This window comes from Oligosphaera ethanolica (assembly GCF_030814695.1).
Classification (GTDB): Bacteria; Verrucomicrobiota; Lentisphaeria; order Oligosphaerales; family Oligosphaeraceae; genus Oligosphaera; species Oligosphaera ethanolica.
In genome coordinates, this window is sequence record NZ_JAUSVL010000001.1 from 4,610,236 (window position 1) to 4,725,578 (window position 115,343).

At 59.8% G+C, this 115,343-nt stretch carries 56 protein-coding genes (2 of these 56 only partly in view); 24 read left to right on the forward strand and 32 right to left on the reverse strand.

What is annotated here, in order from left to right:
* The 4 genes from nifS to J3R75_RS16225 all read right to left on the reverse strand — a co-directional run.
* A protein-coding gene (gene nifS, locus J3R75_RS16210) for a cysteine desulfurase NifS (RefSeq protein ID WP_307263727.1) crosses the window boundary here: on the reverse strand, positions 1–60 show its beginning. Its footprint begins 1,110 nt before the window's first position; only the first 60 of its 1,170 coding nucleotides appear in the window; the start codon lies at positions 58–60; its stop codon lies beyond the left edge, outside the window.
* A gap of 29 nt (positions 61–89) precedes the next feature.
* Positions 90–965 (reverse strand): Fe-S cluster assembly protein NifU, encoded by an 876-nt coding sequence (nifU, locus tag J3R75_RS16215; RefSeq protein ID WP_307263730.1) that lies wholly within the window; start codon positions 963–965, stop codon positions 90–92.
* 175 nt (positions 966–1,140) lie between these two features.
* Positions 1,141–1,296, reverse strand: coding sequence for a small basic protein (locus tag J3R75_RS16220; protein WP_307263732.1), 156 nt, complete (start codon positions 1,294–1,296; stop codon positions 1,141–1,143).
* A gap of 481 nt (positions 1,297–1,777) precedes the next feature.
* Positions 1,778–3,247, reverse strand: coding sequence for an ASKHA domain-containing protein (locus J3R75_RS16225; RefSeq protein WP_307263734.1), 1,470 nt, complete (start codon positions 3,245–3,247; stop codon positions 1,778–1,780).
* A 518-nt stretch (positions 3,248–3,765) separates the two neighbouring features.
* Here J3R75_RS16225 and J3R75_RS16230 point away from each other — a divergent pair.
* From J3R75_RS16230 to J3R75_RS16240, 3 genes are all read left to right on the forward strand, one after another.
* Complete coding sequence (locus tag J3R75_RS16230) at positions 3,766–5,877, forward strand: alpha-amylase family protein (RefSeq protein WP_307263736.1); 2,112 nt, start codon at positions 3,766–3,768, stop codon at positions 5,875–5,877.
* Between the two features lie 81 nt (positions 5,878–5,958).
* Complete coding sequence (locus J3R75_RS16235) at positions 5,959–8,169, forward strand: sialate O-acetylesterase (protein WP_307263738.1); 2,211 nt, start codon at positions 5,959–5,961, stop codon at positions 8,167–8,169.
* A gap of 471 nt (positions 8,170–8,640) precedes the next feature.
* Positions 8,641–9,486 (forward strand): sigma-70 family RNA polymerase sigma factor, encoded by an 846-nt coding sequence (locus tag J3R75_RS16240; protein ID WP_307265542.1) that lies wholly within the window; start codon positions 8,641–8,643, stop codon positions 9,484–9,486.
* A gap of 205 nt (positions 9,487–9,691) precedes the next feature.
* Here J3R75_RS16240 and J3R75_RS16245 read toward each other — a convergent pair whose 3' ends face one another.
* The 6 genes from J3R75_RS16245 to J3R75_RS16270 form a co-directional block, all read right to left on the reverse strand.
* On the reverse strand, positions 9,692–10,915 hold the full coding sequence (locus J3R75_RS16245; protein ID WP_307263740.1) for a TolB family protein: 1,224 nt from the start codon (positions 10,913–10,915) through the stop codon (positions 9,692–9,694).
* A 520-nt stretch (positions 10,916–11,435) separates the two neighbouring features.
* Positions 11,436–12,554, reverse strand: a complete 1,119-nt coding sequence (locus tag J3R75_RS16250) for a hypothetical protein (protein ID WP_307263742.1) — start codon at positions 12,552–12,554, stop codon at positions 11,436–11,438.
* An 18-nt stretch (positions 12,555–12,572) separates the two neighbouring features.
* Entirely contained in the window at positions 12,573–14,666 is a 2,094-nt protein-coding gene (locus J3R75_RS16255; protein WP_307263745.1) for an ABC transporter ATP-binding protein, read from the reverse strand.
* Between the two features lie 15 nt (positions 14,667–14,681).
* Positions 14,682–15,794 (reverse strand): DegT/DnrJ/EryC1/StrS family aminotransferase, encoded by a 1,113-nt coding sequence (locus J3R75_RS16260; protein ID WP_307263747.1) that lies wholly within the window; start codon positions 15,792–15,794, stop codon positions 14,682–14,684.
* Between the two features lie 228 nt (positions 15,795–16,022).
* On the reverse strand, positions 16,023–16,901 hold the full coding sequence (locus J3R75_RS16265) for a TraB/GumN family protein (protein ID WP_307263750.1): 879 nt from the start codon (positions 16,899–16,901) through the stop codon (positions 16,023–16,025).
* 75 nt (positions 16,902–16,976) lie between these two features.
* The gene (locus J3R75_RS16270; protein WP_307263753.1) at positions 16,977–17,786 is read right to left on the reverse strand and encodes a sugar phosphate isomerase/epimerase family protein; all 810 of its coding nucleotides are present in this window, start codon (positions 17,784–17,786) and stop codon (positions 16,977–16,979) included.
* A 230-nt stretch (positions 17,787–18,016) separates the two neighbouring features.
* On the opposite strand from J3R75_RS16270, the gene J3R75_RS16275 reads away from it, so the two are divergent.
* The 4 genes from J3R75_RS16275 (at position 18,017) to J3R75_RS16290 (ending at position 22,205) form a co-directional block, all read left to right on the forward strand.
* Positions 18,017–19,315 (forward strand): glutamate-5-semialdehyde dehydrogenase, encoded by a 1,299-nt coding sequence (locus tag J3R75_RS16275; RefSeq protein WP_307263756.1) that lies wholly within the window; start codon positions 18,017–18,019, stop codon positions 19,313–19,315.
* A gap of 51 nt (positions 19,316–19,366) precedes the next feature.
* The gene (locus J3R75_RS16280; RefSeq protein ID WP_307263759.1) at positions 19,367–20,185 is read left to right on the forward strand and encodes an RDD family protein; all 819 of its coding nucleotides are present in this window, start codon (positions 19,367–19,369) and stop codon (positions 20,183–20,185) included.
* A gap of 80 nt (positions 20,186–20,265) precedes the next feature.
* Positions 20,266–21,021 carry an SDR family NAD(P)-dependent oxidoreductase gene (locus J3R75_RS16285; protein ID WP_307263762.1) on the forward strand — a complete coding sequence of 252 codons (756 nt, stop codon included), beginning with the start codon at positions 20,266–20,268 and terminating at the stop codon, positions 21,019–21,021.
* 53 nt (positions 21,022–21,074) lie between these two features.
* Positions 21,075–22,205, forward strand: a complete 1,131-nt coding sequence (locus J3R75_RS16290) for a VIT1/CCC1 transporter family protein (RefSeq protein ID WP_307263764.1) — start codon at positions 21,075–21,077, stop codon at positions 22,203–22,205.
* Positions 22,206–22,272: 67 nt separating this feature from the next.
* Here J3R75_RS16290 and J3R75_RS16295 read toward each other — a convergent pair whose 3' ends face one another.
* The 3 genes from J3R75_RS16295 to J3R75_RS16305 form a co-directional block, all read right to left on the reverse strand.
* A complete protein-coding gene (locus tag J3R75_RS16295; RefSeq protein WP_307263767.1) occupies positions 22,273–22,482 on the reverse strand; it encodes a BrnA antitoxin family protein in 210 nt (69 codons plus the stop codon).
* Entirely contained in the window at positions 22,479–22,766 is a 288-nt protein-coding gene (locus tag J3R75_RS16300) for a BrnT family toxin (protein ID WP_307263770.1), read from the reverse strand. Before J3R75_RS16300 ends, J3R75_RS16295 begins: the two co-directional genes overlap by 4 nt.
* 171 nt (positions 22,767–22,937) lie before the next feature.
* Entirely contained in the window at positions 22,938–23,774 is an 837-nt protein-coding gene (locus J3R75_RS16305) for an AraC family transcriptional regulator (protein WP_307263774.1), read from the reverse strand.
* 238 nt (positions 23,775–24,012) lie between these two features.
* Here J3R75_RS16305 and J3R75_RS16310 point away from each other — a divergent pair, with 238 nt between their 5' ends.
* On the forward strand, positions 24,013–24,993 hold the full coding sequence (locus tag J3R75_RS16310; protein ID WP_307263776.1) for a hypothetical protein: 981 nt from the start codon (positions 24,013–24,015) through the stop codon (positions 24,991–24,993).
* Positions 24,993–25,970 carry a hypothetical protein gene (locus tag J3R75_RS16315; protein WP_307263779.1) on the forward strand — a complete coding sequence of 326 codons (978 nt, stop codon included), beginning with the start codon at positions 24,993–24,995 and terminating at the stop codon, positions 25,968–25,970. The genes J3R75_RS16310 and J3R75_RS16315 overlap by 1 nt, the downstream gene beginning before the upstream one ends.
* A gap of 30 nt (positions 25,971–26,000) precedes the next feature.
* On the opposite strand, the gene J3R75_RS16320 is transcribed toward J3R75_RS16315, so the two are convergent.
* The 5 genes from J3R75_RS16320 to J3R75_RS16340 form a co-directional block, all read right to left on the reverse strand.
* A complete protein-coding gene (locus J3R75_RS16320) occupies positions 26,001–27,287 on the reverse strand; it encodes a hypothetical protein (protein WP_307263781.1) in 1,287 nt (428 codons plus the stop codon).
* Positions 27,284–28,558: a glycosyltransferase family 4 protein gene (locus J3R75_RS16325; protein ID WP_307263785.1), complete on the reverse strand. Its 1,275-nt coding sequence runs from the start codon at positions 28,556–28,558 to the stop codon at positions 27,284–27,286. The genes J3R75_RS16320 and J3R75_RS16325 overlap by 4 nt, the downstream gene beginning before the upstream one ends.
* Before the next feature lie 6 nt (positions 28,559–28,564).
* Positions 28,565–31,162 carry a prolyl oligopeptidase family serine peptidase gene (locus J3R75_RS16330; protein ID WP_307263787.1) on the reverse strand — a complete coding sequence of 866 codons (2,598 nt, stop codon included), beginning with the start codon at positions 31,160–31,162 and terminating at the stop codon, positions 28,565–28,567.
* Between the two features lie 140 nt (positions 31,163–31,302).
* Positions 31,303–32,184 (reverse strand): sugar phosphate isomerase/epimerase family protein, encoded by an 882-nt coding sequence (locus tag J3R75_RS16335; RefSeq protein ID WP_307263789.1) that lies wholly within the window; start codon positions 32,182–32,184, stop codon positions 31,303–31,305.
* 310 nt (positions 32,185–32,494) lie between these two features.
* Positions 32,495–33,442: a lipoate--protein ligase family protein gene (locus J3R75_RS16340; protein WP_307263791.1), complete on the reverse strand. Its 948-nt coding sequence runs from the start codon at positions 33,440–33,442 to the stop codon at positions 32,495–32,497.
* 229 nt (positions 33,443–33,671) lie between these two features.
* On the opposite strand from J3R75_RS16340, the gene J3R75_RS16345 reads away from it, so the two are divergent.
* From J3R75_RS16345 to J3R75_RS16355, 3 genes are all read left to right on the forward strand, one after another.
* A complete protein-coding gene (locus J3R75_RS16345) occupies positions 33,672–33,959 on the forward strand; it encodes a hypothetical protein (protein ID WP_307263794.1) in 288 nt (95 codons plus the stop codon).
* A gap of 334 nt (positions 33,960–34,293) precedes the next feature.
* Positions 34,294–35,481, forward strand: a complete 1,188-nt coding sequence (gene lpxK / locus J3R75_RS16350; RefSeq protein ID WP_307263797.1) for a tetraacyldisaccharide 4'-kinase — start codon at positions 34,294–34,296, stop codon at positions 35,479–35,481.
* Positions 35,482–35,624: 143 nt separating this feature from the next.
* On the forward strand, positions 35,625–37,442 hold the full coding sequence (locus J3R75_RS16355) for a hypothetical protein (protein ID WP_307263800.1): 1,818 nt from the start codon (positions 35,625–35,627) through the stop codon (positions 37,440–37,442).
* 213 nt (positions 37,443–37,655) lie between these two features.
* Here the strand turns inward: J3R75_RS16355 and J3R75_RS16360 are convergent, their stop codons facing one another.
* From J3R75_RS16360 to J3R75_RS16370, 3 genes are read right to left on the reverse strand one after another with little or no spacing between them, the layout of a single operon-like run.
* Positions 37,656–38,792: a 1-deoxy-D-xylulose-5-phosphate reductoisomerase gene (locus J3R75_RS16360; RefSeq protein WP_307263802.1), complete on the reverse strand. Its 1,137-nt coding sequence runs from the start codon at positions 38,790–38,792 to the stop codon at positions 37,656–37,658.
* A gap of 41 nt (positions 38,793–38,833) precedes the next feature.
* Positions 38,834–40,054 (reverse strand): HD domain-containing protein, encoded by a 1,221-nt coding sequence (locus J3R75_RS16365; protein WP_307263805.1) that lies wholly within the window; start codon positions 40,052–40,054, stop codon positions 38,834–38,836.
* Positions 40,047–40,376, reverse strand: a complete 330-nt coding sequence (locus J3R75_RS16370; RefSeq protein WP_307263807.1) for a hypothetical protein — start codon at positions 40,374–40,376, stop codon at positions 40,047–40,049. Before J3R75_RS16370 ends, J3R75_RS16365 begins: the two co-directional genes overlap by 8 nt.
* Before the next feature lie 11 nt (positions 40,377–40,387).
* Here J3R75_RS16370 and J3R75_RS16375 point away from each other — a divergent pair, with 11 nt between their 5' ends.
* From J3R75_RS16375 to J3R75_RS16415, 9 genes are all read left to right on the forward strand, one after another.
* Positions 40,388–42,025, forward strand: coding sequence for a SpoIIE family protein phosphatase (locus J3R75_RS16375; RefSeq protein WP_307263810.1), 1,638 nt, complete (start codon positions 40,388–40,390; stop codon positions 42,023–42,025).
* 48 nt (positions 42,026–42,073) lie between these two features.
* Positions 42,074–42,400: an Hpt domain-containing protein gene (locus J3R75_RS16380; protein WP_307263813.1), complete on the forward strand. Its 327-nt coding sequence runs from the start codon at positions 42,074–42,076 to the stop codon at positions 42,398–42,400.
* 42 nt (positions 42,401–42,442) lie between these two features.
* Positions 42,443–43,198, forward strand: a complete 756-nt coding sequence (locus J3R75_RS16385; RefSeq protein WP_307263817.1) for a sugar transferase — start codon at positions 42,443–42,445, stop codon at positions 43,196–43,198.
* An 80-nt stretch (positions 43,199–43,278) separates the two neighbouring features.
* Complete coding sequence (locus J3R75_RS16390) at positions 43,279–44,625, forward strand: glycosyltransferase (protein ID WP_307263819.1); 1,347 nt, start codon at positions 43,279–43,281, stop codon at positions 44,623–44,625.
* Positions 44,626–44,655: 30 nt separating this feature from the next.
* Positions 44,656–45,789 carry a hypothetical protein gene (locus J3R75_RS16395; RefSeq protein WP_307263821.1) on the forward strand — a complete coding sequence of 378 codons (1,134 nt, stop codon included), beginning with the start codon at positions 44,656–44,658 and terminating at the stop codon, positions 45,787–45,789.
* Positions 45,790–45,920: 131 nt separating this feature from the next.
* Positions 45,921–47,954, forward strand: coding sequence for a GumC domain-containing protein (locus tag J3R75_RS16400; protein WP_307263824.1), 2,034 nt, complete (start codon positions 45,921–45,923; stop codon positions 47,952–47,954).
* Between the two features lie 366 nt (positions 47,955–48,320).
* A complete protein-coding gene (locus J3R75_RS16405; RefSeq protein ID WP_307263826.1) occupies positions 48,321–49,274 on the forward strand; it encodes a polysaccharide biosynthesis/export family protein in 954 nt (317 codons plus the stop codon).
* 175 nt (positions 49,275–49,449) lie between these two features.
* A complete protein-coding gene (locus J3R75_RS16410) occupies positions 49,450–50,889 on the forward strand; it encodes an O-antigen ligase family protein (RefSeq protein ID WP_307263828.1) in 1,440 nt (479 codons plus the stop codon).
* An 81-nt stretch (positions 50,890–50,970) separates the two neighbouring features.
* The gene (locus tag J3R75_RS16415; RefSeq protein ID WP_307263830.1) at positions 50,971–52,167 is read left to right on the forward strand and encodes a polysaccharide pyruvyl transferase family protein; all 1,197 of its coding nucleotides are present in this window, start codon (positions 50,971–50,973) and stop codon (positions 52,165–52,167) included.
* Positions 52,168–52,185: 18 nt separating this feature from the next.
* Here J3R75_RS16415 and tsaE read toward each other — a convergent pair whose 3' ends face one another.
* The 3 genes from tsaE to J3R75_RS16430 are packed head-to-tail and all read right to left on the reverse strand — an operon-like array spanning position 52,186 to position 54,960.
* On the reverse strand, positions 52,186–52,671 hold the full coding sequence (gene tsaE, locus J3R75_RS16420; RefSeq protein ID WP_307263832.1) for a tRNA (adenosine(37)-N6)-threonylcarbamoyltransferase complex ATPase subunit type 1 TsaE: 486 nt from the start codon (positions 52,669–52,671) through the stop codon (positions 52,186–52,188).
* A 5-nt stretch (positions 52,672–52,676) separates the two neighbouring features.
* A complete protein-coding gene (gene thiL, locus J3R75_RS16425; protein WP_307263834.1) occupies positions 52,677–53,594 on the reverse strand; it encodes a thiamine-phosphate kinase in 918 nt (305 codons plus the stop codon).
* Positions 53,587–54,960 carry a methylenetetrahydrofolate reductase C-terminal domain-containing protein gene (locus tag J3R75_RS16430; RefSeq protein WP_307263837.1) on the reverse strand — a complete coding sequence of 458 codons (1,374 nt, stop codon included), beginning with the start codon at positions 54,958–54,960 and terminating at the stop codon, positions 53,587–53,589. The genes thiL and J3R75_RS16430 overlap by 8 nt, the downstream gene beginning before the upstream one ends.
* Before the next feature lie 164 nt (positions 54,961–55,124).
* Between J3R75_RS16430 and J3R75_RS16435 the strand changes: the two genes are divergently transcribed.
* Positions 55,125–55,247, forward strand: coding sequence for a hypothetical protein (locus J3R75_RS16435; RefSeq protein ID WP_307263839.1), 123 nt, complete (start codon positions 55,125–55,127; stop codon positions 55,245–55,247).
* A gap of 515 nt (positions 55,248–55,762) precedes the next feature.
* Here the strand turns inward: J3R75_RS16435 and J3R75_RS16440 are convergent.
* From J3R75_RS16440 to J3R75_RS16460, 5 genes are all read right to left on the reverse strand, one after another.
* On the reverse strand, positions 55,763–56,605 hold the full coding sequence (locus tag J3R75_RS16440) for a helix-turn-helix transcriptional regulator (RefSeq protein ID WP_307263841.1): 843 nt from the start codon (positions 56,603–56,605) through the stop codon (positions 55,763–55,765).
* Between the two features lie 27 nt (positions 56,606–56,632).
* Entirely contained in the window at positions 56,633–57,856 is a 1,224-nt protein-coding gene (locus J3R75_RS16445) for a sialidase family protein (protein ID WP_307263843.1), read from the reverse strand.
* A gap of 148 nt (positions 57,857–58,004) precedes the next feature.
* Positions 58,005–59,306, reverse strand: a complete 1,302-nt coding sequence (locus J3R75_RS16450) for an OmpP1/FadL family transporter (protein WP_307263845.1) — start codon at positions 59,304–59,306, stop codon at positions 58,005–58,007.
* Positions 59,307–59,513: 207 nt separating this feature from the next.
* Positions 59,514–61,655, reverse strand: a complete 2,142-nt coding sequence (gene feoB, locus J3R75_RS16455) for a ferrous iron transport protein B (protein WP_307263848.1) — start codon at positions 61,653–61,655, stop codon at positions 59,514–59,516.
* Between the two features lie 67 nt (positions 61,656–61,722).
* The gene (locus J3R75_RS16460; RefSeq protein WP_307263851.1) at positions 61,723–62,424 is read right to left on the reverse strand and encodes a metal-dependent transcriptional regulator; all 702 of its coding nucleotides are present in this window, start codon (positions 62,422–62,424) and stop codon (positions 61,723–61,725) included.
* 228 nt (positions 62,425–62,652) lie between these two features.
* Here J3R75_RS16460 and guaA point away from each other — a divergent pair, with 228 nt between their 5' ends.
* Entirely contained in the window at positions 62,653–63,903 is a 1,251-nt protein-coding gene (guaA, locus tag J3R75_RS16465) for a glutamine-hydrolyzing GMP synthase (RefSeq protein WP_307263854.1), read from the forward strand.
* 174 nt (positions 63,904–64,077) lie between these two features.
* Here guaA and J3R75_RS16470 read toward each other — a convergent pair whose 3' ends face one another.
* Both J3R75_RS16470 and J3R75_RS16475 read right to left on the reverse strand, forming a co-directional pair.
* Complete coding sequence (locus tag J3R75_RS16470; RefSeq protein ID WP_307263856.1) at positions 64,078–65,046, reverse strand: SurA N-terminal domain-containing protein; 969 nt, start codon at positions 65,044–65,046, stop codon at positions 64,078–64,080.
* Between the two features lie 537 nt (positions 65,047–65,583).
* The gene (locus J3R75_RS16475) at positions 65,584–93,681 is read right to left on the reverse strand and encodes a leucine-rich repeat protein (RefSeq protein WP_307263859.1); all 28,098 of its coding nucleotides are present in this window, start codon (positions 93,679–93,681) and stop codon (positions 65,584–65,586) included.
* 846 nt (positions 93,682–94,527) lie between these two features.
* Here J3R75_RS16475 and J3R75_RS16480 point away from each other — a divergent pair.
* Positions 94,528–96,183 carry an IS1634 family transposase gene (locus tag J3R75_RS16480; protein ID WP_307259061.1) on the forward strand — a complete coding sequence of 552 codons (1,656 nt, stop codon included), beginning with the start codon at positions 94,528–94,530 and terminating at the stop codon, positions 96,181–96,183.
* 329 nt (positions 96,184–96,512) lie between these two features.
* Here J3R75_RS16480 and J3R75_RS16485 read toward each other — a convergent pair whose 3' ends face one another.
* Positions 96,513–115,343, reverse strand: the 3' portion of a protein-coding gene (locus J3R75_RS16485; protein WP_307263863.1) for a leucine-rich repeat protein. 10,074 nt of this gene lie beyond the right edge of the window; the window shows 18,831 of its 28,905 coding nt (coding positions 10,075–28,905); its start codon lies off the right edge, out of view; its stop codon occupies positions 96,513–96,515.

Consider the following 115,343-nt stretch of genomic DNA (forward strand, 5'->3'; position numbering starts at 1 on the left):
TTCCGGGGCGATGGCGGTGGTGGCATTGTTATCGACGTAGATGATATCCTGCTCATTCATGGCGGGCGCCTTTGACTGCTGGCTGGGCCTTATTTCACTTCAACGACGTTCAGGGCTCCGGAGACTTTTTCACGGAGCTTGGCTTCGACCCAGTGTTTAAGGGTTTGGATGGCCGACGGGCAGCTGGCGCAACGGCCGGCTAGCTTCACCATTACGTTGTTGCCGTCAATGTCGATGAGTTGGGCGTCGCCGCCATCGGCTTTCAGGCCGGGCCGGATGATGTCATCGAAGGTGGATTGGATGAGGGCGATCTTCTGCAGGTTGGTGAGCTGGGACGGGGGGCGGGCGGCCGCGCTGTCGTCGCTGCTCTTTTTCTTGTTGCCGTTGATATCGTCAAGGATTTCCTGGATATCGGGTTTGCAGCCGCCGCAGCCCCCGCCGGCCTTGGTGTAGTGGGTGACTTGTTCGACGGTGGTGAGGTGGTTGGTCTTGATGGCCTCGCGGATGCGCGCCTCGGTGACGCTGAAACACTGGCAGACAATGCGGTTTTCGCCTTCTTCTTCGATGACGACTGGCACGTTCCAGTCCGGGTGTTTCTTGTGCATGTCGATCAGCGCGGCCTGGAAGGCCTCCATGCCCATGACGGAGCAGTGCATTTTTTCTTCGGGGAGTTCGCCGAGGAAGTCGGCGATGTCCTGGTTGGTGAGCTTGGCGGCATCGGCGAGCGTCTTGCCCTTGAGCATTTCGGTGAGTGCGGACGAGCTGGCAATGGCCGATGCGCAGCCGAAGGTCTGGAATTTGACGTCGGCGATGGTCTTTTTATCGTCGGCGAGTTTGACGTAGAGTTTCATAGCGTCGCCGCAGACGATGTTGCCGACTTCGCCAATGCCCTCGGCATCGGCAATTTCGCCTATATTGCGGGGGTGCAGAAAATAATCCATGACTTTTTCAGTATAGTCCCACATGATTGCCTCCTTGGCTGGGGTCCTGCGGCAGGAACGTTGTTGATATGCGAATGACTAGATGGCAGATCCTTAGTCGTCACTGCGCGCGGCTATGTTCCCGGGGCGAGGTTTTGCGCGAAAAAAAAGACCGCAACCCCAAGGTACAAGGTTGCGGCCGGAAGAACGTTGGCTGTTCTTACAGTTCGGGCTTGGTCTTGGGCAGGCCCCAAGCGCGGTCGCCATCTTTGTAGCGGCCTTCTTTTTTCAGCAGGTCGATGCGCTCATAGCGTTTGAGGACGTTGCGGCGTTCGCTGACCGCACCCTTGGTTTTCAGACTGGGATGAATGGACATGGTCTTTCCTCCGTTCACTCTATGCCCGCGGGGAGCCACGGGGTTTTAACTGACAACAAGCAGACAAAAATCGAAGCAATACTGTAAAGCCTTTCGCCATTATTGCAAAGGAATTCTGCTGGTGAAAATGAAAAAAGCGGTAATCGGTCACCCATTGAGAACGGACGCCCAGGCATGTCGCGACGTCAACCCCGGGTAAGTAAGTGAGTTCCATTGCCTCTTTGGCCCCAGTCAGCTGCGCCGACTGGGGCCAAAGAGGCCGAGGAACACGGACGTAGTCGCCGTTGTACCCAGGGCGGCGCGCGCTTTCAGCGCTGCTTGCCCTGGGCTGGTATGTTTCGCGCTTTCAGCGCTTCTGCCGCTTCGCGGCCAGGGAAACGGGCGCGTTTGACTCAGCCAGAAGCTCTGTGGCTTAATTATCAATGGGTGACCGATTACAAAAAGCGTCCATCGCGTCCATCGCGTCCATTGAGGGGATTGGTCAGGGGAGGAAGAGGGCGTCGATGTAGTTGTTTTCGAAGCCATCGATCATGTTGAGGGGCACGTCTTTGGGCTCGGCGATGATGGCTAGCAATTCGTCCATGATGTTGGGATTGACGGCGAGGCGGGCGGCACCAGCAAGGCTGGTATTGCCGGCGATGTGCGTTTTGGCGCGGGGCAGCATGGCGATGGCGATGGCGTGATCGAGATCAAGATAGCGGGCGAAACCGCCGGCGAGGATGATGCGTTGCAGCTGCTCGACGGGGCAGTGGCAGTACTCCAGGAGGGACAGGATGCCGGCGTAGACGGCGGCTTTGGCTTTGAGGAGCTGTTCGATGTCGGCTTCGGAGAGCGCCACGCCGGGGGCGATAGCGACTAGTTGCAGGTTGCCGTCGCGACGGTAGCGTTTACCGAGGACATCGGCCTGCAGTCGTCCGCAGGCATTAAGCCAGCCGGCATGGCGGCCCGCGTAGAGAACATCGACCATGGCGGAGCCGCAGAGGCCGTTGGGGGCGCCGCCGCCAATGACGCTGTAAGACCAGTCGGGCTGGACGTGGTCGATGGCGCCGGCGACGGCCCGGGAGCCGCTGGGGATGGCGGCGCCTTCGAAGGCTGGGCCGGCGGCGGCGGCGGTGCAGAAGAGCCCGTCGTTGGTGCGGAGGACGATTTCGCAGTTGGTGCCAATGTCGATGAGCATTTCGAAGGGCGCCAGCTGGCATTCGTGGATGCCGGCGGTGAGATCGCCGCCGACGTAGCCGGCGATGGCGGGCAGGGCCAGGACGGGCGTGGCGCCGGGGAGGGCGATGCCGAGCTCGTCGGCGCGGCGCTGAGGGAAGACGCGGAGTGGCGGTGTGAATGGCATGACGCCGATGGGCGCGGGGTCGATGCCCCAGAGGAGGGTGGTCATGACGGTGTTGCCGGCGATGGCGAGGCGCTGGGCGTCGTCAGCGACCAGTTCGGCGAGCAGGTCGTTGATGGAGGTAACTGCGGCCTGTTGCATGGCGGCGAGAGTGGCGGGAGTCGCGGCCTGGCTAATGCGGCTGATCACATTGTCGCCAAAACGGCTTTGCTGGTTGTAGCAGGAGGCCGACGCAAGGACCTCGCCATTGCGGATTTTAACGGCGGCGACAGTGGTGGTGCCGAGATCGACGGCGACGACGCATTCGTCGCGCTTGAGCAGTGGCGGGCCGTCCCAGAGGGCGTGTATCTGGCCATTGGGGACGCACATGGCGCGAGGGGGAACGTCGATGAGGCCCTCGGTGCTGAGCAGGGTGGTCTGGCAGGCCAGGGCGCTGGTGGGCGCGGTGACGCAGAGTTCTTTGCCGGCAACGAGGTAGCGCCCGGCGAGGAGGGTGATGCGGCAGCGGCCACAGGTGCCGCGGCCGGCGCAGCGTAGGTCCCAGCTGTATGGTTTGGGCAGAGTGACGGCTTGGGTCAAAGACTGGCCGCAACGGCTGATGGCGATTTTCATAGGTGGGGAAATACCTGGGGCTGGGGTGAGTGTCGGAGAGCGGGCGACGCCTAGAGCCTGTCCGAAAAGCCTAGTTGGGTTTTGCGAGGGGGAGGAAAATACCCTTTGCTTCGCTCGGGCCGCCGCTTCGCGGCTATTCGACTATCCCTGCACCTGCGGTGCAGGTCTGCGGCCCATTGGCCCTTTCCTCCCCCTCGCGCTCCCCCACCTATCCCTTTTTGGCTCAGTGCGTTGCGGCAAACGCTTTGCGTTTGCCGCAACGCACTGAGCGTCAGCAGCTGAGAGTTCGGACCGGGCTTTTCACCGCTGTTTTCGCAGAAGTCATGGCTATTTTTGGCTAGAGAAAGACGGAAAGCACGCTTCCGGCAGGCAAATATAGTTTTCGGATGACTTCTACCTAAAATCAATCCCAAGGGGGCTGTTGTCAAATACGTCTTTGGCGGTACGGTAAGGCGAGGTGGTCGGGAGGCTGCGCGCAGCGCGGAATAGTTGAGCACAAAAAAAGCCAGGTGGGCAGTATGAGTTTTGAAAATGGCAGATGGCACGGCAACCGGTATTACTTTGGGCTGCATTATGATCTGCATGCCAGTGACAACGACACGGAATTGGGCACGCGCTGCGGCCTGAACGAGCTGGTGCCGGCGCTGAAATTGCTGCGGCCGGATTTTGTCCAGACGGACTGCAAGGGCCATCCCGGCATGACCAGCTGGCCGACGACGGTGCCTGACGGCACGACGTCGCCGGGCGTGGTCAAGGACGCGCTTAGGCAGTGGCGCGAGGCGACGCGGCAGCTGAAGATGCCGCTGCATTGCCATTACTCGGGCATCTGGGATCGCGCGGCGTCGCAGAAGCACCCCGAATGGGCCGTGGTGCCGGCGCCCGGCTCGGATCCGGCGAAACCTTCTGAGAAGATGTGCCCGCGCGGGCCCTATCTGGATAAGCTGTTGATTCCGCAGATGAAAGAGCTGATTGACCGCTATGAGGTTGACGGTTTTTGGGTGGACGGCGAGTTGTGGGCGGCCGAGCCTTGCTATTGTCCGCTCTGCCTGGCGGCTTTCCGGGAGCGCAGCGGCCTGGCGGAAGCGCCAACGAGCATGGACGATCCGCACTGGCCCGAGTGGCAGCAGTTTACGCTGGACAGCTTCAAGGAATACGTTTCCCGCTATGTGACGGCGGTACACGAGCATCGTCCGGAAGTGCTGGTATGTTCGAATTGGCTGCAGACCTTTAGGAATCCGGGCTGTCCGGACGACGTTGCCACGGATTGGATCAGTGGCGACAACAGCTGGGTGTGGGGACTCGACGGCAGCCGTTGCGAGGCGCGCTGGCTGTGCAATCGCGGCAAGCCCTGGGACATCATGCTGTGGGCGTTCAGTTGCTCGCACGGCATGGGGCAGCCGAATTCGCCCTGGACGATGAAGCCGGTGGACATGTTGGCGCAGGAGGCCGCGATGCTCATGGCCACGGGTGGCAATGTGCAGATCTACGAGAGTCCGGGCGTACGCACGGGCCAGCTGGTGCCGTGGCGGCTGAAGCGCATGCGCGAAGTGGGAAAATTTATATCCAAGCGCCGGCGTCTGTGCCAGGGCACGCTGGGCTTGCCGCAGGTCGCGGTACTGCATTCGGAGGCGCATTATTACTCGCGGCCGACGGGCAAGAATCTCATGCATGGCTACGACGCCAATCCGGTTCGTGGCGCGGTATTCGCGCTGTCGGAGTGCCATTATGGCGTGGACATTATGGACGAGTGGGCGCTGCTGCAGACGCTGGATGCCTTCCCGGTGGTAGTGGTTCCGGAGCAGTTGCGGCTGTCAGACGAGATGGTCGAGGCGCTGAAACGCTATGTTCGTGGCGGCGGGCTGTTGTTCCTGACGGGTGCGGGCATGGCCGAGCGTTTTGGGATGTCTTTCCTGGGCTTGGACGGCCTGAGCATGGAAGACAAAGCGACCTATCATCTGCCAGTGAACAAGGGCGAGGCCAGCGTGCCGTTGCACAGCGAACCGTGGGGGTTGTTGCAGGTGGGCAAGAAAGGCCGCGGCATTGGCCGGCTGGGCACGACGCCATTGTGCGACGAACGGCTGCTGGCAACGCCGGCGGCGGTGACGACGCGAGTGGGGTATGGCCGGGTGATGTTTGTGGCGGCGGATATTTTCCGCGACTTTGAGCACAATCGCTATCCGCTGACGCGGCAGTTCGTGCAGGAACTGATGCGGCGGTTGTATCCGGATCCGGTAGTGTCCATTGAGGCGCCACTGGCGGTGGATGTCGCCTTGCGTTTCAAGAACGACGCGCTGCAGTTCCATTTCATCAACCGTTCGTCGGGCATCCCGAATCAGCCCAATAATGGCATGGTGGACGAAATACCGGCCGTTGGACCGCTGAAGCTGACCGTACGCATGGGGTGGCGCCCCGAGAGCGTCGCGTGGCATTTTGAAGACGACAGCGAGATGCTGTGGGAGTGGACTTCCGAGCCGAAGAAGGACCATGGTCACCAGCACAGCTGTGATTGCGGCTGCGAGGAGGAGCATGACGACGATTGCGACTGCGGCTGCCACGAGGAGGGCGAAGACGGCACCGTGACGGTGGAGATCGACAGCGTACGCATTCACGGTGTGGTGGTGATCAAATAAGACCGGGTACGCCTGGCTAATTCTAATCGTAACGCTGCTTGGTTGTAATGAAATGAGTACGGACGAGGAAGGAGTGACAGCATGGTACAGTGGTGGTTGACGCGCATGATGGTCATGGCGGTGGTGGTGGGCGTGAGCGGGGCCTTGTGGGCTGACCCGATCCTACCGAAAATTTTTTCCAGCAACATGGTGATGCAGCGTGGCCGGCCTCTGCCGGTGTGGGGTACTGCCGCGCCGGGCGAGAAGATCACCGTGGAGTTAGGTGGTCAGAGTGCGAGTGCGACGGCGGATGCGCAAGGCCGCTGGCAGCTGCGCTTGCCTGCCCAGGAGGCTGGCGGGCCAGCGGAGATGGTCGTTAGCGGTGCCACGGCGACCGTTCGTTGCGAGAACATCCTCTTTGGCGACGTGTGGGTGTGCTCGGGGCAGTCTAATATGGAATGGCGCACCAAGAACAGCCACAATGCCGCCGAGGCGCTGCCGGCGGCACTGCAGCCCCAGATACGGCTTTTTGACGTAACGAACAACAAAGCGGTGGCGCCCCTGCCGCTGACGGAGTTCGAGAAGTCGCCGCGTTGGCTGGAATGCACGCCGGAGAGCGTCGCTGAATTCAGCGCAGTGGGTTATTTCTTCGGTGCGGAGCTGCAGCGCGAGCTCGGCGTGCCGATTGGCCTGATCAGCAGTTCATGGGGCGGTACCCGTATTGAGCCTTGGACACCGGAATGCGGTTTTGCGGACATCGCGGAGTTGACGGATATTCGTCAGAAAGTGGCCTTAGCCAATCCGGCCAGCGCGCCGTATCAGGCGCGGTTGCGGCAGTACCTGGCCGACACCGAGCTGTGGCTGACGGAGGCCCGGCAGGCGCTGGCGGCGGAAAAGCCCATTTTGACGAAGCCGGACTATCCCCAAGAGCTCGTGCCACTGACCGGCAATCGTGAGCCGACGACGCTTTTCAATGCCATGATTGCGCCGATGGTTCCCTACGCGATTTGTGGTGCGATCTGGTATCAAGGCGAATCGAACCGGCATGATGGGCCGCTGTATTTTTACAAGAAGCAGGCGTTGATTGGCGGCTGGCGGCAGCTGTGGGGGCAGGGCGACTTCCCCTTCTACTGGGTGCAGCTGGCGCCCTACAATTACGGCGCGAGTCAGCCGTATGTTCTCCCACGCATGCAGGTGACGCAGACCAGTTGCGAGGCCATTGCCAACACGGGGCAGGTGGTGATCAATGACGTGGGCAATATCAAGGATATCCATCCACGCGACAAGGTGACGGTGGGCAAGCGCCTGGCGACTCTGGCGCTGAAGAAGCACTACGACCGGGATGTCGCAGTGTGGAGTGGTCCGGTATGCGTCGACATGACGGTGGCCGCCGGCAAGGCTCGCCTGCGTTTCGAGCATGTGGGCAGTGGGTTGGTTGCGCGGGACGACAAACCTCTGAGTCATTTCGAACTCTGTGGTGCGAAGGGCATTTTCGTACCGGCGGAGGCCGCAATCGTGGGCGCGGCCGAGCTGGAGGTATCGGCGGCGGGTGTGGACGTGGTTCACGCGGTGCGTTTTGCCTGGGAGCAGTTGGCCGAGCCGAATCTGATGAATCGCGAAGGCTGGCCGGCGGGCCCCTTCGTGGTGGGCGAGGTTCCAGTGACTAATGATTTACAGGAACGCATACCGGAAGCGGCGGGCTATCATCCGTTGTACGTCTTGGACATAGCGGAAAAGCCCAATTATCACAACGAGCCGGTGCCGTATGTGGTGGATCGGAGCAAGGATTTCGGCGGGATGGCGGTTGAGCGCATTGCCTACTGCCTGGAGTTACAGAAGGAAGGCCAGCCCTTGCAGTACGTCTTTGTGTCCATGGATGCCTTTACGCAGAATCTGGCGCAGATGGGTGTGCCGACGGCGCAGAGTGAGGCCTTCTTCCAGCAGAATGTCACGGGTATGACCATTGCCGCCAATGTGCCGGGGGTCCCGACGGGGATGAACCTGAACGGCGGCAATATTGAGTTTTGGCCCAGCAATTACGGCCCACAGAATCAAGCCAATGTGCCCAACGCGAGCGCGTCGGCGTTTGATTTTGGCGATGGTGGCGGCAAGGCTAAGGAGAAGGGCTACGGCTGCCTGCAGATTCACAACTACGAGAAGAAATGTACGTTGATTGCCTTCAATCGCTGGGGCGGCGGCACCTGCGAACTCGGTCTAGGCAACAGCCCGCAGGGCAACCTTGATTGGACGTTTACCAGCAACGCCGGCCAGTACAGCTTGCGGCGCCTGACAGTGCTGGTGCAGTTGCGCTGAGCACGGACGATTAGCGGCGCCGGCGATTGGAAGCGTCCAGCCGGCACTGCGGCTGGCGGCATACCCGTCCGTGCAGGTGGGGCGTTGTGAGCCTTGGCACGGTGAAGCGGTTTGTGGAGCGCTGGCGCCTGGGCAAGTTGTGGGCCTTGTCAAACAGTGCCAATAACGGGTGCAGGCTTTGCGTTGTAGCTACGGCTGATGATATTGCCTCGGACATATGGTGGCATCTGGTTAGCGTCTGCAGTGGCGATAGCTCGTCGTGGTTTGAATGAAGTACATGCGGCTATATAGTAACCAATTGCACCAAAAAGCCAAACACACGGCAAAATCGCAGCGAAGCTCGGCTTAGTTGTCTATGATATGAATTGGGTGGCAGGTACTAGGCCGACGGGTATTGGCGGTTGGGTGGATTGCGTAGTTTTTTATGATCTAATGGAGGCGTTTGCAGTTATGCTTTCAGACAATGATACCATGAAGTTGTACATGCAGAATATCGGGCAGTATCCGCTGGTGAGCCCGAAGGAAGAAGTCGAGTTAGCGGCCAAGATTGCCGCTGGGGACGCCGAGGCGCGTGCCAAGTTAATTCGCAGCAATCTGCGTTTGGTAGTGAAGATTGCCCACGATTTCAAGGGATTGGGCCTGCCCCTGCTGGATTTGATCTCCGAGGGCAACATCGGCCTGATGCGGGCGGTGGAAAAGTTTGACCCGTCCAAGGGGGCGAAATTGAGTAGCTATGCCGCATGGTGGATCAAGCAGTCCATGCGGCGGGCTTTGGCGAATCAGGCGCGGACGATTCGTATTCCGGTGCAGTCGGCAACCAAGATCAGCAAGATACAGGCGGCGCGGACCAAGTTGACTGAAGACCTCGGCCGGGAGCCATCGGACAAAGAGATCGCCGTTGAGGTCAATTTGACCGAGCGTACCGTGACCGGGCTGCGTTTGGGCCGGACCACGACGATTTCGTTGCATGATCCGATTCAGCACGGCGAGGACGGTGAATTTCGTGATATTATTGCCGACGACAAGACGACCGCTCCCGACGAGCTAGTTCAGGACGAAGAGACGCTGACGCACATGTTGCGGTTGACGGACCGCCTGGAGGACCGCGAGCGGACGATTCTCAATCTGCGTTTTGGCCTCAATGGTGAGCGCGCCAAGACGCTGGAAGAAGTCAGTCAAAAAATTGGCCGCACCCGTGAGCGCGTGCGGCAAATTCAGAACCAGGCGTTGGACAAGCTGCGGGCCATGCTGGAAGAAGACGGTTTGATTGACGGCTTCGCCGACTACACGGAAAGCCCGGTGGTAGACAAGCAGTAAGTACCGGTCGAATTTGTTCTGAACAAAATTGAACCGCCGGACGGCGAACGTCGTCCGGCGGTTTTGTTATTTATCGAGTTGACCTTGATGCGGTGGGCTGCGGTAAGTATGTTTCCGGAGTTGCTTCTTGCCGGCCCTGGTTGGATCTTAGCTCGTCAAGTCATAGAGCTTTGTGAGGATAGACAACGGGCCGTATGCGTGTTGATCAGTGACTGGGTTGATTGATGAGGTTGTCGCTATTGTCGAGTTCGATGATATACGCCACTGATTCCATATTGGCGTTTCTGACTTCATAATGCAGCACGATGGCGATTTTGTCTTCGCTTGGGTGCCAGGCGCTCATGCCAACGTAGCACTTGCGTTTGGCGTATTCGGGTGCCCGGCGGTTGTTGAAGCCGGTGAGACGGCGTTTTTCCTTGCCGTCGCTGTTCATGATCCACAGGTCGGATTGCATGAACTGTTGCCAGCGGGCGCCGCCGATGCCGAGGTACGGGACGGTATTGCCCTCGCTTGAGCTCCAGATGATTTTCTTGCCGTTTGGTGAGAAGGACGCATAGCGATCCCAGACGTATGGGGTGTTGGTGAGCATGACAGGCGTCATTTTAGCTTGGCTGGGATAGACGCTGGCCAGCTCCATCATGCAGATGTCCATGCCGAACCACTGTTGGTCCGGGGTCATATTGCCGGCGAAGAGCAGCGATTTGCCATCGGGTGAAAAGCCGTAGCTTTCATAGAAGTCATGCTGGGTGCCGGGCTGGAAGTTTTGTTGATTGGTCAGTTGTGGGCGGTCGCCAGCGAAGCTGAAGTCGGCCAGGAAGAGTGCGCGTTCGCCCCAGATGGACCCTCTGGTGGTGGCGCCGAGGCAGCCGGTCCAGAAAAGCAGCTTGCCATCGGGAGAGAATTTCGGCATGCTGACGCCTTTGGGGCTGTTGAAGGATGTCAGCATATGGGTTAGCTGCCAGAAGCGCGACCCTGTGCTGGTGGTGAGCCAGAGATTGCATTGCAGTCCGTAGCTCGGTACCGAGCGGGTGAATTCTGAGCTGTCTGTGTTTTGTCCGCAGAAGATAATGTGCTGGTTGTCGGGATGCCAGGACGCGTTGCCATTATGGCTGCGGCTGCTGCTGCTGCGATTGGCGGTGACGGCCGGGTTGCGTTCGCCGTCTGCGGCGAGAGGCACCACGAAGACTTGGTAGAATTGATTAATGCCTTGGCGGTCGACGATGAGGGACTTGCCATCGCTGCTCCAGGCGATGCTTTCGATATTTTGGAAGTCTTTGCCTAGGGGGGTGATTTTGGCGACGGCGATTTTGCCGTTGGTGATATCTTCAACGCTGATTTTGGGCTTTTCCTGGCAACGGGCCAGATTTCCGGCGCAGAGAGCCAGGCACATAGCGGCGCGCAGCCACGGCTTTCTAGTGAGTATGAGCATAGGCGATACCTTCACGCGTGTTATCTCGGGTAGAACGGTAAAACAGAATGAAAACTATAGTTGACCAAGGCGTATTTGGCAATGCATTGGGGTAGGCACGGAATTGGTCGCTGCCTGCTGGTGGCGTTACTGTCGAGTGACAGCGCCAAATTGGAAAAGATCCCATGACGGCAGTTCTCGGTGCCACATTTGCTTATTCCAGTTTGGCGAGTGCCTGTAGAAGGCGGAAGTTGGCATTGGCGATCATCTGGCCAAGTGCGTGGGGCGTACGCTGATGTAGCCGCCGAGGGGTAAAGCCTGGTCGGTAAGAACGTCGCCGGCATCATCATTGCCGAGTTCGGCGATGATGGTGTCAGGAAAAGGCGGCCATAATTGATTTTCTGGCCCCGTTCGACGAGGACCATATGCTCTTTCTGCGTCGAAAAGCGATTTTCGTTGCGGCAAAGGCCGTCATGAAAAAGCCGCCGGGCGCCATGTCTAGTGAGGCGTTGCCGGCGGCCTGATGTCGGCAGGGCGCGACTTAGTGGTGTGAGAAGACCCGTTCCGGCGCGTGGTAGAGGGCCACGCCGAGTTCGTTGGCGCGCAGGATGACGTCGGCGTCTTTGAGGGAGCCCGACGGGGCGATGATGGCGGTGATGCCGGCTTTGGCAGCGACTTCGACGCCGTCGGGGAAGGGGAAGAAGCCATCGCTGGCCATGACGGCGTCGTGGATGACTTCTTTGCCCGCGTATTTCTGCTTGAACTTTTCAATGGCCTGTTCGACGGCGCCGACGCGGTCTTGTTCGCCGGTGCCGACGGCGAGCGTGCCGCCGTTTTTGACGATGACGACGCCGTTGGAGCGCACGCTGATATTGATGTACCAGGCGCAGAGCAGGTCCTGCAGCTGGGCGGGACTGGCCGTGACGGTACTCGTGACGATGCCGGTGTTGCGGTTTTCGGCGCTCGCGGGTTTGAGGTCTGCGATGCTGCGGACGTGGGTCATCAGGGGATCGGCGATGACCAATGAGCCGTCGGCGAGCACCTTGAAGGTCTGGTAGCCGACGATGTCGTCGCCAATGAATTTGGGCAGCTGACTGAGGTCACCGCACTCAAGGATACGGACGTGCTTGTTCAGCTTGTTGTCGGGATTGCAGAAGATGGCGAGGGCTTCGGGGCTGTAGGCGGGGGCGACGACGCATTCAACGAAGCTTTCCATGATAGCGGCGGCGGTGTCAGCATCCACGCAGGTGTTGAAGGCGATGACGCTGCCGAAGGCGGCTCGCGGGTCGCAGTCGCGGGCTTTGAGGTAGATGTCCTTGAGGCTGTCCTGGGGGCTGCCGGTAGCGGCGCCGCAGGGGTTGACGTGTTTCATGCAGGCACAGGCCGGACAGTTGAAGAATTTGACGATATTGAGCGAGAAGCTGATGTCTTCGAGGTTGGTTTGCGACAGGCCGCTTTTGCCGGTTTTGAGGACTTTCATGTCGCCGATGACGTTATTTTTGCCGGCGATTTTGTAGAAAGCGGCGGTTTGATGTGGGTTGGTGCCATAGCGGAGGTCGTCGACCTTGCTGAGGGTCTTGCCGAGGATGTTGATTTCCTGTGGGTAGTTGCCGGCGTTTTTGGACAGGTAGGTATTGCGGGTCAGTTTGTCATCAGCCATGTCTCACTCTCCTTGGGGTTAGGCTTTGAATTCGGTGTTGTTATCTTTGCTCAGCTGCAGGTCATAGAGTGTGTGGTAGGCGCCGTTTCGGGCGTAGAGCTCGGTGTGGGTGCCTTGTTCGATGATTTGGCCGTGGTCCAGGACGATGATGGTATCGGCCTTGAGGATGGTGCTGAGACGGTGGGCGATGGCGATGACCGTACGGTTGGCCATCAGTTTGGCGATGGCTTCCTGCACGAGCTTTTCGGTGGCCGAGTCAAGGGCGCTGGTAGCCTCGTCGAGGATGAGAATTGGCGGGTTTTTGAGCAGTGCGCGGGCAATGGCGAGGCGTTGTTTCTGGCCGCCGCTGAGGAGCGCACCGCGTTCGCCGACGGGGCGGTCGTAGCCGAGGGGGTCGGCGATGATGAACTCGTGGGCGTTGGCCTGCTTGGCGGCGGCGATGACGTCGTCCATGCTGGCGTTGGGCGAGCCGTAGCGGATATTTTCGGTGATGGTGGTATTGAAGAGGAAAGTGTCCTGGGCGACGATACCGACCATGCGGCGGAAGGAGGGCAGATCAAGATCGCGGAGGTCGTGGCCGTCTATGCGGATGGCGCCTTGGCTGGGGTCATAGAAGCGGGCGATGAGGTTGGCGATGGTGGATTTGCCGGAGCCGGTCTGGCCGACCAGGGCGACCAGGTGTCCCTTGGGAATGGTGGCGGTAAAATCCTTGAGGACGACGGGGCCGGCCACATCGTAGGCGAAAGTCAGGTGATCAATCTGGATGTGCTGGTTGAAGTCAGCGAGGAAGACTGGGTTCGGGTTCAGTGGCAGGCTGGTGTCGGTGTCGAGAAGTTCGAAGACTCGTTCGGTGGCGGCGGCGCTGCGTTGGAGGTTACTGTTGAGTTTGGCCAGTTCCTTGATGGGCTTGTAGGCCTGCTGGGCGGCGTAGCCGATGACGGCTAGGCTGCCGAGGGACACGCGGTAGTGATAGCAGATGATGAGAAAGAGACTGCCCAGGCCGATGGCGGTCATCTGCATGGTGGGCTGCATGAAGACATCGGCCAGGAGGGCCTTGACTACCGACTTGAAGTAGCTGCGGTTCTGTTCCTTAAAGCGTCGCGATTCGTCTTTTTCGGTATTGAAGGCCTTGACGACGCGGATGCCGCTGAAATTTTCCTGCATGCGGGCGACCAGGTCGGAGACTCTAGCGAGGACCCGGCGTTGGTACTTGCGGACGAAGCGTGAGATCATGAAGACGGGAATGACGCAGAGTGGCATGGCGAGCAGGAGGAATATCGTTGGCTGGAGCAGATTGATGGCGATGGCTTTTTGCAGCATGAACTGGAAGGCGACGAGGATGAGGATTGGGGCCGTGCACATTTCGGCGATGGAGTTGGCAAAGGCCGATTCGATGGCGGCGGTGTCGTAGGTGCAGCGGCTGATGAGCTGGCCGACGTCATTTTTGGAAAAGAAGGTCAAGGATTGTTTTTGCAGGGTGTCAAAGAGTGCCTGGCGGATATCGGTGACGACTCTGGCGCCGACCCAGCGCAGGAAGTAGCGGTTGATGAATTCGCCGAAGGACTTGAGGAGGAAGTAGAAGAACATGACGGCGATGAGGGTGCAGACCAGCGGGAAGGTAAGTTGTTCGTCTTCGCTGACATCGAAGCCCAGGCGGGTGGTAACGGCGTTGATTTGGGCGAAGATGCCGTCGGGCTTCTTCTTGGTTGCCTGGGGGCTTGGTGCTGTTGTCTGGCTGGCCGCTGGTTCCCCCATCAGTGAAGGTGGGGTTGTGGCTGGTATAGGTTTTTGGCTTGTCTCGTTGGCTGCGCTGGTGATGGATGTGTCGGTGACCTCCATCAGCCAGCGGATGGTGCTGCTCTGCAGGAGCTTGTCCTTGATGGACTGGGTGCCGGTCTTGTCCTGGTGCATTTTTTGGGCGTAACCGCTTTCGAGGGCGTTGATGCCAAGGTCCATAAAGCGGAGGTAAGCGGACATGGCGCTGCCCATGAGAATGCCGGCCGAGACGCCAATAAGCAGTCGAAACCAGTAGGGTCTGGCGAAGCTACGCAGGAGTCGCCAATAGATGATGAGTGCGTTAGAGCTAGGTTTGCCAGCCGGTTGCGGTTTCAAGTATCTGCTCCCTAGCTATTTACACAACGACGCGAGCGTGTCGGCGACATAGCGTTTCTGAATATGGCTGAGTTCTGGGTAGATGGGCAGGGCGAGGGTTTCGGCGGCGGCCCGCTCACTCTCCGGAAAATCGCCTTTGCTGTAACCCAGCGACGCGTAGCATTGTTGCAGGTGCAGGGGCACGGGATAGTAGACATCGCAGCCGATGCCAGCGGCCTTGAGGCCGTCCCAAACGGCCTGGCGGCGGCCGCCAAGGATGCGGATCACGTACTGATTGAAGACGTGCCGGTTGTTTTTGGTGGCAGTGACAGGCAGGGTCAGATTGGGGACTTTAGCCAGGAGAGTCTGGTAGTCATCAGCGTTCTTTTGCCGGCTGCTGGTCCAGGAGTCGAGGAATTTGAGTTTGACCAGGAGGACGACGGCCTGCATGGCGTCCATGCGGAAGTTGCCGCCGATGTACTGATGGTAGTATTTGGGGCTGCTGCCGTGACTGCGGTAGATTTTGAGTTTTTCTGCGCGTTCGGGGTCATTGCAGAGAATCATGCCGGCGTCACCGAAGGCACCGAGGTTCTTGCTGGGGAAGAAGGACAGGCAGCCGTAGTGGCCCATGCTGCAAGCCTGGCGGTGCATGTATTCGGCGCCGATGGCCTGAGCGGCGTCTTCAATGACGACGAGCTGATAGCGTTCAGCGAGCGCCATGACGCTGTCCATGTCGACCATCTGGCCGTAGAGATGGACGGGTATGATGGCCTTGGTGCGTGGGGTGATGGCCGCTTCGATAAGGTCGGTGTTGAGATTGCAGGTGTCGGGCTGGATATCGACAAAGACGGGCCGGGCGCCGACCCGTGAGATAGCGCCGGCGGTGGCGAAGAAGGTGTAGGGGCTGGTGATGACCTCGTCGCCGGGGCCGATGTTTTCGGTCATGAGGGCCATGAGCAGCGCGTCGGAGCCAGAGGAAACCGCGCAGGCGAAGCGGCATTGGCAGTAGGCGGCAATCTTCTTTTCGAGGTCTTCGACGTGTTGTCCGAGGATGAACTGTTGGCTGGCGCAGAGCTCGGCGATGGCTGTTTGTATTTCACCGCGAATCTGTTCGTATTGGGGCTTGAGGTCAAGCAGAGGAACCTGCATGGTTCGTCCTTGTGGTTGAGTGATACTGCTACAAAAAGTGAGGCGGAGCCGCGCAAAAAAGTTAGGACAGTAAAAATAACCTTCTTGGGGCCGCATGCAACTGCGGAAGCCGGAAAGGGCGGGATGCATGTCCCCTTTTCGTGGCGTTGTCGCGGCGCAATGGCAGGTGGGCGGGTGCGGGGCCTGGCAGCGATGTTGGTGCGGCCGTATCAGGCAGGTGTGGCAGGTTTATAGCTGAGCGACGTCGTAGCCGTGATGGCGGAAGAACTCCAGCAGGGAGTTGTCGCCGACGAGATGTCCGGCGCCGACGACGCTGAGGACGGCCTTGCCTTCGTGGTTGGCTGCGTGGAGTTGCTGGAACCAGCTGCGATTGCGGGTTTGCAGCATGCGTTTTTGCAGGGCGTTGTTGCCTTCGAAGCCTGAGCTGATGAGTGCGGCCAGTTCGGCGGCGTCGCCGCGCAGCCAGATTTGCAGCATGTGCTGGGTGAAGGCGGGCATGTTATCGATTTCGGCGAGGGTATTTTGGATGAACTCGTCATCGCTGGCGGAGTTGATGCTGCTGAGCAGCTGCAGTTGTTCGTCGGGCTGTTCGAGGCAGAGGATGATTTTGTCCTGTGCTTTGGCGCGGGCGAAGAGATAGCTGTCGACGCCGAGTTGTGATGCCATGCCGGAGAGTTGGAGGGCGCTGGAGGTGAGCAGGGACGCGCAGTACCAACTGCGGAGGCGGCTGATGGTGCTGTCGTGATAGCCGAGGGATTGTGCGCGCTGGCACAGACCCTGCCAGGTATCGGCGCTGAGTTGCCCGGCGAGGCTATGTCCTTCGGGCATAGTGCCGGCCTTGGCCATGAGGGCGTGGAATGCGGGTGAGGCGATGGTGCCGAGGTCGGTTTCGAAGGCGGTGACGCCGCAGTCGCTGAAGGCGTCTTCGACGATCTGGGGCAGCGGGTACATTTCTGGGGTACCGAAGTGCAGGGCGCCGAAGAAAAAGAGTGGTAGCGCGCCATTTTTTTGGGCTCGCCAGAAGAGCTGTCGGGGCGCGGTGGCCGGGACTGCGGGTTGCGTGGCATCGTGATTAGGGCAGGGGGCTGCTGAATGTGCGTCGTGCATGATTGTCCGTGGCTGGCCGCTGGTCGGCGCGGTGCGTGACAGAAGTGCGCCGACGCGTTGTCGGCCCGGTCGGTTTCAAGCGAAATTGCGGAAGAAGGCGACTTCCTGGCGGGCGAGATCAAGGAACAGATCGGGTTCGGCCTTGAATTCGCAATGGACGCTTACCGGTCCTTGGAAGTTGATTTTGTTGAGGCAGGCGAAGACATAAGTCCAGTCGACCATGCCTTTGCCGGCGGTGACCCAGCGGTTGATGGTTTTGCCGTGGCCGTTGTATTCTTGTCGTTCGATGAGCACGTCTTTGACGGCGACGATGCTGAGCCATGGTTTGACCATGGCGAGGGCGACGGCGAAGTCTTCGCCTTCGACGCGTTGGTGACCGGGGTCGAGGTAGGCGCCGAAGAGTGCCGGGTCGAGGTCGGCAAAGAGATGGGCGAGAGCGGCGGCATTAAGGCCCATGCATTTGTTGCTGTGGGTGTGGTAGCAGATTTTGACGCCGTATTGTTTGGCGAGGGGCTCCCAGGCGCGGAGGGTGGCGCGGGTTTTGGCCAGTTCCTGCTGGTAGTCCATGGTTGCCGGGTCGAAATGAAAGTAGCCGAGTTTGAGGAGGCGGACATCGGCGCGATCCATGGCGCGGAGCAGTGGTGTGGCGGTGGGATGGTCGGGTCCGAGCAGATCGAAGTTGCCGGTGACCATGGGGATATCCAGGCCCTGCTGGCGAAAGCAGGCGACGGCCTCGGGCAGCTTATCGCCGGCGTTGTCAGGCGTCACGGGGTAGTCGGGGCGGACGCAGAGATCGAAGCCACCAAGGCCCCACTGCTTGGCCAGCTCGGCCAGTTCAGGAATGCTTTTGCCCTTGAGCATCTTGGAAAACATGATCATACGCATTGCAGGTCGACTCCCCAAAGCTGAAAATGATGTGACGGCATGACGATGGCCTAGAACTGTAATTGGCGGGCAATGAAATGCAATGGCTGGCGGGCAATTCGGCAATGGCGCCTGTCGCGGCCGTTGATTTACGGGCTGCAGCGGGATATTTTAGTAGTTTTTGTGTGCCGGCCGGCCGGGTCGGCGTGAATGCAGCAGCAGGCCCTGCGGGGCAGCACTGGGAGCAGCCCATGGATATACGTCAGATGGCGATGGCCGCCAAGAGCGCGGCAGTGAAACTGGCTGCGGTGAAGACCGCAGAGAAAAATGACGCTTTGCAGGCGGTGGCGGATGCGCTACGGGCGCATGCTGCGGCGATCATAGCGGCGAATCGTGAGGACATGGCGGCGGCGGAGACGTCAGGTTTGGCGGCGCCGTTGCTCAAGCGCCTGAAATTTGACGAAACGAAATTAGCGGAAGTGATTGCGGGCGTCGAGAGTCTTCTCGGCTTGCCCGATCCGGTTGGCACGACCTTGCGGGCCACGGAGTTGGACGAGGGGCTGGAGCTCTATCAGGTCGCCTGTCCCATCGGCGTGATCGGGGTGATCTTCGAATCGCGTCCAGACGCCTTGGTGCAGATATCGAGTCTCTGTTTGAAGAGTGGCAATGCGGCGTTGCTCAAGGGTGGCAGCGAGGCGTTGCACACCAATCGGGTATTGGCGGCGGTGATTCGGGGCGCGTCGGAGGCGGCCGGGATTGCGTCTGGGTGGCTGCAGCTGCTTGAGACGCGTTCGGATGTCAACGAGATGCTTGCTTTGGACGACTGCATTGACCTGATCATTCCCCGTGGTTCCAATGCTTTTGTGAAGTACATCATGGATCATTCGAACATCCCAGTGCTGGGGCATGCGGATGGCATCTGCCATGTCTATGTTGACGCGGCAGCGGACTTGGCGATGGCGTCGCGGGTGGTATGTGATTCCAAGTGCCAGTACGTGTCGGTGTGCAACGCGTTGGAGACGCTTTTGGTGCACCAGTCGGTGGCGCCGGCATTTTTGCCGCGGGTGGTGTCCGATTTGCAGGCACGCGGCGTACGGGTGCTCGGTTGCGAGCGCAGTCGGGCCATTGTGCCGTCCCTGAAAGAAGCGACTGCGGCGGACTGGGACACGGAGTATTTGGACTACGTGCTGTCGGTGCGGGTGGTTGACGACTTTGACATGGCGGTCGATCACATCAACGAGCATGGTTCGGGTCATACGGACGTGATTGTGACGGCTGATGCGGGGGTGGCGAGTCGCTTTATGAGTCTGGTTGACTCGGGCAATGTTTTTTGGAACTGCAGCAGTCGTTTCAGTGACGGTTTCCGCTACGGTCTGGGCGCGGAGGTCGGCATTAGCACGAACAAGATCCACGCTCGCGGGCCGGTGGGTCTTGAGGGCCTGGTGATTTACAAGTGGCTGCTGAAAGGCAGTGGCCAGATTGTGGCCGACTACGCTGATGGCCGGCGGCATTTTACGCATCTGCCGTTGAAGAAGGACTTCAGCATTTAGTGCCCGCAGTACGGGGTAGCGCGAGGGTGAACATTCTGGAAGGAGTGCGTCATGTGGTACTACGCAATGAATGGCCAGCAGCAGGGTCCAGTGTCACTGGACGCCCTGCAGGCGATGTTTCGGAGCGGGCATTTGGGTGCCGACACGCTGGTGTGGCGTGAGGGCATGGCAGAATGGGCGCCGGCCAGGACGGTGGCCGAATTGCAGTTGACGTCCGGCTTGCAGACTGCGGCAACTGGCGATGCCGACGCGCCGTTGCCGTCCCTGCGGGCCTTGCCAACGGAGCCAGCGCCGGAGTTGCGGGCCTGTTGTTCGCAGTGTGGTCAGGGCTTCAGTTCGGCCGACCTCATTGACTACCAGGGTAAGTTGGTCTGTCCCAACTGCAAAGAGGCCTTTTTTCAGCGTTTGCGCGAGGGCTTGAAGCCACAGGACGGTGGCTATGAGTACGCAGGTTTTTGGATCCGGGTGGTTGCTGTGCTGATTGACGGTGTGATTTTGGCCATGCTGCAGTTTGTGGTTCTCTTGCCGCTGGGCATGGGCAGTGCGATGAGTGGTGCTTTGGGAGAAACGGCTGAGACGGCTGCTACGGTGGTGTCGGTAGGCGTCACGTATCTGGTGCAGATTATCGTGCCCATGCTCTACCAGGGCTTTTTCTTGAGTCGTTACGCGGCGACGCCTGGCAAGAAGGCCTTGGGGCTAAAGGTGTTGCGGCCAGATGGCAGCCAGCTGAGTTTTATGCGCGCTGTCTGTCGGTCGTTGGCGTCGGGCCTATCGGGCATGATTTTGGGTATTGGCTATCTCATGGTGGCCTTTGACGACGAGAGGCGGGCCTTGCATGATCATATCTGCGATACCCGCGTCGTGCGGTGAGGCAGAGCTGTCTGCGGCGCCATGCCACTGGCTGGTGATTAATGCTGCATGACGATGACTGATAAAGAAAAGGAGTGACAATGGGGCCTTTGCAGGGAAAAGTGGCGGTGGTGACGGGTGCGTCCCGTGGTTTGGGCAAAGGTGTAGCCTTGGTGCTGGCAGAGCAGGGCGCGGATGTGGTGGTGAACTACCGCAGCCAGGCCGAGGAGGCCGAAGAGGTCTGCCGCGATGTCCGCGCCATGGGCGTGCGCGCATTGGCCTTGCAGGCCGACGTGGGGACGGGTGCCGCCGTCGACGCGATGTTTGCAAAGATTGATGAGGTCTTTGGCCGCATTGACATCCTGGTGAATAACGCCGGCACGAGCCGCGCCGAGACCATCTTCGAGATGACTGAGGAGAGCTGGGATTTTATTCTCAGTACGAATTTGAAGAGCATGTTCTTGTGCAGCAAGGCTGCGATGCTGCGCATGCGTGAGCAGCATGACGGCCGGATCATCAACATGAGTTCGGTGGTCGGGCATCAGGGCGCGCTTTTCGGCCATGTTCATTACGCGGCGACCAAGAGCGGCATACTGGGCTTTACCAAGACTCTGGCGCGCACGGGCGCACCACTGGGCATCACGGTGAATGCGGTGGCGCCGGGCATCATCAATACCGAATTGTTGTTTGCGACCCACGGCGAGGCCGGTGTCAAGAAGCTGGCTGACGGTATTCCGCTGGGCTTGGGCGAGCCGCGTGACATTGGCTTGAGCGTGGCCTTTTTGGCTGGCGAGGGCGGGCGCTACATCACCGGCACCTGCATTGATGTCAATGGCGGCATGTATATGCGCAGCTAGACGAAGAGGCCGGATTGCGCGTTGGGCGCAGCCGGGGGCTTAAGGACAGGACGATGGACGACACACAGAAACAATGGCGCCGGTTTTGGCGTGAAGAACGCGAAGCGGCCTACCTTTATCAGCAGCTTGCCGCCAATGAAAAGTCGGCGAAATTGGCCGAACTCTATCGGCGCATGGCCGATATTGAGCTCAGGCACGCACAGACCTGGGAAGAGAAGCTGCGGACTGCGGGCGGGACGCTGCCGGCGTTCAAGCCGTCGCTGCGGGTGCGGATATTGTCCGGCGTGGCTGGGCGTTTGGGCAACGAGACCGTGATTGAGGCGTTGAACAACACCGAGATGGATGCCGGGCGAGACTACGTCGCGCAGGGCGCGCCGGAGGCGTTGCAGATGGCCGCTGACGAGCGCGCCCACGCCCGGGCCTTCCAGGCGCTTGCTGCGGAACATATTGACGGATCGAGCATCGCCAGTGTGGAGACCGAGCACAAAGCGTCTGGCGGCAATGCCTTGCGGGCGGGGGTGATGGGCGCCAACGACGGCCTGGTGTCCAACTTTTGCCTGGTGATGGGGATGGCTGGGGCGACGGAGGCGGCAGCTGGCACCGGCGGGCGGACCTTGCTGGTGACGGGCATTGCCGGGCTGCTGGCCGGCGCGATTTCCATGGCGCTTGGTGAATGGCTGTCCGTACAGAGCTCGCGGGAGCTGTACGAGCGGCAAATAGCAGTGGAGCGCGACGAACTTAAGGCTAATCCCGAGGAAGAGATCGAAGAGCTGTCCTTGATTTACCAGGCTAAGGGCATGGACGAGGACGACGCGCGCAAGCTGGCGCAGAAGCTGGCGGCGAATCCCAAGGCGATGCTGGATACGCTGGCTCGGGAAGAGCTGGGCATCAACCCGCAGGAACTCGGCGGGTCGGCCTGGGAGGCCGCCTACACGTCCTTTTTGCTTTTTGCGGTGGGGGCGATCATACCCGTGCTGCCGTTCATCTTCATGCCGCAGAATCTGTTGGCGATTGGTGTAAGCGCGATTTTGAGCCTGCTGGGGTTGTTCGGGCTTGGCGCGGCGACCACGTTGTTGACTGGCCAGTCGCTGTGGTATGCTGGTTCCCGCCAGGCGATTTTCGGCATGATAGCCTCGGCGGTGACCTTTGGCATCGGCCACCTCATCGGCGTCCAGCTGGGCTGAGCGGAGAGAGGCGGGCAGAGACGGGACTGCGCTTGAAAGCACCTTGGCCGGCTGGCCATGCTGGTGCTTATTTCCAGCTGATGTCGGGTTTCAGCTTGCGTTTGGCGCAGTCGGTCAAATAGGCGTTGATTAGCGTCTGGTAGGGCAACGATACCTCGCCCGCCAATTTTTTGAAATAGTCGATGGTTGCGGCATCCAGACGAATGGTAACCGTATTTTTCCGAGTGCGGACGTATGGGTTTTTGATTGCCTCGGAGAAGTCGTATTCGGCTTTCATGGCTGTTTCCTTTGCAGATAAGTGTGGCTTTCATGGCTGGAAGCCTTGCGGGCAGAGAAAATCCGGATAAGGTCCTCCGTGGAGCGATAGCAGTGGCACACCACCAGCAGCCGCAGTGACGCACTCATTCCCAGAATGACGAAACGATCCTCGGCTTGAGAGTGCCCTGCATCGAAGATCACCAGCGCTTCTTCGTCATCAAATACCGTGGCTGCCTCTTCGAAGCTGATGCCATGTTTTTGGACATTGCTCGCGGCCTTGCGCAAGTCCCATTCGTATTTCATGTTCACACTTTGTTGACGATATTAATATAGTATACATACAGTGTAAAGAGATGACAAGCTCAGTCACAGCGCTCTGCCCCGTGTGAGGAACGCATTGACGGTGGGGGAAAGATGGGACTGGATACCGTTGAGACCGGGCGGCTGTGGCCGATGCTGCTGGTGGTGGTGATTTCAGTCGGGCTGGCCGCGGCTGAGGCGTCGGAATACCAGTGGTGAGAGGTGTTTATGGATTTTGAAGCTGCGGCTGAAGTAGTGGATGGAGGAGAAGCCGAGTTTTTCAGCGATCTGTGACATGGAATTGTCTGAGAAGCCGAGGAGGATTTCGGCCTGGACGAGTTTTCGTTCGATGATGTAGTGCATGGGCGTCTGGCCGGTGCAGCGGCGGAAGAGGTGAGCGAAGCGGCTGACGGAAAGATTGCACTGTGCGGCCAGGTCAGTGAGGGTAATTTTCTCCATGTAGTGTTTTTCGATGTAGCGGATGGCGCGTTGCACGGCCTGTTCGGAGTAGAGGTCGGAGCCGGTTGGCGGTGGCAGGTGTCGGGCGGCGGTGACGAAGAGTTCCATCAGCGCGGCATGGAGGTTGACGCTACTCATGGCAGACGGTGTTTGGAGTTCGTCGATGATGGCGTGGCAGAGGGCGGTGGAGTCTTCGGTGGGGAGGGTGATTTTGCGGATGAGTTCATTCTGCTGACCGAAGAGCGGGAAGAGTTCGCCATAGAGCTGTAGTGTCATGGGGCTGTGGAGGAGCTGGATGGCCTGGCAAGCGTCGCTGCTGGCGCTTTCGTGGAGCATTTCCGGCGGGACGACCAGCATATCACCGGCTGTGGCGGTGGTGGTGACGCTGGCGGCGGTGAAGCTCAAGGTGCCGCTGAGGACGATGACGGTTTGGAAGTCATCGTGCACGTGGGTGCCGAAGCGGCGTGGCTGGCTGGGGTAGCGAACCCATGCGAGCATTTTGAAGGGTGGGTAAAGGATGCGCTCGTAAGCAACGGTGATGACTTTTCCCATGCGATCCTCCAATGCACTTTTTGCATCGAATGTAGTGGCGGGGGAGTGAAGAGCAAGGCGAAGATCAGCATGAAAATGCAAAAAAAAGCAGAAAAGCCCAAAGTCGCCGCTGAATGATCACGTATTGTAGAGGCGGGTGCGGGCTTTTCATGGTGATTTCAGGTGTTTATGGTGCCGCCGGTGGCGGCCCGTCATTGGGGGAAACGAGATTTCCCCGGATAACAGAAAGGACCCTACGATGCTGACCAGTACGATGGTGAAGAGTCATGCCCTGCGTTCGGGCGCGGACATAGTGGGCATCGCCTCGGCGGACCGTTTTGCCGAGTTGCCGGCACGCTACAACCCGCTTTCGGCCTTTCCGGAGGCCAAGTCGGTAGTGGTGTTGGGTTTCCGGTTGTTTCGGGGGCTCTATCGGGGCATGAAGGCCGGCACGCAGTATGCGTCATTCAGTATGATGGGCTATGCGGGCAACAAGTGGGTGTTCCAGCCGGTTACTCTCTGGCATTTCTGCACCATTTTTGAAGACGCCGGGTATGAGGCATCGCCCATACCGGACAACTTTCCCTGGAGCAATCTGGACGGCATCAATCCGGATGAGATGGGGCAGGACTTCATTGACGTCAACCCGTCATTTTACGGCAAGGACAGTTCGCAGTTCAGTCGGCCGGTGAAAGACGATGGTCGGCCGGCGCCGGACATTTATTTTCAGATGCGTCTGGCGGCCTACTGCGCGGGCATGGGCGAGATTGGTGACAGCGGCGTATTTCTGACGCCTGAATTTGGTCCGCGGCAGATGTTTGCAGTGGTGCTCACGGATGCCGAGCTTGATCCCGATCCGCTGTATGCGGGTGGGCTTTGCGACCACTGCGGGCTCTGTGTGGCCAAATGTCCGGGCTGCGCCATCTCGGCGACAGAGAAGGTGTCAGTGAAAATTGCTGGGCGCGAACTGAGCTGGAACAAGCTTGATTTTGCGAAATGCAGCGTGGCCTATCATGGTGGTGGTGAGAAATCGCACAATCCCTTCATGGTGACGGAGAAAGACCAGGTTGGATTCAATCAGCAGCCCTATACGGCGGCGCGCAATTACAAATTGTCGCCGATTGTGTGGAGTGGCCGTGCCCTGGGCGGCATGGAAGGCTGTCACCAAGCCTGCATGGCGCATCTGGAAGAACGCGGCGTGCTCAAGAACACCTTCAACAAAGCCTTTGGAGACTGCTGATGTTAAGTGCAAAACTGCTCAAACAATGCGCTCTGGAAGCGGGCGCGGACATTGTGGCGGTTGGACCGACCAGCCGTTACGAAGGCTGTCCCAAACAGATGGATATTCGCTATGCCCTGCCGGGCTGCAAGTCGGTGATTGCTTTGGGCTTCCGGCATTTCCGCGGAGTATTCCGCGGGACGGAAGAGGGGACGTTTTTCACGAACTACTCGGGCGTGGGCTATGCGAGCATCAACTGCATTCGGCAGCCGCTGGCGCTACGCGATATCTGCCGCTGGATTGAAGACCAGGGCTATGACACGATGCCCATACCCAATCATCTGGGGTGGACGAACAACGACATGGCCGGGCAGCGACCGGGTGCCGTGGATACTCCGAATCCTAATTTCAGCCGGCCGGTGCAGGCGGGCTATCCTTACCCGAACGTGGCGCATCACATGCGTTTGGGCGCGGTGATAGCGGGGCTGGGCGAGATAGGTTGGAGCAAGATGTTCCTGTCCAAGGAATTTGGTCCGCGGCAGCGTTTGGCGTTGTTGTTGACGGACGCCGAGTTCGAGTACGACCCGGTGGTCAAGCCCGGGACGATCTGCGACCGCTGCAAGCAGTGCGCGCGGGCTTGCACTGGCCATGCCATGCCGGTGGACAGCAAGGACTGCGTGCGGGTGGAGATTGACGGCCAGGTCATTGAGTGGGCCAACATCGACTACAGCAAATGCAGCCGCTATTTCTGCGGGGCGTCGCCGCAGCACAATCCCTTCGCGGTGACTGAAGAGGACCAGAAGGGCTTTGCGGATGTGGTGGGTCGTGCGCAGCAGTACAAGCTGCCGTCGCAGTACTGGTATGCGCGGGCGCTGGAAGGATCGTCGGGCTGTATTCGCGCCTGCATGATGCACCTGGAACAGACTGGCCGGATCACGAACCGCTTCAAGGAGCCTTTCCGGAAGAAACCGGCCTGGCGTCTGGCGGATCCGGAATAGGAGCGCGCCAGAGAAGCGAGTGAATTTTGCTTACGCCTCCGGGAGCGTTGTTGCTGCCGGGGGCATTTCATTTTTATCGTCGCTGTTATTCTGCAGGAGAATGGCAGCGGCGAGCCAGAGCCAGCGTTTACTGAGGAGGTCGTCCCAGAGACAGCAGAAGGCCAGGGCGAGGAGAAAATATCTCGCCATGGTGGTTGCTTTGACGCCGCTGCTGATCCAGAAGGCGATCATGGCGGCGAGGGCGCCAGCGCCGAAGAGACTGAGGATATTGAGGTATTCCTGGTGGGGGTCCATGAAGGCCGCGAAGCTGTCGAGGACGGCGACGGCGTTGTAGTGTTCGAGGGTGTTGCGAATGGCGTTGTGATCGGCGAGCTGGGGGTAGAGCCGGGCGATTTCGGCTGGGCTGTGGCCGATGAGGAAGCCACGTGGCGTGTGCGTGGCCATCTTGGCGTAGATATTCTGGTGGATCATGTACATACCGCTGGTGGTATTGATGACGGGCCATTGCGGTTTGAGGGGAAAGACCACCCAAAGCACGGTGGCTGTGCAGATGAGGCCGACGGCGATGATGAGCAGCCAAGACCAGCGGCTGAGCCGCGGCCAACGCGGGCGGCAGGCGTCCGCCAGAAAGCCCAGCATAACGGCGCCGGTGAGGACAGCGTGTTTGCTGAAGCTGTGGACGAGCGGGAGGAGGCACAGGCCAAGCCCAAGCAGACAGAGCAGCCATTGCCGCAGCGTGAAATGTCGCGCGCGGGGGGCCAGGCCGGACAGCACCATGGCGACCGGCAGGACATAGAAGGAACCGAGCGTATTGGGGTTTTGGAAAGTGAAGGCGAAGCGGCGGGCGAGAAAGCTCATGGCGGTGCCGTCCATCTGCGTACTGATGAAGGCGAAGCCCAGGCTGCCGCGGCCGCAGGCGATGAATGCCGTGAGTTCGGCTAGCCAAGCCAGCAGAATCAGCCCGCAGAGGATGACGCCACAACGCAGCAGGAGAGCTGGCGGTGGCGGGTTTTCGCGCACGAAAACGAACAGGCCTGCCAGGTAGAGAAAGACGGCGAGGTTGTAGCCATTGTCGCCGCTGGGGCTGATGGCGTGGCAGAGCGTGGAGATGGCGGCGATGGCCAGGAAGGCCAGCAAGGCCGGGTAGGGTCGCCGCCGCAATGCCAGGAGGACGCGGCGTTCGAGGAGCATGATGGCGATGACCGGCGCCAGGAAGTCGGCGGCGAAGAATTGACCGCGCAGGGGAATGTAGAGGAAGAGCAGGGCGATGTAAGCCAGGATGACGGTGCTGGTGATGTGTTGTCGGGTCTGGGTCATGACTGCGGCCCTCTAGTATCGTCGGTGGCGGCCTGGGCGGCGGGGTGCTTGTCGTTGTTGGTATGAGCCTGGTCGGTGGCGGTATGGGCGGCGGGTGCCCCTTTGCCTGGGTTACGGGCAAGGATGGACTGGTAGAGATCGATATGGGCGTCGATCATGGCCTGGCGTGGGAACTGGCGTGGGGGGACCTGCTGGAACTGACCGGCCATAGCCTGGCGCATGGCGTTGGCCAGCGCGTCGACGTCGTTGGGGGGAATGGTGATGACCTTGCCGCTGGCGACTTCGGGCAGGGAGGCGTTGTCGGTGACGATGACAGGGCGTTGCAGGGCGCAGGCCTCGGCGGCGGCGAAGCCGAAGCCTTCCGAGAGCGACGGCACCACGACGGTGTCGGCCAGCATGACGTAGCTTGGCAGTTCGGCGTAGGGCTGCGGTGGCAGCAGGATCATGGCGTCTTGGAGCCGGAGTTCGTCACGCAGACTGAGCATGTCGCGATAGCCCTCGCGGCAAGCTGCGGCGGTGCTGACGATGGCCAGCAGCCGGGCCGGCCGCCCTTCGTCGCGCAGCCGGGCCAGTGCTCGGAGCAGCAGGGGCAGGCCTTTGGAGCGGCCGGGGCGGCCGGAGAAAAAGAAGACGAAGACATTATCGAGTCCGAGCTTAGCGCGCAGCGCTGGGTCGCGGTGATGCCGGGCGGGGTTCCAGAAGGCGTCGTCAATGCCGTTGTGAATGGTGTGAATGCGTTCGGGAGCGATGCCGTGTTGACGCAGATCGCGGGCTGTCGCCGCGGAGACGGCGACGATGTGGTCATAGCGGCACAGATACAGGGCTCGTTCAATGATGTCATTGAGCCAGTTGGACAGCGCGCCGGCATCGGACACGCGCTGCCATTTGCCGATCCAGAGCTCGTGGACGGTGAGGACCACTGGGCGTTTGCAGATGCGGGCGGCGAGCCAGGCGGCCGGGGCGGCGGCGAAGGTCGTCGCGTGAATGATGTCGGCCTGGCGGGCGAAGCGTAGGATGCTGGACAGGCCGAGGAGGGGAAAGAGGTAGCGGCAGCCGCCCGTGCGGACGCGGATAATGCTAACGCCGTTGTGTTCTTCCTGCAACGGCGCGCCGGCTATGGCCTGGGTAATGACCAGCACCCGGTATGACTGTGCGGCAAGACCCTCGGCGAGGCTCTGAAAGAGAATCTCGGCGCCGCCGACGTGCGGGTAGTAAAAATCCAGGCAGAACAGAATGGTGGTTTGCTGTGCTGCGCGTGGATGGTTGGTCATGGTGGACTACTCCGCAGCGGTGCTGCTGCTGCTGATCGGCGCGCCAGCAAGGGCGCGACTGACGCTAGGCTTGAGCCAGGCCGAGCCCATGTGGAGCCAGGCGGGGCCGCCGGCCGGGCTGGCTTCCAGCTTCAGCTGCTTGACGCCGATGATGTCGGCCTCCAGCATGACGTTCAGGTCAGACCAGCGGACGCTTTTTTCGGCAAGCTTCTTGCCATCGCCATAGACGGTGAAACGGACCGCTTCGTCTTTTTTGCGGCTCTGGCTGATACCGCTTTCGCGGGGGTTGAGGAGAGTGATGCCGGAACTGAATTTTTGGAAACGGCCTTGCAGGTCATATTCGATGGTGGCGGGGGCGCGGAGGCCGATGCTTTTGTCGGTCTGGAGCTTGTCTCCCCAGAAGGAGCGTCCCAGTCCGATGGCGCCGCGCATCTGGTCGATGCGCTTGGGCATGAGATCGACCAACGCCAGCGTGGTATCGTGAACTAGGCTGGCGTCTTGCCACTGTGGGAAGAGCTGCGGTGCCATGAGTTCGCGCAGGTCATTGACGCCGGTGAACCAGCTGCCGGATTCGACTTGCCAGTCGCTGCCGAACCAACCGACGAGGAGCATGGTCTCCGGCGAGGCGGAGCGGGCGTCATAGATGGCGTAGTCGAAGTATTTTTTGGAATCGAAGACGCCCCAGTTGAACCAGTTGCCGAAGCGTCCCCAGCACTGGAAGGCGGCTTGTGGCGACTGTGCTGAGAGCATGACCACGCTGCGGTGTGGCGCGTAGCTGACATTAGGGTAGATGAGCATGAAGCCGATGTCGTCGCGGTCGAGGTCGATATTTTGTGCGCGCAGCGGCGTGGTGATGTCAGCGAGGGGGAAAAATGGTCCGAGCTGGTTGCTGATGGCGTTGTCGCTGGTGCCGCCGAAGAGGATGAGGTTGCGGCTCTGCATAATTTCGGCGCTGCAATCCGTGTCCTTGATACTGAGACAGGGGGCGCCATTGCGTCGTTTCCACTCGTTGGCGAAGCTGTTGGCTTCGCGTTGCCAGGCATCGTTCATGGCGGGATAAGGCGATTGCGTGCCGACGACGAGGACGAATGGGGCGAGGACCGCCTCATGAATGGGGCCTTCGCAACCGCGTTTTTTGCTGAGAGTGGGCATGCTGACCTTGATTTGCTCCTGCCAGCCGTGGGTAGGATCTCGGCGCAGCGTGAGCCAGTGGTCGGGGGCGAGGTCGTTGGCGATGCGCAGGGTCTGGCCGTCAATGCTGAGGGTGATGTCTTTGCCGTGGCTGAACAGCGTCGTCGGTCGTTGGCAGGACAGGGCGAGGAGATTGCTGGTGTTGATGGTCAGGTGGTTCTGCGCATCGACTTTGGCGTCGATGGTGGCGAATTCGACTGGTCTGGCGAACTGTTCCATGCGCAGCCAGTAGGCTTTGCCGTGTTTGAGTTGAGCGGCCTTCCAGGTGACCGTGCGCGGGAAGGGCTCGCGCGTCCAGCTGCAGGTCCAGGCGAGGCCTTCGCCGGTGGCGCTGCCCGGGAAACCGCCATGGCCGTTGCCGGGATATTCGCGGTATTCGACGCGGTAGCCGCGGGCGCGGAGTTCCCGGGTCATGAAGCGGGAATGCTCGGGGGGGACGATGGTGTCACCGGAGCCGGAGAGGATGTAGGTGGGCAGATTGAAGAGGTTTTGCGCGAAGGCGCGGGCGGTGTGGCCCTCCTGCAGCCAGTGGCGGAGGCTGTGGAAACGCCCGGGGAAAGGTCGGTTCCAGCTCCAGCGCAGAGACCAGGCGAGGTTGTCGGCGTTGCCGACGATGGGGAAGATGCCGGCGAACTGGTCGGCGTAATGCACGCCGAGGTGCAAGGCGCCGGTGCCGCCCATGGAGCCGCCGGTGAGGTACACGCGGTCGGGGTCGATGTTGTAGTCGCGCTTGATTTCCTCGATGGCGCTGAGGACGTCATCTTCGCCGAGGTCTTTGTAGTCGGTGGAGCCGCGGCCTTGCGGGGAGAGGCAGAAAGCCCCGCTGTAGCTGGGTGCCGGATGGCCCTGGAAAGGGCGAAACCAGCCATGGCCGTGCATGGACACGATGAGCGGCCAGGCCACTGCCGGGTCGTAGGCGCCGGGGATGCTGACGGAGTAGGTTTGGATGCTGTGGTCGATGGGCGAGATGTATGCGCGTAGCCGCGAGCCTTTTTCTTCAGCGATGGCTGAGACGCCCTGGCGGCTCTGGTGCGCCGCCCGCAGCAGCAGCAGGTAGTAGTCTTCCAGCAGCTGGCGTTTCTTGGGATCCAGGAGGGCCTTTGGGTCGCTGTCAACTGTGGCCTGTTCCAGAGCGTACTGTGCTTTGGACATGATCCAGGCGGCTTGACGGGCGCCTGCGGAACGGTCTTGCCAGGCGCGGCAGCGCTCGGCCCGGGATAGCGCACGCAGCCAATCGGCATAGCGGCGGGCCTGGCGGACGGAGCAGACTCTGGGTGCCTTTGGTGGCGGTTGCTTGTTATCGCCGGCATTGCGGGCTTTTTGCGCGCGTGCGCTGCCAATACCGTAGGCGATGAGGGCGAAGATGATGATGCCGGCGATGTACGAAAGGCGTTTTACGAATGGGTTGCGCATAGGTGGTCCGTCTTGGCAGAATATCACAACGGCCGCGCCGTCATGGCGGTGAGTGTCGTGACGGCGGCGGCCGGCGGGGAGCGACTACAGAAGTGGCGGGCAGGTGGGGGGGCCGGCTGCCCGTGGCGCTTGCTAGCAGCTTAGTTTTGCGCCATGGCGACGAAGCGGCGGAGGTTTTCCTGGCCGATGGCAATGCCGGTGAGGACGTCTTCCATGCCTTCGAATTCAATGGACAGGACACCCTGGTAGCCCTTGGCGGCCAGGATGCGCACGCATTGATGGACGGGTACGTTGCCGTGGCCGATGATGGCGCCGCGCCACCAGTTGCCGCCGCGGGATTGATTCCAGCCCCTGCCGGGGTGGGGCATGGTGCCGGGCTTGAGGTGGAAGTCTTTGGCGTGGCAGTGGAACGCGTAGGGCAGGAGCCGGCCGACCGCGATGGCCGGGTCGTCATCGACACAGATGAAATTGCCCATGTCAATAAGCAGCCCGAAGTTGGGGTAGGCGACGGCCGTGACCAGTTTTTCGACGCGGATGCTGTCCTGGCAGAAATAGCCGTGGTTTTCGATCATGGTTTTGATGCCTTTGCCAGCGGCGTATTCGCTAATGGCACGGCAGCCTTCGGCGAGGCGCGGCAGCGCGGCGTCGAAGCTTTTGGCGCCTTGCCAGTTGTCAGGGAAGCGGCCACCGCTGCAGTCATGGCGCATGCCGGGGACGCCGAGGATTTCGGCGACATCGACTTCGCCCTTGACGCGGTCAATTTCCTTTTGCAGGTCGCCGCCGGAGCCGGCGAGGAGGTCGGCGCCGATGGTATAGTTGACGATGGGTATGCCGACCTTGTCGGCTTCAGCGCGCAATTCGGCGGCGAAATCGGGCAGACTTTTGCCTTCGGGGAGGGCCAGGGTTGAGAATTCAATGGCATCGAAGCCCATTTCCTTGGCTTTGGCGATGACATCGATTTGTTTCATCTGGCCGTTTTTGACCAGTCTACTGAAGCTGTAGGAACTGACGCCGATAATCATGCTGATCTCCTTGGCTGGGTCGAAAGTCGGTAAGGGTTACTGTAGTCGCCATGGCGATGTGCCGGCGAGGGAAAAGAGGCAGCGGATAGTGTATCCAATTCATGGCTGCTTGTCAAGCGTGCCGGCGAGAGCCGACGTTGCTCGCCGGGGGATGGCTTATGATGCGGTGCGACGTTAATTTCATGAGCGCAGGCACGCGAGGGCAATGTCTAGTGGTGATACAGCCTGAATTTCGCCCGGGAGGGCGATGCCGCCAACTTCCGCGTCCGTCCGGTCGCGGCCATGCCGGGGCTGGTGGCGATAGCCCTGGTCAAGGGAACGCGGCGAAGTTTTGTGGTGTTGTGTTTTCCGTGTCGTCGGTAGCGTGCAGGAGTTCGAGGGTGTCGAGCGCGTCTTCCATGCTGAGTCCCTGCAGTTGGGGCAGATTATGGCAGCCATCGGGGCTGCGCAGAATTGCTTGTCTGATTCGTCCCAGGGACACATCGAGGCTCGCGCTGCCGCTGGGGCATTGGCGTTCGAGGGTGAAATCGGCTGTGCGGCTGAAAGTCCAGGTGTCGCTGGCGAAGTTTCTGACAGCGGTTGCGAAGGCGCTGTCGTCGCTGAAGTCGCGGGCGGCGATAGTGGCGACCTCGCCTGTGAAGCCCAAGGTCCGTGCAGTCACGCAGATGGCGTTCTGGATAGTCGTGCTGTTAATCGCGTCGTTGATGTCGCAGAGGTTTTTGACCGGCACGCGGACCGACGCGACGGTTGCGGCGATGAAATGGTCGCGCGGGTCCTGGTGAAGCGCCTGATGGAGCTGTTCGAGGTTGGTGTTGACCAGCAAGCAGCCGTGAAGTAGTGCGGCGCGGCCGCTGAGGGCGAAAGCGGAACCGGCGACTTTGTGGTCGCCGACCCAGATGCTGAAGTGTTCGCAGAGGCGGGCGCCATTTATGCCTGCGGCCTGCAGGGCGTCGCTGATGCACTGCAGGTAGCGCTGCTGATCGTAGTCGCTGCGGGCGACGATGAAGGCATAATTGAGATTGCCAAGGTCGTGAAAGACTGTGCCGCCGCCGGAGAGGCGGCGAATTATGGCGACGCCGTTGCTGCGGCACCAACGGATATTGCATTCTTGCCAGGGGTTTTGGTTTCGCCCCAGTAGCACGGCGGGCGCATTGCGGTAGAATAGCAGGGTAGGTTTCAGCGGGGCGGCGCGAAAGAGCCGCTCTTCGATGGCGGCATTCAAGGTCGGGTCGGTTTCGCTGGAGAACAGTATCTGCATGAGAGGAAGGTAAGTGGTGAAGCGGTGTTTTTTGCCTAATATCTTTGCTGCGCAGCAGCATTGCAAGCACGATTGCGTTGTGCCGGGAAAATCACTCGTCTTGCCGCATGGTCGTTTTTCTCCCATATTCGGAAGAACCACCCGGATTGGTTCGTGCGCGTTATTACAACGTGTGGCTGCAAAAGGCCAAGGTGATATAGCGCTGGCAGGTACGGCGGGTAATCGGTCAGTGTACACCCCGGCGCTTCGCTGGGACAATTTGCAGGAAACCCACGGCCCGCCGCCGTCCAGCCATCCGACCTTGATTTCCGCCGACCTTTGCGGCAGCGTGTTTCATAGGAGTAACCACCCCGGTGGGGAAAACACCGGGGACAATTTGCAGGAAACCCACGGCCCGCCGCCGCCCAGCCATTCGACCTTGATTTCCGCCGACCTTTGCGGCAGCAGGTTTCATAGGAGGTCGGGAACGTCAGCGTGGGGCTGTTCGGGTGTCGTGCGAGGAGCTAACCTCTCGTGACGGTGCGGGCGGGACGCCCGCACCACGGCAGAGAGACGGACGCGCGACGCATTGGGGGACGGGCGCGCGACGGGACGCAGGCTGGGCTCTGGCGACGTCGCGGGCTGAAAACCCGCCCCACGGCTGGGAGACGGGCGCGCCGAGGGTCGCCTGATGCTCTACGGCTCAATTATCAATGAGTGAACGATTACTGGCTGTCTGCTGAATGCGGGGTGTGGCTGTTGGCGCTCTGGCTGGCAGGGGATACATTACGGAGCTTCGCGCCTGAGAAGAAACAATGGATCACTGCCTATTGTGAGCAGTGCTGAAGACAAAGAGCCCCGGTGTAAAGATAATGAGTTTGCGGGACATCCTGGAACGGACTGAGCAGTACACGGTAGAGATCATCAATGGTCGCAATCGCAACCGTCTTGATCGCTGTTACCGTGTTTTTCTGTTTTTGCTGTCTCGGGCGTACCGCAATGTGGTACAGTTGCGTCTCACCCTGTTTGACAATTTGTTGCTGCGGCAGCATGTCCTAGGCTGTTTTGTGGTTAGTGTCGGCAATCTGACGGTTGGCGGTACCGGTAAAACTCCGGTTGTCGAACTGTTATCGCGAACCTTGGCCGGTCGTGGGCGACGGGTGGCGATACTGAGTCGCGGCTATCGCAGCAAGCCCCGGCCTTTTTGGGAGCGCCTGCGGGCGCGTTTACTGAATGAACAGGATGGCGTGCCGCCGAAGGTCGTCTCTGATGGTCGGGGGGTGCTGCTTGACTCCAGCCAGGCGGGCGACGAGCCCTACATGCTGGCGAGGAACCTGGTGGCCAGGAATGGCAGCATGGGCGTTGCGGTGGTTGTAGACAAGGATCGCGTCAAGGGTGGCAAGTACGCCATCAACCATTTTCAGGCTGATACGTTGATCTTGGACGACGGCTTCCAGTACCTGCGTCTTCGCCCTTGGATCAACATCCTGCTGGTCGATTCGACCAATCCCTTTCATAACCACGAGGCGCTGCCCTGCGGCTTGTTGCGCGAGCCCATCAAGAATCTGCGGCGGGCGGACTATATATTTCTGACGAAATCCAACGGCGGGACGCACTTGCGGCATTTGCGGCGTTTTTTTCGGCGCTGCAATCCCAGAGCCGAGATCATTGAATGCAATCATGAACCTTGTTATCTCCAACATGTGTTGACAGATGAGCGGCAGGAATTGGCGGTTCTGTCAGGTCGGCGGGTGGCGGCGATCAGCGCGATAGCGGTGCCTGAGAGTTTTGAGAATTATTTAACGGCGCTGGGTGGTGAGATTGTGTATCGCAAGCGTTTTGTTGACCATCACCGCTACCATGAGCGCGAGTTGCTGGATTTTTGTGCCGAGGCGGTACGTCAGGGAGCGGAATACCTGGTAACGACGGAGAAGGACGCGGTTCGGCTGCCGCCGTTGCCGGTGGACATTCCGCCATTTTATTTTTTGCGGGTCGAGATCAAGATCCTCAGTGGCTTGGATGCGTTTCACAAGTGTATCACCCGCATCTGTCTGAGCTGAGGTGACCGGGTCGTTGATCTGTGTGAAAAAGGACTGGTTGTGGCGAGAAAAAATACTCGTCAGGGCGTACACTATAAATAATGTCGAAAAACCTGTCGATATGGGTAAGCCACGACGATGTGAACGAAAGAGATAGGGTAGCTATGTCCGCTTGTGCAAAAAAGACTTGGCTTTGGTTGTCCTGTAGTTTCCTGCTGGTGGTGGCGTTGCCGGCGTGGGGGGCATTCTGGGAGGCTGGTGAGATATCTCAGCAGCGGGTGCGGATTGCTCAGTCTCTGCTTGACGACTATTTCCAGCACATAGGGCTGAAGCAGAGCAGCGAGCAGGCAGCGGCGGCGGTGTTCAAGGATTTTTCCAGCCAGTGTGGGCGTCTGGCGGCGCGGGCGACCGGTGAGCTCTTGACCGAACAGGATGTGCTGGTGGCCAGCGAAAAGATTCTCCTGGAGATGAGCCAGAAAGCGATACCGTTTCCTTCCGACAAGGACTTGGAAAAGGAAGCAGAAAAAGCATATCCGCTGTACCGGCCGGGTGACAAAGTGGTTGTTGTCTACATGCCCAATCCTCAGTATCCGGCGGCAGTTGAGGGTATTTACCAAGGTAAAATGGGCGCGTTTATCCGTGTTGGCAATGCCCGGATACGCATTCATGACATGATGCGGGTTGAGAATAATGAAGCGGAGGTGCTCAAGTTCGATCCCGAAGCGACTGGACGTCTGCGCAAGGAGTGGATACTGCGGCGCCGGAACGAGCTGTACGACAGCCGCCAGCGCTATGAGGAAGAAAATGGCTCGGTGGTGAAAATGCAGCAGCGCAATCTCTTTATATCTCGTAACGAGCGCGCTGGGTACACGTTCTACCAGGACGAATGGCTTGAGCCCATGGCGTTGTTGCAACGCGTAGCGACGCAGATGCGCAGTGAGAAGCAGCGTGTTCTGGCGCTGGCGACGCAGCGTGCGCGGCAGCAGGCGATAAAGACAATGGAGGACCAGGCAGTCTCGGAGTTTCTGAAGGGTCTTTTCTCGCCAAGCCACGAACGCCCCAACCCGGAGGAGACCCTGCTGGCTTTTGAGCAGTCCAACAAAGAGCGGACGGAGAGGGAACAGCGAGCGAAAGCTGAGGAGGAGGCCCGCAAGCAGGCGGCTTTGGATGAAGCACGGCAAAAGGCTGCCGATGAGGCCCGTCTGGCAGCGGAAGCCGAAGCCCGGCGGCAGGCGGCGACCCAGGCGGCGACACCGAACCAAGGAGCGGTGGTGGAGGAAAAGGAGATCACGCTGATGTCTCCCCAGGTCGTTTTGGGAGTCTTTCTGGTCGTTGTTCTGCTGGCCTTAGGCGGCTGGTTTTTCCACAACCGCAAACAAAGCCGGGAGAAAAATGACACCTTCAAGAAATTTTTTGAAGGCAAGGGCAAGTTACAGAAGGATTTTTGGGAGCAGGCGGATGCCGATCCAGATCATTTCAAGTATGTCGCCTACATGTTTCCGAGCATAGCTGATGCGAATCGTGCGTTGCAGAAGTTGTCTTACATCCAGGTATCGGGCAGTGGCGATTTGAAATGCGCGCGGGACATTCTTTTTGGTGTTTATCCTCACTTAGAGGGTGCGGTTGCTTTTGTTGGCGGGACGAAATTCGGCTATGCGTTGTGGCGGGAGGCGTCAGCGGTGATGCCCGAGGAGCCAGGGGCGGTTTATTTCAAGGTGAGTACGGAGCCGTTTGTGTCTCTTGACATACCCGACGTTGAGAAATTGGCTTCTGAATCTGACCTGCACATTGAGAATCTCGGCGTGGAAGAACTTGCCGGCGAGAAGGGTTTCATCCGCTGTTACAAATATCGTGCTGAGACCAAGGATGCTGCCATGTCCTTCCTGACGGGCATTGACGTCAACGAAGAGGGTATTAGCATCCAGGTCGAGACGCCGGAAGGCATCTTCGGCAAGGATGAGAATGGCGTATACACGGCCTGAGCGGACAGACTATCGCGTCAGCTCTGCGGGGTTGGCCGGAGAGCGGTTGGGCCGTATTGTGCCCGGCACCGGGTCTGGGAGGCGGTTGCAGTCTGTGGTGATGCCTGGTTGAGCGTTTTCAGCCCTGGGTTGCCTGGACACGCCGAGGCATGATGGAAGTGTGATCGACTGGTGAGTTGGGATCGCTGCGGACGGGTTTTCTGTGCGGTGGTGTTACGCGGTGGCGGCGCAAGCCCGTGCCCGTTGATCAGCCGCAAGGATTTCCGCGAGATTTTTGCCAGGGGCATTGGCGCAGGCGTCCATAGTTTTGGCGACGATGTCAGCGATGCGGGAGAAGGCGATATTCCGTTGGCAGAAGCGTTCGACGGCGACTTCGTTGGCGGCGTTGAAGACGGCGCCCATGGCGCCGCCCGCCCGCATAGCGCGCCGGGCGAGGGTGAGAGCCGGGAAGCGTTCGTTGTCCGGCGGAGCAAAGGACAGTTGCAGGGACTTGCTGAAATCCATTGCGACGGTAGGGCTGGGCAGGCGTTCCGGATAGGTCAAGCAGTACTGGATGGGCAGGGCCATATCTGGATAGCCCATTTGGGCAAGGACGCTGTTATCCCGGAATTCCACCATGGAGTGGATGATGGACTGTGGGTGAATGACGACGTCAATGCGGTCTTCCGGGATGTTGAAGAGCCACCCAGCCTCAATGAGCTCCAGGCCCTTGTTCATGAGCGTCGCCGAGTCGATGGTAATTTTTCGTCCCATGGACCAGGTTGGGTGAGCCAGCGCCTGATCAACGCTGACGCGGCTGAGATCGACCTCGGGGCGATTGTGAAATGGCCCGCCGCTGGCCGTGAGGATGACGCGTGCGAGTTCGTGTCGCGGGTGCAGATCCAGGCATTGGAAGACGGCGCAGTGTTCGCTGTCCACCGGCAGGATGCGGCTGCCGGATTTGGCGGCCGCGGCGCTGACCAGGGCGCCGGCCATGACGAGGATTTCCTTGCTGGCCAGGGCGATGTCCTTGCCGGCCTTGATGGCTTCCAGGACGGGGCGCAGGCCGGCGGTGCCGACGATGGCGCAGAGCACGGTGTCCACATCGTCGGCGCAGACGGCGGCGACCAGCTCGTCCGGCGACGTGAGAACGCGGCAGTGTGGTGGGAGATCCTTGCCCGCAAGGGCGTCAGGCGACGCGGCATAAACCCAGCTTGGCGCGCAGGAGCGAGCCTGTGCCGCCAGCATGTCGCCCTGGCGGCCGGCGGCCAGGCCGGTGACCTGTAGGCGGTCGGCATGGGCGGCGACGACTTTGAGGGTATTGGTGCCGATGGAGCCGGTGGATCCGAGGATGGCTAGTCGTTTTGACATGGATGAGCGTAACGTGGCGTGGTGGATACAGGCACTAGGGTTCAGGCGTGGTTTTTTCTCGGGGCAAAATGTCTGAACACCTCACCGAAATTCATGGTGCCGACCTGGCGCTGTTCGTACATGGCGTAGAGGCGTTCGGAGCCTTCGAGGAGGTGCTTTGAACTGACGCCGTGGCGGATAGACAAGGACGCTTCGATAAAGGCTGCCAAGTGGTCGCAGCAGCGGATGATTTCGCCGTCGACAGGCATGTCGTGGCCATCATTGTAGTCGCGTTCGAGGTCGGCGAAGCTCAGGTTGCTGCGAATGCCCTGGGCATTTTTGACGCGGTTGCTGAACTCGTCCAAGGTGTAATAGCGGATTTCGGCATGCCAGGCGTTGGGGAGCAGGGGCAGGAGCCGGTCTTCCATCTGTCGTCGTTCGTATTCCTTGATGATGCCATCAAGGCCTTCGACGGCTTCCTTGATGGGCGAGGTGATGTCGCGGGTGAGGACTTCGGGCAAGTCGTGAAACAGTGCGGCCAGGAAGCCGTTGATCAGGCGTTGTTCACAGGCGGCGACTTCGTTGAGGGCCAGATACGAGAGCAGGGCGACGACGAGCATGTGGCCTAGTACGGACGTGGCGGGAATGCGCGGTGATTGCGACCAGCGTTTCTGAAAACGCAATTGACCACAGAGATCGACAAAGCCGGCGGTCTTGCGCCCCAGGGAAATTTTCTGCACGCCGAGGAGGTCATAGTGGTCTTCGATCTGGTCTTCAATTTCCTGGCGGATTTGTTCGATGCCTTTGATAAACGGGCACATTTTGTAGAGGATGTTGAATTCCCACTGGGTGGCTAGGAAGTGGGCGGCCTTGAGGACGCGTTTTTCCCGTGATGCGTAGGTTGGATCGAAGAAGTGTTTTTCCATGCGGTCGCGGAAGCCGCCGGGGATGGGCGCGGTCTGTTTTTCGAGGTGCTGCAGGACCCAGCAGTTGAGTTCGTGGCCCTTCTCGGCCATCATTTTGTGGAAGACCGGTGGTTTGATGTCAGTGAGCACGATGCGATGAAACATTTCGAAGATGCCGCCTTCGATGAGTCGCAGCCAGGAGATGGAGCCGGGTGCCTGTTCTTCTTCGAATTTAGCCAGGACGTAGGCGATGATCATCTTATGGGCCTGCTTGTCCAGTTCAGTGAAGTCCATGGGGTTGATCTGGTCATTCCAGCGGCGGATGCTGGCGGCATCGTAGATCAATTCCAGCAGTGATGGCGAGAGAGAATTAGGCATGGTAACTGCCCCTGTTTGCTTGCTTGTGATGGTCGGAGGCTCCGGCGACGCGGGCGGGCGGGCGCTGATAGGAGGCGTGCCGAACAATGTAATCCGGAAAGCCCGTCACGGCGGTCGTTTGGAGGAAAAAAGCGCGGGCGGCGAAAACAGTGTGGAAACGCGTTGCTGCTGCTTGGACTGAGGCAGGAATTGTTGTATACTGATGCGCGAACGGATACATTAGACTGGTAACCTTGTCGGCGGTGAGCAGGCAGTGATTCGAGGGGGACGCGTAGGCCACTGGGTCAGCAATGGTGTCATTGGCAAACAGCAGCAAAGGCATAGCAGCGACACATGACAAATCAGACCTACAACGTTCTGGCAGTCGATGACGAAAAGTTTTCCTTGGTGTTGCTGCAATCCTGCCTGCGCAATGAGAATTACAATCTGACGACTTGCGACAACGCGCTGCAGGCGGTTAAGGAGTTCAAGACGCATGACTTTGACGTGATTTTGCTGGATGTCATGCTTGGGTCCATTGACGGCTTTGAAGTGCGCAAGTTGATTCGGGAATACAATCAGAAGATCCCGATCATTTTTTTGACGTCTTTGCTTGACGACATCAACAGCTCTTTGATCAACCGTATTTCCGATGACCAGTATTCGTACTATTTGAACAAGTCGTTTCAGAAAAAACAGCTAATGGAGAAGATTGAGCATGCGGTGCGGGTGTATCGCGAGGAGAGTGACGCGGCGCGTTTTTACAAGCAGCTCAATGTGGACCTACTGTTGGCGCGCGAGGTGCAGCGGGTGTTGTTGCCGCCCTGGTGTTCTCTGAATAAGCACATGCTGACGACCTATCTGTACGAGCCTTGTTTTAGGATATCGGGTGACAGTCTTGATCTGGTTGAGCTGGGCTCGGGCAAGTACCTGCTGTTTCTGGCTGACATTGCCGGCCATGGCATCCAGTCGGCGTTGTATATGAGTGCGATCCAGTCGTTTCTGAAGGCCTTGCGCCTGGAGATGGTCGAGCAGGCGTGGCTGCCCAATGTGATTCTCAATCGCATCAACCAGTTTTTCTGTAACGACCTCAGTGGTGGCAGTTACATGACCTGCCTGGTGGCGATTTTCGATTATCCCAAGCAGCGTCTGGTGTTTCAGAGCGCCGGCCATCCAGGGCTGATCTGCTGTTCTCGGCGTGAGCAGCGAGCCTATGAGATTGACATGGGCGACAAGGGCGGCGTCCCCGTCGGCTGGTTTGCTCGTACAGTTTATCAAGAAGAGGACAACGTCTATTACGAATTGGACCCGGGCGATATCATTCTCGGCTATACGGACGGCTTGATTGACTTGAAGAACGATCGGGAAGAGACGGTGGCGACGCCGTTGCTGCTTAGTTTGTTGACCTCACTCATGGAAAAATCGACTTTTTTGCCGCTGCCGTATCTGCTCCGCAGCGCGCTTGACCAGATCGGCTACAACATCGTTCCTGACGATGTCTGCATCGTGGAGGTTCGTGGCGTGCCGAAGGGGGACGACAACATATTGCAACTGATCAACCTGAGCAAGGGCGATGTCAGTCGCGGCGTGGAGCATTTTTGGCGTTTTGTGGAAGAACGGACGCATGACAACGAGCTGGCGACCAGGGTTGAGTTGCTGTTGAGCGAGTTTCTCAACAACGTCATTGAGTATGAATGCGCGAACAGGCCCGGTTTGCGTTCGGGCATTTTGGTTCAGATCTGCCTACGGGAGCCCGACACGGTGTTTGTCACAGTGCTGGACCGGGAGCCGAAAAGCGACCAGGACAAGTTGCAGCTCTCAAGGGACGCCGCCGATGTCTTTGAGCAGCAGAACAAGGCCATGGCCAGTTCGGGCCGCGGTCTGGCCATCATTCGTACGATCAGCAGCAATATCATGCGCAAGCATTTTAATGGCTTGAATCAGACCGAGTTTTTGATACGGAGCGCCCAGCCATGGTCGGTCCAAAGCTGAAGACGACCCAGTAGGCCAGATTCCTGGGTGGAAGGCAAAGGAGTTGTGATGAAGGCTGAGATTCGTCAGTATATCATAGAGAAACTTGAGCTTGATGACGATGAGACTATTGTCATGCTCATAGACTCTTATACCGAGTCACTCAACGATAATACGGCCTTGCTGCAGAAGAGTCTGCAAAGTGGCCACATAGCGGAGGCCGCCGGGGTGGCGCATGCCATGAAAGGCGCTTCGGCCAACATCGGTGCCCAGCCCTTTTTTGAAGTTTGTCGCGGCATTGAGTATGCCTTGAAAGGGGGCGATGTCGCTGCGGGCAAGAAGCTTTTGGGCGAGCTGTTGGTACTGCGTGAGGTTTTTTTGCAGGAAACGCTGTAGTTTGAGTGTTGTGTGTTGACCGATCGGAAGTCGCCCCAAAAAATGAAAAAAAAGGCATCAGCCCTGGTTGCGAGTGCCACCGCCACAGCAGAGGAGCAGCGGCGGCGTCAGGCCATTGTGGCTGAGATTTTTGCTCGTGAGAAGCAGCCTCGTCCCAACACCATGAAACTGGTGCTATGGGATAGCACGCTGGCCTTTGCTCGCGGGCTGAAGCGCTTCATTGATATTATGGGGTCGCTCGCCGCGTTGGTCGTCCTTTCGCCGCTGTTGCTTGTCGTGGCCATGCTGATCAAGTTGGAGGATGGCGGCAGCATCATTTACCGCCAGGTGCGGGTGGGCAAGGACGGTCGCCACTTCCAGTTTTACAAATTCCGTTCGATGCATGAGAATGCCGACCGGATCAAAGCCGCCTTGAACCAGCAGAACCAGTCTGCTGACGGGGTGATTTTCAAGATGAAACGCGATCCACGGGTGACGCGCATAGGTCGTTTTATCCGTCGCTACAGTATTGACGAGATGCCGCAACTGTTCAATGTACTGGCTGGTGACATGAGTCTGGTTGGTCCGCGCCCACCGTTGCCCGATGAGGTGACGCAGTACACGCTGGAAGATCGCAAGCGGCTGCATGTGATGCCGGGCATCACCTGCATCTGGCAGGTGTCTGGTCGCAGTGACATTCCTTTCAAGCAGCAGGTGCAGCTCGACAAGGAGTATATACATAGTCAAAGTTTGCGCAAGGATCTGTGGATATTGCTCAAAACGATACCAGCGGTGATTTTTGGCAAGGGTGCTTATTGAGGTGCCAGTTGACTTTGACTGCAGGTGATCAGACTGGCGGCGGGGTGGTGAGTGATTGGGCAAAGGACGTGTGAAAGCCGATGAAAGCATTGATATGCCTTGGCAATCTTGAAGAGCAAGGGCTGAGTGATGGCTTCAGCGGGATATCTTCCGCGATGTTGCCCGTTGCCAACAAGCCGCTGGTCGAATATTACATTGATTTTTGTTGCAGCGTGGGTATTAGGTCCATCTTAATACTGGATAGTGATTTTGCGCCGGAGATGGCCAGCTTTCTGGGCAGCGGCGAACGCTGGTCGGTGTCGCTGAGCTACATTGGCGCCAAGAGCTATTCCAGTCTGGGTGAGCTGAGTCGGCGTCATGCGGCGTTTCTGGAAACCGAGCCCGTATTGTGGTTCAACGGCACAATCTTCCCATTTGTCGATTTTCGTTCGCTATCAGCTGCGCAGCTGACCATTGAAGACGAGGTTTCCTGGGCAAGTACACCGCTACCGAGCGGGTTGTTCTTTCTGGGCAAAGATCATTGCCAACGCCTGGCTGGCGAGGTGATGCAGATTCGCACCTTTGCCGACTATCACAGCTGCAACTGTCGGGTGTTGGCTGCGGAAGAGGGGATGTTTCCGATACCGGGCTACCACGTGGAAAAGGGCATATGCACCGGCATGAATGTGGTGATACCGGCGAGCGCCCGGGTCAAGGCGCCTGTACTTATGGGCAACAACGTGCGTTTGGGGGACGGCGTGTACTTAGACGGACTGGTAAGTATTGGCGACGAGGTCATGATTGACAGCGGGTCGCATCTGCGGGAAACGATTGTTTTTGACAGCACCTACATCGGGCGTGACCTTGAGCTTGAGCACAAGATCGTCTGTCGCGACCGTATCATCGACCCGCGCATCGGCGTCGTCCTCAACCTTGGCGATGAATCCTTGTCCATGGACATGCGTCGTTTTACCTGGGATTTTTATATGCGCTGGGTCATGGATGCCCTAGCTGCGGCGTTGCTGATCATCCTGCTGTCGCCGGCGTACGCATGTTTGCGTCTTTTGAAGAAAATGCCTTCCGAGCCATGTTTTTTCTACAGCCAGCGTCACCGCGGTCGTTACTTTCGCCAGTACCAGTTGAACATGGGCAATCGCCGTGATCTGTATTTTTATAAATGCAGTTTGGACAAATACTGGATGTTGTGGATGGTCGTGACCGGCGATTTACGACTGATGGGCGACTCAGTGGACCGGGTTCCGGATGACGGCGAGACGGCCTATCGTCCAGGGGTGTTTTGTTTTTCGGATACCCGTAACAAGGTCACCAGCACCATGCAGCGGGCGCTGGACGACCGTTATTTCCGTCATAATCGCAGTTCACTGATGGTTCTGGAGTGTCTCATGAAGATAATGGTTGGCCGTTTTTTTGTTGGCCGCGGCTATTAATGAAGTCCGCTGGCGAGGAGCAAGCCCGGTATGAGCAGCTTACTTGGCAACGAGCGTCTGGATGATGCCCGCAGCAGTTTCACGATGACTCGTGATCCGGCGGTTGACGCGCTTATCGCCGAGATGCTCGTCAGCTTGCGGCAGGATATTGCGGCCCTATCGCCGGGGCCGGGGCTGACTGGGGTGTTTCTCGGTGGCGGGTACGGCCGCGGTGATGGCGGGGTCCTGGAGCGAGGCGGCCGGCGTCTGCCCTACAATGATCTTGATTTTTTTGTTTTCAGCGATGGCCTGAATAGAAAGTCCCGGGGCTCTTTGGACGCGTCACTGGCCGGCCTGGCAGAGACTTGGTCGGCGCGTCTGGGCATTGAGGTGGATTTTGCGCCGGTGCGGGAGTTGAGTACTCTGTCATCCATGCCCGTGACCTTGATGTTTCAGGAATTACGCGTTGGGCATGTGCTGGTATGGGGGGATGGCCGGGCGCTAGAGCGAATACCGGTGTGCGCTGCGCAGGACCTGCCGGCGTTGGAGGGTTTGCGCCTGCTCCTCAATCGTGGCACGGGGCTGCTGTTGGCGGAAAGGCGCCTGGCGGAGAAACGCGACGACGATGCAAGTCGCGATTTCATCTGGCGGAATCTGCACAAATGTGCTTTGGGTTGCGGCGACGCGTTGCTCATCATGTCGCATAGCTACGACTACTCGCTGAACCGCCGGGAGGCGGACTTGGTGGCTTGGGCCCGGCGCTATTGGCCCGGTGTCAGGGGCGAACAGCTGGCCGAGCATTATCGGCGGGCAGCGGCGTTCAAGGCGCAACCGCATGGTGACTCGCTGCGGGCTGCCAGCGAGCTGCTGCCCGTCTTGCGACAGTTGTGGCAGGCCAGTCTTGAGCGGGGAATGGAACTCAGTGGCAGCCCCGCCACGGGCCAGGATGGTCAGGGCTTGCGCCGGGCGCTGGCGGCTGTCGGTGGTAGGCAGCGCTGGTGGATAAACTGGCTGCAGAATGTGGCATATGGGCTTTCTGGCGGCGTGGGTACGGGTTGTTTCATGCCGCCGCAATGCTGGCTGCTGCTGACCTTGACGGGTATCCTCAACGGGGAGCTTGGCCCCTGTTGGGTGTCAGACGGTGGACTGGACTGGTATTTCCGCCGCTGGCAGCGTTTCAATTGACCTCAAGGCACGGGATTAGTGCATGTGTTGAGTAGGAAAATCATGAACACGCAGTACATTATCAGGTTGATTCTTGTGCGTGGGGGCGCCGTTTGAGGGCATAAGGGCTGACAAGCCAGTAAGCGGAAGATATGGACCAATTTGTCACCAACGAGATCGCAGTCCAAGGCTCCCCGAGTCTGGATTTTTTTTGGCGTTTCGATTGGCGGGTGGTGGCCCTGCTGCTGAAACGCTGGTCACTGGTGCTCTTGGCGGTGTTTATCGCGATTGCGCTGACCAGTCACGTCGCGATGCAGCGCCGGAGCCTCCATTCCATGCGCCGCTGGCAGGCTGAAGTCAAGCTGTTCCACCAGATACGCTCCGAGCGTGTACCGAGCTTTTACAAGCAGATTGACACGAAAGTTATCGCGGAGATCATCGGCAACAGCACGCAATTGCGCAAGGCGGCTGAGCGCATGCAGCTTTCTGGCGATCAGGCGGCGGCCCTTGGCGGTCTGATTGAAGTCGAGCTGGTGAAAAATCGCCCGAGCGTCATCACCGTGCGGGCGTCCTACAGCGATGCCAAGATGGCAGCTGCTCTGGCCAATGCCGTGGCGGAAGAAGGGCTCAATGCCTACATTGAGTTGCAGAACGGCACTCTCCAGGGCATGCTGATGGAGCGGCGACAGCGTCGCATCCGCCTTCAGGATTCACTCTATGAGCTGGAAAAATCCTTGGCGAATTTTTCTGTACCTGGCAGTCTTCTGCGGCCTGATAAGGAGTTGGACCGCCTCAGCAATGAAATCACCGCGCTGATGATGCAATTGGCGGTCGACGAGACTGAGGTGGTGCGCCTTGGTGTGGCCTGTGAAGAAACGGTAAAGGCGATGGCCGGTATTGACAAGGAAGTCAGGATGCTCAGCAGGATAGTGGGCGGGAGCGATACCGAGCTCAGCCGTCTGCGTGGGCGTCTGGTGACGATGCAGCAGCAGTACACTGAAAACAACCCCCAGATTCGGGTTTTACAGGATGAGATTGATGGCCGGCAGCGCTTGCTCGAAGAGGCCGCGAACAAAGAGAAGGGCCTAGACGAGGAAGTCTTCACCATCAACACGGTATATACCACCTTGGAACAGCGGTTGCTCCAGGCGCAAATTGATCGCGTTGCCCTGCAGAAGCGCATCGATGTGGAAAAGGCGCGTCTGGACGAGTTGCGCAAGGTGGTCAAACTTCAGCAGGACATGTCTGCCGGATATCAGGAAGTGCAGCGCAAGATGATGTCCATTACCCAGAGCATCACCCAATTGGATGGGACGATCAACGACATGGAACTGTTGCTCAACTCGGCGGTGCCGGATTTGTCCATACTGGATACGGCATCGGTGCCGCGCGCCCCGTCCATCAACACCAAAAAGACCATGGTATTGTCATTGGCGGGTGCCAGCTTTATGCTGTTTTTTCTGATGGCTATGTTGATAGCGCACGAGGTTATCCTTGGCACAATCAAGAGCCCGCGTGATTTCCACTATGTGAGTGATATGGATGAATTGGGCATGCTCCCCGTGGACAGCGAAGTGGGCGCTTACGTGTTAGACGCTGCCCTCCACAATGTCTTCATTCAGATGCGTCAGCGTTTTGGCGAGGGACGGCGGATTTTCCTCTGCCAGATGTCACCCAATCCCATGATCAATCAGTTGCGGGCGAGCTGGAACATGAATTTTGGCACGAACGGCCTGCAGGTCTTCTGGCTGAAATGCCTGTCTATGTCAGCGCGCGAGGAGCAGAAGGAAAGGACTGGCCAGGGTAAGGAGCGCATTCCTGATGAAGGCATGGTTGCCATTGAGAAATTTGGCAATCACGGGTACTTTTACTGCGAAAATCCCCTGGTGTTGACGCCGGCGGAGTGGGAGTTACTCAATGCTGATTTGACTGAACTGGAGAGGCAGTATGGTGTGGTCGTGATTGAACGGGAAATGCCCAAGTTGTCGGTTGGGGTTCTTTCCGAGCAGTTCTGCCGCATGGTTGACTACACGGTTGTATTGGCGTCTTTTGGGGTTGAGAAGAAGATGTCGTTACGGCGTTTGCTCAGTGACGAGCGGCTCAGCGGCATTCCGATTGGTGGCATACTGACTGGCGTGAAGAAGAAATATTGGCGTGTCTTCATGGGTGAAAATAGCGGCGGCTGATGGTTGTGGCAGTGCGGCTTCTGGGGTGCTCTCATCGTGCATAGTGCAGTGTGGTGTTGTTGTGACTGGCTGGCATGGCCATGAAAAAGTGGTGTTGTTACGGCTGCCGGCTGGGTGTTGTGACACTGGTGGGTTGCCGACGCCGAGGCAGCTGCGTGGCGCGCAGGTCATCGGCGCTGACTCCTCGGCAAAGGTGGCATAATGCGGTTGCGATTGGTTTCCGGCGGGATTTGCTGGCCTTGACTGAGAATAAGGGTGAAGAAGACTATGAACACACAAGCCAGGACATACCTCCAGCTATTGCGGTTGCTGTTGTTGCCGCTGATCATGCTGAGCAGCTGTAAGATCAATAAGGAGTATGATGAAATGGTGCCGCTGCCGGCCATAGCCGAGAAGGCGCCGCGTTCTGAACAGGAAGTGGTGGAACGGCAGAAGTTGCTGGAAGAGATTTACAACCAGCCCTATCCGGAATACCGCGTCAACCCTGGTGATGTCTACCGCGTGTCCGTCTATGGCTATCTGGATTTGGAAACCAAGGACGTGATGGTGTCCCCGGACGGCGAGTTATCGGTAACGCTGCTTGGCCCGGTAAAGATCGGCGGCATGACCTTGAAGGAGGCGACGGCAGAGTTGGAGCGTTGTTACCAGCATTATATCAAGTATCCGAAAGTCGCCATGTTCATCATCAGCATTGCCAGCCAGAGTGCGACGATTGCGGGCAAGGTGAACAACGCCGGCCTCTACCCGGTAAGCAAGGGATTTCGGCTGCGGGATTTGCTGGCGTCGGCTCGGGGTACGCCGACGGAGCTGTTCAACGGCCAGGGGTTCGAAGTCGCCGATTTCAGCACGTCCATTTATATCCGGGGTGATCGGGTCATACCTATTGATTTCGATCGCGCCTTTCAGACCGGCGATCCTTTGCACAATATCGAGGTCCATCCTGGTGATTACGTGTATATTTCAAGCCGGGCGGACAAGCTGGTGAGCGTGCTGGGCGAAGTGCACCTGCCTTGTTTCATTGTTTGGTATGAAAACATGGGGTTGATAGAGGCGATCACCAATGCCCGGGGGCTCAAGGATGAGTATTATCACGATGCGGTGGTGATTCGGCGTGGGGTTGAGGGCATCAACTTTTATAAGGTCAATGTCGACGGCGTTTTTCGCGGCACGGTTGCCAATGCGTCCTTGCTGCCGGGTGACATCATTTACGTGCCAAAGGACAAGATGTCGGCCTACAATGTTTTTGTGCGCAAACTCATGCCGACCGCACAGTTGATGAACGCCCTGCTCAGCCCGGTCATTTGGATGGACAATCGCTAGCGAGAGCAGGAACAATTGCCGTTGCGTGACGCTTGTTCTACTTTCATCTGGTCATGATGACGCTGATCCACATGGCCGGCCGGCGGACACGAAGGGGGTAGGGCCTGATCCAGCGGTCAATGCATATCCGGAAGATGGGTACAACGGCGGCGACAGGAGACGAACGCAACTGCACATGGAGAGCCTCAAATACATCCTGTTTGGCATTGCGCTGTTTGCAGGCGTGCCGGTCTTGGCTGGGCTGGCGTATGTCAAACGCTTTGTTCTGCGTTGGCTCGTCTTTACCGCCGTCTTCCTGAGCCATGAAAACTTTCGCCTGTCGCTGAATTTTTTTCCAGCGGAGACCTACCGGGGCACCGCTCGCGGCATGGAAATTACCGTTGCGGACATGCTGCTGTGGTCGCTTATGTTAGCGCTGCTCTTGATTTACCGCCAGCGTTTCCGGTTCTTGCCGCGCGGGGGCTGGCTCTATCTGTTGTATTTTTTCTGGTGTTCGCTGTCGCTCAGCAACGCTGTTAATCAGCTGTATTCCATTTTCGAGTTATGGAAGATGCTGATGATGTGGATATGCTTCCTGGTGATTGCCAACTATCTATATTTCACCCGCGATATCGAGCCCATACTGAAGGGCATTGGCGCGGTGGTGATGTGGGCTTTCGTGGTGGTCATCAATCAGAAGTATTTGCAGGGCCGTTTTCAGACGCCGGGCATTTTTGCCCACCAGAACACCGCCGGGATGTACATGGGGATGATTGGACCCTTATTTCTGACTCGTTGGCTTGAGGAACGCAACACCTTGTGGGACAGCGTGTTTTACGCCACGGCTTTTGTGTTTAGCGGTGCCATCGCCTTCTTCACCTTTTCCCGCGGGGCGATGTTGTTTTACCCCATTGGCTGTGCGGTGGCGCTACTGTTGTCGTTGGGGCACCGGATATGCAAACGAAAAGTGTTGATCGTGTTGTTCATTGGCACTTGTGCCACGTTGGGGTTGCTGAAGATGGCGCCGCGGATAATTGCCCGCTTTGAGCGGGCGCCGGAATCATCCAAACTGACGCGACTGCGTTTGGCCAAAGCGGCGATCAACATGGCCAACGACAAGAAGTTCGTCGGGGTGGGCATTAACAACTGGGGGATCAAGATCAATCCGCCTTTTACTTACGCCGAGTACCGAGAGGAACTCAACTACGACGAAGATTTCAAGGACGGCCTGGTTGAAACCATCTACCTGATGACCGCTGCTGAGTGCGGCTGGGTTGGTCTGGGTTTCCTGATTCTGTGTTTTGGCGGTTTCTGGTTCATCAATGTGGTGAATTGGTTCCGGACTTATCGAACAAACATCAACTACCTGGCGGCCGGCATTTGCGGTGGACTTTTGTCGGTGTATGGGCAGTCCATGCTGGAGTGGGTGTTGAAGCAGTCGCCAACGTTTTATGAACTCATGATGATCTTTGCCATTATCTCTGCAGTGAGCATGATCATGTCAGTGATTGGCGGGGAAATACCCTTGTCGGAGCCGCTGCCGGGGCAGGTTCGCCCTCTTCGCGGCGAGCGCACCAGGCCGTCGACTCCGCCACGTTCTCGTCCCGCGCAGTCCCCGCAGGGGTCTGGGCATTGACGGGAAAAAGCAGCGGCAAGGTTTGGTGATGGGCGGGCAGCTAACCTCACATACGTGTTGATCTGAAGGTACGGTGACAGCATGAAGATACTCTTGGGGGGCATTCCCCTCGGCTGTGATAATATTGGCGACGAAGCCATTATCGCCTGCGTGGCGGCGATATTCCGCCGGGTCTTGCCACAGGCTGAACTGACTGTGAGTACGGCTCAGCCGGAGGAAACGGCTCGGAAGCTCCAGTTGCGATGTGTCATGCTCTACGGATTTGGTGCGGATGCCAAGTGCCGGGCCTTTCGCCGCGATATTGGTGATTACGACTGCTATGTCTGGGCAGGGGCCACGGGGTTGTCGGACTACCCGGCTACTGGCGCGCGGATGCTGGAGATCGCCCAAGCGGCAGGCGTGAAGACGCTGCTGTGGAACGTGGGGATGAATAGCGTGCTCAACCCGGCCTTCTTCGAGGTGCGCGGCAAAAAGAGGCTGCTGTTGCGCGCGCTTAGTCGTTGCAGTTTTGAGACTTTTGATGCCGTGCGCTATTATGAAAAAGTGTTGGATCGTCGGATGCGACAACAGCTCTGTCAGGTTTTGGCGAAGTGTGCTGCAGTCATCGTTCGCGATCAGCAATCACGGGATGAATTGTGCCGGTCGGGCTATCCGGCAGCGGTGGTTGGAGCGGACAGCGCTTTGCTCCTGCCGACTGCCCCGGAGGAGGCAGTGCCGCCGGAGTTGAGTGTCCTGGCTGATCGCTGCTTGATTGGCGTGTGCATTTCAGCACAGTCGCCGTTGCGTGATCCGAAACGCTTGCAGGCTTGTCTGGATGACATGTTGGCTGAACCGGGCCGGCAGGTGCTGTTCATACCGATGAATCCGGTCACAGACCACGCCTGGATGGCTGATTTTCGTCGTGGCATGGCCCGCTGCGAACAAACGACTTTGTTGACGGGACAGGACGATCCGGCGGTAGTGCAGCTGATAGCGAGCCGTTGCGCCGTGATTATCAGCAGCAGGCTGCATTTACTGATCCTGGCGTCGAATGTGGGCACGCCAGTGATCGGCATTGCCCGCGGCAGCAAGATTGACAATTTTCTGGCGGCGTTGGGGCGGCGCTCGGTTGGCAATGTGAACGACTGCGATGTGACGCGGCTGCGCGCCGATGTCGAGGAGCTGCTGGCTTCACCAGACGAGTTTCGCCGGGCAAACGAACGCTGTCGGGCGGAGTGGCTGGCGCGTTTGGCGGCGGCGGAGCAATGCCTGCGGGCGACTCTGGGGCGCGGCGACTGAGCCCGGGCTGCGCGTGCGTTAGGCGTCCGCGAGTTGGCTGATGCCGGCAGGCAGGCCCGTGGCGAGCAGTTGCCGCCCGATGTGGTCGGGAAGAACTATTTCTCGCTGCGATTCGCCGACATGGGTGAGAGTGATGGCGATGGTGGCTGTTGGCGCCAGGAGGGCGGCGATGCGCTCCGGCCATTCTACCAAGGTAATGGCGTTGGTGGCATACAGGAACTCCTCAATGCCGAAGGCCAGCGCGGCTTGTTCATCGCTGATGCGGTACATATCTAAGTGGTAGAACCACTGGCCATTCGGCCGGCGGTATTCCTGGACGACGGTGAAAGTCGGGCTGGTAACGGGTTCTGCGATGCCCAGGCCACGAGCAACGCCGCGGCTGAGGACGGTCTTGCCCGCGCCGAGATCGCCATAGAGGGCGACGACGCTGGCGGGCGGCAGGCATGCGGCCAGCATGCGGCCGAGGGTTAGGGTGGCGTCGTCCTGTTTGCTGAGGAGGCGCATATCGGTCATTCTCCGGCAGGTGGTGGTGAGAGGTGGTCCCAGCCGCGGGCAGCAAGAGTATTGCCTTGCTGGTCGCGGAGCAGACCGCTGTTGTCGAAGGTTCCCAGGCGGGTCAGTGGGGTGTTGGCAAAGGGCCAGCGTTGTTGCAGTTCGGCGATTTTGTCTGGTGCCACGGCGAAAATGAGTTCGAAATCCTCGCCCTCGCTGCAGGCCTGGGCGATACTGGTGGCGGCACTGCGGCGAGGAACGGCAGTGAGGTCGATGCAGGCGCCGCAGTGGGACATGCTGCAGATGCGGGACAGGTCGAGCAACAGACCGTCGCTGACATCCATCATGGCCTTGGCCAGGCCCTGCTGGGCGAGCCAGCGGCCTTCGGCACAGCGGGGGCTGAAATGCAGGTGGTGCCCGCTAGCGAAGGAATTGCCAAAGGTGCCGGTGGCGAAAAGTGCATCGCCGGCAAGGGCGCCGCCGCGGGTGATGACCTCGTTTGCAGGAACTTCGCCAAGAATGGTGAGGCTAGCGACATCGTCCAGGCTGGTGCTGGCCAAGTCGCCGCCGATCATCTGCAGCTGGAAGTCGCGCGCGGCGTCAACGATGCCGCCATAAAATTCCTTGAGCCATGCTTCTGGGCAGCCCTGGTGGAAGGCGCCGGCGAGGAGACAGAACAGAGGGGTGCCGCCCATGGCGGCAACATCGCTGACATTGCGGGCGAGGAGTTTGCGGCCCGCGAGGGCTGGAGGGGTGGCGTCGGGCCCTTGGTCAACATAATGACGGCCGCCGACGACCTGGTCGACGGCGACGAGCAGCAGCTTGTCATCATGCCAGCGGATGGCGGCGCAGTCATCGCCGGGGGGGATAACGACGTCTTTGCCTGCTGCCGGCAGGCGTTGAAAGAGCCATTGGAAGAAGCTGTCTTCAGTCATTCTCAGGCAGTCCTTCTTCGAGGCGCTGAATGGCGTTATGGCTGGCCAGGAGCCTCAATACGCGCTGGAAGAAGCATGGTTGATGTCCTGCTTCACAGAAGCCGTCGCATTGCGAGCCGCCACAGGGGCCGTAGCGGAGTTGTTTGGGGCAAGCCGTTTCGTATGGCAGGCCGAAGCAGCCGTTGTCGCGCCTACCCCATTTAGCCATGAAAAAGCGCCATTGATCGGCAAAGTCAGGCTTTTCGAGGAACTGGCCGAGGAAACGGTCTTCGGGGACATAGTCCCGGCGTTGTGGGTTGAGTAGTTGTCGGAAAAGATAGTGGGGTGGTCCGGCGTTATGTTCAGTCGGTGCCGGGGCGAAGGAAATGGCGCCGTGGAGGTCCTGCCATTGCTTGAGCCATGACGGGTAGTTATCGCAGGTGGCGGTCAATTCGCGGCAATGGGCGGCGAGTTGCGCGAGGGTTTTCGGGTCCCGGCAGCCAGCTATTTGGACGCCGCTGTAGCCGAGGACGCGATAGCCAATGATTTGCAGGGCGCAGCGATGGATTTGGGCGGCGATGTAGTCACTGGGTTGCAGTGTCGCTTCGCGCATGATCTGCGCTGCGAGGGGCACGGGCAGCGTGATGCCGGGCTGGCGCCACTCGCCGAGCCGCAGCGCTTCTTCTCGTGAGAACATGATGACGCGAGCGATAATGGGCTCGTGCATTTCCCGCATTTGCATGAACCACTGCAGTTCCTGGCTTTTCTTCATATCCCAGCCGGCTTGGGCGACGAGGAAGGTCGCGCCGCTGCGCAGTTTGCGGAGCATCTTTGCATACTGGAGGCACTGGTCCTGAGCTGTGTACTTGTAGGGATTGACTACCGCGCCGAGACAGAGCTGGCGATTGAAGTCGTAGAGGGCACGCAAGGCCTCGGCGCTGTCCAGGAAGGGACGCGGCGTTGGCGGTGCCGGCGTTGTGTCAGCCGCCTGGGTGGGGAGGTCGCCAGTGACGGCAAGGACGTTGCGCAGGCCGCGGCCATGCGCCGCTGCGCAGATGGTCTTGGCGCGGTCAAGACTGCTGCCCATGCCGGATATAGTCAGGACGGCACTTTTATCAAAACTGCTGAGGAGGATTTGGGCGAATTCGGCCGGGTCGTGGCGTTGCTCATCAGGAATGCGGTCGGTTAGGGTGATGCCATTGATTTCATCCAAGGCGCTGGCCTGTTTGAGCAGTGGCTGGAGCACAGCCGCGGCGGAGTCGATGGGCTGGCTGGCGGCTGGCGTGGTCACTTCCAGGAGGGTTATGAAGTGACCCAGCTTGAATGCTTCGGCCAGGCGTTGATCGCCGTCGAAGCTCATGTCCAACTGCCGGTTTTGTTGCGCCATGGGGAACAAGATCCTTTCGTGCTGCCGGCAGACGGCCGGCTTCTCTGTAGTGGCCATGTGCAGGTGGTAGTTTTCTGCTGGCCGCAGGCCTTAGAATATAGCCTCTTAGCCTATGCTGGCAAGGCTAGCAGTACTGTCAGCGCGTAATCGGTCGTAAGCGGTCAGTGTACACCCCGGCGCTTCGCTGGGACAATTTGCAGGAAACCCACGGCCCGCCGCCGCCCAACCATCCGACCTTGATTTCCGCCGACCTTTGCGGCAGCGGAGTCATAGCGGGCCCAGAGTAGCAGCGGCTTCCAGCCGCTGTGTGCACGGCTCGTGCGGCGGGGGAGACGGGCCGGGTACGGTCGGCGTGGATGACGAGGACGGTTTAATGAGCCGTCTTGTCGGAGTGGGCGAGACGCCCACTCCACGGCCGCGAGACGACATCGGTCAGTAACCATCCCGGAGGGGAAAGCACCGGGGACAATTTGCAGGAAACCCACGGCCAGTCGCCGCCCAGTCATTCGAACTTGATTTCCGCCGACCTTTGCGGCAGCGGAGTCATAGCGGGCCCAGAGTAGCAGCGGCTTCCAGCCGCTGTGTGCACGGCTCGTGCGGCGGGGGAGACGGGCCGGGTACGGTCGGCGTGGATGACGAGGACGGTTTAATGAGCCGTCTTGTCGGAGTGGGCGAGACGCCCACTCCACGGCCGCGAGACGACATCGGTCAGTCCGCACCACGGCCGGGAGACGGGCGCGCATTGGCGCCGGCAGCTCAGCTGCGTCTGGCATCAACGAGTGATGCATTACTGGGCAAGTCCTCAGGTATGTGCGGGCGGTCGTTTGCAGGACATGCTGCTTGGGCTGCAGCCGAAGTGGCGCTTGAAGACCTTTGAGAAATAGCCGCTATCCTCGTAGCCAACGGCGTCGGCGATTTCCGAGACGTTCATACGGCCGTCGAGCAGCAGTGTTTTGGCCTGGTTCATGCGGACCATGGTGAGATATTCGGAGAGGGAGAAACCGCTTTCGCTGTTGAACACGCGTGAGAGGAAGAATGGGCTGACGGAGAGGAACTCGGCGAGCATTTCCAGCGACAGCGGTTGGGCATAATGCTTGCTGATGTAGTTTTTAACTTCTTTGATCAGCCATTGGTTGCGTTTTTGGCGGTTTTGTTGCTGTTCGCGAATGGCTGGCGCGGCCTGGTTGAGCGCCAGGTATTTGAGGACGAGCAGAAGTACGGCATGAAAGCGAGCTTGGCTCAAGAGTTGGTCGTAGTCCGTTTCGGCCTGGTTGTCGTTGTAGAGCAGGTCAAGTTGCAGGCGGAGGTCCGCCCGTTGGGTTTCGGTCAGTTTGCTGACGACGGGTCCGCCGACGGCCTTGTAGAAGGCGTCGGCGGCCTGCGGCCAGTCGAAGGAGGCCATATAGACCTCGAATTCGCCGCTGCTGTCGAACTGGTCGCAGTGAAGAGTTTCTGCCGGAACGAGCACAAGGTCGCCCGGGCCGGCGTGAAAATGGCTTTTTTCGAAGTGCAATTCCAGGCGACCGTGGCGGATGAAGTGGAATTCCCAGTGTGCATTGACGTGGAAACGCTTGCGCCAGATGTCATCAAAGAGACAGATCCCGAAGGATCGCAGGGTTGGTATGACGGCAAGGGGGTCAGTCATGAGGCGGGATTCCATTGCGTGAGCGGATCAGTCCAGGTTGAGTTTCCAAAGCGTGTAGAGGATGGAGCATTTTTCGCCGGCGCGGCATTTCTGGTAATAAACCGTTAGGATGCTTTTATCGGCCAGCTCGACGGAGCAGGGGTAGCCGAGGTCGCCGTCGGGGGCGTCGTCCCGCAGGACGATGTCCTGGAGCCAGGTCTTGCCAAGATCGCGGCTGATTAGGGCGCGTTGACCAAAGGGCTGCATTCTGTAGCCGTAGACGCAGATTAAGGCGCCCGACGAGTGGAGGAGCAGGTGCGGTGGCGAGCCCATGGCGCCGCTGGGGCGAGCCACGGACCAGGTCGCGCCGCCGTCGCTGGATTCGCTGAAGAGGACCTGGAAGGGCTTTTCGTAGCGGACGGCGGCGAAGAGCCGGCCGTCTGGCAGCGCGGCGACGTGTGGTTCATGGGCGTGTTGATTGACCATGCCTTCGGGGAGGGGAATCTCACCGAGCAGGCGCCAGGTTTTGCCCTCGTCGTCGCTACTGGCGGCCTGGATGGGGCCGCCGCCTGCGTGCATGGTCTTTTTATCATTGAGGTCCCAGCGCTTGCCCAGGTAGAGCCAGCTGTTGTCGGCCAGGACGATGGGACCGTGGGGGGTGTTCACGGGTGCGCGCTGGAAGTCGCCCCAGTACTCACCGTCTTCGCTGATGCGGAACCAGGAGCCGATCCACTTGGCGCGCATCTCGTCCGTCCAGGTGTCCAGAAGCTTGCCCATGGCCTCGAAATCATCTGGCGGGAAGGACTTTTTCAGCCAGTTGTTGGGGTCGCGTGAAAAATAATGGGAGGTATTGGAGGTAAACCAGGTGACGAGGAGGCGTTGGCCACCGAGGCTGACGATGCCGGCGTCGCGGTCATCAAGGGGCGTGTTGTTAACGACCTGGGGATAGGTCCAGGTCTTGCCGTTGTCGCGGCTTTTGCAGATGGTGGTGCGTCCCCAGGGGCAGACATGCTGGAAACGCAGGCCGGAGGCGACGGCGCAGAGGGTGCCGTCGTCTTGGCGGGTGACGCTGGGCCAGCCGAAATAGCCGAACTTTTCCTGGGGCAAGGAACAAACGATGCCATGGCGGATGATGGATACCGGGCTGTTTGACATGGGTGCTTCCTGGTTGGGGGCTGCGGCTGCGGTGGGCTTGTTTTGACTCAGAGCGGCGCCAGCCATGCCGAGAGTCATGGCAAAGATGCCGCGAAACCAGTGTGGTTGTGGCTGCATGCTGCCCTCGCTGCGGGTTTGGCTGAGGTTGACGGAGGAGAAGCGGAATTGTCTGTGGCTGGCCTGGCAGCCAACGGGAAAACAATAACGGCAAGGGCCGCAGTTGCAACCCTTGCCGTGCTGAAAATCAGGTTGAGACGAAAGTGCCTCAGAAGGTGTAAGTCATCCCCATGCTGAAGATGTCAGCAGAGCCTGTGATGTCGCCCTTGACTGTTTGCCCGAGCACATCACGATAGTCCATCTTGACGTCCTTGAAGAAGATGTGGACGTAGCCTAAGTCGAGGGTGATGTTTTCGCTGTAGCGGTACTGAGCACCGCAGGTGAGCCAGTAGCGGTCGGCGTCAGGCAGGCGGGGCGTGCGATCTTCGACGTCTTCAACGGGGGTCTGGTCGTAGGCGACGCCGCAGCGGACGGTCCATTTGTCATTGAGGTCATATTCGGTACCCAGACCGACGCGCCAGCAGTCGCGCCAATTCATTTTTATGGTTTCGTCATTCTTGGGACCGCGAGGCCAGCCAAGGGCCTTGGCTACTTCAGGGTCGAAATTGACTTTCAGTTCTTCCATGACGCTCCATTCGGACCAGCAGACATCGGCCATGACCGTCCAGCGTTCGGTGATGTCCTGTTGTACGCCGAGGTTCAGCATGGCAGGGAGGTCCAGGTCGGCTTGGGCATCGTCGGTGACTCGGGCTCCAGTGGGTACTGAGCCGCGTACGCGGGCTTCGAGGTCGAGGTCGTGGGTGATGCGGGAGCGATAGCCAATACCAAGGCGGGTGCCTTCGACGGGAATATAGAGCGCACCAATGGCAAAGCCCAGAGCAACCGAGTCGCCTTTGAGTTTGAGCTGGCCATTTGGGTAGGGTCCCCCAAGGTTAGCGGGGTACTTCGAATACGGCAGTGCCTGCGAGAGGCAGACGTCGGCGTATTCGATGACGGGGCCGGCACCGATGGAGAGGGTGTCGAGGGCCTTCCAGGAAATGGTGGGGTTGATGCTGACGACGGCAATCTCGGTATCCAGGGCGATGTACTTGCCGCGCCAATGGGTGTTGTAGCCCGTGCTGGTGCCGGAGGTAGCGGACATGCCCAGGCCGACGCTGACGGTGCTGGAAATTGGTTGCACCCAGTAGATGTTGGGAATGACCGACCAACCACCGAAACTGCCATTGTCTTCGCCAGCGGCCGTGCTGCCCTTGTCCTCAAATTCGGCCTTGGCGCGCAGGAAATGATTGCCAATAATGATCTTGCCCTTCTCAAACCAGGCAGGAGCAGCGGCGTTGAAGTACAGGGCGGAAGGATCTTCGATATCAGCCGTCATACCAGCCAGCGCGCGGCCGGCGCCTGGTACACTCTGCTCAAGAATGGAAAAACCGGCACTCCATGCTGGCGTACCCATTGCTGCCAACATCACTGCGAAGACAACTAGGGACCGAAGACGTTGTTTGCGAAACATGCTTGTTTCCTTCCGTATGAACATTTCCTGACTCATGACCTTGCCTGCGGTCTTTGCCGCATGGGCGCATAAAATAACGCGCTGGATGCGGAAAAGCTACTCAGTCACTGGAAAAATGACAAAAAAGGTTAATATGTCACGATGAGAATCGTAGTATATTGATTTGTAGCACATTAAAGAAGTTAGTGAACTTGCCATCGTGTTGATTTATGCCAAGCCGATGTTGAGAGCGCGGCCGATTTGGTAGACGATGGTGGTGATGACGTAGGCGAGGGTGGTGAGCCCGCCAAGTTGCCCAATGGTGATTTTCCAGGACTGAGTTTCCTTGTAGACGACAGCGACGGTGCCGACGCAAGGAATGGAGATGAGGCAGAAGAGCATGAGGCAGAAAGCCTGTAGGGGGTTGTAGCTGTCGCGCAGTTTTTGTCGCAGCGCCTGAGCGGCGTCTTCGCCCTGGCCGACGGAATGGAGGATGGCCAGCTGTGAGACGAAGAGCTCCTTGGCGGCGAACGCGCCGATGAGGGCCGAGCTGGCTTTCCAGTCAAAGCCGGCGTAGCGCATAGGGACGGCGAGTTTTTTGCCGATGCGTCCGGCGAGCGAATAATTGAGCTTTTCGGCCTGGTGTTGGCTGACGAGTTCGTCCTGCGCGCGAGATTTCTCTTCCTGGCTCATGGTTGTGCTGTTGTCGATGGTTTCGGCCAAGGCCTTGTAGTCATGATCAAAGACCTGTTTTTGGGGAAAGGTGTTGATGAAGAAGAGGACGATGGATGCGCCGAGGATAATGGTGCCGGCCTTGTGGAGATACACCATAGCGCGTTCGCCCATGTGGATGAGCAGGCTTTTCATGGTGGGCATGCGGTAGGGGGGCAATTCCATGACAAAGACTTCGTCCTCGCCTTTGAAGATGGTGGCTTTGAGGATGGCGGCGATGCCCAGGGCCAACGATGCGCCAATGATGTAGATGATCCACATGGTGACGGCCTGCATCCGGAGTGGGAAGAAGATGGGGATGAGCAAGGAGTAGATGGGCAGGCGGGCGCCGCAGCTCATCAGGGGCAGGATGAGGATGGTAGTGAGGCGGTCACGTTCGGACTCAATGGTTCGGGTGGCCATGACGGCTGGTACGGTACAGCCGAAGCCCAGCAGCATGGGGATGAAACTCTTGCCGTGGAGGCCGAATTTGTGCATGAAGCCGTCCATGACAAAAGCGGCGCGGGCCATGTAGCCGGTGCCTTCGAGGAAGGCGATGGCCAGGAAGAGGAGGAGGATATTGGGGATGAACATAAGGACGCCGCCAACGCCGCCGATGATGCCTTCAAGCACCAGCGCCTTGAAATAGGGCAGGGCGGCAGCAGGCCAGGCGCTGTCGATCAGAGCGCTCACGCGGTCAAGCAGGAAAGCGACGATCTCGACCAGAGGCTCGCTGCAGATGAAGGTGAAGGCAAAGACGAAGAGCATGATCAGCAGGAAGATGGGCAGGCCGACATAGCGGTTGGTGACGACCTTGTCAATGCTGTCGGACACCAGCCGGCGTTGCTCGTTGTTGAGGGTGATAGCCTCCCGGCAGGCGCCGGCGATGACGCCATAACGACAGTCGGCCATGAGCGTGGCGCTGCTGATGCCATGGCGGACGGCCAGGCGTTCGCGCAGTTCTGCAGCCACGGGCAAGAGCGGTGCGAAGGCTGGCAGGGCGCAGATCTCGGGGTCGTTTTCCAGCAGCTTGATGGCGAAATAACGCGGTGGGATCGCTTGCGTGGCGAAGTCCTGTTTGTCCTTGACGGCTGTGGTGAGGCTGTTGATGGCTTGGTCGATGTGCTCGCCGTAGCGGATGATCGCGGGTTTTTGCGCTTCACCGACCAGGAGTTTGGCGGTGAGCGCTTTGAGCTGGTCGATGCCTTCTTCCCTGGAACCGACGGTTTCAACGATGGGCGCCCCGAAGTAGTGTTCGAATTTGGGCAGGTCAAAGACGAAACCGCGGTTGCGGGCGTCATCGACCATATTGAAGACCAGCAGCATAGGCACGCCGAGTTCAGCCAATTGCGTGCTGAGGTAGAGATTGCGCTGCAGATTGGCCGCATCGACGACGTTCATGACGAGGTCGATCGGCGTTTTGAGTAGCTCGCGAATGGCGACTTTTTCTTCGGGGGATGACGATGACAGGCTGTAGATGCCAGGCAGGTCGATGATCTCAATGTTGACATTACCGATGCGGCAGCTGCCGCACTTGCGCTCAACGGTGACGCCGGGGTAATTGCCGACGTGCTGGCGGGTACCAGTCAGGGCGTTGAAAATGGTTGTTTTACCGCAGTTGGGATTGCCGGCCAAGGCAATGCGATAGAGATCCTTCATGGGACGGACACCTCTGGATATGAGCGGGAGTGGGTGAGTGGTGGCGGATAAAGTGACGGGCGGTGGCTCAACTCATCTGTTTCAGCCAAATGTGGGCGGCGTCTTTACGGCGTAGGGACAGGCTGCTGCACATGACTTTGACGCGCAGCAGGTCGCCAAAGGGCGCGTGGCCTTCCATCTGCAGCAGCGTGCCGCGGACCAGGCCGAGGTCGGCAAATTTTTTCAGCGCGCGCAGATTTTCGTCTACATGGACGACTACGCCCTGCCTGCCGATGGGCAATTCACTGAGACTGATGAGATCAACGCCATCCTCGACGCAGAGCTGGGGCATGGTCTGGTTAAGGAAATCGCGGAGGGGTTTGCAGTCCTCGCGATTGGCGATGGTCTTGGCCAAGACGATAAAGCGCGACATGACCTTTTCACCGATGACGTGTTCGATGCGGCAGGCGGCTTCGTCGGCTTCCTGCGCATCCAGCTTCAAGACGTCCTGGAAGAATTTTTTCATGGCGACATGTCGGTGTCTGATGACGGCTGCCTGTTCGGCGCCGCGCGCGGTGAGACTGACGGGCATGTGCGGCTGGTAGACGATGAGGTCGCGTGCGTAGAGGGTTTGCAGCGCATTGGTCACCGATGGCATGGTCACGTGCAGCTTTTCCGCGATGTCTTTGGTGTGGGCGTGATCATTTTCCGCGATGATTTCCGCGATGGCTTCCAGGTAGTCTTCAAGGCTGCTGGAAATGGGCGGTGAAGTGCGAGTGTCGTTGGGCATATCAGCTCCGGGAATTGAGGGTGCGGGATGCGGAACGAGGCTAAATATAAGACGCGTCTAAGGATTAGCAAGGGCTAAGAAACACAACGCGGCAGTTTGCGTCAGGTAAAGCGACGCCAGTCGTGAGTGGTGGTGGCCGATCTTGTAAATGCCCTTGCGGATTTTATAGTAGAAGGCTCATTCTTTCCTGACCGCAACGCACGTACCCGACGACGAGAAAGAGGCTACATGAAACAGACGCCGGAAACCATTATACTTGTGAATTTTGCCTGTGCGGACATTCAGTTGTTGGCGCGTGGCATTCGTAGTGAGGGCATCTACACGATGGTCATGCCCTACACTGTGAGCAAAGAGCGGATCATGGCTGAGAAGCCGTCCGGGCTGATATTCTGTCACGATGGGGAGCCGGCTGCGGCGACGGCGCCCTTGGCGGCGCTGGGTCTACCGACGACGACTGCGAGCAGCCGGACTCCGGTCGCCGAGTTGACGGCGTTCTGCAAGGAGCGTTGCGGCTGTCATGGCAGCTGGCGGATGGCGTCCTTTATCGATGATGCGGTCAAGGACATTCGTGAGCAAGTGGGTGACAGCCGGGTGGTATTGGGCCTTTCTGGTGGTGTAGACTCCTCCGTTGTTGCGGCGCTGGTTCATCGTGCCATTGGCGACCGCCTGACCTGTGTGTTTGTCAATCATGGCTTGCTGCGTAAGAACGAAGCCGAGATGGTGCAGGAGATTTTTGCGCGCAACTTCAGCATGAATCTGTGTTATGTGGACGCATCGAAGCGCTTTTTGGACAAATTGGCTGGCGTAGCTGACCCGGAGCAGAAGCGCAAGATTATTGGCAAGGAGTTCATTGATGTCTTTGCCGAGGCCGCCCGCGAGATTGGCGCGCCATTCCTTGGCCAGGGCACGATCTATCCGGATATTTTGGAGAGCATTCCGATGGATGGCAATCCCGCCGGGGTGATCAAGAGTCATCACAATGTCGGTGGGCTGCCGGAAGATTTGCATTTCAAGCTGGTCGAGCCGTTGGAGCGCCTGTTTAAGGACGAAGTGCGTGTGGTAGGTCGGTTGCTGGGTTTGCCTAGCGAGTTGATTGATCGTCATCCATTCCCGGGGCCCTCGTTGGGTGTTCGCCATGTGGGGCCCATCTGCCGGGATACTCTCGCGATGCTACGTGAGGCCGATGCGATTGTGACGGACGAGCTGATCAAGGCTGACTGGTATCACAAGACCTGGCAGACCTTTGCTATTTTTGTTCCGGTCAAGACCGTCGGCATCAAGAATCACCAGCGCAGCTACGACTACGTGATAGCCATTCGTTCCATCAACAGCGTGGATGCGGTGACGGCGCAGGTTGTGCGCCTGCCATGGGAACTGCTGGAAAAGATGTCCGAGCGGATTGTGCACGAAGTCAATGGGGTGAATCGCGTGGTTTATGACATCACGGCGAAACCGCCGGGCACCATTGAGTGGGAATAATGCCGCCTACTGTTGTGCCAGTGCGACAGTAACAAATAAGCAAAAAGCCCGCATGGACCATCGGTTCATGCGGGCATTTTGCTTATCGGAGCCTACAGCCAGGAGAAGAGGGCTTGTTATCGCCCAAGGGCTGGCAGAGGTATTGGCTTGGCCTGGTAAGGCATCGCGGTCTGGTCAGTCATTGCCGTCCATGCGGCGGACGGGGAAGCGCATACGCAGATCACGCATATAGTCGTCGTAGCGGCGTTTTTCCTCGGCCTTTTCGAGGGTCTTGCGGATGTCATCGCGCAGCTGGCTGGTCAGCTCTGGGACGCCGCCTTTTTCGTAGTCGATGAGTTGGACGAAGAAGACGCTTTTTTCGAAATCGATGGGCTTGGTGGCGACTTGACCTCTTTCCATGTTGGTTACGGCGTTGACGAGCCGCTGGTCGATATCGCTGAGCCAGCCCTGATCGCCGCCGCCGGTCGCGTTGGCTCCTTCCGAATACTCTTTGGCGAGATCTGCGAAGGGCGTCCCCTGGGCGATTTTGCTGGCGACTTCTTTGCAGACATCGTCAAAGCGGTTGAGGAACCGGCCATCTTTCTTGAGTTGGATGACTGCCAGGCGGTAGCGGGTGGGGGTGCTGAGTTTTTCGGGGTATTCGCGGTAGTAGTTGTCGATTTGCAGGTCGGATATCTGTAGGCCCTTGGTGACGCGTTCGCGTAGAAGCAGTTCGACGGCGAGGTCTTTGGTGACTTTTTCCTGGAAGTCTTTCATGCTGAGGCCTTCGGCGAAGAGACGTTCTTCAAATTGTTTGAGATTGCCGCCGGTGGTATCCTTGACGATTTCATCAATGCGAGATTGTAGGAAGGTCTGGGGGATTTTGGCCTCGATACGTTTGAAATCAAGATAGACCAGTTCGCGGTCGATCATATCATCAAGGATTTGTTTGCGCAATGCGATAACACGGCGACGGAGTTCATCGCCGCTGAACTCCTGCTGGAGTCTTTTTTCACTGTTGGCGGAGCGCATTTGGACATCAAGGGCGGTGATGACCTCATCGCCAACGATAGCCAGCAGGGCATCGCCGAAACTACCCTGCGCAAAGGACGGTATGGCAAGGCAGCAGAGGACGGCACAAAGAAGGGCGCATTTTTTTATCATTGGGTATTCTTTCAATGGAGACACACACGGTAGCCATGGCGATGTGGGCAACGTCGTCGCGGGTGATAGGGACCGCCGCGGGACGATGCAGGCGCGAGAGCTCATAATCTAGCCTTCTGCCGCTGTTTTGCTATGGGCGGGGAGTTGGCTTTGCTGCACTCCGTGTAATCGGTCACCCAATGATATCGGCTGCCAGTCATGCTTCTCTCTGGCGCGGTGGGACGCGACGTGCCAAGCGAATGTGGCGCCCTCCGGGCGCAACTATAACGTGCTATCCTACCCCGGGTTGCGTCGCCCTCCGGGCGCCTCACCCGGGGTTATGCATGGTGCGGCCCTCCGGGCCGAAAACCGTCGGAACGATTAGCGCTCTCAGTAGTCCCACGTGTCAACCAACCGGTCCCCAAAGTCCAAATCGTCATTCCCCATAGTCCCGAAAGTCCCCACAGTCCAGGCCATGGGTCGTGGGTCGTGAGTCGTGAGTCTTCGCCCCAGGCCGCCGCCAAAAAGCGCCGCCGGGACGGCGGCGCCTGGGTGTGGCTATTCTTCAGGGGCGAGGAACAGCCAGTAGGCGTGTCCGGGCAGGAGTGTCTGTGCGCGGACGTAGATACCGTTGCGCCATTCCCAGGCGGTGATGGCCTCAGGAACCGGCATTTCGTGCCGTGGCCCGGTGAAGGTCCATTCGCCGGGGGTGAGCGCCGGTATTGCTGGTTCCTGGTTGGCGCCGAAGACACCGCGCAGTTGTGGTGCGGTGGCCGGATCGGCGCAGAAGACCCAGAGGGCAGTGGCCATGAGGGGCTCGTCATGGGTGATGACCATGGCGCCATTGGCGTCATTCGCGTTGTTGGTTGCAGCCGCGAAAGTGATGACCTTGAAGCGGAGCATGGCGGTGAGGCCGTCCCGGGTGCTTGGGGTGATCTCGTCGAAGGGCAGGAAGATGGCGTTCCAGCCGGGCTGCCAGGCGTAGGCGGGGTTGTCGAAGGCAAAGGACCAGGTTTCCTGGTGGGTGCCGGCGCCGGGGAGTCCGGAGAGGGCCTTGTGGAGGCCGTCGAGGGTGATGGTGAGGTTGAAGTCGCCGTCGTCATTGACGAGTTCGAGGAGGTTGCTGAGGGTGTAGGTCCTGGCGTTCACGCGGGTCAGGGCGAACAGCGGGCAGGGCTGTCCGGCGAAGCTCAGGGCGATGTTGGCGGGAGTGAACTCGCCGTCGACGATGTCGTCACTGAAGGTGATGGTGAGACTGTCGGCATCGCCGGGCTTGACGGGCATGTCGCTGACGGCGACGGTAAGCGGCGTGGCGTCGATGGTGAGGGGCAGGGTTGCCTCGGTGGACGTGTTGCCAGCCGGGTCGCTGATGGTCATTACCAGCGTGTAGCTGCCGCCATCGCGGAGGGTGACGGGTAAGGACGCCTGGAGAGGCTCTTCGGCCGTGCGCTCGGCCTGATTGAGTGCGTGCAAGGTTTCCGAGCCATCGACGCGATATGACAGGTCGACGTGCACAGGGCGTTCCGGGAGGAGGAAGGTCAGGGTGAGCTCCTCGGTATTTGCCAGCCAGGTGATGCCGTCGGTGGCGGAGAGGCCGTGGTCGGGGGTGAGGCCGAGGCCGGCGGCCGGCGCCGGCGCGGTGTTGTCGATGACGACCACCTGGTTGAGGGTCGTGCGGTTGCCGGCGAGGTCGGTGGTGGTGATGGTGAGGGCGTGCGTGCCTTCGGCGAGGTTGAAGGCCAGGGCGAAGGCCTGGTCGTCGCCTTCGCAGGTCTTGGTGGCCAGGACGGTCTCGCTTTCGCTGACGGTGACCGTCAGCAGTTTTTCGGGCAGGTTGCCGCTGAGGGTGAGCTGGGCGGCGGCTGCCAGTTGGGTGAGGAAGTCGCCGACGGCGCCGGTGTCGGGCGCGATGGCCAGATCGGTGATGGCGGCTGGCGCCGTGTTGTCGACCATGACATTGGCCAGCGCGTTGTCGCTGCTGTTGCCGGCGGCGTCGGTGAGGCGGACGAGGAAGGAGTAGACGCCGTCGGGCAGGTCGGGCAGCGCGGCGTTGAAGGCCGTGTCGTCATCCTGGGTGAACTGGCGGTTGCCGAGGGCGAGGTAGCCCGCGTCGGTATTGCGGAACCACTCGGCCTTGAGGCCCTTTTCGGGCAGGGTGCCGGTGAGGGAGAGAGTGGGCGCCACGCCAAACTCGCGGGTTTCGGCCCGGAAGAGCACACCGAGTGCGGGCGTGGCATTCTGGCTGGTGATGCGGTCGCTGTCGGAGCGGCCGGTGTCGGGAGCGATGGCCAAGTCAGCCATAGCGGCCGGCGCGGAGTTGTCGATGACGACCACCTGGTTGAGGACGATGTTGTTGCCGGCCTGGTCGGTGGTGGTGACGGCGAGGGTGTGCGCGCCCTCGGCGAGCGGGAAGGCCAGGGCGAAGGCCTGGTCGTCGCCGGCGCAGGTCTTGGTGGCCAGGACGGTGGCGCCTTCGCGGATGGTGACGGTGAGGAGTTTTTCGGGCAGGGTGCCGCTGAGGGTGAGGTTGGCGCCGGCCGCGAGCTGGGTGATGAAGTCGCCAGCGGTACCGGTGTCGGGCGCGATGGCCAGGTTGGTGATGGCGGCCGGCGCGGTGTTGTCGATGACGACGGTCTGGTTGAGGACCGTGCTGTTGCCGGCGACGTCGGTGGTGGTGATGACGAGGGCGTGAGTGCCTTCGGCGAGGAGGAAGGCCAGGGCGAAGGCCTGGTCGTCGCCGGTGCAGGTCTTGGTGCCTAGGACGGTTTGGCCTTCGGCGATGGTGACGGTGAGGAGTTTTTCGGGCAGCGTGCCGCTGAGGGTGAGCTGGGCGGCGGCCGCGAGCTGGGTGATGAAGTCACCGGCGGCGCCAGTATTTGGCGCGATGGCCAGGTTGGTGATGGCGGCTGGCGCCGTGTTGTCGATGACGACCGTCTGGTTGAGGGCCGTGCTGTTGCCAGCCTGATCGGTGGTGGTGACCACGAGATCGTGAGAGCCTTCGGCAAGCGGGAAGGCCAGTGCGAAGGCCTGGTCGTCGCCCACGCAGGTCTTGGTAGCTAGGACGGTCTCGCCTTCGCTGATGGTGACGGTCAGCAGCGTTTCAGGGAGCGTGCCGCTGAGGGTGAGTTCGGCGTCGGCCGCCAGTTGGGTGATGAAGTCGCCGGCGGTGCCGGTATTGGGGGCGATGGCCAGAGCGGTGACGGCTGCTGGTGTGGTGTTGTCAATGACGACCGTTTGTTCAAGGTTGGTGCTGTTGCCGGCGACGTCTATGGTGGTGATGGTGAGGTCGTGGGTGCCTTCGGCAAGCGGGAAGGCCAAGACGAAGGCCTGGTCGTCGCCCGCGCAGATCTTCGTTGCCAAAGTTTGGTTGCCCTCGGTGATGACGACGGCGAGGAGCTTCTCGGGCAGCGTGCCGCTGAGGGTGAGCTGGGCATCGGCGGCCAGCTGGGTGATGAAGTCGCCGGCGGCGCCGCTGTCGGGCGCGATGGCCAGATCGGTGATGGCGGCTGGCGCGGTGTTGTCGACCACGACATTGGCCAGTTCGTTGTCGCTGCCGTTGCCGGCCGTGTCGGTAAGACGGACGAGGAAGGAGTAGACGCCGTCGGGCAGGTCGGGCAGCGCGGCGTTGAAGGCCGTGTCGTCATCCTGGGTGAACTGGCGGTTGCCGAGGGCGAGGTAGCCCGCGTCGGTATTGCGGAACCACTCGGCCTTGAGGCCCTTTTCGGGCAGGGTGCCGGTGAGGGAGAGAGTGGGCGCCACGCCAAACTCGCGGGTTTCGGCCCGCAGGAGCATGCCGAGTGCGGGCGTGGCATTCTGGCTGGTGATGCGGTCGCTGTCGGAGCGACCGGTGTCGGGAGCGATGGCCAGGTCAGCCATAGCGGCCGGCGCGGAGTTGTCGATGACGACCACCTGGTTAAGGAGCGTGCGGTTGCCGGCCTGGTCGGTGGTGCTGATGGCCAGGGCGTGCGTGCCCTCGGCGAGCGGGAAAGCCAGGGCGAAGGCCTGGTCGTCGCCGGCGCCGGTCTTGGTGGCCAGGACGGTGGCACCTTCGGCAACGGTGACGGTGAGGAGTTTTTCGGGCAGCGCGCCAACGAGACCGATGTCGGTGTCGGCCGCGAGCTGGGTGATGAAGTCGCCAGCGGTGCCGGTGTCCGGGGTGATGGCCAGGTTGGTGGCGGCAGCCGGCGCGGTGTTGTCGATGACGACGGTCTGGTTGAGGACCGTGCTGTTGCCGGCGCGGTCCGTGGTGGTGATGACCAGGGCGTGGCTGCCTTCAGCGAGGAGGAAGGCCAGGGCGAAGGCCTGGTCGTCACCGACGCAGGTCTTGGTGGCCAGGACGTTTGCGCCTTCGGCGACGGTGACGGTCAAGAGCTTCTCGGGCAGGGTGCCGCTGAGGGTGAGCTGGGCGGCGGCCGCGAGCTGGGTGATGAAGTCACCGGCGGCGCCGGTGTCGGGCGCGATGGCCAGGTCGGTGATGGCGGCTGGCGCGGTGTTGTCGATGACGACAGTCTGCTGCTTAGCGGTCGTATTGCCGGCCGGGTCGCGGAGAGTGACTGCGAGATCGTGGGTACCCTCACTCAAGTTGAGTGAGAATTTGTGATTGGGCACGGCGTCGAGACGCACCTCGCTCTGGGCGTTACCATCAATGTTGGCTTGAACAGTGACAGGTGTTTCGCTGCTTTGGATTTGGAACTCGAAGGAGTTGCCCCGGGTCAGGAAGTCGTCGCTGGCGTAGCCAGAGTCGGGCGTCATGGTGAAGGCGGCAAAAACCGGCACCGTATTGTCGACCTGGAATGGATATTGACTGGTGGTGCTGTTGCCAGCCAGGTCGGTAGTGACGGTGGTGATGACGTAGCTGCCTTCACCGATGCCGGTGGCGTCGAAGTGGAAGGCGGGATCATCATCGGCGGCGAAGGTCTTGCTGCCGCCGAGGTCGGTGGCGGCGCGGGTGGCGCTGGCAAGGCAGCTGCCATCAACGCGGCAGGGAACTTCGCTGGCCTGGGCGTTGAAGGTCAGGGTTTCGGCCAATGCGAGTTGGGTAATGAAGTCGTTGGCGTTGTCGCCGGTGTCGGGAGCGATGCCGCTATTGACGAGAGCTTGTGGCGCGGTGTTGTCAATGACCAGCGAGAGAGGCTGTTCGGTGCTGTTGCCGGCTTCGTCCTTGATCAGGAGGATTAGCGTGTAGCTGCCTTCGGCCAGGTTGAAGGGGATGCTCATGGCGGTGCTGCCGTCCTCGGGGACGAAGATGTCGTCGGTGAGGACGCTACTTTTGCCGCCGGCGGCGGGTTGAACGAAGAGCTGGTATCTGCAGGGCAGCTCCGGCAGGGTGCCAGCGAGGGTGAGATTTGCGTTAGCGGCCAGCTGGGTGACGCGGTCGGTCGCGGAGAGACCGGTGTCAGGCGTCAGGGTCAGGTTGGCGATAGCTGTAGGCGCCGTGACGTCATTGCCCCAGGCCACGGAGCGCAGGCCGGTGCCGCTGGTGCCGAGAACGTCCTTGACGCCCGAGGCGTCAAAGCGCAGAGAGTAGAAGTCCACGACGGCCGGCAGGACGCCCAGGCCTTTGATGAAGAACTCGCCGAGATTGACGGGATCCTGTGCAATAGTGACGCCGGCGGGCAGGACGATGATCTGGCCATTCTTCTTGAGGCGCAGGCCGGTGGTGGTGACGGTTTCAGGGTCGATATTGCCCAGGAAGCTGAGTTTGACGTCGAACTCGCCATCCATGCCGGCTTCGGGGACGATGCGTTCCATGCTGTAGAGGCTGGGCGCCGGTGGAATGCCGCTGACATAATCGTGCTGGCGGACCCACATGAGCTGTTTGCCGACGGCGCCGAAGAAGCCTTCGGGATCGGCAATGCCCGCGCATTGGACAGTGAGGACGAAGAAGCCATTCTGGTTGGTGAAGGCGCTCAGGCCGGAGATGACGTAGCTGAGCTCGAACTCATCCTCGGGATCGGCGGTGATGGTGAGTGCGGCGGCCAGTTCGGAGGCGGGTATGAGCACGCCTTGGCGGCGGAGCGTCATGTCGTCGGTGGTGAAGGTGGCCGGGTCGATCTTGGTATTGAACATGACCGTGACTTTGTCAACATCGCCGGTAACAATGTAGTTGCTGACATCTTCGTTCTTGGAGCTCATGGCGGCGAAGCGCGAAACGCGGAGAGTAGCCTCGGGGAGCTTGGTCAGGGTGACGGTGTAGGTGTAGATGCCGGCCGTGAGGGAATCCATCAGGTGCAGTTTGTTCTCGTTGATGGGGTCGGCGCCGTCGGGGATGGTCCGGTCGGTCTGCCAGCAGTTACGGAAGGGCAGTTCAATGTCGGCGCGAGTGGGGGTGTCGTTGCGGAAGGTCGCGGCGACTTCATAGCGTCTTTCGCCAGGCATGGAGCCGGTGTTGGCTGGGTCGTCCATGGCGATATAGTGCCAGCCATCCTGGAGGGCCTCGATCTCGAAGGTCACCGTCGGCGGATTGACGTTGAGGTTGAGAGTCGGCCCGCTAAGGATGAGGTGGCTGTCGGTGAGCGCGACGGTGTTTTGGGCGTTGTCCTGGAACCAGATCGTGTCCGGCTCGTCGAAGCCGTCCAGGACATCGTTGACCAGGAAGATGGTGGTATCGCGGTCGAGGGCTTTGCCGCTGCGGATGAGCTCGTGGATGTCAACGGACTCGATCAGGCTGAGCTCGGGGTTGCCGTTGCTGTTAAGGTGGGAGTACTTGGCTTCCATGTCGATGAAGTGTCCGAGCAGGGAGCTGGTAAGCCACCATTGGGCGAGGCCGGTGGTCTTGGGCTGGATGTCACCGAGGTTGACCTGGCCCAGTGGCGCGTTATTGGGCTGGCCGTTGAGCATGGACGCTTCGGTGTTGTAGTCCCAGAGGGCGAAGTCAATGAGCAGGCCCTTGTCGTTGTCGATGATCTTGGGCTGGCCGGAGTCGATGCGGAAGTTCTTGGCGACGCCGAAGCCGTCATTGTAGACCAGCGCGGAGAGTTCGGCGGGATAGGACGGCTCAATGACGGTTTTGGTGAGGGGGTCGTCGCCGAGCACGTCGCGCTGCAGGAAGTAGTGTATCTGCAGGCTGGGGCTGGGGTTGACGGTGAGGGTGCTAGGCGTGAGTTCGATGGTGGCCGTGGCACCGGAGAAGGGGTTGATGTAGGTGAGGGTGCCGCCGAAGTTATAGACGACGGGCGATTCGGGCGCGGCGCCGCGTTCGGGGATGAAGCGCAGCATGGCGGAGCCGGTGGTTTTGGCGGCGAGGGTGCCAGTGCCGTCAATGGCGGTGATGCCGTTGAACTTGTCGGTGAGGGTGAGGACTTCGAAGAGGTCGGTGCAATCTTCGCCGGCGGCGTTGGTGACCCTGACTTGCAGTCCCAGAGCGGTGATGGCTTCTGTTTCGTGGCCGTTGGTCATGGTCAGGGTGCCGTCAAAAGCCTCGCGGGTCATGCTGATCTTCTGCTTGATCTCCAGGGTGACTTTGGCGCAGACGGAAGCCGAGCTTGATGCCATTTCCAACGCGTAGGCGTATTGGGCTTTGACCAGTTCTTGCACATTCGTATAACCGAGCGCGTGGGCATCCTCTTCGCACTGTTCGATGTTATCGCTGATGCCAATGAGTTTGGTCAGGCTGATGATGGGGGCGCCGTTGCCGTCGGTGTCGCCGGGCAGTTCGGTATCGGGGCCGCCGGGCAGACTCTGCCAGTAGGCCATGGTGCGGTTCCAGCGGGCGACAAAGGCGGCCAAGTCGTCAAGGGACAGGTTGTCTGGCAACACCGCAATGAGCTCGGGGGCGTTTTCGGCAATGACCGGCGCCACGCCGTTGGTGGTGACAGTGAGTTGCTTGAAGACCTTGTTGAAGGCGCTGAGCTGGGCGTTTTCGGCTTCCAGCCAGAGGTCATCGCCATAGTATTCGATGAGGGCCTCGGCGTGATGGCCGGCCTGGCGGTAGCCGATGAAGGCAATGTTCTGGGCTTCTTCGACCCAGCTGGGGGCGCCAAGCTCGCTGGGGCCGCGGGACTTGGCTTCAGTGAAGCCGTCCATGTAGCCGGGGATGGGGAAGGGGGTTGGCGGCTTGCCGTCCAGGCCGTCGCAGGCTCCCAGAAAGCCCTTGATGCAGCCGAGGATATTAGCGAATTTGCCGTAGGTGCCTTCGGCGACGCAGCCGAGGCCGGCCAGAGCGCCGTCGGCGACGATATTGCTCCATCCCGCCAGTCCCTGGTTATAATTCGTCGCCACGCTGGCTATTGCGTCAACCACGCCGAGGACGCAGCCGATGGGGAGGAAGCCCAGGCCGCATTTGAGGGCGGCATTGAGGATGCCGTTCTGGCAGGGAATGCAGCTGTCGGGAATGGATGGCAGGGGCGGAATGCTGGGGGAGGTGAAAGCTGCGGTGCCGGTCGAAGGCACGCCGGGGGAGAAATCGCCGCCGCCGCCGCCGCCGCCGGGTGAGCCACCGTCGCCGATTGACGGTGGGCAGACGCGCAGCTGGACTTGTTTTTCATAGCGGTGCCATTTGAAGTCCATGCCGCATTCGTAGTAGTAGACGGTGACGGTTCGCGTGGTGCAGGGGTCTTCGACGCGGGTTGTGGCTGCGGCTCGGCGGACGATGACGGGCAGGACGGTCGCCTGTTGTGGCAGCAGCGTCTGGCCATCGTCTGGCTGGGTGCACTCGAAGGTGAAGCTGCCGGCGTTGTAGATATCGAGGCGGACGTTGTGGGCGGCGATCAGGCCTTCGTTGGTGAGCACGGCGTTGACCAGGCGGGTGGTGCCGGGGAGCATGTCGCGGAAGTCAGTTGGCATATCGGTGCGCACGACGGGCATGGGCACGTTGGTTTCATAGACGACGGTGAGCACTACTTCGTATTCGTCCTCAATTTCGGTGGGGACGACGTCCCACTTGTAGGAGATGGCCTGGAAACTGAGGAAGAGTTCGACGTTGGCCTGCTGGCCGGGGGCGATGTCGATGAGGGTCGTGGCGCTTTCATGTTTATCGGCGCTGATGACGATCTGGGCTTTGCCGACGGGGATGTTCTCGATGATGCAGAAGGCGTCCTCGCCGGTATTGCCGGTGCCGAGGACGGCGCCGGTGTAGGGATTTTTGACGGTGACGGTGGCGTTTTTCACGCGTGGTTCGTTGCCTTTCTCGAAGTAGGTGAACTCATCCACGGCGGAAGCGCGGATGGTGCCCTTGTCTTCGGAGACGGCCATGGCGCGGAAAGGCAGACGCACGCCGTTTTGGGCATTGGCGGCATTGATGGCGATGGCGCCGCTCAGCGGCATGCCCAGCTCGGTGGTGTTGTCCCCGCGCAGCTGCAGGGTGAGGGTTGCCGAACCGCCGGCGGGAATGCTGGTCATGGTGGCGCCGGAGGCGATGGTCAACCAGGTCAGCGAAGGGGCCGAGATGGTGATGGGGCCGGTTTCAATGGCGCCAGTATTGCTGATGGTGATGTCGATCGTGCGGCTGACACCAATTTGCATGGTGGTATCGATGCTCACGGGAGTCACCGCGAGTTCGGCAAACTGCGGGATCGCAAAGAAGTAGATGGGTATGTTCAGCACGGCTCCTTCGGCGCTGGTGAAGCGCAGGATCGGCCGGCGGTAATCGCGGCCGGGGGTGGCCGCCGTTGCCGTGACGCTGTAGTTGATGACGACGCTGGCGCCGCCGGCGAGGGTGTCTGGCAGATCCGGGAAGCTGGTCTGAATGGTGTTCAGGTCTGGCACGGGCAACTTGAGTTCGGGATCGGGGAGGGTCACGCTGGCCTGGATGCCGGTGAGGGCGGTAGCGTTGGGGTTGCTGATGGTCAGGCTGAAATTGCTGGGCGTGTCGGTGGTGACATTCCAGAAGATGTATGGGCGACCACCAGCAAGATAATTGAAGCTGAGGACGTCGAACTCCTGCTGTTTGGCCGAGGTTTCCGTGCCGGGATAGCAGGCGCCGGCGATGACATGGCCGCGTTCGGCCAGGGTGGGCGTGTAGGCAACGCTGAAGGCGCCGTTGGCGTCGCTGGTGGCGGGGATGACGCGGCGGTAGTCGCCGATGACCACATAGACATCAAGGTCGACGCCGGCCACCGGGGTGGCGTTGGTGGCGGATTTGGTGACCGTGCCGGTCAGTTCGAGGTTGCCGTTGGGGAGAATCCAGGTGCCCTCGGCGATGGGGTCGAGCAATGGGTTGTAGGATGCGTCGATCGGGAACTGGCCGCTCCAGGTCTGGTTGTCCAAGGTGCTCACTTCGCGCAGTGAGCCATTGGGGTTGACGACGACGCAGAAACGCCAGTTGTTGGCGGGCGTGAGGTTAGCTAGCGGAACATTGAAGACGGTGTCGATGCTGCCGCCCTTGGGTAGCGGATGGTCGTTGCTGACGACGATGTGGGAGGACATGAGCAAGGTGTCGTTGCCGATGCTGTTCGTGCGCGACGCGTGGACGGCGATGGGAATCTGCAGACCGACGGGCGCGTCCATGTTGCCGCCATTGAAGAGGGTGAAGGGCAGCTGGTGGACGCTGTCGGATTCCAGCGCTTGCGCGGGCGTGGTCAGATTCTTGATGGAGTAGTCAGGGAAGCTGAGGTCGCTGACCATGGCCCAGCCGGAACCCGGGGCGTAGTTGGCCGCGTCGGCGAAGATGGAAATGACTTGATTGCCGTCGACCTTGCCGTCATTGCAGGCGAGGACATCGACTTTGACGCTGCGTTGGCCGTCAGGAATGGTGACCAGTGAGGCCGTGGAGTCGTTTTCGGTGGCGAAGGGCAGGCGCGCGCCATCGAGCCAGAACTGGATTTCGGTGCCGTCGTCAGGCGTGGCAGTGCCGCTGACGTAGGCGGTGAGGGTGATGGGGAGGTCGCCGGCTGGGACTTCGTCATTGCGGCTGATGGTGAGGGCCTGCGGGTAGAGATCGTCGCGTTCTGGGAGGGTTGCGGGCGAAATGACAACGCCAAGGGCGGGGCTGTCGTTGTCCCAGAGGATCAAATCGGCCGCAATGGGGCGTTCGCCGACGCCGTCGGTGGGCTTGCCGTTGCAGTTGCAGGACGCGCTCATGGCGACGGTGCCGGAGAGGGTGATCTGGCGGCCGCGGGCGATGTCGTTGCCGGTGTCATCTTTCAGCATTTCTTCGAGGGTGGCGTTGTCAATGACGCCGAGGGGGAATTGGGTGAAGTCGCGGCCGGCGGGGATGACGATGGTGGTGCTGGGGAGAATCAAGGCGTTGGCTTCACTGACGCTCAGGTAGATGGTCAGGGTTTTGGTTTTGTCAATGGGATTGCCGTCCAGGGCGACGCGGCGGAGGGTGGCGATGGCGGCATTGGGGCCGGCGGCTTCGGAAATTTCCGCGGGTGAGAAACTCAGTTCGACGCCGGGGACGATGGCGGAGTAGGGGGCGTTGAAGGACACGTTGCGGTTGGCGATGACGGTGACCTGGCGCTCGGCGGGGGTGAGCCAGCCGGCGACGGGTTGGAATTCAATGGTGTAGGTGCCGGCTTCAACGTTGATGGTGGTGGCGCTGGCAAGCCAGTCGGCCGTGCTCTTGATGCGCCAGGCGCCGGCGATTTCGGAGGGGCTGAGGTAGCCGGTGAGATTGCCCTTGGTGATTAGGGTGAAACTGCGGGAGAGGACGAATGGCTGGCCGAACACGAGATCGATGTTATCGGCCGCCGGCGCGGTCCAGTCGCCATTGGTGCTGTAACCCACGCTGTACTGGCCGACGTCAAAGGTCCGGGTGTTGTTGGCCGGGGTGGTGGCCGAGAAGGTCATGGACGTACTGCCGATGCGGCAGTTCATGGTTGGGGCGCTGACGCCGTCGGGGAGGACGGCGGGGGCGGTGGTGAAGTCCAGAGTGAGGGTGGTGGTTTGGGCGAATTCGGCAGAGATGGCGAATCCCGCAATGGTGAGGGAGATGGAACGCCGGCTGCTGGTATTGCCGTCGGACCAGCGGACGAAACGGTGGTTGGCGGCGGGGCGGGCCTCGATGGTCTGACGGATACCGACCGGGAAATTCCCGCTGGTGGTGAGGGAGTTGTCGCCGTTGACGACGCCGGCCTGGCAGCCCCAGTTTTCCTGTCCGGCAGCAAGGCTGACAGTGATGTTGGCTTGGCTGGCGAATTCGGCCAGATACGTAGCGTTGCGGGTGATGGTGACGGTACGGCCGGGGTTCGGATCGTTTTCCTGGTAGCCGTTGAGCCACCAGCGGATGAACTGACTGTTGGCGTTGGGTGTCGCAGTGAAGGATATTTCGGTGCCAGAGTCAATGGTAGCGTTGTCCAGTGCGCCGGCGGTGATGCTGCCGTAATTTTCGGTGCCGGGGTAGACGCCGATGCTGACTTGGTAAGTGCGGATGAAGTTGGCGCGCAGTTGGAGGAGTTTGTCGGCGGTGCTGATGGCGACCGTGCGGGCAGGGTTGGTCGGGTCGGGGAGATTGGTGGCGGCGTCATCGGTCCAGCGGTCGAAGCGATAGCCGTCGTTGGCCTTGGCGGTGACGGTGACGTCCCGTGTTGTGTCGCTGACGCTGTAGTCGCCGGTGCCTTCGAAATAGCCGGCGTTGTAGGCATTGCCGGTGGCGACGCTGGCATTGATGCGGGCATAGCGCTCATATTGGGCGGTGAAGGTCAGGGTCGTACTGGTGTCAGAGTTGACGCTGCGGTTGGCGTTGGTGTCGCCGTCTGACCATGTGCGGAAGCGCCAGTACTGGCCATCGTTGGGCTGAGGGGTGGCGGTGATTTGGGCGGCGGTGCCGACGTCGACGTTGCGGGTGCTGAAATTGACATAGTTGGCGGGGCAGCCGTCGGGGCTGACGGTGAGGACGACCGTGTAGGTCGGGATCAGGGAGAGGACATAGCTGTTTTGCGCGGGAACGTCACTGGTGACGATGTTGCGAGAAGCGCTGCTGTTGTCGTCCTGCCAGCGCGGGCGGTAATATTCAGGGCAGATGGCCTCGAGGACGAGGGTTTCGCCGGTGTCGGCCAAGCCGCTGGCGGGCAGATCGTCGGCACTATTCGGCCGGTGGATGCGGAAGCCGGCGCCGGCGGGGCTGCCATCGGCGAGAGCGACCAGGTATTGCACGCTGCGGACGAAATCGGCGTAGTAGGTATTGTAGTATTCGGAGGAGCTGACGCTGATGTCCAGGGTTGCGCTGTCGTAGTAGTTGTACCCACCCTGTATCCAGCGTTTGAGCCGGCAGTTATCGGCCGCCTGAGCACTGAGGGTGAGCGGGGTGCCGACGGCAAGGCGCACGCCGGCTTGGATGTCCGCCAGGGGAATGACCTGACCGTTGGCGTCTCTGACGGTGTAGCTGCCGAGTTGGGCGTCAGCGACATCGGCGAAATTGACCTTGATGATGGCGGATTGTTTGAATAGCGCGTAGGGGTAGAAGCGGTAATAGCTGTTCAGCGTTGACCAGATGACACTGAAGTCCCGGGTGGGATTGGTTGATTCGCCGGGGTCGAAGACGCCGTTGTTGTTGTCGTCCCAGCAGACGAAGGCGTAATTTTCATTGTAGGGCACGGCGGTGAGGGTGACGAGGACGGCATCACCGGGCGAATCGACGTCGTAGTACTGGTTGGCGCCGGTGACGTTGCCGCCGCTGGGGTAGGCATAGACGTAGAATTGCCTGGAGAAGATGGCGGTGAAAGTCTGGTTGTGATGCGCCGTGGTCGTGGTGAAGGTTCGGCTGGCGGGGATGGGGTTGGTGGCGGGGTCGTCATCGTCATCGGCCCAGCGGTTGAAGCGCCAGCCGTAGCTGGGCGGATAGGCGTCGAGGGCGATATTGGTTCCGAGCGGGACTTTGCGGTTGCCGCCGCTGACGGAGCCGATGCCGGAGGGTTCGCTGGCAGTGTTGATCTGAATAGCTGGCGTGAAGGACGCGGTGTAGGTATTGGGGTTGGCGGGCAAGCCGGCCGGATCGGCGATGACGACGGAGCGGGTGGCATCCTTGACGCCATCCAGCCATTCTGAGAAGAAATAGTCGCTGTTGGCGGTGGTATTGATGCTGACCGTGTCGCCGATCAGGAACTGGAAGGAGCTGCCCGGGACGCCGTTGGCGGCAAAGGTGCCGGCGCCGGCGGGGTCGGCGACGAGGGTGAGTGCGGCTTTTTCGGCGACGGCGGCGAGGTCATTGACATACGCCTGGGGGCGGCTGTAGTCTAGCGTGTGGACGGCGAGGGTCCAGGCGACGCCGTAGCTGCCGGCGGGCAACTTGTAGACGACGCGGGTCAGGAGGTCCTGGCTGTTGCTGAGGGCGTCGGTGAAGACACCGAGATCCTTTCTTTCCGGGACGACGGCGATTTCGTTTTGCTGGTCATCGACAATCACGCAGGTGAACTGCGCGGTCGTCTCGCCGGCGGGGGCCTTTTCGGTGTAGGCAAAGAGACCGTCGGTAGGGAGGACGAAGGCCGCGTAGAGGGTTGAGCTGGTGCCGGGCAGCATGTTTTCGGAGGCGATGACGGCGTCAGCGACGTCGTCATAGCGGGTGTTTTTGATGTGCCATGGGGAGTCGCCGTCGGTCAGGAAGGCGATGGGGACTTTGGACGCGCCGGCGGCATCGCTGAGTTCGTCGCTGTTGACGAAGGTTCGGCGGGCGAGGGGGCTGCAAGGCAGCTGGATGCCGCCGACGTTGCGGAAAGCTCGGGCGGCGATGCGGGCGCCGGTGGTGATAGCCGCGCCGCTGTCGCTGAGACTGTCGGCCTGTGGCGCGGAGCCATCCAGGGTGTACCTGACCGTGGTGCCGGCGGGGACGGCAAAAGTGGGCACGTGAGAGGCGCTGAAGCAGTCGGCGAAGGTGTCGGGCTCGCCGCCTTCGCGGGAGATGACCGGTGCGGCAACGGCGGGGTAGGCCAGGGGGAGGAATGCGTAAGGCAGGCTATTGCCGTAGCCGTCCCAGGCGGCGTTGTCATGGGGATAGTAGATGGTCGCCCAGGCGTTGAAAGAGGGAAGGACGTTGGGCGGGTCGCCACGGAAGAGGATGTCCCCGAGCCGGTAGCAGCCACTGAAGGCGTCAGCGGCGTTGAACATGGCGGCGCCGGCAGGAATGCTGAGGCAGTTGACGGTGCCGTTGTCCGTGAATGCGAAGCGGTCAATGGCGACAACGGGGTTGCCTTCGTCATCGTTGTCGGGAATGGTCACCACAGCGTTCTGGCCGACGTAGTCCATGAGGACGGCGCTATGGTTGTCGGCGTCGGAGGCGAAAATGAAGCTGAGATCACTGCCGGGCGTCCAGACGACATGGTCTATGAAATAGGGACCGTTACCGCGGGTGGCGCTGACGTCGCGGACGGCCTGCCAGATGATGCGATGGCTGCCCTCGGCGATCTGCAGGCGTTGTTTGCGCCAGCCCTGGCTGGAGCCGTTGTGGGTGAAGGCGGCGTTGTCGTCGACAAGAACGGTGAAGAAACCGGGTGAACTGTTTTGGTTGCTCGCCCAGAAGAAACTCAGGCAGCCTGGGCCCTGGACGGTGGTCTGCAGCCATGACGGCTCAGTGCTGCCGTCGCTGCCATCGGTAAGGACGGCGCTGGAAAAGCCCCATGGGTCTGTGGTGTCCATTGGGCTCCATGGGTAGTCGACGCTGGTGGTGAAAGCCAGGCTGGCGTCGTTGACGGCGTCGGCGAGGGGGCTCATGTCCAGGAAGGACTGACGGATGACGGGCCCGCAAAGGAGCTCGCCCTGTTCACCGCGGAAGGGCGCGAGTACGACCGTGCAGTTGCCGCCGGTGAGGGATATCTGCTGGCTGGCGACGGCGGTGCTTTCGGGGCCGGGGATGTTGCCATCGGTCGTGTAGCGCAGAGTGACGCCAGTTGGGTCGCTGCTCTCAAAGCCGGCAAGGAGGACAAGCGTGCCGTAATAGAGTGCGGCATTGTCGCCGCTGACGCCGTCTTCGCGCGCGAGGGTGGGGATGACCACGGCTCCGGGCAGCGCGTTGGTGGCGTAGCCATGCAGGGTGCCATTGTTGTCAAGGGCGGCCTCCCAGGCGGCGGCGTGATCGCTGCCGTAGTTAAAGACGATGGGGCCGACCGCTTCAGCGGTGACGATGATGGCCGGTGGTGCGCCGGGGAAGAAGGCGTCGGCGGGGTTGTGCCAGTCAACGAACAGCGAGAAGGAGCTGTCGTGGATGGTGGTGACCGAGCCTGGCAGGATGAGTACGCCGGGGGTCGTATCGACATCGTCGATGATCATGCCGGCGACGGCCGTGGCGGCGAAGGCATAGGGCCCGATGGTGGTGGTGCCGTCAGGGATGGTGTAAGCACCGGGCCTTCCTTGCGGGTAGGAGATGAGGGTTGTGCCGTCAGCGGCGAAGAGCACGCCGTCGATGGCTTTGAGATGGGTATTGCCCGGCGCGACGGCGTAGGCGCGCAGTGGCGAGAGCACGCTGCTGCCGCTGGTGGTGGTGTTGGTGAATGCTTCGGGGTCGCAGCTGATGAGCGATGCCGGCAGGGTGACGTTGCTGATGAAGGCGCCCAGGAAGGCCTGGCAGCCAATGTGTTCAATGCCCTCGCGGAGATTGACCTCGCTGAGGTAACTGTAATAATCCCAGACGTGAAAGGCCTGGTCGGGGATGGTCTTGAGTGAGCCGGGGACGGTGATAGCGCTCAGTAAATGGGCGTAAGCGAAAGCGCCATCAGCAATGCCCGTGACGCCATCGGGGATGACGTAGGGACCGGCCTTGCCGGTGGGGTAGTGCACAAGGACGGTGCCATCAAGGTTGAAGATGACGCCGTCGGCGCCGGTTTTGAGCGTGGGGTTGGCCGGATCGATGATGATATTAGCCAGCAGCGGACAGTTGGCAAAGGCATTGGCGGCGATGGTGTTGATGCCAGTGCCGAGGTATAGCGTGGTGAGTTGCGGCGTGTAGTTGAACAGAGCAGCGGTGATGGTGGCGATGCCATTGCCGATGGACAGGGTCGTGAGCTTGTAGCAGTCATAGAAGAGATTATTCGGGATGCTGGTGACGCCGTTGCCGATGGTCGCCGAAACGAGATTGGCGCAGGCGCGGAACAGCTCGTTGCCAAGGGTGGTGACGTTGTCGGGAATGACGATCGTGGTGAGGGCGGGGCAGGCATCAAAGGTCCGCTGGCCGATGCTGGTGACGCCGCTGCCGATGTTGACGGTGGCGAGAGAGCCACAGTTGGCAAAAGCGCTTTCGCCCAGGCTGCGGACGTTGTCCGGGATGACAATTGCGGCTAGTGAATCGCAGTTGTAGAATGCGTAGTAGCCGATGCCAGTGACGCCGAGGCCAATATGAACGCTGGCCAGGGCCGTGCAGTTGTAGAAGGCGTTGTTGCCGATGGTGACCACGCTGTCGGGAATGGTGATGCCGGTCAGGCCGGTGGCGTAGTAGAAGGCGTAGTCGTTAATGTTGGTGAGGCCCTGACCGAGGTTGATGGTAGCCAGAAGAGGACAATTGTAGAAAGTGTAGGACTGGATGGTCGTGACTTGATCCGGGATGCTGATTGCAGCCAGGCTGGAACAACCATAGAAGGCGCCGCTGCCCAAGGTGGTCAGGGATACGGGCAGGACAATGTCGGTCAATGCGCCGCAGCTGTAGAAGGCGTAATTGCCGATGGCAGTCAGGCCGTTGCCCAGGGTGATGGCAGTCAATCTGCTGCAGTAGGCAAACGCATTTTCGCCGATGCTGACGATGCTCTCCGGCAGGTCGATCGTGGCGAGGCGTGAACAGCTGGCAAAAGCCTGGTTGCCGATGCTGGTGACGCCCGGGGGGATCTGGACATTCTGGAGGTTTTGACAGTTGTTGAAGGCGCTTGCGCTGATGGTGCCAAGTCCGGCGCCGATATGCGCGCTGAGCAGGTTGGTGCAGGCGTAGAATGCTTGACCGCCCATGGTGCTGACCGTGTCGGGAATAACGATGTCCACGAGGGCCGAGCAGGATGCGAAAGCGTTGTTGCCGATGCTGGTCAGGCCCTCATGCAGGGTGACGGTAGTCATAATTCGGCAGTTGTAGAATGCGTAGTTGCCAATGCTATTGACGTTGGCGGGGATATCCATGGCGCCGAGGTTCGTGCAGTTGTAGAACGCGTAGTCGCCAATGCTGACCAGGCTCTGGGGGAAGACCACGCCAGTGATATTGGCGCAGGCATAGAAGGCGTAACTGGCGATGTGGGTGATGCCTTCGGGAATGACGATGTCGCCTGTTCTGGCGGGGGGGAAACGGACGATGCTGCTGCCGTTTTTATCCAGGAGCAGGCCATCATCGGAATGGCAGTAATAAGGATTGTCAGCCGCGACCGTGAAGGAGCTGAGGTTGGGGCAATTTTCGAAGGCGGTATTGCTGATGGTGGTGACGGCGGCACCAAGATGGACGCTCTGGAGTTTGCCGCAGCCTGAGAAGAGGTAATCATTGAGGGTGGCCAGGCCATCGCCGATACTCACGCTGAGAAGATTATCGCAAGAGCCGAAGGCGCGATTGCCGATGCTGGTGACGCTGTCGGGGATGTTCAGTGTTGCCAAGGTATCGCAGTTTTCAAAGGCGTTGTAGCCGATGGTCGTTAACGCGGGGCTGAACTGGATGGTGTTCAGCAGAGAGCAGCCGTAGAAGGCGTAGTTGCCGATGGTGGTGACATTGTCGCCCAAGGTGATGGCGTTCAGCTTACTGCAGTAGCGGAAGCAGCCTTCGCTGATGGTTGTGAGGCCGTCGCCGATGCTAACGGTGAGCAGTGACGAGCAGGAGTAAAAGGCGTTGTTACCGAGGTTGGTGACGCTGTCGGGCAGGATGACGCCGCTGATTTTGCTGCAGGAGTAAAAGGCGTAGTTACCGATGGTGGTGAGCTGGGCGGGGAACACCAGATTGTCAAGGCTGCTGCACCAGTTGAAGGCGTAATTGCCAATGCTGACGAGGCCGTCGCCGAAGGTGATGCTGGCAAGCGCCGAGCAGCTGTTGAAGGCGTAGTCGCCGATGCTGGTCAGGCTGTTTGGGCAGACGATACCGGTCAGAGCGTTGCAGTTGCTGAAGGCATAGTTGCCGATGCTGAGGAGCTGATTGCCCAGGGTGACGGTGCTCAACGCGGAACAGGCACTGAAGGTGTAGTCGTTGATGACCTTGAGGCTGTTTGGCAACGTGATTGTCGTGAGTGCGGCGCAGTTTTGGAAGGCATTGCGGCCCAGGTTGGCAAGACCGTTGCCGATGATGACGCTGTTCAGTTTGCTGCAGTTGGCGAACGCGAATTCGCCGATGCTGGTGACGCTGTCGGGGATGACGATAGCGGTCAGCCCGCTGCAGTTTTGGAAGGCCCGATTGCCAATGCTGGTGATGGAATTTGGCAGCGTGACGGAGGTGACGCCGCTACAGCCGGAGAAGGCGCTGTTGCTGATGGCGGTGACACCATCGGGGATGACGACATCGCCGGTTTTGCCGACGGGGGTCTGAATGAGCACGCTGAAGTCGTTGCTGTAGAGACTGCCGTCGGCGCTATTGGCAAAGGTGTTGTTGCCGTCGGCGACGGTAAAGGCCAGGAGCAGCGGGCAGTTGGCGAAGGCCGTACTGTCGATGCTGGTGACGGCGCTGCCGATGGTGACGTATTTGAGGCCGCTGCAGTTCGCGAAGAGCTCCTGGGGCAATGTGGTGAGGCCGTTGCCGGTATTGGCGTTGACGAGGGCCGTACAGTAGTAAAAAGCTCGGGTACCGATGTTGGTGACGCTGTCTGGGATGGCCAGGTCGGTAAGGGCCTGGCAGTTGGCGAAGGCGGATTGGCCAATGGTTTTGAGACCGGTGCCGAAAACGATCGCGGTTAGCGCCCGGCAGTTGTAGAAGGCCTCGTTGCCGATGCTGGCCAGGCTGTTGGGGAAGGTGATGGTGTTGAGCGCGCTGCAGGAGGTGAAAGCGTTGTTGCCGATGCTGGTGAGCGCGGCGTTGCATTGCAGGTTAGCCAATTTGCTGCAGTAGGCGAAGGCATAACTGCCGATGCTGGCGAGGGCGGGGGGAAGCTGCAGGGTTGGCAGTGCGTTGCAGCCGTAGAAGGCCGAGCTGCCGATGCTGGTGATGGCGTTGCCCAGGGTGAGGTCATTGATTTCGGAGCAGTAATAGAAGGCGCAATAGGGAATAGCGGTCAGGCCGTTGCCGATGACGACCTTGTTGAGGCCGGAGCAGGAGCTGAACGCGTATTCGCCCATGCTGGTGACGCTGTCAGGAATGGTCAGGCTGGTCAGGCTCCAATCGCTGCTGAAAGCTTCGGGGCCGATGCTGGTGAGGCCATTGCCAAGTGTGAGCGTGGCCAACGCATAACAGCCGGCGAAGGTGCTGTTGCCGATGCTGGTGACGCTGTTGGGTATGAGCAGCTCAGCCAGGGAATCGCAGAAGTAAAAGGCATGGTCCCCGATCCTGAGCAGGCTGTTCGGGAGGGTGACTGCCGTCAGACCTCGGCAAGAATAGAACGCGTAATCGTCGATGCTGGTGACGCCCTCTGGGACGACCGCAGTACCGATTTTACCGGGCGGATACCTGAGTAGTTTGATCCCATCAGTAGAAAAAAGCACGCCGTCGTTCGAGTGGGCGTAGGTTTGGTTGTCAAGTGCGACCGTGAAGCTGCCGAGGCTATCGCAACCGGTGAAGGCATCGGCGGCGATGCTGGCGAGGCTGCTGCCAAGAGTGACGCTGGTCAGGAGACCACAATTGGCAAAGACACCGGGCGGTAACTCGGTGACGCCGTTGCCGATAATCGCGCTGGTCAGGCTGCTGCAATCGGCAAAGGCCTGGTAGCCGATCGCGATGACGTTATCCGGGATTGACAGTTCGGTCAGGGCGCTGCAGCCGTAGAAGGCATTGTCGCCGATGCTGGTCAGTCCCGCCCCAAAGACGATGTCTTGGATGGCTTCGCAGCCATAAAAGGCTGCGTAGCCGATGCTGCCGACGCTATCGGGAATACGTAGCGAGGTGAGAGCTGAGCATTCGTAGAACGCCTGGTTGCCGATGCTGGTGATGGCGTCGGGCAGGGTGATGGCGCTTAAGCTGCGGCAGTAAGAGAAGCAGTAGTCGGCAATGCGCGTCAACGCATTGGGCAAGGTCAGGTTTTTCATGCCAATGCATTCATAGAAAGCGTAGTTGCCGATGCTGGAGACGCTGTTGGGGATGACGACGTTATCGAGCACCTGGCAGCTGTAGAAGGCCTCATCGCCGATGGACTGCAGGTCATCCCCGAAGGTGATTGTCTTGAGTTTGCGGCAGTAATAGAAGGTCTCTGTGGCGATGGTGCTGAGGGAGTCCGGCAGGGTGACGGTGGTCAGTTCACTACAGTTGGCGAAGGCGCTGTTGCCCAGGGTGCTGACGCCCTCTGGGATGACCATGGTTCTCAAGGCGGTACAGCCGTAGAAAGCACTGGCGCCAACGCTCTGCAGTGAATTTGGCAAGGTGATGTTGACAAGAGCGGTGCAGTTACTGAAGACGGCGTCGGCAATGACTGTCAACGTGTTGGGAAGGGTGATTGTCGTCAGTTTGGTGCAGGATTGGAAAGCGCCGTAGTTCAGGCTGAGCAGGGCTGTCGGCAGGGTCATGCTGGTCAGCTGGTAGCAGTAGGCAAAGGCATAGCTACCGATGGCCGTGATTGTGTTTGGCAGAGTGATTTGCGTCAGTGTCTGGCAGTTGTTGAACATACGGTCGGGAATGCTGGTGGCGCCGGTGCCGACATGAGCCGAACGCAGGCTGCTGCAGTTTTCAAACAGGTTCGAGCCGAGAGTAGTGACGCTGTCTGGGATGGTGATGTCCTTCAAGGCTGAGCAGTAGTAGAAAGCAAAGTCGCCGATGCTGGTGACGCTGCCGGGGATGGTGATGGCGGTAAGGCCCGAGCAGCGGTCGAAGGCGTGTTGGCCGATGCTCAGGAGCCCATCGGGAAGGGTGATGCCCGTTATGGCCGTATTATTGGCAAAGGCGTAGGGACCGATAGCGGTGATGCCCTGAGGAACGACATAGATGCCGGAACGGCCCGGCGGCATGAGCATGAGCTGGCTCTGCGTGGCGTCAAGGAGGGTGCCATCGGCCGTGACGGTGAAGGAGGTGTTGCCAGCCTGGACAAGGAACTGCAGGAGGCCGGAGCAGCCGATGAAGGCGTTGGTGGCGATTGTGTTGATCTGGCTGTTGATGACGATCTCGGTTAACGAACTGCAATTTTGGAAGAGCTTGCTGCTGATGGCGGTTACGCCCGCACCGAAGTTGAAGTGAGCCAGGGCGGTGCATTCAGCAAAAGCCAGTTCGCCAATCGTGGTGACGCTGTCCGGTATCACGACGCTGTGCAACGAGCGGCATGAAGCAAAGGCAGAGTAACCGATGGAGACCAGGCTGTCGGGGAAGACAACGCTGGTTAGGGCCGTGCAGCCCTGGAATGCGTATTGGTCGATGCTCACGAGGCTGTTGCCGAGGGCGAGGTTGCGCAGCGCAGTGCAATTTTGGAAAGCGTAGAAGCCGATGCTGGTGACGCTGTCCGGGAGGACGATGCTGTGGAGCTTGCTGCAATTTCGGAAGGCGTAATTGCCGATGCTGGTTATGCCGTTAGGCAAGTCAATGGTTTCCAATGCTTTGCATTCGTAGAAGCAGCCTTCGCCAATGGCTGTGAGGTTGTTGCCCCTGAGCACGCTGCGCAGCTGCCCGTTCTTTCTGATCTTCTCCCCTCTGAGCGGTGTGAGGTCGTCGCCCATGAGCACGGTGCGCAGTTGCTGGCAGCTATAGAAGAGGTAGTTGCTCAGCTTGCTGACGCCGTTGCCGATGCGGGCTTCGGTCAACGCATTGCAGTAGGCGAAGGCGTAGTCGCCGATGCTGGTGACGCTGTTGGGAATTTGTAGACTTTGTAACGCCCGGCAGTTGGAGAAGGCCTGGTAGCCCATGCTGGTGAGCGTTGCCGGCAGGTTGAGGGTGGCGAGGGCCGTGCAGTAGTAGAATGCCGAGTCGCCGATGGTGATGACGCCTGGCATGGCCAGGCTGGTCATGCCGCTGCAGTTAGCAAATGCGCTGGCACCGATGTGGGTGGTGGCCGTGGGCAGGGTGATCGTCTTGAGCGACTGACAGTATGAAAAGGCGTTGTTGCCAATGCTGGTGATGCCAGCCGGGAAGCTAATGGCCAATAAACTCCGGCAGTCTGCGAAGACGCCGTTGCTGATTGCCGTCAGCGCATTGCTGAGGGTGACCGTTCGCAACGTTTCGCAGTCGAAAAAGGCCGATTCCCCCACGCTGGTGACACTGTTGGGAATGACCATCGTCTCCAGGTTGCTGCAGTAGGCAAAAGCATAGGCCCCGATCTGCTGCAGGCCACTGGGTAAGCTGATGTCAAGCAACCTGTCGCAGCCATAGAAGGCATAGTCATTGATACTGGTCACGCCTGCTCCCAACGTGACACTGCGCAAGCTGCTGCACTGATAAAAGGCCGCATAGCCGATGCTGGTGACGCTGTCAGGAATGACGATATCAGTCACGTTCTGGCAGTAATAGAACGCGTAGTCAGCGATGCTGGTGACAGTATCGGGTAAGACATAGCTGCCGCTGAAGCTTGGCGGGAACGCAATCAGCTGGCTCTGGTCTTTGTTGTAGAGGATACCCTGGGCGTCATGGGAAAAATGCTGACTGCCTGCCGATACTGTAAAGCCTTGGAGCAAGGGGCAGTATTCAAAAACATGTTGGCCGATGCTTGCCAGGGAGCTGCCGAAATGGATGGTTTCCAGATTGGAGCAGTTGGAGAAGGCACTATCGCCGATGCTGGTAACGGTATCGGGGATGGCCAGCGAGGTCAGTGTGGTGCAGTAGCTGAAGGCGAAGTTGCCAATGGTGGTAAGGCCGGAATGCAGCGTGAGGGCACTCATGGCATTGCAGTTTGAAAAGGCGTAGTCGCCGATGCTGGTGACGCTGCCGGGTATACCGATGCTTTCGAGCCCATAGCAGTTGTAGAAAGCGTAATTGCCAATGCTTCTGATGCTGTCAGGGATATCGACCTGCGTCAAGGAACCACAGTGTCCGAAGACGTACTGGCCGATGCTGGTCAGCGATGGTGGCAAGTTAATGGTTGCGAGCGCGATGCAGTCGTAGAAGGTGTAATTGCCCAGGCTGGCGAGCTTGTTGCCCAGGGTGACGTTGCGCAGTTGTCCGCAGGAATAGAAGGCGCGGTCGCCGATGCTGACGACGCTGTCAGGAACGGTGATGTTTCTGAGCATGTCGCAATACCGGAAGGCGCCGCTGCCGATGGCGGTCAAGCCCGAGCCGAGATGGACGTTTGTGAGGCTGTCGCAGGAATTGAACGCGTAACTGCCGAGAGTTTTGAGGCTGTCGGGAAGCGTCACGGTTACTAGTGCCAGGCAATCGTTGAAAGCGTAGTTGCCGATGTACTCGAGGGTGTTGTTGAAAACAATGCTGCCTAGTGACTCGCAGTAGGCGAAGGCATAGGCACCAAGGGTTTTGACCGAGTTTGGCAAGGTGAAGCTGCTGAGGCTGCTGCAGTCGGCGAAGCTGGAGTTGCCGATGCTGCTGATGGTTTGGGGGAGAGTCACGTTAACCAGAGCCGGGCAGTTGGAGAACAGGCCATCGTTGATCACGCTGATGCCGCTGCCGATGGTAACGTCCGCGAGGGCGCCACAGTCGCTGAAGGCGTAGTTGCCAAGCGAGGTGACCTGGTTGGGAATGACTACGGCAGCAAGATCATCGCAGTGAGCGAAAGCGCTGTTGCCGATGGTGGTAAGGGTATTTGGAAGGACGAGATTGCTAAGACTGGAACAGTAGCTAAAGGCGCTGTTGCCGATGTGTTCCAGACCCTCGTTGCCGATGCGTTTCAGGCCCTCGTTGAACTGTACCGAACTGAGCGCCCCACAATTGGCAAAGGCGTTATTGCCGATGGTCGTGATGTTCGGCGGCAAGACCAGCGTGGGCAGGGAGGGGCAATAGGCGAAGCAATCATTGCTGATTGTGGTCAAGCCGTTGCCGAAAGTCACTGAGTTAAGAGACTGACAACCGGCGAAGGCGCTTTCGCCGAGGCCGGTCAGGCTGTCCGGCAGGGCCACGCTGGTCAAGGCAGTACAGCCGTTGAAGGCATTGTTGCCAACGCTGACCAGGCCAGTCCCGAAGTTGACCTGGGCCAGGGCAGTACAGTCGGCAAAGGCGCCTTCGCCAATTTCGGTCAGGCTGCCTGGGACGCCGATGCCAGTGAGGTCGTTGCAGCCATAAAAGGCCCATGGGGCGATGCTGGTGGCGCCATCGGGTATCTGGTATTGCCCCGACAGAGCCTGGGGAGCCAGGATAAGCTGGCTCAGGTCCTTGTTGAAAAGCAGACCATCGGCGGAATGGACGTAGAACGGATTGTCAGGATCGACGGTGTAGGTACTGAGCAGGGGACAGTTGGCAAAGGCGTTGTTGCCAATAGCGGCCAGGCCTTGACCGATGAAGACGTTCTGGAGAACCGCAGCGCCAAGGAAGGCGTCTTCGCCAACGGTGGTGACACTATCGGGGATGGTGATGCTACTGAGGCTTGTGCAGTGAGCGAAGGAACCCATGCCGATGCCCTGGATGCCTTCGGCCAGCTCAACTTGAGCCAGCGCCGCACAATTGAAGAAGGCCCTGTCGCCGATGGCGGTGACGCCGCCGGGGATGCTGATTGAGTCCAGCGCCTGGCAGTTTTGGAAGGCTTTCTCAGCAATCATGGCCAGCGTATTGGGCAGGGGAAGTTGTGCAAGTTTGGTGCAATTTCTGAAGGCCAGGGGGCCAATGCTGGTGACGCCTGGGCCGAGGGTGACGGCGCTGAGGTTTTCGCAGTCGGCAAAACAGCCTTCGGGGACGCTCAGGATGCCCGAACCCAACAAGGCGCTTCCAAGAGCGGAGCAGTTGGCGAAGACAAATTTTCCCAGCGTCGCGACCTGGTCGGGGACGGTGATTGTGGTCAGGGCATCGCAGCCGAGAAAGGCCCAATCGCCGATGCTGGTGAGGCTGTTGGGGAAAGTGACGCCGTTGAGCCGCGGGCAGTTCTCGAACGCGCTGTTGCCGATGCTGGTGAGGTTATTGCCGAAGATGACGGTGACGAGGTTGGAGCAGGAACTGAAAGCGTCGTCGCCAATGCTGGTGACAGAATCGGGCATATTTACTGCGCTGAGGTTATCGCAGGCGTAGAAGGCGTAATCGGCAACGGTCGTCGTCGTGGCAGGCAGGTCGATGCTGCCACCCTTCTTGGGCGGGCACTGGATGATGGTCGTGGCTGCCTTATTGGTGAGCATGCCGTCACTGTTATGGGCGTAGGTGTTGTTGGCGCCGGCGACTGTGAAGGCCGCGAGGTTGGTGCAACGGCCGAAGGCCAGGACGCCGATGGCATTGACGTTGGCGGGGATGGCTGCCGAAGGTAGGGCGCCGCAGCCGAAGAAGGCTCGTTCGCCAATGCTGGTGAGAGTGTCGGGCAGGGCGATGTTACCGAGGGCCGAACAGCCTTCGCAGGCACTCTGGCCGATGCTGAGCAGGCCGTTGGGCAGCTCGATGCCTTGGAGGTTCGTGCAGTAGAACAAGGCATTGTCGCCGATGCTGGTGACGCCATCGGGAATGCCTAGCGAGGTCAGCTTTTGGCAGGACTCAAAGAGGCTCGGGCTGATCGCGGTGAGGGAGCTGGGCAGGAGGATGCTAGCAAGATTTTGGCAGAACGAGAAGGCGCCGTCGCCGATGCTGGTTACGCCATCCGGGATGGCGATGGTAGTCAGGCCGCCGCAGTTGGCAAAGGCTTCCTGGCCAATGCTGATGACAGCGGAGGGTAGGGTGATATTCGTGAGAAGCCCGCAGTTGTTGAAGGCATCGTCGCCGATGCTGGTCACGGCATGGGGTATGTTCAGCGAGCGCAGCTGGGTGCAGTTCGCGAAAAGTGCCTCGCTGATTTGGATGATGTTTTGGCTGAGGGTTACGCTGTCAAGACTTTCGCAGTCTGCGCAGGCGTAGGGGCCGATGCTGGTGACTGAATCGGGAAACACAAGCTCAGTCAACAATCTGCAGGACGCGAAGGCATTCCGGCCAATGGCACTCACCGTCGCGGGGATAACCATGGCCGCAAGTGAGGAGCAGTACATGAAGGCGTTGTCGCCGATCGTTTGCAGCGCTCCGGGCAGTGCGATGTCTGTCAAGCCGCCACAGCTGAAAAAGCAGTATTCGCCGATGCTGGTGATGCCGGCTGGGATTGTCATGGCCGTCAGATTATCGCAGTTGTAGAAGGCATAGGTTCCGAGCTGGCTGAGTCCGGCGGGCAATTTAATTTCGGGAAGGGAGTAACAGTTGTCAAAGGCATGATCGCCAATGGCGGTGACGCCTTGGGGCAACAGCAGGGCATTGAGTTGGTTGCAGCCGTTGAACGCGGCCTGGCCAATGCTGGTCGTGGCGGCTGGCAGGACAACCGTCGGCAGCATGTAACAGCCGAAGAACATGAAGTCTGAGATGGCGGTGAGCTGTTGTCCCAGGACGATGTTGGTCAGGCTGGTACATTCGGCAAACGCGCCGCTGCCGATATCCGTGACGCTGTTGGGGACGACCAGTGTCCCCAGGGAATGGCATCCCCAGAACGCGCGATCACCGATGCTTTGCAGAGTGTCTGGCAATTGCAGTGCCTCAAAGGGCATATTGACAAAGGCAGCCGGGGCGATCTGGGTCACGCCCTCTGGTATGACCAGTTGCGGTACGTCCCGGGTGCCGTCGCGGCGATTATCGGGCGTGTCTTGCGGCCATGGCCCGGGCGCGTAGGCAAAAAGGGTTAGCCCGCCGGAGCCAAGCAGATAGCCGTTGCTGTCTAGTGTGAAATTGGGATTGGTGACGTCGATGACAATGGGGTTGCCGTAGGTGGGATTGCCGCGGAGAGTGCCCAGCGAGGCCGGCAGCTGCAGCGGGCAGTTGAAGGCTATTGCGCCGATGGTGTGGACGCCCTCAGGGATGGTCACCGGGTCGAGGTCGCAGTTGGCAAAGGCTCCGTTGCCAATACTGCCCAGGCTACTGGGGAAATTGATTCCGGTGAAGCTGGGTGCATAGCCCGAACTGCGGGTGTCGGTGAACATGAGGTTGTAGTCGAAGGCAGCGTGACCGATACTGGTGATGCCTGCGGGGATGCTGAGAATGCCGTCCTGAATGTGGTTAAGCATGTCATTGCAGGGCCAGAAGACCAGTTCATTGCCGTTGGCCAGGAGTATGCCAGTGGCGGCGTCGATCGAAAAGACGGGGTTGCCGCTGGCAATGTCTATCGTGGCCAGATTCTGCTCGAAATTCATCCCGACGAAGGGGTTGCCGACAAAGGTCGTCAGGGACGCCGGCAGGTGCACGGCTTCCAGCTCGGTGTTGTTGAAGGCGCCATCATGGATTTCTTTGACGCCTTCAGGGACATAGATGTCTCGTGCTGGCGACTGGCTGAAAGCGTCGCGCGCGTTGTACATCAAGGCATTCATGGTGAGCAAGCCATCACCTGGGCCGATGGCGAGAACCGTTTTGCCGCCGATGGTTTGGGGGATGACGACGGTTTCGTTGTCGCCGACGTAGTCGATGATCATGACGCCGACCGCATCGCCGATGCGGTAGTCTTTGACGACGAAGTCCGTATCGGGATTGGCGTCCAACGCGTAGAGAGGTGGCCAGGCCATAGCTATGACAGCGGCCATGGCCAGCAGTATTCGCGAACGTCGGTGGTATGGCGTTTTAATGACGGCTGTCGGGCACGTGGCGATGGCTGTCATGTTTTTTCCATCTGAGAAGTCTGTTCGGGTGTTCATGGCGAGATCCTTTCTTCTCAATCGTTTCTGCCGATGATGCGAGCGTGTTGCTTTTATAAACCGTGTGCTGTCATTCTTGCCGCCATTGCCAAGATCATCATGTGGGCGTTGAACGCCAGTGTCATCGCACTGCTTGGCGTTAGGCTGGTTTGGGGCAAACTGTGCGTAAAGACACCATGGGGTGGGGCACTGGGAGGCCCAGAGGTATGCCACCGGGTGTGTTGTCGCTGAATCCTCAGCTGTTCAGGCCGATGTTTGACTGCGCGATAGGTCGTGAAATGCGCAAGTTAATGGTGCGAAAAGCGCTCGTTTAGGGTGAGATACTTGGTGGCTGCGAGAAGATATGTATCCGCTGCAGCCGGAAGGGGACAGATACAGAACCCTACCAAGGGTGTCGTTGGGAAGGAGTGCAGACCGAAGGGGGGTGTGGCGACAATATCCCGTTGTCACCGCTGCGTCGTGGCCCTCTGTTTCCATGATCGGCACTCCCGTACTCTCGTGTACAAAAGATGGGGCGTGAAGCGATATTCATGGCACGCCGCAGCGCTGTCGCTGATTGCCTTGCCGGGCAGCTGTATTAGCACACCGCCACCTCGATGTCTATTCATCTGGTTTCACTATAAGTGAAAGCGGTGTGTTTGCCGTGGCTGTCATTTTTTTTCAAGCTTAATATAGTTTAATAGCATACTCGTTACTTTCAACGGAAGTTTGAGGGGTTTTCAACACAATCGTGCCTAATTTTCTTTTTTTTGCTCGAAATGTAGTCTAGATACTTGACAAAAATTTGTGTTATATTATTTTCTATCTGTACTTAAGTATTGTAGGCTAGTTAAAATGGGGCAGACTATGAAATACCGGGTTCAGCAATTCAAGAAGACGCAGCACGGGAAAATCTACCATTATTCTTGGATCGGGTACAGCTACCGGACAGCGAAGGGCACGCCTACCTTCAAGCGTGTGGCCAGTTTGGCTGGGCTTCCTCCCGAAGCGGTCAAGGCCATCAGCAACTCTCTTTCGTCAAATGGCGAATCCAGTGACACCAATCTCAAGGTCGAGTTTTTGTCGGCCATTCCGCTTGGCGCGGAGGCCGTGGCGCATCACTTTGCTGATGAACTAGGCATCCTTGACGCGCTGGCTTGCCTGCCCGAACGGGATCGAAAAGTGGTTCTCGCCTTGATCCTTGATCGAGTCGTGGAGGCCTTTCCGCATTCCCGGAAGTCGCTGTTTGAAAACCTGCCAGGCAGCGGTCTGTCCCGGGTATGCGGTTTGGACGACGAGGATATCAAGCTGGAGCAGATGTATTATGCTCTGGATCATTTGTTTCCCTGCCAGGATACCATCGAACACTATCTGTTCAAACGGAATCATCCGAACCAATCGCGCATGTTCCTGTACGACATCACCAGCAGTTATTTTGAGGGCAATGCGTGCCCGCTGGAGGCTTTCGGCTACAATCGTGATCACAAGCAAGGCAAGAAGCAAATCGTCATCGGCATGCTCACCGACCAGGCTGGCTGTCCCGTAAGTGTGGAGGTCTTCGAAGGAAACACCAGCGACCAAAGCACCGTCATGGACAGAATTGACTCGATGAGGAAAAAGTTCGGGATCGAGGAAATGGTCTTCATTGGAGATCGGGGCATGCTGACGCGGGCGAGACGCAACGACCTGACTGCCAGGGAATATGAGAAAATCAAGTACATCACGGCCTTGAGTCGCGACGAGTTCACCCGCTTTGTCGAGGATGACGATCACCCGTTGCAGCTGTCTTTGTTTGACCGCACCAGGCTGGTGCAAGTGTCGCATGACGGAATCAACTATGTGCTATCCTACAACCCCGAGTTGGAGGAACGCAACTGCGCCGACCGCGATAGAATGCTCGAAAAAACGGAGGCCGTCCTCAAAGGTATTGAAGCCAGTGTGCAAAAAGGGCGTCTGCGTCAGGAAAAACTCATCGCCAAAAGGTTGTTCTCCAAGTTCGACAAATGGAAATGCGCGCGCTTCTTCGATGTCGACTATGGCGAAGGACGTTTCAGCTATCGCCGCAAGGACGAACTCATTGAGTCCTACCGCGCCATGGACGGCTTCTATGTGTTTACCACCGATATCCTGGACATAAGCGCCGAGCAGACACGGGATGAATACCGTGGACTTCAGCAAGTGGAACAGACCTTTCGAACCATGAAGACGACGGATATCTTCATGCGCCCCATTCGTCTGTGGAATCCGGAGCGGGTCAAGGCGCACATTTTTGTCTGCATGCTGGCATACATGATCATCTGGAAGGCCCGCCACAAACTGGCGGAATTCACGGAGCCGCAAGGAGACCTGCGTGTTTCATTGCAAACGGCCTGGAGCAAGCTGGGCGAGCTGCAAATAGGGAAAATCAAGTTGGGAGACGAAGTCCATGAGCAGTTGAGCCAGCCGGAGGCTCAATGCCGGCAGCTACTCAAGCTGGCCGGATTGAGCGCATCCGCCATCAGCAAAAGTTTCCTACGTGGGTAGAGCGAAATTTCGCTGAAATTTCCCCGACCCACGCAGGAAATCACGGCGAGGCCCTCAAACTTCCGTTTCAAGTAGCGGGGACATGTTTTTGTGTTTTGCTACAGGCGTTTTTCTTTGAATAATATTGAAATAAAATATTATTAAAATTGAATCTTATTGAAAGGGGATTAAGAGTACGCGGAGTCTCTCAGCATTGAGTTTGTGCTAGGGACGGACGGACAAGGGGTGCTGTCCTTCCAAGCAAGAAAGCCAAGGCATCCGTCGCTGCGGCGACGGATGCTTTGGTGGTGGGTTATGATGGAGTGCAGCCAGGGTAGGCTTGGGTGTGGCTATTCTTCAGGGGCGAGGAACAGCCAGTAGGCGCGGCCAGGGAGGAGAGTCTGTGCACGGACATATTTGCCGTTTTGCCATTCCCAGGCGGTGATGGCTTCGGGGACCGGTATTTCGTGTCGTGGTCCGGTGAAGGTCCACTCGCCGGGGGCGAGCGTCGGGATTGCCGGTTCTTGGTTGTCGCAGAAGATGCCTCGCAGTTGTGGCGCGGTGGCCGGATCAGCGCAGAAGATCCAGAGGGCGCTGCATATTTGTGGCACGCCATTGGTGATGACTGTGGCGCCGTTGACGACCTTGAAGCGGGGCATCGCCGTGAGGCCGTTCTGGGTGCTTGGGGTGATCTCGTCGAAGGGTAGGAAGACGGCGTTCCAGCCGGGCTGCCAGGCGTAGGCGGGGTTGTCGTAGGCGAAGGACCAGGTTTCGGGGTGATCGCCGGCGTCGGGGAGACCGGAGAGGGCCTTGTGGAGGCCGTCGCGGGTGATGGTGAGGTTGAAGTCGCCATCGTCGTCGACCAGTTCAAGAAGATTGCTGAGGGTGTAGGTTTTGGCGTCGACGCGAGTCAAGGCCAGTTGCGGGCAAGGCGTGCCGGCGAAGGTCAGGGCGATATTGGCGAGGGTGAACTCGCCATCGACGATGTCGTCACTAAAGGTTATGGTGAGGCTGTCGTCGTCGCCGGGCTTGACCGGCAGGTCGCTGATGGCGACGGCCAGTGGCGTGGCGTCGATCTGCAGGGGCAGAGTGACTGCGGCGGACTGATTGCCGGCCGGGTCAGCGATGCTGAGCACGAGCGTGTAGGTGCCGCCGTCGCGCAGGTCGACGGGTATGAGTGCCTGGAGTGGCTCTTCGGCCGGTCGGTCGGCTGCAAAGAGGTCAGTCATGGTTTCGGAGCCTTCCAGGCGATAAGACAGATTGATATGCACGGGGCGCTCGGGCAGCAGGAAGGCCAGCGCGAGCTCCTCGTTGTCCGCCAGCCAGGTGATGCCGTCGGTGGCGGATTGCCCGTGGTCGGGGGCCAGAACGAGGTTGGTGGGAACAGCCGGCGCGGTGTTGTCGATGACGACCGTCTGGTTGAGGACGGTCTGGTTGCCGGCGACGTCCGTGGTGGTGATGGCCAGGGCGTGCGTGCCTTCGGCCAGGTTGAAGGCCAGGGCGAAGGCTTGGTCGTCCCCCTCGCAGGTCTTGGTGGCCAAGACGGTTTCGCCCTCGCTGACGGTGACGGACAGCAGTTTTTCGGGCAGGGTGCCGCTAAGGGTGAGCTGGGCGTCAGCCGCGAGCTGGGTGATGAAATCGCCGGCGGTGCCGCTGTCCGGCGCGATGGTCAGATTGGCGGCGGGAGCGGGGGCCGTGTTGTCGATGACCACCGTTTGTTCGAGGACCGTGCTGTTGCCGGCCTGATCGGTGGTAGTGATCGTGAGGACGTGCGTGCCCTCGGCGAGCTGGAAGCCGATGCCAAAGGCCTGTTCGTCGCCCTGGCAGAGTTTTTCACCCAGGATGGTCTGGTCCTCGCTGACGGTCACCTTGAGGAGTTTTTCGGGGAGATTGCCGCCGATGGTGATAGGCTCAGCCGTCTGGAGGTAGGTGACGAAGTCGCCTGGCGTGCCACGGTCAGGGGCGATATTCAGGCCCGTGATGGCGGCCGGCGCGCTGTTGTCGACAACGACAGTCTGGTTGATGACGGTTTGGTTGCCGGCCAGGTCGGTGGTGGTGATGACGAGAGCGTGCGTGCCTTCGGCAAGCGGGAAGGCCAGGGCGAAGGCCTGGTCGTCGCCGGCGCAGACTTTCGTGCCCAGGACGGCGGCGCCTTCGCTGACGGTGACGGTCAGCAGTTTTTCGGGCAGCGTGCCGCTGAGGGTAAGTTGAGCTTCGGCAGCGAGTTGGGTGACGAAGTCGCCGGCGGTGCCGGTGTCGGGCGCGATGGCCAGATCGGTGGTGGTGGCTGGCGCGGTGTTGTCGATGACCACCGTCTGGTTGAGGACCGTGCTGTTGCCGGCGAGATCCGTGGTGGTGATGGTGAGATCATGGCTGCCTTCGGCAAGGAGGAATGCCAGGGCGAAGGCTTGATCATCGCCGGTGCAGGTCTTGGTGCCCAGGACGGTTTGTCCTTCGTTGATGGTGACGCTGAGCAGCTTCTCAGGCAGGGTGCCGTTGAGGGTGAGCTGGGCAGCGGCGGCGAGCTGGGTAAGGAAGTCGCCGGCGATGCCGGTGTCGGGTGTGATGGCTAGGTTGGTCGTGGCGTCTGGAGCGGTGTTGTCAATGACCACCGTTTGGTTAAGGACCGTGCTGTTGCCGGCCTGATCGGTGGTGGTGATAACGAGGTCATGACTGCCTTCGGCCAATGCTATGACGAGGGCGAAGGACTGGTCGTCGCCCTCGCAGGTCTTGGTAGCCAGGATGGTCTCGCCTTCGCTGATGGTGACGGTCAGCAGCGTCTCGGGGAGGGTTCCGTATAGTGTTTGGATGGCGCCGTCGGGCAGGTAGGTGATGAAATCTTCAGCGGAAAGACCGAGGTCTGGCGTGAAGTCCAGGCCGGTAATGGCTGCTGGCGCCGTGTTGTCAATGACCACCGTCTGGTTCAGGGCCGTGCTGTTGCCAGCGACGTCGGTCGTGATGATGGTGAGTGCGTGCGTGCCTTCGGCAAGCGCGAAGGCCAGGGCGAAGGCCTGGTCGTCGCCTGCGCAGGTCTTGGTGGCCAAAACAGTCTCGCCTTTGGCGACGGTGACGATCAGTAGTGTTTCGGGCAGCGTGCCACTGAGAGTGAGCTGGGCGTCGGCCGCCAGCTGGGTGATGAAGTCGCCGGCGGCGCCGGTGTCGGGCGCGATGGCCAAGCCGGTAGTGGCTGCCGGCGCGGTGTTGTCGACTACGACAAAGACCAGCGCGGTGTCACGGCTGTTGTCAGCGGCGTCGGTGAGTCGGACGATAAAGGTGTAGGTTCCGTCTGGCAGGTATGGCAGCGCGGCGCTGAAGGCCGTGTCGTCGTCCTGGCTGTACTGGTGAGTGCCGAGTGAGAGGTATCCCTCGTCGGTTTCACGGAACCACTCGGCTTTGAGGCCCTTCTCGGGTAGAGTGCCGGTGAGGGCGAGCACGGGTTCTTCGCCCTCGCGGGTTTCGGACCGGAAGAACATGCCGAGTGGCGGTGCATTCTGGCTGGTGATGAGATCGCTATCGGAGCGGCCGGTATCGGGGGCGATGGCCAGGTCGGTCATGAGGGCCGGCGCGCTGTTGTCGATGACCACCGTCTGGTTGAGATCCATGCTGTTGCCGGCCAGGTCGGTGGTGGTAATGACAAGGTCGTGGCTGCCTTCGGCAAGGGGGAAGGCCAAGGCGAAGACCTGGTCGTCGCCGGTGCAGACTTTTGTCGCCAGGATGGTAGCACCTTCACGGACGGTGACGGTCAGGAGCTTCTCGGGCAGCGCGCCAATTAGACCGATGTCGGTTCCGACTGCCAGCTGGGTGATGAAATCGCCGGCGCCGCCGCTGTCCGGGGTGATGGCCAGATCGGTGGCGGCAACTGGCGCCGTGTTGTCAATGACCACCGTCTGGTTGAGGACCGTGCTGTTGCCGGCGCGGTCCGTGGTGGTGATAGTGAGGTCGTGCGTGCCTTCGGCGAGGTTGAAGGCCAAAGCGAAGGCCTGGTCGTCACCGACGCAAGTCTTGGTACCCAGGATGGTCGCGCCTTCGGCGACGGTGACAGTCAGGAGCTTCTCTGGCAGCGTGCCGCTGAGAGTCAATTGGGCATCGGTCGCAAGTTGGCTGATGAAGTTGCCGGCGACGCCGGTGTCGGGCGTGATGGCCAAGGCGCTGATGGCGGCCGGGGCGGTATTGTCAACGATCACCGTCTGGTTGAGGATCGTGCTGTTGCCGGCCTGATCCGTGGTAGTGATCGTGAGGACGTGCGTACCTTCGGCCAGTGGGAAGGCCAAGGAGAAGGCCTGGTCATCGCCGGTGCAGACTTTCGTGCCCAGGACGGTTTCGCCTTCGCTGATGGTGACGGTCAGCAGTTTTTCGGGCAATGTACCACTGATGGTGAGCTGAGCGTCTGCCGCCAGCTGGGTGATGAAATCGCCGGCGGCGCCGGTAGTGGGGACAATGGCTAGATTAGTGACGGCTGCTGGCGCCGTGTTGTCAATGACGACCGTTTGGTTGAGGGCCGTGCGGTTGCCGGCGACGTCGGTGGTGGTGATGGTGAGGGCGTGCGTGCCTTCGGCAAGGAGGAGTGCCAGGGCGAATACCTGGTCGTCGCCTGCGCAGGTCTTGGTGCCCAGGACGGTGTCGCCCTCGCTGATAGTGACTGTCAGTAGCTTCTCGGGCAGGGTGCCGCTGAGGGTGAGTTGGGCATCGGCGGCGAGTTGGGTGATGAAATCGCCGGCGGTGCCGGTGTTGGGCGCGATAGCCAGGCCGGTTGTGGCGGCGGGGAAGGAATTGTCGATGATGACCGTCTGTTCAATGATGGTGCTGTTGCCGGCCTGATCGGTGGTGATGATAGTGAGAATGTGCGTTCCGGCTTCAAGTGGGATTGCCAGGGCGAAGCTTTGCTGGTCGCCTTCACAAGTCGTTTCGGCGAGATTGACGCCGCCTTTTTCGATGATCACATTGAGGAGTTTTTCCGGGAGGGTGCCGCTGAGGGTGAGATTTTCGCCGGTGGGTAGCTTGGTAATGAAGTCCCCGGTGGTACCTGAGTCGGGGCTGATGGCGATGGCGCCAGGGGATGCCGGCGATGTGTTATCAACGACAATCTGGTAATTGCTGCTGTTGCTGTTTCCGGCGAGGTCGTGAATCGTGATTGTGACTTCGTGATTCCCTGCAGTGAGTTCAGCCAGGTGTGAATGATAAGGCACAGCAGTGACCAGCACTGAATCAGAGGCGACGCCGTTGACGTCAACACCAATGACAAAGGGCACCTCACTGCTGCGGGAAATGAGTTCAAAGGCTGCACCTCGGGAAATGAGGTCTGCAGCCGAGCGGCCGGTATCAGGCTTCATCGAGAACGATTCAATGGCCGGTGCGCCGTTGTCGACGACCAAGGGGAACAGCTCGGTACTGCTGTTGCCGGCGGCGTCACTAAAGACACAGGTGACTATGTAGCGGCCTTCGCCGATGCCGGTGGCGCTGAAGCTAAAGGACGGATCGTCCTGGGCAGCGAAGACCTTGGCGCCAGCCAGATCGGTGGCGGCGCGGCTGTCACTGGTGGCGCAGCCAACGAGCACGGAGCCGGGCGTTTCGGGCACTTTGCCGCTGAAGGTAAGCGACGCATCGGCAGCCAAGGTGGTAATCCGGTCATTGTCGCTATGGCCGGTGTCTGGTTCGATGACGCCCTCGGTGACCGGTGGCGGTGCGGTGTTGTCGATGATGAGGGAAAGGCTTTGCTCGCGGGTGTTGCCGGCCTCGTCCTGCAACGCTAGGATGAGCGTATAGGCGCCTTCCGGGAGACTAAAGCTGATGCTGAAGGCGCGGTTGCCTTCTTCTGGTACGAAGGTTTTGTCACTGAGGGTGTTGCGGTCATTGCCGCCAGCGGGCAGTGCGAAGAGCTGGTAGCTGCAGGGCAGTTCCGGCAGGGTGCCGGCGAGTGTGAGATCGTCTTCGGCGGCTAGCTGGGTGATGCGGTCAGTGTTTGAGAAGCCGGTATCCGGGGTGACGCTAAGGTCGGCGATTTCGGCCGGCGGGGTGATATCATTGCCCCAAGCGACGGAGCGGGTGCCGCTGCCAGCGTTGCCGACGATGTCTTTGACGATGGCGGCATCAAAGCGCAAGGAGTAGAAATCCACTTCGGCCGGCAGTTGGTCCAGGCCGTAGATATAGAAAACGCCGGCTTCCGAGTCATCCTCGACGATACTGACATTTGCTGGGAGGGCGATGATCTGGCCGTTCTTTTTCAAGGTGCAGGCTGCCAAGGTGACGGTGTCAGGGTCAATGTTGCCCATGAAGGTCAACTTGACATCGAATTCGCCCTCCATGCCAGCTTCGGGAACAATGCGTTCCATGGCGTAGAAGATTGGGGTTGGGTTGGTGCCGGCGCTGATGAAGTCGTGCTGACGGGCCCACATGAGTTGCTTGCCGGTGCTGCCGTAGAAGCCTTCCGGGTCGGCGATGCCGGCGCATTGGACCGTGAAGACGTAGAAGCCGTCCTGGTTGGTGAAGGTTCCGAGGCCTGAGATGACGTGACTGAGCTTGAATTCGTCATTGGGGTCGGGTGCGATGCTGATGGCGGCCGCCAGGTCGGCGGGGGGGATGATGACGCCTTGTCTGCGCAGGGTGAAATCGCTGGCAGTGAAGGTGGCCGGATCAATTTCGGTATTGAAGATGACGGTGACGCTGTCAATATCGCCAGTGAGGACATAATCGTCGACATTCTCGAAGTTTGAGCTCACTGCGGTGAAGCGGTTGACCTTGACGGCGGCTTCGGGGCGCCGGGCGACGGTGATGGTGTAGTTGTAGATGCCGGCGGCGAGATAATCGACGAGGTGAAGTTTGTTTTCATTGATGGGGTCATTGCCGTCGGGGAGCGTCCGGTCGGTCTGCCAGCAATTTTGGGTTGGCAGAGCAATGATGGCGCGTGTCGCGGTGTCATTGCGGCTGATGCCGGTGATTTCAAAGCGCCGTTCGCCAGGCAGGCAGCCGACGTTGCCGGGGTCGTCGAGTTTGAAATAATGCCAGCCGGGCAGCAGGGTTTCAATCTGGATGGTGTAGCTCACTGGCGTTGTATCCAAATGCAGCTGCGGGGGGCTGAGGAGGTTGTAATTGACGCTCATGACTTCGGTAGTGAGGGCGTCGTCACTAAACCAGATGGTATCGGGCGTGTCCTCGGCATCTTCGAGGTCATTGACCAGAAAGATGGTCGCATCGCGGGTGAGGTGTCTGCCGCTGCGGATTAGTTCATGGATATCGACGGACTCGATGAGGCTGAGTTCGGGGTTGCCGTGGCTGTTGAGGTGGGTGAAACGGGCTTCCATGCCGATGAAGTGTCCCAACAGCGAACAGGTCAGCCACCACTGTGCCAGACCGGTGGTCTTGGGCTGGATATTGCCGAGATTGACTTGGCCTAGTGGCGCGTAGTTTGGGGTGCCGTTGAGCATGGACTCCGTGGTTTCGTAGTCCCAGAGGGCGAAATCGACGAGCAGTCCTTTTTCGTTGTCGATGATTTGTGGCTGTCCGGAGTCGATGCGGACGTTCTTGGCCTCGCCAAAGCCGTCGTTGTAGATCAAGACGGAGAGTTCGGCGGGGTATGATGGTTCGATGATGGCCTTGGTAAGCGGGTCGTCGCCGAAGATATCTCGTTGCAGGAAGTAGTGAATTTGGAGGTTTGGGCTTGGGTTGACGGTGAGAGTACAGGGGGTGAGTTCGATGACGGCGGTGGCGTCGGAGAAGGGATTGATGTAGGTGAGAGTACCGCCGAAATTGTAGGCGATGGGGGTTTCGGGCGCGGCGCCGCGCTCGGGGATGAAGCGGACAATGGCTTTGCCGGTAGCCTTGGCGGCGATAGTGCCGGTGCCATTGATGGCGCTGATGCCGTCGAATTGGTCTTCGAGAGGGACGACTTCGAAGAGGTCTGTGCAGTCGTTGCCATCCAGGTCAGTGACTTTGACCTTTAGGCCGAGGGCGGTGATGGCTTTGGTTTCGTGGCCGTTGGTCATGGTCAGCGTGCCGTCAAAGGCTTCGCGGGTCATGGTGATTTTTTGCTTGATTTCCAGGGTGACCTTGGCGCAGACCGATGGCGAGGACGATGACTGCTCTTGGGCGATCTTATACTGCGCTTCAATAAGGGCGCGGACGTTGTCATAACCGAGGTCGTGTGCCTCTTCTTCGCAGTCAACCATGACGTTGCGGTATTCGCTCAGTTTGCTGAGGTCAATGATGTCGTCGCCATTGTTGTCGGTGCTGCCGGGCAGTGGCTGGTTTTCGCCGCCGGGGAGGCTCTGCCAATAGGCGATGGTGCGGTTCCAGCGGGCGACGAAGGTTGCGAGGTCGTCCGTGCTGAGGTTTTGGGGCAGAACGGCGATGAGTTCCGGCGAGTCTTCCGGGACGACGGACGTGCTGCCGTCGTCGTTCGGTTGGGAGAGATTTTGGAAGGCGTCGTTGAATGCCTTGAGCTGGACGGCTTCGCAGTCGAGCCAGGCTTCGCTGCCGTAGTACTCGACGGTGATTGCCGCGTGCGCGGCTCCCTGCTTGTAGGCGACGAAGGCTTTGTTCTGGGCATCCTGCATCCAGCTGGGGTTGTCGCTGCGGGTGTTGCTGCGGGTGCCGCCGTTTTCGGAGAAGCCGCTGTCGCTGGGCCATGGCACGGGCAGAGGTGGTTTACCATTAAGGCCGTCGCAGGCGCTCATAAAGCCCTTGATGCATGTGAGGACGCCGGCGACTGGGGCGGCGACGCCTTCGGCGACGCAGCCGACGGTGGTCAAGGAGGTATCAGCGGTGATATTGGCCCATCCTTCGAGCCCCTGGTCGTAGTTACCCACGATACTGCCAATGGTGTCGATAATACCCCAGATACAGCCGATGGGCAGGAAGCCCATAGCGCATTTGAAGGCCGAGGTGAAGATGCCATTTTGACAGGGAATACAGCTGATGGGTATGGACGGCAGGGATGGGAAGGTGGGCGTACTGACATTGGCGGTGGAGTTGTATGGCGTGCCGGGCGAGAGAAGGAAGTCGAGAAGGCCGCTGCCGCTGCCGCCGCCACTGCTTGAGGGCAGTAGGCTCAGGTTGTCGCCCCCGCCGTTACTGGAGTAGCTACAATCTCTGAGGGTGATTTGCTTGGAGAATTTATGCCATCTGAAGTCCGTGCCGCATTCGTAGTAGTACACGGTGGCGACGTAGGTGCGGCAGGGATCGGCGGTGCGGGTGCCGGCTTCCTGTCGGCGGACAATGACAGGTGCGACGGCGGCTTGTTGTGGGAAGAGGGTGAAGCCGTCGTCAGGCTGCATGCATTCGAAGGTGAAGCTGCCGGCGTCTTCGAAGTCAAGACGGACATTATTGGCGTTGATGAGGCCCTCGTTGGTGACGACGGCGTTGATCAGTCGGGTGCTGCCTGGGAGCATATCGCGGAAGTCGGTGGGCAGTTCGGTTTTGACAACGGGCATGGGCACGTTGGTTTCGTAGACGACCGTAAGGACGACCTCGTACTCATCTTCGATTTCCGTAGCCACGACGTCCCAGTTGTAGGTGATGGCCTGATAGCTGAGGAAGACCTCGAGGGCGGCTTCGAAGCCGGGGGCGATATCGACCAGCTTGACGCCGCTGTCGTGTTTGTCGGCGCTGATGAGGACTTGCGCCTTGCCGACGGGGAGGTCGGTGATCAGGCAGACGCCGCTGTCGCCCGTACTGCCGGTGGCGAGAATGGCGCCGGTATAGGGGTTTTTCACCGTGACGTTGGCGTTTTTGACTTTGGGTTCATTGGCTTCGTAGTAGGTGTATTCGTCGACGACGGTGACGGCCAATGAGCCGCGGTCGTCGGAAACGGCGGTAGCACGGAAGGGCAGGCGGACGCCGTTGGTGGCGTTTTCGGCGTTGACGGCGATGGCGCCGCTAAGCGGCATGCCCAATGGCGTTGTGTCGTCGCCGCAGAGTTGAATGATGAAGGGCACGCTTTCGCCAGGGGCGATGTTGGGAATGCTGTTGCCGGCGGGGAGGCTGAGCCAGCTGAGGGTTGGCGTGCTAATGGACACGGGGCCGCTGTCGGCGGCGCCGGTGTTTTTGATGGTGACTTCGATGTCGCGGCTGACGCCGACCTGCATGGTGGTGTTGATGCTGGTAGGTTCAAGTGCGAGAGTGGCATATTGGGGAATGGCGAAGAAGTAGACGGGGACGTCGAGACGCGCGCCTTCGGCGCTGGTGAAGAAGAGCTGGAAGCGTTCGTAGTCACGCCCCGCGCTGGGCTCGGTGGCGGTGACTGTGTAGTCCATGGTGATGGAGTCGCCACCGGCCAGGGAGTCGGGAATATCGGGAAAGTCAAGCACAACCCGATCGCTGACGTTACTGACGCCGAAGTCCAGGCCGGTGAGAGTGGTTTGGCATGGGTTGATGAGCTTGAAGCTGTATTGTTTTGGGGTATTGACGGTGACGTCCCAGCGCACGTAGGGCGGGCCGTCACCGCGGGCGAAGGCCAGCACGTCGAATTCCTGTTGGACGGCGCTGCTGTTGATGTTCGGGTAGCAGGCGCCAGCAGTGACGTGGCCGCGTTCGGCCACATTGGGCGTGAAGAGGACGCTGAAGCTGCCGTCGGCGCCGCTGGTGGTTTTGATGACGCGGCGGTAGCCTTTGCAGATGACATAGACATCGACATCGACGCCGGGCACGGGGGTGGGGTTGTTGACAGACTTGACGGCCAGGCCGCTGAGGGTGAGTTCGCCGTCGGGCAAAATCCAGGTATTTTCGGGCAATGGAGTCAGCTGTGCAATGTACGACGCGTCGAGGGTGAACTGGCCGGACCAGCGGATGTTGTTGAAGGTGCTGACTTCGCGTAGGGCCTGGTCGGGGTTGACGACGGCGCCGAACTGCCAGTTGTTGGCGGGGGCGATGTCCGTTTGATCGGCGGGATTGCGCAGATCGACAGTGAGTTCGAGGTTGATGCTGCCATTTTTGGGTAGGGGTTGGTCGGCAGTAATATCGACGTGCGTATGCAGGAGGCGGTTGGCGGCGGTGGTGCTGCCGCTGCGGGAAATATGGATGGCGATGGGTATTTGCAAGCCGATGGGGGCGTCCATATTGCCGACATTGCTGAGGGTGAGTTGCAGCTGGTAGCTGGCGCCCGACTCGAGGGCGGCTGGTGGGGTGACGATGCTGCTGATCGTGTAGTCGGGGAAGCTTAAGTCACTGACCATCAGCCAGGCTGATCCGGAGGCGTAGTCGTTGGCGTCAGCGAAGACGGAGATGACCTGGTTGCCGTCGACTTTGCCATCGTTGCAGGCGAGGACGTCGACCTTGACGTTGCGTTGCCCGGCAGGAATGGTGACGAGGGATACGGTCGGGTCGTTTTCGGTGGCGAAAGGCAGTCTGACGCCGTTTTGCCAGAACTGGATTTCGGAGCCGTCATCGGGTGTTTGGCTGCCGCTGACGTATGCGGAGATCGCTACGGTTACGAGATCATCGGGGCTTTCGTCATTGCGACTAATGGTGAGCGCTTGTGGGTAGAGGTCATCGCGTTCGGGCAGGGTGGACGGAGCGACGGTTAGGCTGAGTGCGGGGCTGTCGTCATCCCAAAGAATGACTCCGGCCTGGATTGCGCGTTCGGAGTTGCCGTCGGTGGGCAGGCCGGTGCAATTGCAGGACGGGCTCATGACGACCTTGCCGTTGATGTGGACGAGTCGCCCGGGGGCCAGCGGGTTGCCGTTATCGTCGTTGATGACGTCTTCGACGATGGTGTTGTTGATGACACCGATGGGGAACTGAGTTTCAGGCTTGCCGGCAGGAATCTGAATGGTGGTGTTGGGCAGGATGAGCGCGTTGGCTTCGCTGACGGTGAGGGTGATGGCCAGCGCCTGGTTGAGATTGATGGGATTGCCATCAAGGGCGACACGGCGGAGGGTGGCGATGGCGGCATTGGGCCCGGCTGCTTCGGAGATTTCCACGGGCGAGAAGCTCAGCTCGACGCCGGGGACGATGGCTGAGTAAGGCGCATTGAAGTTTACGCTGCGGTTGGCGATGACGGTGACTTGGCGGTCGGCGGGAGTCAGCCAGCCATCGACGGGTTGGAATTCAATAATGTAGTCGCCAGCTTCGATCGCGAGGGTGGTGGCGCTACCCAGCCAGTCGGCCGTGTCTTTGATACGCCAAGCGCCGGTGATTTCGGAGGGGCTGAGGTAGCCGGTGAGATTGCCTTTGGTGATGAGGGTAAAACTGCGGGAAAGGACGAATGGCTGGCCGAACACGAGGTCGATCATTTCGGCGGCTGGGGCAGTCCAGTCGCCATAGACGCTGTAACTCACGTTGTATTGGCCGACGTCGAAAGTTCTGGTGTTGTTGGCCGAGGTGGTGGTCGAGAAGGTCATGGAGCTGCCGCCGACGCGGCAGCTCATGGTCGGGGCGCTGATGCCGTCGGGGAGTTCGGTCGGGATGGTGGTAAAGTCCATGGTGAGCGTGGTGGTTTGGGCAAATTCGGCGGTGATGGCGAAGCCTTCGCTGGTGAGGGAGATGGAGCGCCGACTGCTGGTGTTGCCATCGGACCAGCGGACAAAGCGGTGGTTGGCGGCGGGTCGGGCCTCAATGGTCTGGCGGATGCCGACGGGGAATTTGCCGCTGGGGGTGAGAGAATTGTCGGCATTGACAACGCCGGCCTGGCAGCCCCAGTTTTCCTGCCCGGCGGCGATATTGATGGTTATTTGGGCTTCGCTGGTGAATTCGGCCAGGTAGGTGGAGTTGCGGGTGATGGTGACAGTGCGATTTGGGCTGGTGTCGCTTTCTTGGTAGCCGTTGAGCCACCAGCGGATGAACTGGCTGTCGGCGTTGGGGGTGGCGGTGAAGGATATTTCAGTGCCCGTGTCAAGAGTGGCGTTGTTCAGGGCGCCGGCGGTGATGCTGCCGTAGTTTTCGGTACCGGGGTAGACGCCGATGCTGACCTGGTAAGTGCGGATGAAGTTGCCGCGCAGCTGTAGGAGTTTATCTGCCGTAGTGATGGAGACGACGCGTTCTGGGTTGGTTGGATCGGGGAGACTGTTGGCGGCGTCATCGGTCCAGCGGTCGAAGCGATAGCCGTCGTTGGCCTTAGCGGTGATGGTGACGTCCCGCGCCGTGTCGCTGACGGCGTAATCGCCGGTGCCTTCGAAATAGCCGGCGTTGTAGGCATTGCCAGGTGCGACGCTGGCATTGATGCGGGCGTAGCGTTCATAGTCGGCAGTGAAGGTCAGGGTGGTGCTGGTGTCGGAGTTGACGCTGCGGTTAGCGTTGGTATCGCCGTCGGACCATCTGCGGAAGCGCCAGTAACGGCCATCGTTGGGCTGTGGGTTGGCAGTGATTTGGGCGGCGGCGCCCACATCGAAACTGCGGGAGTTGAAATTGACATAGTTGGCGGGGCAGTCGTCGGGGCTGACCGTGAGGACGACGGTGTAGGTCGGGATTAGGGTGAGGACATAGCTGTTCTGCGCGGGGTTTTCGCTAATGACGACATTGCGTGTTGTGTAGCTGTTGTCATCTTGCCAGCGTGGGCGGTAGTATTCTGGGCAGATAGCTTCGAGGACGAGGGTTTCGCCGGCGTCGGCCAGGCCGCTGGCGGGCAGATCGACATCGCTGTATGGCCGGTGGATGCGGATGCCGGCCCCGTCGGGACTGCCGTCGGCAAGGGCGACTTGGTAGGGGATGACGCGGACGAAATCGGCATAGTAGGTGTTGTAGTAGCTGGAGGAGCTGACGCTGATGTCCAGGGTTGCGCTTTCGGAGTAAGTGTAGTAATTCTGCATCCAGCGTTTGAAGCGGCAGTTGTCGCCGGCTTGGGCGCTGAGGGTGAGAGGCGTGCCGACGGCGAGGCGCACACCGGCCTGGATGTCAGCCAGGGGGATGACCTGGCCGTTGGCATCGGTGACAGTGTAGGAGCCGAGAAGGGCGTCGCTGGCGTCGGCGAAATTGACTTTGACGATGGCGGACTGTTTGAAGAGCGCGTATGGGTAGAAGCGGAAGTAGCTGTTGAGTGTTGACCAGATGACACTGAAGTCGCGGGTGGGATTGGTGTTTTCGCCGGGATCAAGGACGCCGTTGTTGTTGTCGTCCCAGCAGACGAAGGCGTAATTTTCGTCTCTTGGTACGGCGGTGAGGGTGACGACGACGGCCTGGCTGGCGTAGTCGACATCGTAGTAGTGGTTGGCGCCGGTGACATTGCCACCGCTCGGGTAGGCATAGACGTAGAATTGTCTGGAGAAGATGGCGGTGAAAGTCTGGTTGTGGTGTTCTTGGGTGCACGTGAAGGTTCTGCTGGCGGGGATGGGGTCGGTCGCAGGATCGTCGTCGTCATCGGCCCAGCGATTGAAGCGCCAGCCGTAGTTGGGCGGATAGGCGTCTAGAGTGACACTGGTGCCGAGCGGGACTCGGCGGTTCCCGCCGTTGACGTAGCCGACACCGGATGGGTCGACGGCGGTATTGATTTGAATGGCGGGCGTGAAGGACGCCGTGTAGGTGTTGGGGTCGGCAGAAAGGCCATCCGGGTCGGCGATGACGACGCTGCGGGTGGCTGTTTCAATGCCGTCCTGCCATTGGGTGAAGAAATAGTCGTTTCCGGGCGTGGTGGTGATCGCGACCGTATCGCCAATGAGGAACTGGAACGAGCTGCCTTGGCCGCCGTTGGCGCTGAAGGTGCCGGCGGCAGCCGGGTCGGCGACGAGGGTCAGTACAACTTTTTCAGCCACGGCGGTGATGTTGTTGAGATGTGCGTGCTGGCGGCTGTAGTCAAGTGTGTTGGCGGTGATGGTCCAGATAGCGGTATAGCTGCCGGCGGGTAACTTGAAGGTGACGCGGGTTAGGAGGTCCTGGCTGTTGCTGATGGCATCGGTGAAGACACCGAGTGCTTGGCGGGTGGGGGTGGCCGCGACGGTGTTTTGCTGGTCATCGACAATCACGCAGGTGAATAGTGCGGGAATGTCGCCAGCGGGGGCCTTTTCCGTGTAGGCAAAGAGCCCGTCAGCGGGCAGGACGAAGGCCGCGTAGAGAGCGGAGCTGGTGCCGGGCAGCATCTGCTCTGAGGCGATGACGGCGTCCTCGGCGTCGTTGTAGCGGGTGTTTTTAACGTGCCATGGGCAGTCGCCATCGGTGAGGAAGGCGATGGGTACCTTGGATGGGCCGGCGGCATCACTGAGTTCATCGCTATTGACGAAGGTTCGGCGGGCGAGGGGACTGCAGGGCAGCTGGACGCCAGCGACATCGCGGAAGGCCCGGGCGGCAATGCGGACGCCGGTGGTGATTGCTTCGCCGCTGTCGCTGAGACTGTCTGCCGAGGGGGCGGAGCCGTCGAGAGTGTATCTGACCGTGGAGCCGGCTGGGACGGCGAACGTAGGCAGGAGGGAGCCGCTGAAGCAGTCGGCGAAGGAATTGGGTTCGCCTCCTTCGCGGGAGATGACCGGCGCGGACACGGCCGGGAAGGCCAAAGGCAGGAAGGTATAGGGCAAGTTACTGCCGTAGCCATCCCAGGCGGCGCTGTCATGGGGATAGTAGATGGTCGCCCATGGAGGCAAGGAAGGCATGACGTTGGGTGGATCGCCACGGAAGAGGGCGTCTGTGAGTTTGTAGCAACCACTGAAGGCGTTCGTGGAGCTGAACATGGCGGCGCCGGCGGGGATGCTGACGCAGTTAATGGTCGTGTTGTCCGTGAATGCGAAGCGGTCAATGGCGACGACAGTGTTGCCGTCGTTATCACTGTCAGGTATCTCAACCAATGGGCTCAGACCGACGTAGTCCATGAGGACGGCGGTCTGGTTATTTGCATCGGGAGTGAAAATGAAGCTGAGGTCGCTGCCGGGGGTCCAAATGACATGGTCAATGAAATAGGGGCCGTTGCTACGGGTGGCGCTGAGGTCGCGGACTGCCTGCCAGGTGATGCTGTGGTTGCCCTCGGCGATCTGCAGGCGTTGTTTGCGCCAGCCCTGGCTGGGGCCGCTGTGGGTGAAGACGACATCGTCATCGACAAGGACGGTGAAGATGCCTGGTGAGCTGTTTGAGTTGCTGGCCCAGAAGAAGCTCAGGCAGCCGGGGCCTTGGACGGTGGTCTGCAACCATGACGGCTCATTTGCGGTGAAGGAGCTGCCGTCGGTAAGGACGGCGCTGGAGTTGCCCCATGGGTCGGTGGTATCGATCGGGCGCCATGGGTAGTCCACGTTGGTGGTGAAAACCAGGCTGTCGTCGTTGACGGCATCGGCGAGGGAGCCCATATCCAGGAAGGACTGACTAATGACCGGCCCGCAAAGGAGTTCGCCCTGTTCACCGCGGAAGGGCGCGAGCACAACCGTGCAGTCGCCGCCGTTCAGATTGATGCGATCATTGGTGACGGCCGTGCTATCGGGGCTCGGGTAGGTGCCGTCGGTCGTGTAGCGCAGGGTGATGTTATCGAGGTCGGCGCTCTCAGAGCCAGCAAGGAGCACGAGCGTGCCGTAGTAGAGCGCGGCATTAGCGCCGGTGACGCCATCTTCGCGTTCGAGGGTGGGTATAACGACGGCTCCGGGGAGGGCGTTGGTGGCATAGCCGTGCAGGGTACCGTCGTTGTCAATGGCGGTTTGCCAGGCGGCGGCTTGATCGCTGCCGTAGTTAAAGACGATGGGGCCGACCACCTCGTCGGTGAGGACGATGGCTGGTGGGGCGCCGAGGAAGAAGGCGTCGGCGTCGTTGTGCCAGTCAACGAAGAGCGAGAAGGAGCTGTCGTGAATGGTGGTGAGTGATTGTGGCACGACGAGGACGCCTGAGACGGGGTTGTCATCATCGTCGATGATCATGCCGGCGATGGCGGTGGCGGCGAAGGCGTAGGGGCCGATGGTGGTGGTGCCGTCGGGGATGGTGTAAGCGCCGGTGCGCGCCTGTGGATAGGAGAGGAGGGTTGTGCCGTCAGCGGAGAAGAGCACGCCGTCAATCGTTTTGAGATGGGTATTGCCTGGCGCGACGTCGTAGGCGGCCAGTGGCGAGAGAGGGCCGGCGCCACTGGTGTTGGTGAAGGCCTCGGGGTCGCAGCTGATGAGCGATGCCGGCAGGGTAACCTGGCCAATGGGGCAGCCCAGGAATGCCTGGCAGTCGATGTGTTCAATGCCTTCGCGGAGAATAACTTCGCTGAGGCTGCTGTTAAAGCTCCAGACGTGGAATGCCTGGCCCGGGATGGTCTTGAGTGAGCCGGGCACGGTAAGGGCATTGAGCAAACGTGCGTAAGCGAAGGCGCCATCGGCGATGTCGGTGACGCCATCGGGGATGACGTACGGCCCGGCCTTGCCGGTGGGATAGTGCACGATGACGGTGCCATCGTGATTGAAGATGACACCGTCTTCGCCGGTTTTGAGAGTCGGGTTGGCTGGGGCAATGGCGATGGTCGCCAGCAACGGGCAGTTGGCAAAGGCATTGGCGGTGATGCTGTTGACCCCGGTGCCGATGTGTAGCGTGGTGAGTTGCGGCGTGTAGTTGAACAGAGCATCGGTGATGGCGGCGATGCCATTGCCGATGGACAGGGTCGTGAGACTGTTGCAATCATAGAAGAGATTGTTGGGGATGCTGGTCATACCATTACCGATAGTCACCGAAACGAGATTAGTGCAGGAGCGGAACAGCTCGTTGCCAAGGGTGGTGACGTTGTCGGGAATGACGATGTTGGTGAGGGCACTGCAGTTTTCGAAGGCCCGGTAGCCGATGTTGGTGACACCGCTGCCGATGCTGACGGTGGCCAGGGAGCCGCAGGCGCGAAATACGCGTTCGCCCAGGCTGCGGACATTGTCTGGGATGTCTATGGCGGCCAGTGAACTGCAGTTGTAGAATGCGTAGTTGCCGAGAGTGGTGACGCCGGCACCAAGATGAACGCTGGTCAAAGCCGTGCAGTAGTAGAAGGCGTAGTTGCCAATGCTGGTGACGCTGTCGGGAATGGTGATGCTGGTCAGTCCGAGGGCGTAGTAGAAGGCGTAGTCATTGATGTCGACAAGGCCTTGGCCGAGGTCGATGGTGGTGAGGTTGCTACAGTTGTAGAACGTGTAGCTGTTGATGGCCTTGACCCCGTCAGGGATGGTGATGTGAGTGAGACCAGTGCAGCCGTAAAAGGCGTATGCGCCCAGTATAGTCAGTGACTCTGGCAGGGTGATGGCAGTTAAGGCATTGCAGTTGTAAAACGCGTTGCTACCGATGCTGACGAGGCCATTGCCGAAGGTGATGCTACTGAGATTCCGGCAATAGTTGAAGGCGTAATTGCCGATGCTGGTGACGCTTTCGGGCAACTCGATGCTGTTGAGGCTGCTGCAGTTGCTAAACGCCTGATAGCCGATGCTGGTGACGCTTGGGGGGATAAGGACGTCTCGGAGACTACCACAGTAGCTGAAGGCGTACTGGCTGATGGTGCCGATGCCAGCACCGATGCGGGCGCTGAGTAGGTTGGTGCAGGAGTAGAAGATGTAGTCGCCAATGCTGCTGGTGGTGTCGGGTAGGACCACGTCCACGAGGGCCGAGCAGGATGCGAACGCGTAATGGCCGATGGTGGCCAGGCCATCGTGCAGAGTGACGGAAGTCATCTGGTTGCAGTTGTAGAACGCGTAGTTGCCGATGGTTTGAACGCTTGCGGGGATGTCAATGCCGCTAAGACTGGTGCAGCCGTAGAATGCGTAGTCGCCGATGGCAACCAGGCTTTGGGGTAGGATGATGTTGCTGATGTTGGCGCAGGAGTGGAAGGCGTAGCTGGCGATATGGGTGATGCCTTCCGGTATAACGATGTCGCCGGTTTTGGCGGGGGGCATGCGGACAATGCTGTCGCCGCTTTTATCAAGAAGCAGGCCATCCTCGCTTCGGTAGTAGGGATTGTTCGGCGAAACGGTGAAGGAAATGAGGCTGTTGCAGTATTGGAAGGCGCTGTTGCTGATGGTTCTGACGGCCGCGCCGAGGTGGACGGTCTGGAGTTTGCCGCAGTTGTTGAAAAGATTGTCATTGAGAGTGGCCAAGCCGTCGCCAATGACGACGCTGGTGAGGTTGCCACAGTAGCTGAATGCACGTTCACCAACGCTGGTGACGCTGTCGGGAATAGTCAGCGTTGTCAAGGCGTTGCAGCTGTCAAAGGCGTAGCTGCCGATGCTAGTAAGGGCGGTGTTGAAGTGGATGGTGTTCAGTAGTGAGCAGCTGCTGAAAGCGTAGTTGCCAATGCTGGTGACATTTTCGCCCAAGGTGAGGGTATTCAGTTTGCTGCAGTAGCG

What these genes read in the sequence shown, in the direction of transcription:
- nifU (WP_307263730.1), bottom strand. Translation starts at nt 965, where the DNA reads ATGTGGGACTATACTGAAAAAGTCATGGATTATTTTCTGCACCCCCGC.
- J3R75_RS16220 (WP_307263732.1), bottom strand. Translation starts at nt 1,296, where the DNA reads ATGTCCATTCATCCCAGTCTGAAAACCAAGGGTGCGGTCAGCGAACGC.
- J3R75_RS16225 (WP_307263734.1), bottom strand. Translation starts at nt 3,247, where the DNA reads ATGAAAATCGCCATCAGCCGTTGCGGCCAGTCTTTGACCCAAGCCGTC.
- J3R75_RS16230 (WP_307263736.1), top strand. Translation starts at nt 3,766, where the DNA reads ATGAGTTTTGAAAATGGCAGATGGCACGGCAACCGGTATTACTTTGGG.
- J3R75_RS16235 (WP_307263738.1), top strand. Translation starts at nt 5,959, where the DNA reads ATGGTACAGTGGTGGTTGACGCGCATGATGGTCATGGCGGTGGTGGTG.
- J3R75_RS16240 (WP_307265542.1), top strand. Translation starts at nt 8,641, where the DNA reads ATGAAGTTGTACATGCAGAATATCGGGCAGTATCCGCTGGTGAGCCCG.
- J3R75_RS16245 (WP_307263740.1), bottom strand. Translation starts at nt 10,915, where the DNA reads ATGCTCATACTCACTAGAAAGCCGTGGCTGCGCGCCGCTATGTGCCTG.
- J3R75_RS16250 (WP_307263742.1), bottom strand. Translation starts at nt 12,554, where the DNA reads ATGGCTGATGACAAACTGACCCGCAATACCTACCTGTCCAAAAACGCC.
- J3R75_RS16260 (WP_307263747.1), bottom strand. Translation starts at nt 15,794, where the DNA reads ATGCAGGTTCCTCTGCTTGACCTCAAGCCCCAATACGAACAGATTCGC.
- J3R75_RS16265 (WP_307263750.1), bottom strand. Translation starts at nt 16,901, where the DNA reads ATGCACGACGCACATTCAGCAGCCCCCTGCCCTAATCACGATGCCACG.
- J3R75_RS16270 (WP_307263753.1), bottom strand. Translation starts at nt 17,786, where the DNA reads ATGCGTATGATCATGTTTTCCAAGATGCTCAAGGGCAAAAGCATTCCT.
- J3R75_RS16275 (WP_307263756.1), top strand. Translation starts at nt 18,017, where the DNA reads ATGGATATACGTCAGATGGCGATGGCCGCCAAGAGCGCGGCAGTGAAA.
- J3R75_RS16280 (WP_307263759.1), top strand. Translation starts at nt 19,367, where the DNA reads ATGTGGTACTACGCAATGAATGGCCAGCAGCAGGGTCCAGTGTCACTG.
- J3R75_RS16285 (WP_307263762.1), top strand. Translation starts at nt 20,266, where the DNA reads ATGGGGCCTTTGCAGGGAAAAGTGGCGGTGGTGACGGGTGCGTCCCGT.
- J3R75_RS16290 (WP_307263764.1), top strand. Translation starts at nt 21,075, where the DNA reads ATGGACGACACACAGAAACAATGGCGCCGGTTTTGGCGTGAAGAACGC.
- J3R75_RS16295 (WP_307263767.1), bottom strand. Translation starts at nt 22,482, where the DNA reads ATGAAAGCCGAATACGACTTCTCCGAGGCAATCAAAAACCCATACGTC.
- J3R75_RS16300 (WP_307263770.1), bottom strand. Translation starts at nt 22,766, where the DNA reads ATGAAATACGAATGGGACTTGCGCAAGGCCGCGAGCAATGTCCAAAAA.
- J3R75_RS16305 (WP_307263774.1), bottom strand. Translation starts at nt 23,774, where the DNA reads ATGGGAAAAGTCATCACCGTTGCTTACGAGCGCATCCTTTACCCACCC.
- J3R75_RS16310 (WP_307263776.1), top strand. Translation starts at nt 24,013, where the DNA reads ATGCTGACCAGTACGATGGTGAAGAGTCATGCCCTGCGTTCGGGCGCG.
- J3R75_RS16315 (WP_307263779.1), top strand. Translation starts at nt 24,993, where the DNA reads ATGTTAAGTGCAAAACTGCTCAAACAATGCGCTCTGGAAGCGGGCGCG.
- J3R75_RS16320 (WP_307263781.1), bottom strand. Translation starts at nt 27,287, where the DNA reads ATGACCCAGACCCGACAACACATCACCAGCACCGTCATCCTGGCTTAC.
- J3R75_RS16325 (WP_307263785.1), bottom strand. Translation starts at nt 28,558, where the DNA reads ATGACCAACCATCCACGCGCAGCACAGCAAACCACCATTCTGTTCTGC.
- J3R75_RS16330 (WP_307263787.1), bottom strand. Translation starts at nt 31,162, where the DNA reads ATGCGCAACCCATTCGTAAAACGCCTTTCGTACATCGCCGGCATCATC.
- J3R75_RS16335 (WP_307263789.1), bottom strand. Translation starts at nt 32,184, where the DNA reads ATGATTATCGGCGTCAGTTCCTACAGCTTCAGTAGACTGGTCAAAAAC.
- J3R75_RS16340 (WP_307263791.1), bottom strand. Translation starts at nt 33,442, where the DNA reads ATGCAGATACTGTTCTCCAGCGAAACCGACCCGACCTTGAATGCCGCC.
- lpxK (WP_307263797.1), top strand. Translation starts at nt 34,294, where the DNA reads ATGAGTTTGCGGGACATCCTGGAACGGACTGAGCAGTACACGGTAGAG.
- J3R75_RS16355 (WP_307263800.1), top strand. Translation starts at nt 35,625, where the DNA reads ATGTCCGCTTGTGCAAAAAAGACTTGGCTTTGGTTGTCCTGTAGTTTC.
- J3R75_RS16360 (WP_307263802.1), bottom strand. Translation starts at nt 38,792, where the DNA reads ATGTCAAAACGACTAGCCATCCTCGGATCCACCGGCTCCATCGGCACC.
- J3R75_RS16365 (WP_307263805.1), bottom strand. Translation starts at nt 40,054, where the DNA reads ATGCCTAATTCTCTCTCGCCATCACTGCTGGAATTGATCTACGATGCC.
- J3R75_RS16370 (WP_307263807.1), bottom strand. Translation starts at nt 40,376, where the DNA reads ATGCCTTTGCTGCTGTTTGCCAATGACACCATTGCTGACCCAGTGGCC.
- J3R75_RS16375 (WP_307263810.1), top strand. Translation starts at nt 40,388, where the DNA reads ATGACAAATCAGACCTACAACGTTCTGGCAGTCGATGACGAAAAGTTT.
- J3R75_RS16380 (WP_307263813.1), top strand. Translation starts at nt 42,074, where the DNA reads ATGAAGGCTGAGATTCGTCAGTATATCATAGAGAAACTTGAGCTTGAT.
- J3R75_RS16385 (WP_307263817.1), top strand. Translation starts at nt 42,443, where the DNA reads ATGAAAAAAAAGGCATCAGCCCTGGTTGCGAGTGCCACCGCCACAGCA.
- J3R75_RS16390 (WP_307263819.1), top strand. Translation starts at nt 43,279, where the DNA reads ATGAAAGCATTGATATGCCTTGGCAATCTTGAAGAGCAAGGGCTGAGT.
- J3R75_RS16395 (WP_307263821.1), top strand. Translation starts at nt 44,656, where the DNA reads ATGAGCAGCTTACTTGGCAACGAGCGTCTGGATGATGCCCGCAGCAGT.
- J3R75_RS16400 (WP_307263824.1), top strand. Translation starts at nt 45,921, where the DNA reads ATGGACCAATTTGTCACCAACGAGATCGCAGTCCAAGGCTCCCCGAGT.
- J3R75_RS16405 (WP_307263826.1), top strand. Translation starts at nt 48,321, where the DNA reads ATGGTGCCGCTGCCGGCCATAGCCGAGAAGGCGCCGCGTTCTGAACAG.
- J3R75_RS16410 (WP_307263828.1), top strand. Translation starts at nt 49,450, where the DNA reads ATGGAGAGCCTCAAATACATCCTGTTTGGCATTGCGCTGTTTGCAGGC.
- J3R75_RS16415 (WP_307263830.1), top strand. Translation starts at nt 50,971, where the DNA reads ATGAAGATACTCTTGGGGGGCATTCCCCTCGGCTGTGATAATATTGGC.
- tsaE (WP_307263832.1), bottom strand. Translation starts at nt 52,671, where the DNA reads ATGCGCCTCCTCAGCAAACAGGACGACGCCACCCTAACCCTCGGCCGC.
- thiL (WP_307263834.1), bottom strand. Translation starts at nt 53,594, where the DNA reads ATGACTGAAGACAGCTTCTTCCAATGGCTCTTTCAACGCCTGCCGGCA.
- J3R75_RS16430 (WP_307263837.1), bottom strand. Translation starts at nt 54,960, where the DNA reads ATGGCGCAACAAAACCGGCAGTTGGACATGAGCTTCGACGGCGATCAA.
- J3R75_RS16440 (WP_307263841.1), bottom strand. Translation starts at nt 56,605, where the DNA reads ATGACTGACCCCCTTGCCGTCATACCAACCCTGCGATCCTTCGGGATC.
- J3R75_RS16445 (WP_307263843.1), bottom strand. Translation starts at nt 57,856, where the DNA reads ATGCAGCCACAACCACACTGGTTTCGCGGCATCTTTGCCATGACTCTC.
- J3R75_RS16450 (WP_307263845.1), bottom strand. Translation starts at nt 59,306, where the DNA reads ATGTTTCGCAAACAACGTCTTCGGTCCCTAGTTGTCTTCGCAGTGATG.
- feoB (WP_307263848.1), bottom strand. Translation starts at nt 61,655, where the DNA reads ATGAAGGATCTCTATCGCATTGCCTTGGCCGGCAATCCCAACTGCGGT.
- J3R75_RS16460 (WP_307263851.1), bottom strand. Translation starts at nt 62,424, where the DNA reads ATGCCCAACGACACTCGCACTTCACCGCCCATTTCCAGCAGCCTTGAA.
- guaA (WP_307263854.1), top strand. Translation starts at nt 62,653, where the DNA reads ATGAAACAGACGCCGGAAACCATTATACTTGTGAATTTTGCCTGTGCG.
- J3R75_RS16470 (WP_307263856.1), bottom strand. Translation starts at nt 65,046, where the DNA reads ATGATAAAAAAATGCGCCCTTCTTTGTGCCGTCCTCTGCTGCCTTGCC.
- J3R75_RS16475 (WP_307263859.1), bottom strand. Translation starts at nt 93,681, where the DNA reads ATGAACACCCGAACAGACTTCTCAGATGGAAAAAACATGACAGCCATC.
- J3R75_RS16480 (WP_307259061.1), top strand. Translation starts at nt 94,528, where the DNA reads ATGAAATACCGGGTTCAGCAATTCAAGAAGACGCAGCACGGGAAAATC.